A 115343-nucleotide genomic window follows, 5' to 3' on the forward strand; every position below is an offset into this window, starting at 1 on the left:
AGACTATTGAGAGCAAGCCAAACGAAGATGCCTTGGTGTTTAAACAGCAGCGTTGGACATTTGATGCCTTCAATCACCTCATTGAAACTCGAGCGGATCAACTGATTACCGCGGGCTTGCGCCAAGGTGATATTGCAGGTGTCGCGTTACGACGTGGGCCTGAAAGCGTCGTGACTATGCTAGCTATTTTGCGAGCGGGTGCGATTTATCTGCCTATCGATCTTGATTATCCCGTTGAACGTATTGAATCGATTGTTGAACAAGCACGTCCTTGGTGCTTAGTTGTGGAGGAGGATGAGCAAAACATGGCTTATTCGTCGATAAGCTACGTCCCTAGGTTTATTGCTCTTCCTGAATTGGCTCGCATTCACACAGCGCCACAACTCAAACCGACGATCAGTCACAGCGACGTGGCTTATATCATCTTTACTTCAGGTTCGACTGGTCACCCGAAAGGGGTCATGAACACACATGGAGCGCTGTTGAATTTACTGCGCTCTCATCAAGGTTCGATTTTTTCTGCGGCCATCAGAAAACTGGCGACACGTCGTCAGTTACCAGAACAAGCTATTACTGCTCGTGCAGCGCATACGACGTCATTCTCCTTCGATGCTTCTTGGGAGCAAGTACTCTGGATGTTGTCTGGCCATACTATGTATTTGTATGACGATGAACAACGGAAAGACGCCTACGAACTGGTCCAGTGTGTTGCTGAAGATAATATCGATGCTCTTGATTTACCGCCTTTACTGTTTGATCAAATGCTCGATAGTGGATTAATGACGAGCGCTCACGTGCCGACGTTAGTTTTGATTGGTAGTGAAGCCATACCACAAAAGCTTTGGTCCCGTGTGAGTGAGTTTCCCGAACTGCTGGTGGAAAACTTTTATGGACCAACAGAATTTACGGTTGATGCGATCAGCGCTTCGCTTGATGCAGATGCATCGCCTGTCATTGGTCGACCGATTGCCGGTGCTTGTGTTTACGTGCTTGATGAAAATTTAGAGTCTGTCGCTATTGGTGAGGTGGGTGAGCTTTATTTATCGGGTGCGGGGTTAGCAAAGGGCTACCTCAACCAGCCAAGTATGACAGCAGAACGTTTTGTGGCGAACCCCTTTGCGTATGGCAAGATAATGTACCGCACTGGTGATTTGGTGAAGTGGCGAGACAATGGGTTACTGGATTTTGTTGGCCGGAGTGATCACCAAATCAAAATTCGCGGTTTTCGTATTGAATTGGGCGATGTAGAAAGTGCTATTAATGCGATTGATGGTGTTAATACGACGGTAGTCGTAGCAGAGCCTGTTGGCGATACTCATCGTTTATTGGCTTACTGTACTTTAGAGAAAGGGGCTCAGGGTGAGTCAGTTCAACCCGTGTTCACAGAGCAAAGACTGCAAAGTCTTATCGCACAGGCGCTGCCTGACTATATGCAGCCAGCCAATGTGATGATCTTGGATGCTTTCTCTTTGAATGTGAATGGGAAAATCGATAGAAAAGCGCTCCCTAAGTACTCGGCAGGCATGCGTAGCGAACGCGTGGCCCCAATAACCCAACCAGAGCAGTTGTTATGTTATGCGATCACCGAGCTACTCGGTGTCAGTGACGTAGGAATGTCAGATGACTTCTTTAACCTAGGCGGGGACAGTATTTCGGCAATGAGCCTTGGGACGCGATTGCGAACGGCGGGCTATGATCTACGACCCAAAGCTATTTTTGCAGCCCGTCAACTGGGTATGATGGCGAGCCAAATGGTGCCACTACAGCAGCAACAGCGCGAGAAACAAGAAGGCATTATTCGGCCTCTGCCTATGTGGCAATGGTTTGAGGAGACATTTTCTAATACAACCAGTTATGTGCAAAGTGTGCTTGTTGAGGTGGAAAGCGAAACCCAATTAGCGCACTTGCAAGCCAGTTTAGTGCAACTGGTCGCCAACCATTCCGTGTGTCGCTTGGTCCAAAAAGAGCAGCAATACCATATTGAGGCGCTGCAAAATCTTGATGTAAAAAACTGGGTTGAATCGGTTTCGCTTGAGAGGCTAGATGGCCCCGTGTTGGACAGTCTGTTTAGCCAGCGTAGTCAGTCGATGTCAATATCATCGGGTCAGCTATTACGCTTGATGATGATAACGGAGCGCAGTGGGCGTAAAAGTCTCATGATCCTTGCTCACCATTTCCTTATCGATGGTGTCTCTTGGCGAATATTGCTTCCGCAGTTGCAGGCATTAACTCAAGCACAAGTCACAGGTGAAGTGGCGGTGATTTCTGATGAGGTTACCGGTATCCATTGTTGGTCAAAAGCGCTGTATCAACATTTAGCGGTCGCTGCTGCGCAAATGCCATTTTGGCGAGCGCAGGCACAGCGTGCTGTTGCTCCCATCAAGGATCCTGTCGATAAAATACGCATGACGCATTGGCGTACGCCACTCTCTCATGCCGTTACGCAGCCGTTATTGGAATTACCCACACACCAGACGAATCTCGATATTGAAGAGATGCTATTAGCCGCGGTCACGGGGGCGATCGCAAGACTTTATGGGTGTGAAGAGATTAAAGTGAACGTCGAATCTCATGGCCGTGAAGAGTGTAAAGAGGAGATCGACCTCAATCAAACCCTAGGGTGGTTTACCACCGAATATCCGTTGATCATTAGCGTGCCAAAGCAGGGTGATTACCGCGAGCGGTTACGTGAAGTGAAGCAAAGTAAGCGCAGTGTGAAAGATAAAGGGCTAGGTTATATGGTGCTGCGCTATCTTGATAATCCGTATCGAGATGAGTTACGCACGTTGGCGAATACACGCCAACCGTCATTGCTGTTTAATTACCTTGGCCGTTTCCAAAGCAGCGATGGTCAGTGGTCACCACAGCAATATAGTGGGCAGTTTGCCGATACATTTGCCGTCACCTTAAACAGTGAACGGGCTTTGCAGCATCCCTTAGAACTAAATATTTTCGTCGAAGAATCGGCAACGCCGCGATTGGTGCTCAACTGGTCTTGGAATGCTCATCTGTTCAGCCAACAGGAAATGGTGTCGCTGAGCCAACAGATTGAAAGTGAGCTGCTCAAAATACAGCAAGCGCTACAAGTTAGCGATGGTGCTGAGTTGGACCTCTCTGTACCTGCTGACTATACCGAGCCGGGAATCACACTGCGACAAGCGAGCCTATTGCAACACCACTATGGCAAGTTAGCGGATGTACTGCCAGCATTGCCTTTGCAAGAAGGATTACTGTTCCAATCTCAATTAGGGGATAAAAATAGCAGTTATAACTCCACCACGCGTCTTACTTTCCAAGGTCAACTGTCTGAACATCGCGTGAGCGAAGCGCTTAATGCGGTGATTAGGCGTCATCCGCAGTTGCTCGCTCGATTTGATAGTTCGATATTGGGGCGCACCATACAGGTGATGACGCAGGTTAACCCAAGCTGGCCACTGACACGTTATGACATAACAAATATGAGTGGTGATGAGCAAAGCGCGTTGATTGATCAGTTAGAGAAGCAAGAGCTAAGCCGCCAGTTTGACCTTAACGATCCTACCCACAGCTTATTGCAGGCCCAGTTGATTTTTCATGGTGATCAGCAAAGCACACTGCTCCTTTCGGCACATCATCTGGTGGTAGATGGCTGGTCAACGCCGATTTTATTGAATGACTTTCTCAGTGCATACGCCCAAGGGGTCTCGAATTTACCTCCGGTAACCGTCGGCTATGCTCATGTTGTGAGCCAGCTAACGCAGCGTGATAAAACCGTTGCGACCGAGCTTTGGCGCAAAGTATTAGCTGATGTCCAGCCGAGTATGGCTTTTGATGATATTCCGCTTAGCGAGGAAGTTAACGAGCATCAGTTATGGCTATCAAAGCATAAAACGGATCAGTTAAATCAGTGTTTACGACATCATGGCTTAACCATGAGCACCTTAATGCAAGGCCTTTGGGCGAGTATTCTCGCCAGCATGACGGGCCGCGAAGAGGTGGTTTTTGGTACGCCAATCTCTGGTCGGTTCAGCCGTATTGCCGGTATTGATGAACAGATAGGGTTATTCAGTAATACCGTGCCTGTCCGTGTGACACTGCAACCTCACCTTAGTTTGAGTGAACAATTAAAAGCGCACCAAGCGATCCAAATCCAATTACTGGAGCACGATGAACTTGGCTTGGGTGAGATCCAGCAACTGGTGGGGGGAAAAACACTCTTTGATACTTTGCTGGTGGTCGAAAACTATCCAGATCATAGCCGTTGGTACCAGCAAGACTTTAGCGGCGCGAAATTAATGGCTATCCACAATCGTGGCTATACCCATTATCCATTAACCATTCTCGTCTTACCGGGAGAGCAACTGCATATCCTGTTTGAATATCGAGACCGAGTCGGCGTAGCAAAACAGATCGTACAACGATTTGAGCAAATGCTGGATGAGTTTATGGTGTCGAGTGATAAGCCTTTCGCTGAATGGGATCTGCGGTTAAGTGGCGAAATTGAATTGCAGCAACGCGTCAACCAGACCAAAACCGCCGTTGAACGCACGACACTGCATGATTTGATGATCACGCAGCAACAACGTTCTCCACATCAGTTGGCTTTAATTGATAGTGAGCACCGTTTTACCTATCAAGCACTGGCTGAGCAGGTGGCCGCCATTGCCGATTTGCTGCTTCAGCAAGGTGTTAAGGCTGGGGATATTGTCGCTGTTGCCTTGCCACGCAGCGCAACCTTGAGCTTGGCGATCTACAGTATTATCGAATGTGGTGCGGCTTATTTACCGTTGGATGTTGGTTATCCAGATGAGCGCTTGGCCTACATGATCAATGATGCTAAGCCTGCGCTGATCATCACTTGCTCTTCATTCACCTCACGTTTTGAAGGTTTAGCGACACTATTGTTGTTGGATAAGTTACCAGCCCCCGTGCGCGCAGAGCGGCAGAACCGCGCAGATGGGCTTACCCCCTCAAATGCGGCCTACTTGCTTTACACTTCAGGTTCAACGGGTAACCCAAAAGGGGTGTTGGTTTCTCATCAAGCGATTGTCAACCGATTGAAGTGGATGCAGCACCAATATCCTTTGAGCTCTGATGATATGGTATTGCAAAAAACGCCGTGCAGTTTTGATGTCTCCGTGTGGGAGTTTTTCTGGCCCTTACTGGAAGGGGCGAGCTTAGTGATGGCTCCGGCTGAAGCGCATAAAGACCCTGAATGGTTATTGCAAATAATTGACGATTATCACGTGACCACGATGCACTTTGTACCCTCAATGCTGGCAGCTTTTATGGCCTCAATTGAAGCAACTCACCCAACGGGTTTCACCGTAGCACCAAGCCTCAAGCAAGTATTTTGCTCAGGTGAAGCGCTTGCGAAAGAGCTCTGCCATCAGTACGCACGTAGAATTAATGCACCGCTGCATAACTTGTACGGCCCGACGGAAGCGGCGGTTGACGTGACTTATTATCCAGCTTACGGCGAGGCATTAAACGCAAGCGTTGGCCGTAGTGCACCGATTGGTTTACCGGTATGGAACACCCAAGTCTATGTGCTCGATAGCTTTTTAAGAGCTGTACCAATCGGTGTGCCGGGCGAGCTCTATCTTGCCGGCGAGCAATTAGCCATCGGTTACTTTAATCGCAGTGCGTTAACGGCGGATCGGTTTATAGCCAATCCGTTTACTTGTGGCGAGCGAATGTACCGCACTGGTGATGTCGTACGTTGGTTAGCGTGTGGCTCGATTGAGTATTTAGGACGCAGTGATGATCAGATAAAAATTCGCGGGCAGCGTGTGGAACTGGGTGAAATTGAAAGCGCATTACAGGCACTTCCTGCGGTAAAACAAGCGGTGGTCTGTGCTCAGACGCTCTCTACTCATTCAGGTATGTTAGGCGCTGATGAACGGCAAATTATCGGTTACGTCATCGCGCATGATATGAGCGTAACGAATGGCGAGAAGCTACGCGCTGAACTTTCCGAACATTTACCAGCCCATATGGTTCCGGCGGCTATCGTGTTACTGGATCACTACCCGCTTAGCGCCAACGGCAAGCTAGATAAAAAAGCATTACCGCGGGCAAATGACGTCGCAGTACGGGTAGGGCGCAAGGCTCATCCGGGCCTTGAAACACAATTGGTGACGCTATTTTCTCAAGTATTAGCTGTCGAAACACTGTTTGCTGATGATGATTTCTTTACGCTCGGCGGGCATTCACTGCTGGCGATGAAATTAGCGGCAGATATTCGAAGAGCGCTAAACCTACCTGTCACAGTTGGTCAAATCATGGTCAATCCTACGGTGGAGAAACTGGCGAGTTTGTTACTGGATGAAGATGCTTTTAACGACCCAACCTTAGCTGGTTTTGGCGAAGTGCTGCCTATCCGTGCCGGAAGTGGTCCAGCACTTTTTTGCGTCAACTCTGCTTCTGGCTTTGCTTGGCAATACACAGGGCTACCTAAATATCTGACAGGACATTATCCCATTTATGGTTTGCAATCACCTCGGCCCGGCGGAGCGATGGCGACCAGTGAAACGATGGAAGAAGTGTGTGATCGTTTATTACCCGTCTTAAGAGAGGTACAGCCATTTGGACCTTACCATCTATTAGGCTATTCATTTGGCGGGATTGTGGCACAAAAATTGGCCGCGAAGCTTCAACAGCAGGGTGAAGAGGTGCACTTTTTAGGGTTATTGGATACCTATCCACCGGAAGGTCAGAACTGGGATGGCCCGATGGATGAAGAAGAGCAGTACGAAATTGAGCGTGAAAAAGAGCAGTTTCTGGCCATCAATGAGCTAACCGATATTGAATTAGATGAGCAACGTTTGGCGATGTTCAATGAGATTACCGCTAACTATGAAGATGCGGTACGTCTACTTGCACAGGCACAAACGTCTGATTATCAAGGTCCGGCCCACCTTTTCGTGGCGCAGCGTACCGTGCCAGATGGTTATGATATTGATGCTCATTGGCAATCTTTTGTCGGCCAGTTGATTAAGCATCAGTTTGATTGTTCACATGAAGATATCTTGGCCCCAGAAAATGTACGCCAGATTGGCGAATGTTTAAATACGCTGCTGGAGTCGAAGGCTGCACTGAAAAAATAACAAAAACCACCATCGACGAAACCAGTGCGTATCAAGGCTGGTTTCGTCTTAATCTTCGCGATGTTTTGAAAGCATTACATTCTGGTTTGAATAGATAATAGTATGAATATAAAGAATATATTTTTAGATTTTAGCCTACTAAAAGACAACCCACATTTCCGAATGGTCTTTATGGCCCGCATGATGTCAGTGCTTGCTCTTGGCATGATGACGGTCGCAGTGCCGATACAGATACATCAAATGACCGGTTCGACCTTGCAGGTAGGCCTTATCATGGCATTGGATGGTATCGGGATGTTTGTTGGCCTGCTGCTAGGAGGCGTACTGGCCGATAAGTACGATCGCCGTCGATTGATTTTGTTCGCACGCGCGACCTGTGGTATTGGGTTTGCTGCATTAGCATTCAATAGCATAGTCGCGCAATCCTCCTTAGCGGCTCTCTATATACTCTCGGTGTGGGATGGTTTTTTTGGCGCTATGGGTATGACGGCCTTGATGGCTGCTTTACCGACCATTGTTGGGCGACAAAAATTACCTGAAGCTGCCGCATTGAGCATGTTAACGGTTCGATTAGGTATGGTTCTCTCACCAGCGATTGGCGGCTTACTGATCACTGTCGGTGATGTCAGTTGGAACTATATTGCGGCTTCTGTTGGAACGCTTTGTACGCTGATCCCACTGTTTAGATTACCTTCGATGAAACCGCAACATCATTCGCCAGAGAATCCATTTCAATCACTGTATGAAGGTGTTCAATTTCTATTTTCAAACAAAGTGGTTGGCTGTGTGGTGCTGTTTGGCACACTCGAAACATTAGCAACTGCGATTAGAGTGATGTTCCCTGCGTTAGCTTTAGTCTCATTTCATGGCACTGCCGCTAACGCAGGTGTGATGTATTCGGCCATTCCGTTGGGGGCGATGTGTGGCGCACTGACTTCAGGTTGGGTAAAACAGTCGCAAAAGCCAGGAATGGTCTTAATCTACGCGACGTTAGGTTCATTTTTAGCGATTGTGGCTATGGGGCTTGTGAATAATTTTTGGTGGTTTGCTCTCATCTTAGTTGGCTATGGTTATTTGGGTTCGGTCGCTTCTTTGATTCAATATTCGATCGTACAAGGACACACTCCAGATCATCTGTTAGGCCGCGTAAGTAGCTTATGGACGGCGCAAGATGTATCGGGAGACTCGATTGGAGCACTCGGTTTAGGGGCGTTGGGTAAAGTGCTAGCACCAACGATGTCGATCCTCACTTTTGGTTTGGGTGCAACGGGAATTGGTGCGTTGATGGTGATGGCATTTCGCTCATTACGCCAAGCGACTCTGTTTGATCCAGCGCTTATCGTTAGCACAAGCTCAGAACCTAACGTCTCCTCAGATGAGGTCACTTCCCAACCTGCGGCGCAAACGATGAATTAGCTATTCGTTTTGTGGTGGGCTCTTGTTGTGTTGCCGTGAGTCGAGAGCGACATGTTGCACATATAATTGAGAATTAATCTCATTAACAATTGATTTTTATGCGTAGACTGCTTTAGTATTAATGAAATGATAATTGTTACCATTTAGGTGGCGGTTGTCGACGAATACGAGCCTCTTATTTCTGAAGTCGTTATTGGCTTTAAGGCATCACGAACGAGAAAAGCTTCTTTTAACAAGGATTATATTTATGGCGATTCCCAAAATAGCCAGCTACTCCATTCCGTTGGCTGAAACATTTCCGAAAAACAAAGTTCACTGGCATGTCCAAGCCGATAGAGCAGTACTGCTCATTCACGATATGCAAAAGTACTTTATAAACTTTTTTGATCATTCTCAGGCACCCGTTCCTGAGTTATTAGCGAATATTTCAGAGCTGAAATCACTGGCTCGTCAGGCCAATATCCCCGTGGTGTACACAGCTCAACCCCCTAACCAAGACCCAGTAGAGAGAGCGCTACTGACTGATTTTTGGGGAACAGGGCTGACAAAAGATACTGAGATTGTGTCTGAGCTTTCACCTGAAGACGGGGATATCCAATACACCAAATGGCGTTATAGCGCGTTTAAGAAAACGCCGTTGCTGGAGTGGATGAAAGAGACACAGCGTGACCAGTTGATCATTGTGGGTGTCTATGCACATATAGGTATCTTATCTACGGCGTTAGATGCCTTTATGTTGGATATACAGCCTTTTGTGGTCGGTGATGCTGTGGCTGATTTCTCTTTGGAAGATCATCATCATACGTTGAAATACATCACGGAGCGTGTTGGTTGCGTGACTTCGCTTGAGGCATTAAAACCACAAATGATCCACAGTCAAGAAACCAGATTATTGAGCCTTGAACAGATGCGTCAGCAAGTGGCTGAGCTATTGGATCTCGATTTAGATGAAGTGGATGTAGATGAGAAGCTCACTTTTCTTGGCTTAGATTCTATCCGCGCGGTTACCTTATTTGAATCATGGCGCAAGATGGGCATAGAGTGCGCCTTTTCAGAGATGATTAAATATTCAACTTTAAGAGAGTGGTGGCATGTGATGGAGCCTAGTGTTGTTGCTCAGTCGTCACATCAAGTAACGGACACGCGTTCTACTGAAGAGCAACCAGTTTGAGTATACTGGACCACTAGAATAGGGAAAGAGAACGCATCGCCCAGCAAAAGCCGATATCGACGATATCGGCTTTTTCATCTTCACGTTATTTTGAGCGCCTGTGTTGCCATGATTAGTGAGAGTATTGCGTTCTTAACCATTTTTTGTTGACTTTGCCCACAGGGGTTTTGGGTAATTCATCGACGAAATGGATGTGATCAGGGATCTTAAATTCTGCTAATCCTTGAGCGTGTAAAAATCGTTTGAGAGTAATGGGTTTGAGCGTTTTACCGTTATCTGGAACGACAATGGCGCAACTGCGTTCACCAAGAAACTCATCAGCAATAGCAACCAAAGCCACATCATGAACATCCTGATGTTGAAGTAGCAGATTTTCAACCTCTTCGGCTGCGATTTTTTCACCACCACGATTGATCTGATCTTTCTCTCGTCCCGTGACGATAATATTGCCCTCAGCCGTCCTACGCACTCTGTCACCTGTGATATAGAAGCCTTGGTCGGTGAATGAGCGTTGGTTATGTTCTGGAGCTTGGTAATAACCTCGAATCGTATAAGGGCCTCTGGTCATGAGCAAGCCTTCCTCACCCACCGCAGCGGGCTCACCCTCATCGTTGATTATCATCACTTCATCATCAGTTGAAATTGGGCGTCCTTGAGTAGTAACAATCACGCTGAGTGGGTCATCAAGTCGTGTGTAATTAACCAACCCTTCAGCCATTCCAAACACTTGCTGTAATTGACAGTGGAGAGTCGTCGGTAAGCGCATTGCTGCGGCCTCACTAAACTTCGCTCCGCCGACTTGTACCAGAGTGAGGCTCGCGATGTTTTCTGTAGCGGACTCGGCGTATTTCATCCACAGTAGCGCTAACGGTGGCACTAGCGCTGCGACAGTAATGTGGTGCTTCTCAATTAAACGGAAAGCGGTGTGCGGTGTGGTATCGGAAGCGAGCACGACACAACCGCCAGCGTAAAAGACGCCCAATGCGCCGGGTGAGCTGAGTGGAAAGTTATGCGCAACGGGAAGAACACACAAATACCTCGTTTGTGAACCAAACTGACAAATTTGAATGCTACCAAGTACGCTATAAGCGTAGTCATTGTGCGTACGAGGGATCAATTTGGGAGTGCCAGTTGTTCCGCCGGAAAGCTGGAAAAAAGCCACTTGATCAGCAAAGACCGAATCAGTAACAGGATCTTCTCCCGCGCAGTGGTAAAGCGTATCTAACTCCTGAATTTGCTCGTGTGAGGATTGACCGCAAACAATGGTATGCAAGAGAGAAGGGCAACTACTTCGTAGTTTCTGCGCGGTTTGCTGCGCGTCAAAGCCCACGATATCGTCTGAAAAAATATAGGCTTTGGCGTGAGTATGTTGGCAAAAATAGCTCAGCTCTAGATAGCGGTGCGCTGGCAGAGCTAGAACCGGTTTAATGCCCCGTATGGTCAAGGCAAAAAAGCAGAGATAGAATTCAGCACGATTGGCCATTTGTAGTACGACATTATCACCCCGCTGCAAACCTAGGGAGCTCAAGCCAGCCGCAAGGCTGATCATTTTCTGATATAAATTTTGATAGCTGTACTGGCCGAAATCATCAATCAGTGCGATGGCGTCAGGGCTTTTTTTGACGGAATCACTGAAGTAATCAAATAAGGTTCTTTGTTGCCAGTAGCCTTGTTCACGATAGCGCTGGCTGAATTGCTCTGGCCAAGGGGTAAAATCGGTCGGGTTAAGATTATTCATGACCACTCCTTAGGCGGTAAGTAATTCATCAATTTCAATACCAGCGGCTTTCAAAATGGTGCTCATTTTTGCCCCGGTTTCATCGAGTTCACTCTGCGGTGAGGATTCATTCACAATGCCAGCTCCAGCGAACACACTCATCTCGTTTTGGCTCACTTCGGCGCAGCGTATCGTGACAACCCACTCGCCATTCCCCCGAGCGTCGCACCAACCGATCATGCCAGTGAAGTAGCCGCGGTCGAAGGTTTCGATCTGCTTAATCGCTTGGTAAGCCGGTAATCTTGGATAACCACACACTGCGGGTGTTGGGTGTAACTCTGCTGCAATGCGCAGCGAGTTAATCATCGGATCATCGGCTTGTCCTTCAAGCACTGTTGATAAATGCAGCATCGTTTCGGTTTCAATCACTGATGGAACCATAGGGGTAAATAAGTTATGGCAGTAGCGGCTGAGTACTTTCTCGACTTCCTCGACGACGAAGGCATGTTCATTCAGATCTTTTTGCGTATCAAGTAATGAAGCGGAGCGCTGTTGGTTTTGCACCGCGTTGTTTGATTTAGGCCGCGAGCCCGCTAGGGGGTTAGAAACGATAAACCCGCCTTTCTTCGCCAACAACAACTCGGGACTGGCTCCCATTAACTTGGCGTTAGGGCCAATTTCAGTAGAAAAAGTGTAGCCATTGCGATTGATGGACAACAGATTACGCAATAAACGAGTTTGATCGATGTGTTGTGGAGTCGAGAGTTTCACTAAACGTGATAGCACCACTTTTGATAGTTCGGTGGTATTAAACAGCTCAAGTAAGGTTGTGACTCCTTGTTTGTAGTCGTTGCCTGTTGGCGGTGAAACAATGGTCGCTTTATGGCTCTGCTGCCCTTCTTTTTCACTGGCCCGTGGGCTACCAGAAACATAGAGCTTTTCTGGAATGAAGAAACGCGTCGCCGTCTCTTCATTAAAAGGAATTGTCGCAAATAAAATAGGATTGTCGTACTCATCTGTTTTTGCTGCTTCTAGCATCTTGGTTGCTTGATCCGCCAGCTCACAGAATGGGAGTGCTTGATTGAACTGATGAGCAATTCCCACGCCAAGCATGGTGTTGTGAGGCGAAGCAAAAAAGAAGGGAGATTCTTTTAAGTGCTCATCCAATAGCTGATTAGCCATTTTTGAAAACCCAATAACTTCACGTTTCATCACCAAAACTCCATTAATAACGTGTTACGCCTAATTGCTTATTATTTTACAAACCACTAAAGTACGCAGATTATATATGATAATAATTATCAATAACAAATGATAATTAATGTTATTAACTAAGGCTGAGATTCGGTTATGGCTATGGTTTAGTGTGGATTTAACGGAGTAAAGTTAGGAAAATGATGAAATTAGACGAAACGGTTTTATTGACTGGAGCCGGACAGGGGATTGGTTATGCCGTATTGGAATCTTTATTGGCGAGCGGTTATCGAGTTGTAGCGACGGATAGAAATCACCACCAATTAACTCAGCAATTAGCGAGTTTGAACGCGTGCTATACCGAGCAGCTTCATTGCTATGAGCTTGATTTACAGCATCATGACGACGTCAAAAAAAGGGTACAAGAACTGAATGAGCGCTATCAGTTTGCTCATTTCATCAGTTGCGCGGGCATATTGCACCTTGGTTCAATAACCGAATTATCGATGTCAGAGATCAAAGCGATGTTTGATGTCAATACGTTTGGCACCTTAGCCGCTTTGCAAGGGGTAGCGATAGGAATGAAAGCGCGCCAGCGTGGCAATGTTATTGTGATTGGCTCTAATTCAGCGAATACGCCTCGGCTCAATATTGGAGCATATGCGGCATCTAAATCGGCTTTGCATATGTTGGTCAAGTGCGCAGCTCTTGAGCTTGCAAACGATGGAATTCGATGCAATATCGTTAGCCCAGGCTCAACACGCACCGAAATGCAAACGCAGTTATGGAACAGCGAATATGGTGAAAGAGAAGTGATAAAAGGTAATCTTGAACAGTACCGTTTGGGGATACCCCTTGGCAAAATGGCGGAGCCCGAAGACATTGCTGGGGTTGTTATGTTTTTGATGTCGAATGCAGCAAGTCAAATCACCATGCATGATTTGAGAGTGGATGGCGGCGCTACGCTCGATAATTAGGTGAAGGCCACTGACGATAGGCAAGGTGAAGCAAACGGGAGCTTCACCTTAGTGGTCGTTTACACTGGAGCGTGACAATATTGTTGCTGTTGAAGTGTTGCAACCGCATCATCGAGCGTATTTAAAAAGCACATTGTATCCTCCCAACTTAAGCACTCATCAGTGATGGATTGGCCGTAGCAGAGCGGATCTTTATTCAAAGCTTGGCTACCGCCTTGCAAAAAGCTTTCGCACATTACCCCCGCAATGCGGCGCTCTCCAGACAGCAGTTGCTGGGCAATGTTATTTATTACATCCAATTGATTCTTAGCGATTTTTCCGCTATTGCCGTGGCTGCAGTCAATTACTAGCCTACTGTTGAGCTGGCTATGGTGTAATTGATAAGCCGCACTTTTAACACTGTGACTTGCATAGTTTGGCGTGACACCACCACGTAAAATGATATGGCAATATGGATTACCTTGAGTTTGCACCGCAACCGGTTGCCCATTCTCACCCGCCATAATCAACAGATGTGAATCGTTAGCGGCATGAATCGCATCGATTGCAATTGTCGTATTGCCGTCAGTACCATTTTTAAAACCAATAGGGCAGTGCAATGCCGACGCGAGTTGGCGATGTGGTTGTGATTCAGTGGTTCTTGCGCCAACCGCACCCCAACAAATAAGGTCCGCGATATACGGTGCGATATGCGTATCTAAAAACTCAGTTGCTGTTGGTACACCCAGCGCTAAGACTGACTTGAGTAATTCACGGCTAGAGCTTAGCCCTTTGAGTAAGTTAAATTGACCGTTGAGATCAGGGTCAACCATGTATCCTTTCCAGCCAGTCCGCGTTCTCGGTTTTTCAAAATAAGTTCTCATCACCAACTTGAGAGTGCTGCTGAACTGTTTTTGTGCCTTTGCGAGTCGTTGTGCATAGTCAATTGCAGCCTCAGGGTCGTGGATTGAACATGGCCCAATAATCACCAACATCCTTGAGTCACGACCCGACAAGATATTTTGAATGTCTTGGCGGTGTTGGTGAACGGCCATTGCTCGTTGATTATCGGTTTCTGATGATTGGTCTAGAAGGTATAGATTGGGTAAAGGAGTGATTGATGAAGCGTTCATCACATTATGTAGAGATTTCATGGGCACTATCCGCATAAATATTACGACGTAATGATAATTATTATCATTAATTATTTTCGATAGTGTGAAACATTTGTACAATTGTCAATATGTAAACAGATTTAAATCAAAATGGAGGAACGCGTTTAAAATGAAGTAGTAGCAATGATCAATGACTATTATGTTTATGATGATTGTGCTTTTTTATGCCCATTTGGCTGGTATTCTTGTATATACATATTTTTATCAAAGAGCTTTCACTATGGACATATCTCAGGCTACTTATTTTTGTCTAGGTCGTTGTGTTTTTAAGGGAGTGTTGGGTAGTCGATGTATCCATGCTCATTACCACCAAATAATGTCGAACCATCCAGCTCAGCCAGAGGTTGTTGGTGCTTTAAGCGCGCTACCAAATCTGGGTTAGAAACAAACGGGCGTCCAAACGCCACTAAATCCGCATAACCTTTTTCGAGTACATCATCGGCACGATCTTGGGTGTAACTGCCTGCGACGATAATCGTGTTTGTGAAGTATTTGCGTAGTTCGATTCGGAAACTTTCTGGAATCACTGGCGCGTCGTCCCAATCCGCTTCAGACAGGTGCAAGTACGCAATATCACGAGCTTGAAGTTGTTTCGATGCTTCGAGGATGGTTGGCACAATGTCTGGGCAGTTCATGTCCTTAAAAGTGATGAAAGGCGCGAGTCTAACTCCCACTTTGTTGGCACCAATGGCTTCGCTCACCGCATCGACCACTTCTAATAAAAAGCGAAGTCGGTTTTCGCGAGTACCGCCGTAGTTATCGGTTCTGTGGTTTGAATTTGTACGTAGGAACTGATCAATCAGGTAACCATTACCTCCGTGTATTTCGACGCCATCGAAGCCAGCTTCGATGGCACGTTTAGCTGCATGGGCAAAATCACTCACAACACGGTCAATATCGGCTTGTGTCATGGCTCGTGGCTCTACACAATCGACCATGTTGCCATTGCCTTGTTCGTCGGCAATCCACACTTGGGTTTCTACCGGTTTGAGTGCCGATGGAGCAATAGGCTGTTCACCTTTTTGGAAGGTCGGGTGCGAGACTCGACCAACATGCCATAACTGGCAAAACATGGCTGCGCCTTGTTCTTTTGCTTCTTGAGTGACTGCTTTCCAGCCTGCCACTTGCTCGTCGGTGTAGACGCCTGGCGTGAAAGAGTAACCTTGTGAGTCATCAGAAATCTGGATGGCTTCTGAAATAATTAAGCCCACAGTCGCACGTTGCTTGTAGTAGGTCGCCATCATCTGGTTTGGAATATTACCCGGCTGGCTGGTGCGTGCTCGAGTCATTGGTGCCATGACTACACGGTTTTGTAAATCCAGTTGTTTTAGCTGTGTTGGTTCAAAAAGTTTGCTCATGATCGGTTCCTTACTTAAGTAGTGGTACTTGGGTTTTGTTACTCACAGATTCCATCCAATTTTTCACAGTGTTGTCCCATTGGATTTCTGCGGCACTGAAAAAGCCACGTAAAATAGAAAATAAGATGGCTTCGTCTACCAAAGTCACATGTTGGTAGGAGTCGAGATTCAACACGGTTTTCGCACGTTCGATGAGCACTTCTACCTCTTTGGCAATGTTTGGTGTGTCTTGCAGAAGTGCATCGAAATTGAGTGCGTCAGTTTCCTTCTTAGCGCGCCAAGCTTGTTGTGCAGACTGAGTGGCAAACTCTGGCAAATCCATATTAGACCAACGTGGGTAACCCACTTTTTGCAGTGGAAGAAACGCGATTTTTTGCCAGTCCAACACTGGTTGCGACGGTTGACTTGTCTCGCTAGATGTTGCTAGCTCAAGGAAGTAAGCGATGATATCTAGGCTCTCTGCCATCACATCTCCGTTGTCTTTGATAAGAAGCGGTACTTGCTTGGTTCCAATCAGGTCTGTCGTGATTTTGTCGTCATCATACGCAATGTTGATGACGTCGAGTTGGATATTTAGCATGCCAGCAACATAGCGGACGCGAGCACTAAATGGGCAATGTTCGTAAATGTAGAGTTTCATAGTGTTTTCCTCGTGGTTAGTACTGAGTAGCCCTGGCGTTACTCGGAAAGCGTTAGATAAGGGCTACCGATAAGGATGAAATTAGTTGTTGAAGCTTTGAGCTAACTCAGCTTGTTTGCTTTCTTTGCGGTTCGCTTTGGCGATGAAGAGTAAACCAATCAGTGGAACAAGGATGGCTGCGTAAGGGATCATACCTGCGCCCATTTGGCTATCGAGCACCATGCCACCTAAGAAACCGCCAAAGGCATTGGCTAAATTGAATGCTGAGATGTTTGCCGTCGCCGCTAACTCTTGACCTTCACCGCCGTGCTTCATTACACGAAGCTGCATCGCTGGTACGTTAGCGAACGAAGCAATACCAAATACAAAGGCGGTAGCGATGAACAGTACTTTGCTGTCTACGGTTAGGCCGACCAGTACGAGTGAAACAATCATCGCGATAGCCCAAAACATGGACGCTTTTTGTAGGTTTTTATCTGATGAACGACCACCTATGGTGTTGCCAACAATTAGACCGATGCCAACGATAACCAAAATCCAAGTCACTGCACTTTCACCAAAGCCAGTGATGTGCATGGCAATAGGAGCAATGTAGCCATACAAAGTCATGAACCCCGACCAAGCAAATACGGTGATCGCTAGGCCGATAAGTAGCATTGGGTTTTTGAACGCGGCCAATTGCGCTTTGACGTCTTTTGCTTCGCCGTGTCCGGTCGATTTGATTACTGACGTGATGAAAAACAGAGCCACTAAGCCAAAAGCGGCAACGGTCAAGAAAGTGGTGTGCCAGCCGAATTGCAAACCAATCCAAGTACCGCTAGGCACACCTAAAACGTTAGCCAGTGTTAAGCCCGCGAACATCTGTCCGACGGCGCGACCTGCCATTTTTTCTGAAACCAAACTGGTCGCTACCACGGCACCGATGCCGTAGAACGGACCTTGAACCAAACCAGTGATCACTCGGCTCACCATCAGCACAAAGTAGTTTGGTGCGAAAGCAGACAATATGTTGCCGAGGATAAACAACACCATTAGCCCAGCCAGTACGGCTTTCTTATTAAAGCGTGCTAAGTAAATTGTGAGTAGAGGACCGCCAAATACAATGGCAAGCGCGTAGGCACTGATTAAGTAACCCGCTTGTCCTTCAGTGATGGACAATGAGTTGGCGACTTGAGGAAGAATTCCTGCAATAACAAATTCCGCGGTACCGATAGCAAAAGCTGCAAGCGTTAAGATCCATACCTGCAGCGGCATTTTTTCTTTATTCATGGGGGAGTCTCTTTTTTTATTTAGTTTGAACCCATTGGTGCCATGCTTTTTATTGCGTTGGCACCTTGTTTCTATTTGGTGTTAGCCAAGCAGTGCGCCACCATCGACATCAATCACGGCGCCAGTCATGTAACTGTTTTCAATCAGAAGTCGATAAGCTTTCGCAACGTCACTGGCTTCGCCAACTTTGTCTACTGGCAAGCTATTTTGTGTGCGTTTGTACATGGCATTTCTGTCGTCTTCGCTCATACTTTGATACGCCTCGGTTTTGGTTAAACCGGGGCTGACCGCATTCACTCGGATAGGAGCCAATTCTTTCGCCAGTACTTTCGTGGTTGCTTCAATGGCTGCGTTAATGGCCGTTTTTACGTAGGTGTTAGCAACAACTTTGCGCGATAACATACCGGAAGTTAGCGTGATTGAGCCGCCTTTCTTGATGTAGCGTGCGCCATGTTTAGCAGCGTTGATGGCGCCCCAAAATTTGGTATCAAAAGCGTCTTTTGCTTGGGAGACTTCCACATCCACCACTTTGCCTGCTGGAGCATAAGAACCTGCCGTGACGATAAGATGGTCAAAAGCACCAATGGTTTCGAAGTAGTGGTAAACCGATTGTTCATCACTAATGTCTAAACCTGTCTTACGGCTTGCTACGTGAACAACTGCATTTTCGCTTGCAAGTTGTTGGCTCAGTGCAGCACCAATACCTGATGTGCCACCGAGTAAGACATAAACGGTTTTTTCTGTTTTCATGATTTTTCTCCAATCTTGTTTTGATGGGGTCAGTATATTGATTGGCAGAAAATTGATAATTGTGTAATAGTTGAATTGATTATTCAATTAAGTCGAATAATGAAATTTAAGGAGAGAGCGTGGACAAGTTTTCAGATATGACGCTGTTTGTCAGCATTATAAAGAACCAAGGGCTGGCGGCGGCTGGTAGAGAGCTCGGTTTATCGCCAGCAACAGTGACAGCAAGATTGCAGTCGTTGGAAGACCGTTATGGGGTGAAATTGCTTAATCGTAGTACAAGGCATATTTCACTGACGGACTCTGGCGCGATGTATCATCAGGCATGTCTGGAAATCATCGACAGCGTTAAAGAGACGGAAAACTTGCTCCAAACTGGCACCAAAGAAGTGCGCGGAACACTCAAAATCTCTGCTCCTCGTGATATTGGCAAGCAATACATTTCGCCAATACTGTCGGAATTTAGTCAGCTCTATCCCGATGTGATCCCTTATCTGTATTTAAACGATAACTTATCCAACTTGGCTGAGTCCGGCTTGGATATCGTTATCCGATACGGAGAGCTGGCCGACAGTAATCTTATCTCTCGTAAACTGGCGTCCAGTCGCCGAGTGCTTTGCGCTTCTCCTCAGTACTTGGCAAAGAAAGGCACGCCGATCACGCCACAAGATTTAGCACAGCACGATTGTTTAGCCATGGTTCGCAGCAATGAAGAACTGAAAACATGGCACTTTCAAGATGAAGAGCAGCACAACGTTGTCACTGTGGTGCCAAAACGTTTTTCTGATGATGGTGAAGTGATTCGTCAATGGGCGTTGGATGGGGCCGGTATTGCGTTGAAATCGATTCTCGATGTGCAAGAAGACATCAAACAACAGCGTTTAGTGACAGTGCTTAATGGTTACATGAAGAACTTCAACGCATCGACCTCTTCTGCAGGCGCAGATTTGAATGTGATTTACCTAAGTAGAAAGTATCAACCGAGGCGAGTTCGTTTGTTTCTCGAGTTCTTGATTGATCGCTTTTGTACCGTATTTGAAGATAAAATTCTGTAAGGGCTATACTCTAAAATGTTCGATTCAATCTAGATTTAGATACAAAAAAAAGACGTCCTAGGACGTCTTTTTTCTTGAATTTGGCTCCCCCTGCAAGACTTGAACTTGCGACATACGGATTAACAGTCCGCCGTTCTACCGACTGAACTAAGGGGGAATTGCTTTGAGCGGTGCGAATGGTAGCGAGTGGGGTGTCCAGTGTCAACCTTTCCAGCCGAAGAAAAAGTAAAAATATTTCCCTGAAAATACTTTACTTTTCTGTACCCCTTATCGGCATTAGGCTAGGTTTAGTTATCCACCAAAATTGTGGATAAGTGTGTTGACGAATCCTGAGCAATTCGTTTCATCAATGAATGTTGAGTTATTACTCTACTCATTTGTTGAGTTTATTTTTTATATAACACTATGTTTTTTATTTTATTTTTTGATTTATCAACTGAAATTATCAATAAGAAATGAAAATGAATGGCGATGAGAAAAAGGGAGTCATTTTGAAATTTTGGGGAAAACAAGTGGATTATTTTTGAAAGTTAGGAGTGGTTTTTTACGAATCAGGCCGAAGATGGTAGCAAACGTATGGAGAAGAAACTAGCATTTTTTCAAAACAGGGGTGATTTACGACGCAACTATTTTGAACAATTACTTGCAACAAAACATGGCTAACAGCGAGAATGCCTATTCAGTTATAGAGGACAACGGCATTATGAGCAAAACGTTTGAATTGGTATCGGGTTATCAACCGTCAGGCGATCAACCTACGGCGATCAAGCAATTGTTTGATGGGCTAGATGCAGGTCTTGCTCATCAAACCTTATTGGGTGTGACGGGTTCAGGGAAAACATTCACCTTGGCTAATGTGATCGCCAAGGCGCAGCGTCCGGTTATCTTGTTGGCACCGAATAAAACGCTCGCAGCCCAGCTGTATGGTGAGATGAAGTCATTTTTCCCCAATAATGCGGTTGAGTATTTCGTCTCTTATTACGACTACTATCAGCCAGAGGCGTATGTGCCGACCACGGACACATTTATAGAAAAAGATTCCTCGATTAACTCACACATAGAACAAATGCGACTCTCCGCGACTAAAGCGCTGCTTGAGCGTAAAGATGCGATTATTGTGGCTTCTGTATCGGCGATTTACGGTTTGGGTGATCCTGATTCTTATCTGAAAATGATGCTTCATGTTCGCCGTGGTGATGTGATGGATCAGCGCGACATTATCCGCCGTTTAGCCGAGCTCCAATACACACGTAACGATATGGCGTTTGAACGTGGTCAATTTAGAGTTCGTGGAGAGGTGATCGATATCTTTCCCGCGGAATCGGATTATGCGGCCGTGCGTGTTGAAATGTTCGATGATGAGGTGGATTGCATCAGTTTGTTTGACCCATTGACGGGCGCAATGATTCAGCGAGATCTTCCTCGCTATACCATTTATCCTAAAACGCACTACGTTACGCCAAGAGAGCGCATTGTCGATGCGATAGAGTACATCAAAGAGGAGCTGCGAACTCGCCAAGCCTACCTGTTGGAAAACAATAAACTACTCGAAGAGCAGCGCATATCGCAGCGTACTCAATTTGATATTGAAATGATGAATGAGCTCGGTTTTTGTTCAGGTATTGAAAACTATTCACGTTATCTTAGTGGGCGAAAAGAGGGAGAGCCGCCTCCGACCCTGTTTGACTATCTACCGCATGACGGTTTATTGATTATCGACGAATCACACGTAACCGTGCCGCAAATTGGCGCGATGTTCAAAGGCGATCGTTCACGCAAAGAAACGTTAGTGGAGTTTGGTTTCCGGTTGCCTTCCGCTTTAGATAACCGTCCATTAAAGTTTGAAGAGTTCGAATCACTTGCGCCGCAGACGATTTTTGTTTCTGCTACCCCGGGCAACTATGAGCTAGAAAAATCAGCCGGACAAATTGTGGATCAAGTGGTGCGCCCAACCGGATTACTGGACCCCGTGCTGGAAGTTCGACCAGTTGCAACACAAGTGGATGATGTGTTGTCAGAGATCCGCATTCGCTCAGCGAAAGATGAACGTGTGCTGATCACGACATTGACTAAACGCATGGCTGAAGACTTAACTGAGTATCTTCATGAACATGGGGTTAAGGTCAGATATCTGCACTCAGATATTGATACTGTTGAGCGGGTTGAGATTATTCGCGACCTTCGCCTAGGCGAATTTGATGTGTTAGTGGGTATTAACTTACTGCGTGAAGGTTTGGATATGCCTGAAGTCTCTCTCGTCGCAATTCTTGATGCGGATAAAGAAGGCTTTCTACGTTCAGAACGTTCATTAATTCAGACCATTGGCCGTGCGGCACGTAACATTGAAGGTAAAGCGATTCTCTATGCTGATCGCATTACTAACTCAATGAAGAAAGCGATGGATGAGACCGATCGTCGCCGTGAAAAGCAGCAAGCACATAATGAAGAACAAGGGATAACACCTCAGGCGCTGAAACGTAATGTCAAAGATATTATGGAGTTAGGTGATATTACTAAGTCCAAGCAGCAGAGGATGAGCAAACAAGTACCTTTGTCGAAGGTGGCAGAAAGCTCGCAAACTTATGAAATATTCACGCCGCTACAACTGGAAAAAGAGATCGCCAAACTAGAAGGGTTAATGTACAAACACGCACAAAACCTAGAATTTGAATTGGCTGCCGAAAAGCGTGACCAAATTGAAAAACTGCGTCAGCAGTTCATTACCAACAGTTAAAAAAATAGCCAATAGAAAAAGGTCTATTGGCTGTTATTTGTGAACACTTTATTCACTAACAACGTCAGTTGGCTAGGTGACCCCTAAGGGTCATATTGAATAGAGCACATATCGTGCCAATTAATTTTATGCAAAAAGGGCTATTAACTAACGAATTAGTGCCTTTTTGTTATTTTATTTTGCAAAATGCGAACCTTAATGCAATAGTTAAGGCAAAGTGCAAAATAATAATGGCTAGAATATGCAACCTGACTTTTCTCTACAAAAGGCTAAATACCTTTTGATGGTGGAAGATACGGCTTCCGTTGCGGCGCTGTATCGTTCATACCTCACCCCCCTTGAAATCGATATCAATATTGTTGGTACAGGTCGTGATGCGATAGAGAGTTTAGCTCACCGAGAGCCGGACCTCATATTGCTGGATCTTCGATTACCCGATATGACGGGCATGGACGTTTTACATGCTGTGAAAAGTCACTACCCCAATGTGCCAGTGATATTCATGACCGCTCATGGTTCGATCGATACCGCAGTGGAAGCGATGCGTCACGGTGCCCAAGATTTCTTGATCAAACCTTGTGAAGCAGACCGCTTGCGCGTCACGGTTAACAACGCCATACGTAAAGCTAGCAAACTAAAAAATGAGGCTGGTAACCCGGGTAATCAGAACTACCAAGGTTTTATTGGCAGCAGTCAAACCATGCAATCAGTCTATCGAACCATTGACTCTGCGGCCTCCAGTAAAGCCAGTATTTTTATTACTGGCGAAAGTGGCACGGGTAAAGAGGTGTGCGCAGAAGCTATTCATGCGGCCAGTAAACGTGGCGATAAACCCTTCATTGCGATTAACTGCGCCGCCATTCCTAAAGACTTGATAGAGAGTGAACTCTTTGGTCACGTGAAAGGCGCATTTACTGGCGCAGCGACCGATCGCCAAGGCGCAGCCGAGTTGGCTGATGGCGGCACACTGTTTTTGGATGAACTGTGTGAAATGGATTTGGATTTGCAGACCAAGCTGTTGCGCTTTATCCAAACGGGCACATTCCAGAAAGTGGGCTCATCGAAGATGAAAAGTGTCGATGTTCGTTTTGTCTGCGCTACCAACCGCGATCCATGGAAAGAGGTACAAGAGGGTCGTTTTCGTGAAGATTTGTACTATCGTCTTTATGTGATCCCATTGCATTTACCACCGCTACGCGAGCGAGGCGATGATGTTATTGAAATTGCTTACTCTCTACTCGGCTTTATGTCTAAAGAAGAAGGCAAAGGTTTTGTCCGCTTAGCGCCAGAGGTTGTGGAGCGTTTTACGCGCTATGAATGGCCGGGTAATGTGCGTCAACTGCAAAACGTGTTGCGGAATGTGGTGGTATTGAACCACGGCAACGAGATCGAACTGAGCATGTTACCGCCACCGCTAAATCAAGTCGTGGATAACAAGATCCGATTAGCAAACCTAACGACGGAAACGCGCAAGGAAAATATAACCGTGCACGATATTTTTCCTTTATGGATGACGGAAAAGCAAGCCATCGAACAAGCGATAGAAGCGTGTGATGGTAATATTCCTAAAGCAGCCAGTTATTTAGACGTTAGCCCTTCAACGATCTACCGCAAGCTTCAAGCGTGGAACAGTAGAGAGAACTCATAGAGATATGGAACTGATCAATAAAAACAAAATTGCGCATTTGGCCCAAGAAATTGGAGAAGAGAATGTGCCAATATTGCTCGATATTTTTCTCAGCGAGCTGAGCGCCTATACACAGAAGCTAGCTGATCAAAATCTGCCGGATAAAATCGAATATTTAAAAGACATCAGCCATGCTCTAAAAAGCAGTGCCGCCAGCTTTGGTGCGGATAAACTGTGCGCTAAAGCGGTGGATATCGATAGCAAAGGAAAGGCAAACTGCATTTTTGATGAGGCTGAAGAAGTGGCGGCGATGCGCGCTCTTATCGAAGAGACGCATCGTTGCTATTGCCACTTGGTGGATTAAGTGCCACTTGATGGATTAGCTTGTGAGTTGATTCTCAATGGCTTTTTGAAGTTTAACTCGGTCGTGCCGCCAGTCACGATTGGATGATGCTAGCTCTGTAGTGACACAATGCCAGTGTTCAGCCAGCTCCGGATGTGGTGTATCGCCGATCACCACATCGATTTTTCGCGCGTGGCAGGCGCGCTCACACCATTCCAATTTCTGCCGTAGCGACATGCGACCAGCAGGTCCTTGCTCGGGAGACAAGTTCTCAACAAAAATCAGCTTTGCTTTTACGTTTTGCTCAATGGCATTGCCAATTTCGGGCAGCAGTAGTGGTGGCATCACACTGGTGAGAAAGCTTCCCGGGCCAAGGATGATGCAGTCTGCTGCACTGATGGCGAGTATGGCTTCTTTGGTTGCTGGCACTTCAGGTGATAAATCTAAGCGCCTTAAATCTTCCGTCATCTCGTCCACGTTCGTTTCACCCGTGACCCAGTGACCATCCATAGAAAGTGCACTAAGATCAGAAGGATGCTCTGACATAGGTAAAATATTAACATCGACTTTGAGCATGTTGCGGATCAAGTTGATCGCGTCTAAAGGGCGCACAGATAGGTTATCTAATGCAGTCAGCATCAAATTACCGAGATTATGGCCATTGAGTTCTCCCGCACCTTTAAAGCGATATTCAAACATCATCGAACTGATGGAAGGCTCAGTGATCAACTGGTTGATACAGTTACGTGTATCGCCCCATGCAATGCCACCTTGGCAGTGGCGAATGCGCCCAGTGGAACCGCCGTTATCTGTGGTGGTTACAATCCCTGTCGCATTGGAGCCAAAATCTTTTAACGCCGCTAGCATGCGTCCAAGCCCATGTCCTCCGCCAATGGCGACGACTTTCTTTGAAGTGTATAGAGTCATCTGTTCTTCTTATTTTTTAATAATTAACTACAATTTAAATCAGCTTGTTCACAACCCATACTCATTAGGAGGTAAATTGGGTAATGGACTCTTTTTTTTTACGATAAGGGTAGAATCACTTACTAATATTAAGTATTTTACTTATCAGCTGCTGTAGAGATAGTTAATTATACTACCTCAACGGCTGCCATAGCTCCGAGCTTAACTGGCTAAGTCTCATTTTTGTGAGATAGGGTGGTTAAGCCAGTGGTCTAATACCACAAGGGCATAATTGGAAATGATTATGCCTCCCGTATTTGGAAAGGTGTTCCGTGGCGCAACAGTTCGAAGATAGATTCCAACGTAAATTTTATTATTTACGTTTATCTGTTACAGATGTCTGTAACTTTAAATGCACATATTGCCTGCCTGATGGTTATCAACCTTCGGGGCAGAAAAACTCGTCTTTTTTAACCCTTCCTGAAATACAACGCGTCGTGCGAGCCTTTGCCGACTGTGGTACGTCGAAAGTACGCATCACAGGGGGGGAGCCAACTTTGCGTAAAGACTTTAACGACATTATTGCTTGTGTGGCGAATACCGCTGGTATAGAGAAAGTGGCGACCACCACCAACGGTTACCGTATGGCCAAACAAGTAGAAGGTTGGCAATCGGCCGGGTTAACGCATATCAATGTCAGTGTCGATAGTCTTGATCCAAGAATGTTCCACCAAATCACGGGTGAAAACAAATTTACGCAAGTGATGGCGGGGATTGATCGCGCTTTTGAAGTCGGTTACCAGCAAGTTAAAGTCAACGTTGTGCTGCTAAAAGACCTTAATCATCAGCAGTTACCTGCTTTTTTAGATTGGATTAAACATCGCCCTATTCAACTTCGTTTTATTGAACTAATGCAAACTGGTGAAATGGACTCGCTGTTTGAGCGTCACCATATTTCAGGTGTTGCCATTCGTAATCAACTGATTGCCAATGGTTGGGTGCTGAAAACCCGAGCTCACAATGATGGGCCAGCGCAAGTATTTGTTCATGCCGATTACCAAGGTGAAATCGGTCTTATCATGCCGTATGAGAAAAACTTTTGCCATAGCTGCAATCGCTTACGTGTTTCGGCAAAGGGGAAGTTACACCTGTGCCTTTTCGGTGAGCAAGGCGTTGAATTACGCGATCTGCTCGCCCAAGATAATCAACAGCAAGCCTTAATTGAGCGAATTCAAGCGCAATTACAGACCAAGTCGGTCAGCCATTTTTTACAAGATGGCAATACGGGTATGACGCCTAATCTCGCCTCCATTGGCGGCTAAATTCTTTTTGTCACTGGCTATTGTTTAGCGGGTGATGTTGGTACACATTTGAACAGTAGGTGAACACATGGGTCACGCAGAAAGCGCATTTCAACCAGCACATATTGCCGTACTGACGGTTTCCGATACTCGTACTGAAGAAAACGATACTTCAGGCGGTTACTTAGCTGAGCAACTTCAACAAGCGGGACACATTCTGGCCGATAAGCAGATTGTTATTGATGATCAGTATAAAATTCGCGCGATTGTGTCTCAGTGGATCGCGGATGAAAACGTGCAAGCCGTGCTGATCACGGGCGGAACGGGTTTTACTTCACGCGACAGCACACCAGAGGCATTAAAGCCCTTGTTTGATAAAGAAGTTGAAGGTTTTGGCGAGCTGTTCCGATTGGTCTCTTACGATGAAATTGGCACTTCAACCATTCAGTCTCGCGCCATTGCAGGTTTTGCCAACCATACGGTTATTTTTGCCATGCCAGGTTCAACAGGAGCGTGCAAAACCGGTTGGACGAAAATCATCAAACAGCAGTTAGATGCTAGCCATCGCCCATGCAACTTTATGCCACATCTTTCGGTTTAACGGGGTTTCAATGAGCGAATTTACTCATATTAATGCCTCAGGCGAAGCCAATATGGTCGATGTCTCTGCCAAGGCTGAAACCGTACGTGAAGCACGTGCGGAAGCCTTTGTGAAGATGTCACCACAAACGCTGCAACTGATCCTTTCTGGGCAACACCACAAAGGTGATGTGTTTGCCACCGCAAGAATTGCGGGCATTCAAGCGGCGAAGAAAACGTGGGATTTAATCCCACTGTGCCACCCATTGCTGCTTACTAAAGTAGAAGTGCAGCTTGAAGCCATCGAAGCACAAAGCAAAGTTCGAATTGAATCATTGTGTAAATTAACCGGTAAAACAGGGGTTGAAATGGAAGCCTTAACCGCGGCATCGGTGGCGGCGTTAACCATTTACGACATGTGTAAAGCAGTACAAAAAGATATCGTGATTGAACAAGTGCGCTTACTTGAAAAAAGCGGCGGAAAATCTGGTTACTTTAGCGCTCAGCCACAACAAAAGGTCACGCATGATTAATGTCCTCTTTTTTGCTCAAACTCGTGAGTTGATCGGCCAAGACAACATTCAACTCAAGGCACAGTTTGCTACGGTTGAAGCGCTGCGTAGCCACTTAGCCTCGCAGCCTGGGAAATGGGATTTAGCCTTGCAACCGGGAAAACTGCTGGTGGCAGTCAATCAAACTATCGTTGCCTTTGATTACCCGTTAAGTGATGGTGATGAAGTGGCTTTTTTTCCTCCAGTAACTGGAGGCTAGTGATGGATAGCCGTATTTCCGTTCAAATATCAGATTTCTCGGTAGACGCAGAATACCGTGATTTGTCGCAAGGTACTTCCGCTGGCGCTGTGGTTACCTTTATTGGCAAAGTTCGTGATATGAATTTAGGTGATAATGTTATTGGCTTAACGCTTGAGCATTATCCGGGAATGACAGAAAAAGCCTTGAGTGATATTTGTGATCAGGCGCAGGCACGATGGCCAGTGCAAAAAATCCGTGTGATCCACCGAATCGGTGATTTAGATATTGGCGATCAAATCGTGTTTGTAGGTGTTTCGAGCTCACATCGTGGTGCGGCTTTTGAGGCGTGCGAATTCGTTATGGATTACCTTAAAGCCAAAGCACCGTTTTGGAAGAAAGAGCGCACCACCGAACAAACACGCTGGGTGGAGTCTCGAGATTCAGATGCCCAAGCCGCGCAGCGTTGGGCTAATCATTACACCATCGACTAAGCCTTGTGTAGTATATGAATAGTTCCGCGCTGTTGATTCTTCGCGTGAAACAGCGCTTTATCGGCCGTTGATACAAACTGTTCTGGCGTCATGCCTGTCGGTATGTGTTCGCAATATTGGATGCCGATAGTAATCGATACATACAATGAGACACGAGAATAGCGGTGAGGGATTTGCAGCTCTCTCACTTCACTAAGTAGTTGTAATGCTTTTTGCTCGCACTGTTTAATATCAATATCCGCAATAAATAGTAGAAATTCATCTCCTCCATAGCGAAAGCAGAGGTCATCTTTACGTTTCCAATGCTGCAGAGTGCTCGCTATCTTGCGCAGCACAGTATCGCCATTCACATGGCCATAGTGGTCGTTATATTCTTTGAAGCAATCTAAGTCGATCATGAAAATTGCAGCACTACTTTGCTCACGTTTGATCTTATCTAACGCTTTGGGCAGCAATGAGTCCATCGCATAACGGTTATAGACCTGAGTTAAATGATCCACATTGGTCAGTTTTTCTAACTCAAGTTGGTGTATAGAAAGCCGCTCTAACGTGCGCTTATAAGCGGTAATATTTCTCACAATCCATAGCACGTACTCAGTATTTTTCAGCGGGATGACCAATGCGTTAAAAAACTGAATATCGATAGGGCCAGAGCTGCCTTTAAATTGAGCTATCACCCTTAGGTCGAGATCGTATTCAAACTCTCGCATTTGTCCGTTATCAATGACTTCTTGGATAATTTGATGAAACCAAGCGGCTTTTTTTTCGGGTAATACCTGGTATAGATTGAGACCAATGAGAACCCTTGGGTCGTGGTGTCGGCTGCGATCCGTTCCTCCTAAGGCCTCCACATATACGCCATCGCGGTTAATCAGAAAAGTGGGTTCGGGTAATGACTCCAACAAGCTGCGCATCAGTGCTGGGTTTTCTATAATCTCGGAAAACAGCGGCGAATTCACCATGCCCAGTCCTTATTAATACAACGGTCAATGTTTAAGATATAAATGATATTAACTGTAAAATCTTGCGAGACATCGTGTTCTTAACGTGTTGTTTGATTCAAAAATGAGACGTTTTGATAAAAGATTTTGCCATTTACCCTTGATAAAAATTAACTATTTGTAATATCGATAGTTTGTGCCGATGAGCAAAATCGATTTTTTCCATTTAGCAAAACGGTGAAATTAGTCAACACTTAACTTAAGGCAGCATACCGTTGCAACCAAGGAGACAGATATGCAATCGCTAATAGTTAAAGACTATATGACATTACAAGCCATCACCTTCAAACCGGACATGCCAATGACTGCGGCTTTAGAAAAAGTGATGCGTTCGGAGCATCTTGGTGGTCCTGTTATTAACGACCAAGAACAAGTGATTGGCTTTCTATCAGAGCAGGATTTGCTCGATAAATTGGTGAAGGTGAGTTATTTCTGTGAAGACACCCATTTAGTCCGTGACTGCATGCACCCTGAAGTGCTGTCCGTTTCATCAGACACCTCTATTATTGAGCTTGCTGACATGATGAAAGTAGGAAAACCGAAAGTTTATCCCGTGATCGATCAAGGTAAATTGGTTGGCATTATTACGCGCAGAGATGTACTGAGAGCATTAGGGAAAAACTTAACGCATTGTTTTAAAAAACCAACATAGCAAACTATACCCTTCCTACTTGAAGCTGCAGCGGTGTTGGCTACGTTCGTTCACCCCAATCACATAGTTTGCCTATGCTCATGGGGACTCACTCACTTGCCGCCTACCTGCAACTCCAAGTTGTTTGGGTATATCAGCAGTAATAAATAAAATTCTAGAGGTGCAGTGCACCTCTTTTCCATCTAATCAAGGTGAATGTGCGTTAAGTTCAGGTTTGATAAAAATGCGCTTGACCTTGGAGTTGACTCTAAGGTTTAAGCTTTGTGCATCAGAGAAGGAGAATCCTATGTGCACAAAACATGAAGCTTGCAGTACTACAAAAAATAGCATGGCAAACCCGCAGGCGGTGTCATGCTCTAGTCTTAAAATTACCGCGATTAGGGTTGCGGGCGTTGATTCAAATGAAGAGGGGTGTTGCGGGTCACGAGAGTGCGCAAGCAATGATCCTGATGATGAACCCGCGCAGCCCACATCCGTTAAAACACAGTTTAACCAAAGCTGGAAAATTGAAGGGATGGATTGCCCATCTTGCGCACGTAAGGTTGAAACGGCGCTTAAAAAAGTGGGTAATGTGATCGACGCCAAAGTGCTGTTTGCCACTGAAAAATTGGTGGTCAAGTTTAATACCGAAGAGGCAGCGCTTGAAATAGAGCAAGCGGTTCGTAACGCAGGTTTTACGGCTCACCGCATTGATGCGGCTAATCCAGTTTCTGCCCCCATTCATAGTGACTGGAAGTCAGTCATAAAACAGAACGCGCAGATCCTCTCCATTGCTGGCGCGATGGTACTCGCCGCTATTGTGCAGCCTTATTTCCCTCAAATCAGCGATGGGATGTTCATTTTGACCTGCCTTGCCGGTTTGTATCCTATCGGTAAAAAAGCGATTCAACTGGCACGCTCAGGCACACCCTTTGCGATTGAAACCTTAATGAGCGTTGCGGCGCTCGGAGCGCTCTATCTTGGTGAAACGGTTGAAGCGGCGATGGTGCTATTACTCTTCCTCATCGGAGAACGGCTAGAAGCTTTTGCCGCTTCCAAAGCGCGCAGCGGCGTGCAAGCTCTAATGGCACTGGTGCCTGAAACGGCAACAAAAATTGTGGCAGGAGAACGCATCACGGTGGCAGCACATGAGCTAAAACCGGGGGATGTAGTGGAAGTTTCTCCCGGCTCTCGGCTACCTGCGGATGGCCAATTGCACGAAGCGTCGGCTAGTTTTGATGAGAGCGCGTTAACGGGCGAATCACTGCCTGTCGAACGTTATCAAGGTGACAGTATCATGGCGGGTGCAGTGGTCGCGGATCAGGTGGTGCGTTTCACCATCACGTCCAAACAGGGTGAAAACGCGATTGACCGCATTTTGCATCTGATTGAAGAAGCGGAATCTCGCAAAGCGCCGTTAGAACGTTTTCTTGATAAATTTAGTCGTTGGTATACCCCATTAATGATGTTGGTTTCATTGGCCGTGGTTGTGATACCGCCGACACTGTTTGCGCAGCCATGGGAAACATGGGTTTACCGTGGCTTAGCCTTACTGCTGATTGCTTGTCCATGTGCGTTGGTTATCTCAACTCCGGCGGCCATTACTTCTGGTCTTGCCGCAGCGGCGCGTCGTGGTGCACTGATCAAAGGGGGCGCGGCGCTCGAACAACTTGGGAAAATAGAGAGTATTGCTTTTGATAAAACGGGCACTTTGACCAAAGGTAAACCGGAAGTTACGGATGTGGTTGCGCTCAATGGCTGGGATGAAGAGCAATTGTTGCGCTATGTCGCAGCGGTTGAAATGGGCTCGAGCCATCCTCTGGCAACCTCTTTAGTGAAAAAAGTGCAAGCGATGGCTTTGCCCATTCCAGAAGCGATAGAGAAGCGAGCGTTAGTTGGCAGTGGGGTTTCGGGGGTTGTGGAGGGGAAATCACTGCGCGTATTAGCGCCAAGCAAAGCGAATGTTCCGTTTTCTGATGCATTTAGCGCGCAAGTGGAAGCGCTAGAGATGCAAGGCAAAACAGTGGTGGTGGTTTTTGAGCAAGAGAACATTGTCGGTTTAATCGCATGGCAAGATACCTTGCGTGAAGATGCCAAAGCCGCCATTGAAGCACTGCGCCGTTTGGGGATCGACACTATTATGCTCACTGGCGATAACCCTAGAAGCGCTGCGACGATGAGTGCTCAATTAGGGATAGATTTCAAAGCCAGTTTATTACCGCAAGATAAAGTGGAATACATTCAACAGTTGGCGCAACAAAAACAAGTGGCGATGGTCGGGGATGGCATTAATGATGCACCAGCAATGAAAGCGGCCAGCATTGGTATTGCGATGGGAGGTGGTACCGATGTTGCGTTGGAAACGGCCGATGCGGCAATTACTCATAATCGATTGGTCGAGCTCGCCACCATGATCGAGCTATCACAAGCTACACTCGCCAATATTCGCCAGAATGTCGCGCTAGCGCTAGGCTTAAAAAGTATCTTTTTAGTCACGAGTTTACTCGGTATTACGGGCTTATGGGTGGCGGTGCTGGCCGATAGTGGAGCTACCGCGTTAGTGACGCTCAATGCGTTGCGTCTATTGAAATTTAAAAAATAGTCCGAGACTAAAAACCAAAAAGCTCAGCAAGGCATGGCGGGTCGTTATCTCTCATGCCTGTTGGGTTTGCACCCTATTGTGGTAATAGTGTGAAATGCCTCGATATTGCGCTTGTATTTTGTTATGCAGTGTTGGAAATCATCTTTTAGGGTTGGGTGTTATTTCATCAATCTTGCTGTTTTTTGTGATGCAAACCGTTTTTATGAGAATGTGTTCGTTACATTGCGTCATTCATTGTGAATTTGATCACTCTTTGTTGGTGCGTGGTCCGCTAGAGTAGCTGCATACCCGATGTATATCTATGAGCTGAACAAGCCGCAATAAGGAGTCACTTATGTCTCAAGCCGTTTTCCATCTAGGTGTTACCGAAGCCGATCTGAATGGTGCTACTTTGGCCATTATCCCTGGGGATCCAGCCCGCGTACAAAAAATCGCTGAAGAGATGGAAAATCCAGTCTTTCTTGCTAGCCACCGTGAATACACTGTGTACCGCGCAGAGTTAGACGGTAAGCCAGTCGTTGTTTGTTCTACTGGTATCGGTGGTCCTTCTACGTCTATTGCGGTTGAAGAGCTTGCTCAACTTGGCGTGCGTACTTTCCTACGCGTAGGTACTACTGGTGCAATCCAACCTCATGTCAATGTGGGTGATATGATTGTCAGCACAGGTTCGGTTCGCCTTGACGGTGCAAGTTTGCACTTTGCGCCAATGGAATTCCCTGCTGTGGCTGATTTCGATGTCGCCACAGCAATGAAAGCGGCTGTAGTTGAAAGTGGTGCAACCGTGCACATGGGCGTTACCGCATCAAGTGATACTTTCTACCCAGGCCAAGAGCGTTATGACACTTTCACTGGTCGTGTTGTGCGTCGTTTCCAAGGCTCGATGAAAGAGTGGCAAGACATGGGCGTATTGAACTTTGAGATGGAATCCGCCACTTTGCTAACCATGTGTGCGAGCTCAGGTTTGAAAGCAGGTTGTGTGGCTGGTGTGATCATCAACCGTACTCAAAAAGAGATCCCAGATCACGCGACACTCAAAGAGACCGAGGCTCGTTCAATCAAAGTGGTTGTCGAAGCGGCGCGTAAAATGCTGTAATTGAGTTCTGAATTTACACTGATGTATCTATGTACACGGTGAGTGATTAGGCCACTTTTGAATAAAGTGGCCTTTTTACTTTCTAAATAATCACCAGTCAAACAGTCACCAGCTAAATAATTACTCACTAAGCAATCGCCAATTTAGGCAATGGAATGTACAAGCTCTCGGTTAAGTCGCTGAGCATCTGGTCGTAAACGTGAGAGATGCTGAGTGAAATATCCGAAGTGATTTGGTACATCGCGCCAGCTTCTATTTGAAAGGCAGGATGATCATGCAGTTCGCTCAGGCTATGTAGCGCGGCTGAGCAGCTTGGCGAAGCTACCGTTAAAGGGCTGATTAAGGCGAGTTGATTCATCCTACGCCTGACCACCTCACTATAATGCTGCAAGCGTATGCGGCCATCTTGAGTATCCATTTCATCAATGCTGATGCGCAACTGAGTTAGCGCGTCCATCGCATCAATGACCTGTTGCCAATTAATATGATATTCATCGCTGAGATCTTCGCGGTTGGATTCCACCAACCAAGCCAGTATCACCTCATCCATTAAGAACATACAGTGACGAATTATTTTACCATGCATCATTTGGTTACGAGCCACAGAGCGCTCTGGCCACTCCTTCATGAGTGCTTTAAGCTTAATTTGCAGCACACGGTACATTGGTTTGTTGTCAAAATGTGCGATAGCAATTAAGTGATTACTTTTTTCGTATAGCGTATCTTGCAATTCATTCAACTCAGTGTCGCGTCTTTGACCTGAGGCTAGTGTTTGATGGGTAATGTTACGGTGCTGACGGCATAAAAACAGTAGCTGGCGAAGGTCGATCAGCAGTTGATATTTACGTTGTAATGTGGATTCACGCTGTTTTGCCAGATAAAACATCAGCCACAATATACCGATAGAGATAAGCATTGAGATAAAAACAAACATAACCAACTCCTTGTTAATGTTATACCAATCTAGAGTTAGCAGGGTTAATGCCAGTTTTTTATTTGTTTAAATTCAATGTGTTATGTATTTTCGCGTTGAAGTGATGCATCTTATTGGTGCATTTTGAACTGAAAGTGTGAGCAGGATCGATTTTGAGCAGTATGGTGATAAAAAATCCCCAACACAGAGCGTGTTGGGGATGCTATCGTGAAGATTGATGTATTACAGGATGCGCATGCCAGCTTGAGCACCTTCATGTGGCTCAAGAATCCATAGCTCGCTGCCACCAGGGCCTGCGGCTAAGATCATGCCTTCTGACATACCAAACTTCATTTTACGCGGTTTGAGGTTCGCTACCATGACGGTGTACTTGCCTACTAACTCTTCGGGTGAATAAGCGGCTTTAATACCTGAAAACACTTGGCGAGTTTCGCCACCAATATCTAATTGGAATTTAAGCAATTTATCTGCTTTTGGCACAGCTTCACAAGCGATGATCTTAGCGACGCGTAAGTCCACTTTAGCAAAATCATCAAATTCGATTTCAGCTGCAATAGGGTCTTTACTTAGCTCAGTTTCAACTGTGGTTGGTTGCACGCTCTCAATCGCGGCTTTTTCTGCTGCCGCTTCTTCTTTAGATGCTTCAATCATCGCTTCAACGTGTTTCGGATCAATGCGATTAAACAGCGCTTTGAATGGCGTGAGCGTATGGCTTGTTAATGGTGTTTGTACGCCTTCCCAAGTGAGTTCTTGGTTTAAGAATGCTTCGGTGCGCGCCGCTAGTGCTGGCATTACAGGTTTTAAGTAAGTCATTAACACGCGGAATAGGTTGATGCCCACTGAGCAAATGTCTTGTAGCTCTTGCTCTTGACCCTCTTGTTTAGCCACAACCCAAGGCGCTTTTTCATCCACGTATTGGTTCGCTTTGTCCGCCAATGCGGTGATTTCACGAATGGCACGGTTAAATTCACGGTTTTCGTAAAGCTCAGCAATGCGATCCGCTGCAGCTGCAAATTCTGCGTACAGCTCTGGTTCGGCAAAGGTTGCAGACAACTGATTTTCAAAACGTTTGGTGATGAAGCCTGCATTACGCGATGCAAGGTTGACGATTTTATTGACCACATCGGCGTTCACACGTTGGGTGAAATCCTCAAGGTTTAAATCAAGATCGTCGATACGGCTATTGAGTTTTGCGGCGTAGTAGTAGCGTAAGCATTCTGGGTCTAGGTGGTTTAAGTAAGTGCTTGCTTTGACAAACGTTCCTTTAGACTTCGACATCTTCGCGCCATTGACTGTGACATAACCGTGCACGAATACGTTATTAGGCTTACGGAAACCACTGCCATCAAGCATCGCTGGCCAGAATAGGCTGTGGAAGTAAACAATATCTTTACCGATGAAATGGTACAGTTCGGTTTTACTGTCTTTATTCCAGTATTCGTCAAAGTCTAAGTCATCGCGTTTGTTACATAGGTTTTTAAATGAACCCATGTAGCCGATAGGCGCGTCTAACCACACGTAGAAGAATTTGTTCTTTTCGCCGGGGATTTCAAAGCCAAAGTATGGCGCATCACGTGAAATATCCCACTGTTGCAGGCCGCCTTCGAACCACTCTTGCATTTTATTGGCGGTTTCTGTTTGTAGCGAGCCAGAGCGAGTCCACTCTTTGAGCATGCTTTCAAATTGAGGAAGGTCAAAGAAGAAATGCTCGGAATCCTTCATTACTGGCGTCGCGCCAGAAACGGCCGATTTCGGGTTGATAAGCTCTGTTGGGCTATAGGTTTCGCCACACGCATCGCAGTTATCACCGTATTGATCTTCTGACTTACATTTTGGGCAAGTGCCTTTCACGAAGCGATCAGGCAAGAACATCTCTTTTTCTGGGTCAAACAGCTGAGAAATGGTGCGGCTTGAAATGAAGCCATTTTTTTTCAGCTCAAGATAAATGTGAGAAGCCAGTTCGCGGTTCTCTTCGCTGTGAGTGCTGTGATAATTGTCAAAGCTGATATCAAAACCTGCAAAATCTTTTTGGTGCTCTTCACTTACTGCGGCGATCATCTCTTCAGGTGTAATACCCATCTGTTGTGCTTTAAGCATAATTGGCGTGCCGTGAGCATCGTCTGCACAGATGAAGTTTACAGTGTTGCCGCGTAGGCGTTGGTAACGAACCCAAATGTCAGCTTGGATATGCTCAAGCATATGACCAAGGTGGATCGAACCGTTAGCGTACGGAAGGGCACAAGTTACCAGCAGTTTCCTTGAAGAAACGTTTCTTGGGTCAGTCGCCATACTTAATATTCGCTTTTTTGATAGGTATGAAAAATAGAGACCAATACTACCTTATGCAGCGAGCGACTCCAAGGCGTGAGCCTAAGGAATCCCGCAACTTTTTTGGGGTTCAGTCTGACAATAGAGAGTGATAGCATGAGCAAAAAGGAGAAGCTATGCAGCCGTTCACATCTAAACAAGATTTTTGCGATTGGTTAAACCAATTTGAACACCCTCATCTTATTGCGGGGTGGGCAAACCAGCCTCATTGGGTTTCGGTTACAACAGCGGGACGTTTGACGGTTCATATTCCATTTGCCGCTAAAAATCTGCTGGATGAGCTTTCCGAATGGGTCATCTCCAAGCAGCAAACCGATGCGCTTGCTCCATTCAGTGTTGAGATAATCATTGCGCCGAAAGCGCTAGCGACGACGGTCGCTCATAGTGTTAATGGTGTTAAAAATATTATTGCGGTGACTTCAGCCAAAGGGGGCGTCGGCAAATCAACCACCGCCGTCAATCTTGCTCTAGCCATTGCTCAATCTGGGGCGAAAGTTGGCTTGTTGGATGCGGATATTTATGGCCCTTCAGTGCCAATGATGCTTGGCAAGCAAGAAGCAAAGCCAGATGTGCGTGATAATAAGTGGATGCAGCCCGTTGAGGCATTTGGCATTTTCAGCCATTCGATTGGCTATCTGGTTGATAAATCTGAAGCGGCGATTTGGCGCGGGCCCATGGCATCGAAAGCACTGGCGCAATTGCTCAATGAAACCGAGTGGCCAGATGTGGATTATCTGGTCATCGACATGCCACCGGGGACAGGTGATATTCAACTCACCTTGTCACAACAAATTCCGGTAACGGGCGCGGTGATCGTCACCACTCCGCAAGATCTGGCACTAGCGGATGCGCGCAAAGGGGCGGCCATGTTCGAAAAAGTCGACGTTCCGGTTATCGGGCTTATTGAAAATATGAGCTATCACATCTGCAGTCATTGTGGAGAGAAAGAGCATATCTTTGGTGTCGGTGGCGCGCAGAAACTGGCCAGTGAATATGGGTTGGCGCTGCTTGCACAAATTCCTCTGCACATTGCCCTGCGTGAAGACATCGACCAAGGTCGTCCTACCGTGGTTGCTCAACCAGAAAGTGAGCATACACAGCGTTATCTTCAACTGGCGGAACGAGTCTGTTCAAGCCTATATTGGCAAGGAAAGCCTAAGCCAGATGCAATCAGTTTTACATTGGTAGACTAGTGCTGGTCCACAGTGCTGTGAAAGTAGCACTGTGGTGATCTCTTCTGAAATACGACGAAAACGTTTGCTTGGTAGTTTGTTATTCAAACCTCTTCCAAAGTCTAAATCGAGACTGGTATCAGGTGGTTGAAGTCCCTATAATCGGGCAGTTTATCTATTTTCATCACCAAACCATCACCGGGTGCAAAAATAATGTCTGAGAATAATCAATGCGTCATCGTAGGTATTGCTGGCGCTTCAGCTTCTGGAAAAAGCCTGATTGCAAGCACGATTTATAACGAACTTCGTGCCAAAGTAGGCGACCACCAAATTGGTGTGATTACGGAAGATTGCTATTACAACGACCAAAGCCATCTCAGTATGGAAGAGCGCGTTAAGACAAACTACGACCACCCGAATGCACTTGACCATGATCTACTTTGCCAACATTTAGAACAATTAACCCGTGGCGAAGCGGTTGAAGTGCCAGAGTACAGCTACACTGAGCATACTCGCACCGCGAATACAACGCTATTAACACCCAAGAAAGTGATTATTTTAGAAGGTATTTTACTGCTGACAGACCCACGTTTACGTGACTTAATGCATGCGACCGTATTTATGGACACTCCGCTTGATATCTGTTTATTACGCCGAGTGAAGCGTGATGTAGAAGAGCGTGGCCGCACCATGGATTCGGTATTGAAGCAATACCAAAAAACGGTTCGCCCTATGTTTATGCAGTTTATCGAACCGTCAAAACAGTACGCGGACATTATCGTTCCTCGTGGCGGTAAAAACCGTATCGCCATTGATGTATTAAAAGCCCACATCGCGAAATTGTTGAAATCTTAACTTTTGTGGTCTTTATTTTTAAGCAGACAAGTGGCACTTTAGGTGCCACTTTCTTTTTCTAATTAAGCAAGGAAAAAGCTGATGAAAAAACTGTTTCTTTTCATTGCCATTATCATCGGCGCGTTAATCGCTGCCGCGCTCGCACTTGTCCTGTTGGTCAATCCTAACCAATTTAAGCCCTTGATTGTAGAACAAGCCAAACAGAAAACGGGGCTGGACTTAGTCATTGAAGGAGATATCAGTTGGAGTTTCTTCCCTTCGCTTGGCTTTGAGCTGGGCAAAACTGAACTCAGAAATCCACAAGGTTTCAGCGCTCCAAACCTGTTTAAAGTCGATCAAGTTGGTATTGAAATTTCGGTGATGCCATTGCTGGATAAGCAACTGGAAATTGGCAACATCCGCCTAAATGGTGCTGAGTTCCATCTTGAAACCCTTAAAGATGGCCGTTCAAACTTAGATAGCTTAACTCAAGCCGCGCCTCAACCAGCCGCCTCTTCCGCCGTAAACGAAACAAAACCAGCACAAGAAGAGACAAGCAGCGTCAATGCGAGCAATTCTGTTCAAGAGTGGACGATTAACTTAGCGGGCGTTAGCGTCGAAAACGCATTACTGGAAATACAAGACCGCAAAGCCGGTACACATACCAAGCTGTATGACGTGGCGGTCAATCTTTCAGAGTTTGCGGTGGACAAATGGACGTCAGCGACTTTTGCCGCCAAAGGTAAAAATAACCAACAAAGCTTTGCCGCAGAAGGGCGAGCTGAATTCAAATTAGCCGCTGGTTTCAAGGATTATGCGCTGAAGAACGTTGTGCTTGATGCGAGCTTTAATGACCCATCAAACCAGATTGATTCTGCGAAGATTGAATTAGCCACGTTCGAGTTTGATAAGAAGAATGCGCTGTCATTCAGCGTGAAAGGAAAGGTAGCGGATTTAAAACTTGATGCGAAGGGGAGTGCGCAACTAACTCTCGATAAAGCCATGAGCTTGGTGAAGATTGATACGCTGGTGCTGGATACCAATCTAGAAGGAACCAGTTTGCCACAAAGCCCAATGCAGATCGGTTTAACTTCGAACATTCGTTTTGATCTCTCTAAAAACCAACTGGATGTCTTACTCAGTAAATTAACCGCAAATGCATTAGAATTTGATGGTGATGTCAAAGTGACGTTGGCTGAGATCCCTAAAATCCGCTTCAATATGCATAGCCCAAATATCGATTTGGATGAATTTTTAGGGCTTACGAATCCAGCAACGGCAAGCAGTGCCGTGAGTGAAAGTAAGGCATCGTCAGGCTCAACGTCAGCAGCGCCTGCTACGGTGATCGCTGAAGTGGAACCGGATCTCAGTGCATTAAAAACGTTGGATGTGCAAGGCAAGGTCACCATAGACAAGTTCAAAGCTAATAATGCTCGATTACAGAATGTGCAAACCAGTTTTAGCGTCGATCGTGGAATTATGAATTTAACCTCATTCAGTGCCAACCTTTACCAAGGTACGATTCAAGCGACCGCTCAACTGGATGCAACCAAAGTACCTGCCACTTATAGCGCTAAAAAAAGCGTTAAGGGAGTACAGGTGCTGCCGCTATTAAAAGATGTACTCAATAATGAGATGTTACAAGGTACGGGTAACATTGATGTGGATGTAAAGGGCCGCAGTTTGACGCCAACGGGCATTCAACAAAACCTTGTCGGAACCGTGAACATCAACTTTGCCGATGGTGCAGTCAACGGTATTAACATTGCTCACCTTATCCGTAGCAATTACGCCAAAATTAAAGGTAAGAAAGTTGATGACGACCCAGTGAAGAAAACCGATTTTAGCGCCATGACCGCTACGCTGAAATTGAACAAAGGGGAAGTCACCACCAATAACCTCGCCATGCAATCACCACTGTTGCGTATTCGTGGTGAGGGTAAAGCGAATTATCTGCAACAAACGGTTGATTTCTTGGTGAGCACTTCTGTGGTGGGAACGCTAGAGGGGCAAGGTGGCAAAGACATTGATGAGCTGCGAGACGTCACGATTCCTATCAACATCTCAGGGCAATGGAGCGATCCTAAATTCAAATTGGTTTTTGATGATGTGTTAAGACAAAAAGCGGAAAAAGAGATTGACCGTGGCTTGGAAAAGCTCGGCGTTGAGATAAAAGACGAGAAAACCAAGAAAGCGGTTGATGGCTTATTAAAAAGTCTTTTTAAGTAATTTACTGGGTTGATTTCATTATGATTGATCAAGCCTCCTCGATTTAGAGGAGGCTTTTTTATCACCAGTCGATGCCTTTTCGTGCTTTGATGCCCGACTCAAAGGCGTGTTTCACATTTTTGACTTCCGACACCGTATCGGCGATTTCAATCAAGCTGCGGTGTGCTCCTCGGCCCGTGATCACCACCGACTGCATTGTTGGCCGTGTTGTTAAGGCTTCAATCACTTCGTCTAATTCGATATAGCCATAGCTCACCATGTAGGTCAGCTCATCAAACAACACCACATCAATCGACTCATCTTTAAGCATGCGTTTGCACTCTTGCCAAACCCCTTGCGCCGCTGCGGTATCGGCTTCTTTATTTTGTGTTTCCCAAGTAAAGCCCGTCGCCATGACTTGAAATTCGACGCCCAGTTTTTCAAGCAGATTACGTTCACCGTTTTCCCAGGTTCCTTTAATGAACTGAGCTACCGAACATTTCAAACCGTGGCCTACAGCGCGCGCAATGCTGCCAAAACCTGAGGTAGATTTCCCTTTGCCATTGCCGGTAATGATCAATAACAACCCTTTCTCTTGCTGGGCCGCGGCAATTCGTGCATCGACTTGCTCTTTTACTTTCTGTTGTCTCGCTTTATGGCGTTCATTTTTAATTTCTTCAGTCGACATGCTCAATCCTGTTCATTAATAGCGTTGCCGCTATCATAGCTCAACTACTTGGCAGCAAAAACCATCGAAATTACAAGGAATAAAAAAGCCAGAGCAGTGCTCTGGCCTCTGGGAGTATCTCTAATGAGTTTAGAAGCGATAATTGGCTTGTGCGCCGATAAGCCAAACATTACCCGTCGTTGTACCAGAAAATTGGCCTCCAACGGCTTGCGCTGCATCATCTGAAGCATAACCACGAGATTCCACAATCTTGGCATCTTTGGCAAAAATGTAAGTAAAGCCAGTGTCTACGGTGAATTGCTCCGTGAATGCATACTCCGCACCAACGCTTAACCAAGTTCGATCAGTTTCAGGGATGGTAATGGTACGGTTTTTATCGTTAACTGCCGCCATATCGTAAGCAATGCCTGTACGCAGTGCTAATTTTGCATCGACTTGGTAAGTAGCACCCAGAGCAAAACGGTAATTGTCTTCCCAGTTTTCTTCTTTAACCATCACCGAGCCAAGAGTGTTTAAATCCGCTTCAAGCTTTTCGAAACTGCTCCAATCGGTCCAGTTAATACTGGCATGTAGTGCCAGCTGTTCACTTAGTTGGTGGTAGCTAGCCAGTTCAGCGGTGGCAGGCATAGTGAGCATCATTGAACCTGTATCATTCACTACCTTGCCCGATTCTTTCGAAAATATATTCGCTGTGCCAGTAAGCTTTAGGTCAACTTCGGATTTATAAGTAAAGCCAATGCGATTGCTATCATTGATCTGCCATGCCGTACCCACTTGCCAACCCCAAGCTTTATCTTCACCTTCCATGTACTTTAGTGTTGTACCTTGTGGAAGAGGCTTAGTTTGAGCCGGAGAGGTCGCACCGAAATGGCCTTCTCCAATCACATAACGAATGCCACCGCCAACGGTAACCGCATCAGTGAGTTGGTAGCCGATGTTGGCATTGACTTCCATTGTTTTAACCATCGCTTGATTACCAAAGTGGCTCGCGCTGAAATTACGGTCAAGCTCGGTCTCCATGCCATAGTTAGTACCGAGTGCTAAACCTAGTACCATTTTATCGTTCACTTGATGTGAGAGGTAAAAATTGGGGATGACGGCATCATTTGCGAAGTCATTTGAGCTTGCTTCTAATGCGCCGTTGATTTTTCCATTCACATCAACATTCGGATTAACGTAAATTGCACCAACAGAAATTTGCGTACCTTTCAAATAAGTCAGCATGGCAGGGTTACGCCATTGTGCACTGGCGTTATCAGCCATAGCCGCTTCACCGGCGTAAGCACGCCCAAGGCCCGTTGCAGAGTATTCTGCCAATTGGAAACCGGCGGCTTGAGATGCGTTTGATACGCTGAATAGCCCACATGCCACTGCAAGTGAAAGAAGAGTTTTATTTGATTTCATTATAATGTTCGCTGAAATATTTGAATTCGGTGTGGGGATTTTAAGGTTAGAGCTAATGCTTTAAAAATATAAAGCAGTGAATTTGTTGTTTTTGAAATTAAAATCTATTAAAGGTTTAATTATAAGCGTAATACTCTGCTTGTTATGAAAGTGTTTCTGATTTTTGGCGAACACTTGTAGTGTGGTTTAAGGCCCCAAAGGTACAGTTGTTAGCTGAATTAGGCGAGAAGATGATATTACAAGCATTAAAAAGGGCTGGAAAACCAGCCCTTTATTGACGCTATGCTAATAAACGTTGCGCTTAGAAGCTGCGGCTATATTGTAAGCCAACTAGGATTGCATCTGCGTGAGTCGTTGCCGTCAAAACAGTACCAGCCGAATTCTCAGTCACTTGTACATCCTTACCAAGTAGGTAAGTGAAACCAAAGTCTACATTAGATCGCTCATCAACTTCGTAAGTAAAACCAGCAGAGAGCCATTGGCGATCTGAGTCTGGCACTGAGACTGAAGTTAAAGAATCTTGTGCGCTGGTGTCATACATATAACCAGCACGTAAAGTCCAATCGCTGTTTAGGTAGTAAGTTCCACCTATCGCATAGTGCCAACCATCTTGCCACTTATACTCTTTATCATAGCTACCATTAGTTAGAGCACCTACTGTTGAACGAGAAGAATCTAAATTTCTAAAATCAATTTTGTCGAATGAACTCCAACCAATCCATTGGACACTATAATGCACTGCAAACTGTGTCTCTTTGATTTTATGAAAACCAGAGAATTCAGCAATATCAGGCAATGGTAGGGTAATTTCTTGTCCATAATCGTCCTTAGCTGTGAATTCAGGACTGTAGTGGTATCCGAAGCCAAATCGATTATTTTCATCTAATTCATACACCGTACCCAAATTAAATCCGACCGCCCAGCCATCAGCTTTGTCGACATTTATTAATGAGGTTCCCTTAGCTGGAATAACCTTACTTCCAATTATCATTGTATTGGCAGGAAATCCCTCGCCTGTTGTACGCTTCATGGTGCCTTGACCATAAATTAAATCTAACCCGGCCCCTATACTCCATGATGAGTTTATACGGTATGAACCAGCCAAACCGAAATTAAAACTTTTAACATCGGTTAAGCCTCCATACTCTGCCGCAGGGTAGTTATCAGAAAATTCTGTTTTGGTACCAAAGTTAGTATAAGCGTTTACACCCCAAGCAAATTTATCGTCCACAGGAACAACTAGATGGATGTTTGGTGCAATGGATGTTCCGCCAACGTCATCAGTGTCTTCGATATCGATAGCGTTTTTGAAAACGCCTGTATATTGAGTGTTTTTTACATCAATCATCGTTGTGATGGATTCAAAGCCCAAAGAGAGTGAGGTTTCATCAAACAACGCCATTGCGGCAGGGTTACGAGCCATCACCGATGCGTTATCGGCAATAACAGCATCACCAGCAAATGCACGACCTAGGCCAGTCGCAGATTGTGCATTGAGCTGAAAGCCCGCTGCCAGTGCTTGTTGTGAAGCGAGAGCTACCGTTACGGCAAGTAACGATTTTTTAAACAGACGCGTCTTGTTCATGGTGCTTTTCCTTTTTGATTTCATCGCCTCTAATGGACGTTGTTTTTGAGCAAATGCTCAATTGGTGGCTGATACTAGAGGCAAGTATAGAAGATAGAAATCCGACCATTGTCTAATTGAATGATAAAATTGCAGAAATGATGTCTATTTGGCAGGAAAAAGGCGGAAAATGCTTGTTTATAGAGTTTAAGCTCTATTTTTGTCTAGGGAACCTGGCCCGCATTATATACAGGCCAGGAATGGTTTTAATGGGAAGGTTTTAGCATAGGCATTAGTTTTTTAGCGATGTTCGTGACATCTTCGCCATTTTCACCGACAAGGATCAGGCTAGCATCACCGACGGGTTCGATGATTCCTGCCATGCCTTGCTCATTAAAGTTCACGGCTTGTTCACTGGCAATGCCTGTGAAAAAGAGCGTCACTTTCCCGCTTTCACCTTGAAAAACCATGTGCAGAGCGTTTGCCTTGCCAAAACCACAGTGGTTTAGGTAATAAACGTGGTAAGGGAAGTTACTGCTTAACTGATAAGCGAATGGCAGCATTTTGGCGTTGATCTGCGTTGAATTCACTTGTTCATCCAGTTGGTTGACAAAGCCTTCTTCATCAATGACGTGTTTGATGGCGGTGTCCATTAGGCTTGCCTGCGCCGGTGGAATGAGCACATTTCGCCAATTGATTTGGCCAACCAATAAACCAAACACAAAAGCAATCGATGCAGCCAATGTCATCGCTTGCTTGGCAAAAGTAGGTCGGATGACATTGCTTGCCATTGTGGTTTGACTAAATAGAATACGGTCTGCGAGATCGTCAGGCACGTCTACATTCATTGCAGTAGCAATCGTTGCATCTAAGCTCAATATGTCCTCTAGGAACTGACGATTAGTATCACTAGTGGATGCCGCTTGGATAATCTCTTGGTCATGCTGTTTTGGATCGGACATAACTCGGCGGCGAAATTCTAATTCATCCATTTTGCTGCCCCTTATACGCTTCTGATGAATCCAATTGTTCTTTTAATTGATTACGAGCTCGAAACAGACGAGTCATGACCGTGTTCTTATTGAGTTCGAGGATCTCGCCAATTTCATCACCACTAAAACCACCAATGACTTGTAGGAAAAGAGGTTCGCGGTATTCAATATCCAGCTTCATTATCTGTGCCTGCAACCACTCTTGTTGATGATGAGGATCATCGTTGACTTTTACGTCACCGCTGTAGTCATCAATATCGACCAACTCAAACTGCTTGCGCTCAAAGCGGCGCGCGTTCTCGCGACGAAGAATAGTTATAAGCCACGATTTGGCCGCTTTCTCGTCGAGCAAACTATCGAGAGATTTCCAAGCCCTCAAGCAGGTTTCTTGGACTAAATCTTCAGCAATGCTTTTATCTTTACATAGCCAATAGGCATAACGAAAAAGATCTCGGTGATAAGCACGCACAAGCGTTTCATATTTTCTCTGTCTGTCAATATTACTATTGACCGGGCTGCTGGACTTTTTCTTTCCAAACATGGTTATTATCGACACATGAGTCTCCGTTTGCTCTGTGATTTCTTCTTTGTTTAGGCCATTTTATGGTCGTCTTGCGATGAACGCTTCGCGTATTCGTTCGCTTTCGATCCGTTCAAGTTGTTCGGTAACATCAATTCAAGCGTCGACGGCTTTTTAATTTCATAGTATGGAATAAATCAATATAAAATTGATCTACTTCAAAATCTCATAGCACGAAGTGGCTATAGTACACCTTGTCATCTCGTTAGTCATTGCGACTAACATGTTGAGCAAGATGACACTTCCTTTTGAAGGCTGACTTTACTTTCTCCTAATCAGGAAACTGATTATTTCAATTGGCGTAAGTTAATTGCTTTATATATTCCGACCACACATTATTGTGTGGTTTTTTTTTGCTTATATACCCTTCCTACTTGAAGCCGCAGCGGTGTTGGCTACGTTCGTTCACCCCAATCACATAGTTTGCCTATGCTCATGGGGACTCACTCACTTGCCGTCTACCTGCAACTCCAAGTTGCTTGGGTATAACTCCATTATTCATTTAAAGATTAAGTGATTATCCATCTCCTTTCCCTACATTACTTTCTTCGATTCGATGCGAATATCACGTTTATTTAAACACTTGTTTGATTGTTTTAACAACCTCGTTACAATGTGCCAGGTCAGACCTCTATTCTAAGGAGAAACAATGGGCAAACAGGAAGTCAAAACGCGCTCTGGTGAGCGTGTGGCTATCGTCGCGGGGTTGCGTACCCCTTTTGCGCGTCAAAGTACCGAATTTAGTCAAGTTCCTGCAGTCGATTTAGGCAAGATGGTGGTGAGTGAACTGCTTGCGCGAACGGAACTCGATCCTAAATTGATCGAACAACTCGTCTTTGGACAAGTCGTGCAAATGCCTGAGGCACCAAACATCGCGCGTGAGATCGTTTTAGGCACAGGAATGAGCATCCATACCGATGCGTACAGCATTACACGAGCGTGCGCTACCAGTTTTCAGGCGGCGGTGAATGTGGCTGAAAGCATAATGGCTGGCACGATTGATATTGGTATGGCTGGTGGTGCCGATTCGTCTTCCGTTTTGCCGATTGGAGTGTCTAAAAAATTAGCCGCTAGCTTACTCGCTTTAAGTAAAACCAAAACCGTTGCTCAGAAACTCAGCATCTTAAAATCATTATCTTTTAAAGATTTAATGCCAGTCCCCCCCGCGGTCGCTGAATATTCAACGGGCCTTTCGATGGGGCAAACGGCTGAGCAGATGGCAAAATCTCATCACATAAGCCGACTGGATCAAGATGCTTTGGCACATCGTTCTCACTCTCTAGCTTCACAAGCTTGGAAAGAGGGCAAAATCCAAGGCGAAGTCATGACGGCATTCCCAGAGCCCTATAAAAAGTGGATCGCTGAAGATAACAATATTCGTCATGACTCGACTCTGGAAGGTTATGCCAAGTTACGTCCAGCGTTTGATAGGCAATATGGTAGCGTGACGGCCGCCAACAGCACACCACTCACCGATGGAGCAGCCGCTATTCTTTTAATGCGCGAAGGCCGTGCTAAAGAGCTTGGTTTGGAGATTATGGGTTATATCCGTTCTTACGCTTTTTCAGCGATTGGTGTTGAACACGATATGTTAATGGGGCCGTCTTATGCGACACCGTTAGCCTTACAACGTGCAGGTATTGAGCTTTCCGATCTCACATTGATTGACATGCATGAAGCGTTTGCCGCGCAAACCCTCTCTAATATGAAAATGTTCGCCAGTGATAAGTTTGCACAGGAACATCTTGGTCGAGCAAAAGCGATTGGCGAAATTGATATGGATAAATTTAATGTGCTAGGTGGTTCTATTGCGTATGGTCACCCCTTTGCGGCGACGGGTGCGCGCATGATCACACAAACACTGCGTGAACTAAAACGACGTGGTGGTGGTTTAGGGCTGAATACCGCTTGTGCAGCGGGTGGTTTGGGCGCGGCAATGATTTTGGAGGTTGAATAATGAGCACAGAGAGAGCTTTTCATTTAACAATTGATGAACAAAATATTGCGTGGCTGGCGATTGATGTTCCCGGCGAAAAAATGAATACGCTACAAGCGGCGTTTGCCCAAGAGATGCAAGAGGTTTTTGCGACCTTGGAGGCTCAAAAAACCAGCCTAAAGGGGATGGTGATTCACTCGCTTAAGCCAGATAATTTCATTGCTGGAGCGGATGTCCGTATGCTGAACGCTTGCCAATCGGCCAGCGAAGCACAAGCATTGGCCAAGCAAGGTCAGGAGATGTTTCAAACCTTATCGGATTTGCCATTCCCAGTGGTTGCCGCGATTCATGGCCCATGCTTAGGTGGTGGTTTAGAGCTGGCGCTGGCTTGTCACTACCGGGTGTGCAGCGACGCGGACATCACGCGTTTGGGTTTGCCCGAAGTGCAATTAGGCTTGCTGCCAGGCTCCGGTGGAACGCAGCGGTTGCCGCGTTTGATTGGTTTGTTACCTTCTCTTGACTTGATTTTGACGGGTAAACAGCTGCGCGCAAAAAAAGCAAAACAGCTGGGTGTTATTGATGCTTGCGTAGCAGAGACTATCTTGCTGGATGTGGCCAAGAAGTATGTACTCGATAATTCTGGGAAAAAACGTCATCAGGTCAATACGTCGACCAAAGAGAAATTAATTTCTCATACGCAGCTTGGTCGCAAATTAATTTTTGATCAGGCCGCTAAAAAGACTAAGCAAAAAACACGAGGTAATTACCCAGCTGCAGACGCGATTTTAGAGGTGATCCGCCACGGTTTAGATCGTGGTTTTAAAGCCGGGTTAGAGCTTGAAGCGAAGCGATTTGGTGATTTGGTGATGAGCTCGGAATCCAAAGCACTGCGCTCGATTTTCTTTGCCACCACAGAAATGAAAAAAGAGACGGGCAGCGACGCAAAACCTCAAACCGTGAAACGTATCGGCGTATTGGGCGGTGGTTTAATGGGGGCAGGGATCAGCCATGTTAGCGTTGCAAAAGCCAAGGTTCCCGTACGAATCAAAGATGTTTCGAATGATGGGGTATTAAACGCGCTCAATTACAACTACAAATTATTCGATAAACAGCGCAAGCGTCGCATTTTATCCAAAGCGCAGATGCAAACAAAAATGGCGCAATTGTCTGGCGGGATTGATTTTACCAGCTATCAGCATATCGATGTTGTCATTGAAGCGGTATTTGAAGATCTCACGCTTAAGCAGCAAATGGTGGCTGATGTTGAAGCGAATGCCAAAACCAGCACCATTTTTGCGACGAATACTTCTTCGCTTCCAATCCAGAAAATTGCAGCGAAGGCGGCGCGTCCAGAGAATGTGATTGGATTGCACTATTTCAGTCCTGTTGAAAAAATGCCTCTGGTGGAAGTGATCCCTCATCAAACCACATCGCAAGAGACGATAGCCACAGTGGTGGCCTTGGCGAAAAAACAGGGCAAAACGCCGATTGTGGTCAAAGATTGCGCTGGTTTTTATGTTAACCGTATCCTTGCACCTTACATGAATGAAGCGGCGCAGATCCTGATGGCGGGTGAGTCGATTGAAAAGATAGATACGGCTTTACTCGATTTCGGTTTCCCAGTCGGCCCTATCACGTTATTGGACGAAGTGGGCATTGATGTTGGCTCGAAAATCATGCCAATTCTAGTGCAAGAACTCGGCCCACGTTTTCAAGGACCAGACGTATTTGATTTGCTGCTCAATGACAATCGCAAAGGGCGTAAAAGTGGTAAGGGATTCTATACCTATAAAGGTAAGAAAAAAGAAATCGACAAATCTATCTATAAATTGCTGAAAATAACGCCAGATGCCAAGCAGAGTGATAAGGAGATCGCGCTGCGTTGCGTGCTACTTATGCTGAATGAAGCCGTACGTTGTTTGGATGAGGGCGTAATTCGTTGTGCGCGAGATGGCGATATTGGTGCGATTTTCGGTATCGGTTTCCCGCCGTTTTTGGGCGGCCCATTCCGTTACATAGACCAAATTGGTATCAAGAAATTAGTGGAAATGATGAATCAACATGCTGAGAAGTATGGCGATAAATTCGCTCCTTGTGATGGGCTACTGACTCGAGCTGGGGTTGAAGCACGTTTTTATCCGTAGTCATCTCGGCTGTTTTCATTCATATGTTTGCTTAAATTAGGCGAGGGAATATCCTCGCTTTTTTCATTTATAGCCAATGAGGTCATCTCTTTATGCGAGTTATTCTCAGTTTGGTATAAGATTATGGAAAATCATCAATAAGGAATCGAAATGGATGCACTAGAGTTGCTGCTTAACCGTCGTTCAATCGCCAATCTCACATCGCCTGCACCTGAAGGCCTGGTCTTGGAAAATATTATTAGAGCAGGCTTGCGAGCGCCCGATCATGGCGGTTTAACCCCTTGGCGTTTCGTGATTGCTCAGGGAGCGGGTTTGCAAAAGTTGTCGGGCATTTTGGCGTTTGCTGTGCGAGCGGATAACGGCAGTGATGCAGAGATAGAAAAAGCGAAAAATGCACCGTTTCGAGCACCCATGGTAATCACAGTGATCGCGAAAGTTACGGAGCATGAAAAGGTGCCAGCGATTGAACAGCATCTCTCTGCGGGATGCGCAGTACAAGCGATGCAAATGGCTGCGGTAGCCCAAGGTTTTCAAGGTTTCTGGCGTTCGGGAAGCTGGATGTTCCACTCTCACGTTCGGCAAGCACTAGGTGCTAAGGGCGATGATCAAATCGTTGGTTTCTTATACCTAGGAACTGCAGGATGCACGCCAATGAAAGTGCCTGAACGTGATTTGAGTAAATTTATTGAGTTTCTATAGCGAGTTTATTGACTATCTGCCGCTGCGATAACTCATGGCCCAGCAATGCTGGGCCTAAAATCTAGTGGATGTGATAGGCAATCACAAAATCAATAAATAGCCTGACTTTTTCAGGTAGATGATCCTTGTGGTTATACAGCATATAAATATCACGAGGGTTGGAAACCCAGTCTTCCAGTACTCTGACTAAGCTGCCTTCTTCGATAAATTCTTTAATCATCACGTCTGGCATTAAGGTGATACCCAGCCCCTCAGAGCAAGCGCTGCGCACTACGTTTAAAGCGTTGGCCTGAAAACGACCAGTATCACAATTGACCACGCATTCCCCTTTATTGTTGGTCAACTGCCATTTTACTAGAGGATATCCCTTCAATAATGAATGATTACTGAGCTCTTCGGCATGAGTTGGTGCAGGGTGTTTCGCTAAATACCCTGGGCTTGCGACTAACACATCTTTCACTTCATTAATTTTTCGCGCAATTAAACTGGAGTCTCGTTGAGGGCCAACTCTAAAAATGACATCCCATTCGGTTGGGTCGAGTTGATCGGCCTGATTGCTGGTGGTCAGTTCTATGTTGATATCTGGGTACTGCATCATGAAGGCATTGAAGATAGGCATCATCATGCGTTTCGTGACATTAGATGGTGACGATATTCTTAGTTTGCCTGAAGCGCCACGACATTCATCGGTGAGCTCTTCTGCTGTTGCAGCTAAGCGATGCAGCAACGGTGAGCACTCTTGAAAAAAACGTTCACCCGCTTCAGTCAGCGAAAGTTTTCGAGCATGGCGATTCAACAACCTAAGATTCAGAGAATCTTCCAATGCTTGAATGCGTCGGGTAATGGTCGCAACGGGGATCATTGTTTTACGAGAAGTTGCGGTATAGCTTCCATTTTCGACAACCAGTCGAAAGAGGTTTAGGTCATCTAATTTCATTGTTCCTGACACATTATTTTTCGAATTTGAGTAATTTATACGTATATCATTTGTCAAATCTTGAGTCATATCAACTTGTTTGACGAAAGTAACATTCCGTACAATCCATACATAGCCCATATATATAGTATGCAACCGGGTTACAAAGTGGAACATTTGTATAAATCTTATTTTGCGACTACTTTATAAAGTAACCTATCAATTTATCCTATAACAATAAAATGACTGCTTTTTAAAAGCATTGTGAGGCAGGATTATGTATAAATCTCACATTCAGGCTAGTGAGTTCTTGGCGAAAAAACCTTCAGATAATCAGCATGTCGAGCAAAAACTGATCATGCTCGTTGATGATGACCCAATTTTTAGGCGAATAACCAGTGGTTATTTGTCGGCTCAAGGCTATAAAGTGCTTGAAGCTGAAAATGGCTTAGAAGGGTTGCGCAAGTTAAAAGATGCGGAGCCTGACCTTGTTGTGTGTGACTTAGCAATGCCAGTACTGAACGGTATTGAGTTTGTTGAGGAGGTGAGCCTTGAGTATCCCTCGCTGCCACTGATTGTGGTCTCTGCAACTGATGAAATGGCTGATGTTGCAAAAGTGCTGCGATTTGGTGTTAAGGATTTTCTTCCTAAACCGATTGGTAACCACCAGTATTTAAGCAGTGCAATAGAAAGTACGCTCGAAGATACGTTCAGTCGTTTATCTGATCAGCGCGATTTTTCGACGCAGTGGTTCCGGGTTGACGATGGTGGTGATATTCCAGAAGAGCAAGAGTTGCATTGGCATCTGGAGTATTTACGAGAAAACCCCAGTACCGCGAAAGATTTGCTGCACGCGTTATTGCCAGAAAAGGATACTTCACAAGGCAGTTGGAAGTGTAGTTACCGTCTTTTACAATCGGCGGATGTGATGCCGCTGGTATTTGACTATGCGTGGTTGATGAACGGGCAGTTTGCCTTTTACTTGGTCGATTCAGATGCCCATTATGAAAATAGTGTGGCTTCAACATTGCTCGTTCGTGCTCTGTTTCACGATTATCTTCGCAACTTAAAAAGCTTCAGTGCCGATCTGAAAGACCTTGCCGACATACTGGAAAAAGGTATTGAATGCTCAGAGTGTGCTAATCCAATCAACGCGGTATTCGGTATTGCGGATTTAAGCGAAGGTACACTCTCTATCCTGCCAGCTGGGCTCGACAGTCAATGGTCAAATGGCTACTTAACTCAACATATTGCTGCGGGTTTTAGCCTTGGGCAGAACTGTTTAAAAAACTTTATCACTAAAGATTTACCGATCAACTCAACTTGTCAGCTATCAACTAATCGCTTAGGTTCGAGTAGTTTCAAACTCAATATTTACCAAGGTGGCAGCAGTTAATAACCTTATCTTTAGTCGGTGTTTGCGGTGATTTGTTTGAGGTATAGTTCGCGTCTAGAACAACAATCACCCAATTCGTTTACGTTACATTAACTTTGTTTATGGTGCCAAAACGAACGGAGTCATCCAACACTAGAGAAGTTATGATGGAAGAGCAGAATTTTAAAGAACCTTACAACATTTTTTATTTTTTAGGCTTTATTGCCGTACTTTCGATCCCTACATTGCCAGCAATACTGACTTGGATCCGTGTGTTTAATGGTTATTCAACTTTCTAAGTTGGATAGTACGTTGGGAGTTCACCATCAATATTCGTCATTTTCTTCTTACGGTGGCTGGTGGGCTCTGCCTTCTGTTAGGCGTGATAGGCATATTCTTACCGCTACTCCCTACAACACCTTTCATACTCCTTGCTAGCGCTTGCTTCTTACGAAGTAGCCCTCGTTTTCATGCTTGGTTGCATCAACATCAGACGCTAGGCCCAATACTGGATAATTGGCAGCAACATGGCGCTGTTTCGCGGCAAGTGAAACAACGGGGATGTTTGTGGATTATTCTAAGCTTTATTTTTTCCATCTGGGTTGTCCCACACTTTTGGCTCAAAATTATGTTGTTTACTATGCTTGTGGTCCTGATCACTTGGTTTATTCGACTTCCCACTCATGAGCAGGTTGCTAACCAACAAGAAAATCACTAGCATTATGGGGAAGTGTGCCCATTCTTCGAATGGGCGTTTGTTTTTTCAGCGGCTAAGATATTGTGGCTTATCTATGTTGCTGAGAGCTCACGCTCTATCATTCTGATACGTAAATGTATCGTGAGAAATGAAGAGCCAATCTAAGTAAATGTAAGTTATGACAACCGAAACTATCTCTTTGATCAAATCGAGCATTCAAAGCATCCCTAACTACCCAAAACCTGGCATTTTGTTTCGTGATGTAACTAGCCTGCTAGAGGATGCAAAAGCCTATCAAGCAACCATTGCTTTATTAGTCGAAAAATATAAAGACATGGGCTTTACCAAAGTTGTGGGTACAGAAGCGCGTGGTTTCCTATTTGGCGCGCCATTGGCTTTAGAGCTTGGTTTGGGGTTTGTACCTGTACGTAAGCCGGGTAAGTTACCACGCGAAACGTTAGCCCAATCTTACGAATTGGAATACGGTACTGACACATTAGAAATTCACGTTGATGCGATCAAACAAGGTGATAAAGTGCTGGTGGTGGATGATCTACTGGCAACGGGTGGTACGATTGAAGCGACGACTAAATTGATCCGCCAGCTTGGTGGTGAAGTCGAGCACGCGGCTTTTGTCATCAACCTGCCTGAAATTGGCGGAGACAAACGTTTACAAGGTTTGGGCCTGAACGTTTATAGTATTTGTGAATTTGAAGGTCACTAAGCTAATCAACTGGACGTACTCATGAGTTATCTTGCCTTAGCGCGAAAATGGCGACCAACAAAATTTAATGAGGTGGTGGGACAAGCACATGTCTTAACTGCACTAGAAAATGCGTTGGCCCAAAATAGATTGCACCATGCGTATTTATTCAGCGGTACACGTGGTGTCGGCAAGACGACGATTGGTCGCTTGTTTGCCAAGGGGTTAAACTGTGAAACAGGTATTACGGCCACACCTTGTGGCCAATGTGATACTTGCCGAGAGATTGACCAAGGCCGTTTTGTTGATCTTTTAGAAATAGATGCGGCATCACGAACCAAAGTCGAAGATACGCGCGAATTACTTGATAACGTGCAATACAAGCCTGCTCGCGGTCGCTTCAAGGTGTACTTAATCGATGAAGTACACATGCTGTCGCGCCACAGTTTTAACGCTTTGCTTAAAACGTTGGAAGAGCCGCCTGAGTACGTGAAATTCTTGCTCGCTACGACAGATCCGCAAAAGCTGCCGGTTACGATTTTATCGCGCTGCTTACAGTTTCATCTTAAGCCGATCAGTGTTGAAAATATCCACGATCAGCTTGAGCATGTTTTAGCGGCAGAGCAGATCTCTTGTGAAGCGAGAGCATTAAGAATGATCGCTCATGCTGCCGATGGTAGTATGCGTGATGCACTTAGCTTAACTGATCAAGCGATAGCACTAGGTAATAACCAGGTGATGGCCGATGTAGTCGCCCCAATGCTTGGCACGCTAGACACAGATCAAGCACTCCATTTACTGCAAGCCATTAGCAGTAAACAGCCTCAAACGGCGATGGATAGCGTTGCACATTTAGCACAAAATGGTGTGGATTGGGATGGATTACTACAACAACTCGCGGCGCAGTTACACCGTATTGCGATGTATCAAGCGTTGCCAGCAACACTGGACAAAACCCAACCTGACTCAGAGAAAGTGCAACTGCTCAGCAAAGCACTGAGCCCACAAGATGTGCAGCTCTATTATCAAATTGCTTTAAAAGGACGTGAAGATTTAGCACTTTCGCCAACCGCTCGAACTGGGCTGGAAATGATTGTGCTACGTATGATGGCGTTTCGTCCTGCTTCTGTATCGTTGGTGAATACGTTCAGTACTGAAGTGAGTTCAGATGTCGCAGTGCCAAGCCACGGCACTCCTTCACTACAACCCGCATCAGCGGCAACGCCTCTAACTGAACCTAAGCAAACGTCGGTGGCTCCCGTATCGGACAGTCAGGTTAATGAGCCGCAAAGGCATGAGGATACTCAGCCTGATTATGGCATCGTTCAAGATTACGATAACCGCTATGCGGATATGAATGATGACATGTCCAGTGCAATGGAATATGCCCCAGAATCGTATGAGCCTGCACCAGTTCCTCAACCACCAGCACCTTCTTCAGCTCCACGTCCCTCACCGATTGCAGGGCTGCGACACCAGTTGCGTTCACAGCGCCAAGGGGTTGCTCTGCCAGCAAAAGGAGTGAATGAAACAAAGAGCAACGGGACAAAAAAGCCTAATGCGGCATCGACTAAATCTGAATCTGTGCTTGAGCGTGTTGCCTCGCATGGAAAATCAGCTCGAGTGTCGCCTTTGTCCACATCCATTCCTGAGGCTGTCCCAACTTTGGACAACGAGCCTTATCAGTGGCGTCCAACGCTGCAACCTGTGGTGGTTGAACAACAAAAAACAGAGCTGACACCGACACAAATTAAGCAAGCGCTAGAACATATTAAAACGCCAGAGATGGCAGAAAAGTTACTTGCAGAATCGATAGAACAAGATGAGTGGGCAGCTCTGATCCACCAGCTCGATATTGCCAAGTTAGTGGAACAATTAGCACTTAATTCTGTCTACCACAAATCGGGCTCATCAATCGAGCTAGTGCTGCGGCCAAGTCAGGCCCATCTTAATACCGATAAAGCACAAAGCGAGTTGTTAGAAGCGCTCAATGAGACATTAGCTGAAGAGTGCCACCTTAGCGTGACAATTGGTGAGCAAGGTGAGACTCCATTGGAGCTTAGAGAGCGTCTTTACCAACTCAAATTAGAGCAAGCATTGAACAGCTTGGAGGCCGACCCTCACGTAATGTTCTTCAAGCGACGTTTTGATGCGGAACTTGATCGCGACAGTGTGCGGCCGATTTAATCAATTAAGCGAGTGTGGGGTTGAATCTATATGTTATGACCCCACCTTATGTGAAACACCCAATTCAACCAGAGAGATAAACATGTTTGGTAAAGGCGGTATGGGCAACCTAATGAAGCAAGCCCAACAAATGCAAGAGCGCATGCAAAAGCTACAAGAAGAAATTGCGAATATGGAAGTGGTTGGTGAGTCTGGTGCTGGTCTGGTAAAAGTGACCATTACTGGTAGCCACAGCGTACGCCGTGTAGAGATTGATGAAAGCTTAATGGAAGACGACAAAGAGATGCTAGAAGATCTGATTGCCGCCGCTTTCAATGATGCTGCGCGCCGCGTGGAAGAGACTCAAAAAGAAAAAATGGCTTCTGTCACTGGCGGTATGCAATTACCACCAGGTATGAAGATGCCGTTTTAACGAACGACTTTTTAACAAACAACCTTTTTAACAAACAAAATAGGTTACTAATGCGTACCAGTCATATGCTGGAGCATTTGATGGAGGCCTTACGTTGTCTGCCTGGGGTGGGTCCCAAGTCAGCACAGCGTATGGCCTTTCATTTGTTACAGCGCGATAGAAAAGGCGGCTTACAGCTCGCCGATGCTTTAAGCCAAGCCATGACAGAAATTGGACATTGCAGTGAATGTCGAACTTTCACTGAAGAAGAAACTTGTCATATTTGTAGCAACCCTAAGCGGCAGGATAACGGCCAACTCTGTGTAGTCGAAAGCCCTGCTGATATTGCGGCCATTGAAGCTACAGGCCAATATTCTGGACGTTATTTTGTTCTGATGGGGCACTTATCACCTTTAGATGGTATCGGCCCGAGTGATATTGGTTTAGATACGCTGGATTACCGTTTGCAACGTGGTGGCATTGCCGAAGTCATTCTTGCCACTAACCCAACCGTTGAAGGTGAAGCCACCGCGCACTACATTGCGGAATTATGTCGCGCCCATCAAGTTTCTGCGAGCCGTATTGCTCATGGTGTGCCTGTTGGCGGTGAGCTTGAGCTTGTTGATGGCACGACGCTATCACACTCTTTGCTTGGCAGACAAAAGCTGTAGCACCTTTCGAATCATTGCCCTAGCTGCTGGGGCAATTTTGAGTGACATCATCAATTAAGGCAAACAAAGCAGTGCCATCAAGTGATTTTTTCGAGTTCGGTAATGTTGCTCAAAGCTTCTTGATTCGTGTTGCCACAGACCATCGGGCAAGGTTTAAATTCGTGGCATACTTTTGGACGTTCAGGCTTACCAAATAACTTGCACAAATTAGCGTCATTAAGTTGAATGCAACGTACACCTGCTGGCTTTCCTTGCTCCATACCCGGGATGGAGGAAGAAATACTAGGAGCGATACAACACGCACCACAACCAAGTCTGCATTCCATAATTGAGTACCAGTAAAAAGAAAAGGGTGACGATCCTAGCAGATGTGACCGAAGTGTACAGCAATAGCTTCCTAAATTAACAAGCCGTTTTTATCCTTGAACTTTGGTTGGTGTGGAGGTATAACACGCACCCCATTCGTTAAGTAAGATAGAGACTCATGAACACACCATTCTGGCAAAATAAGAAATTAGAACAAATGACGGAATCGGAGTGGGAATCGCTTTGTGATGGATGCGGTAAGTGCTGCTTACACAAGTTAATGGATGAAGATAGTGATGAGGTCTATTACACCAATGTCGCTTGCAGTTGGTTAAACAGCGATACCTGCTCATGCAAGGATTATCCAAACCGTTTCAATTCTGGTGAGGAGTGCTTAAAACTGACGCGTGATAAAATTGATGAATTTAACTGGTTGCCGGATACGTGCGCCTATCGTGTACTGTCAGAAGGCAAAACATTGCCGCAATGGCATCCTTTGATTACCGGCTCCAAAGAGGCGATGCACGCCGCGCAAGAAAGTGTTCGCAACAAAGTCGTTTATGAGATTGATGTTATCGACTGGGAGGACCACATCATCAATCATCCAAACCGCAATTAATATCCAATAGAAATCTAAAAAATTAGAGAAGCAGTAACAAACCTCCTACTGTTGCCGCGGCGGAAAAATATTTCCCTGCGGAATAGGAGCTATCATCTTCTTCTGGTTTTTTATCTGGATGATCTAATCCCAAAGCACCATGAGCAAATGATTCCACTTTGCCAGTCACAGTTTTCTCTTTGTTTTCTAACTTACTCTCTTTGTCGAGTTGTTGCAGCGCTGCGAGCAAGGCTTTGCCTTCATCAGACAAAGTGACGGTATTCTGCTCCACTTTGAGCGGGGCAGAGGGGGGGGATGCCGCTGTAGAATTTGCTTGAGCTTTAACTTGCTGGAGTGAATGCAGTTGCGCTGAGCTTGTCCCTACCGGTGTCATACTTCTCTCCTATAAATGCCATCAGTTAATGTATCGACAGATTTATGAAAAACTTGTGCAAAAAATTCGCAATTTGTATGAGGTATGTACAAGCAAAAAACGCGCCTACTTTATATGAAAAGAATAAGCAGGCCCGTTATTCACCGCTAATTAGTCGCAAGTGAGATCTGTATTGCGATTCTTTATCTGTTGATAGGCTTGCATGCGATGCTCTGCTTGAACATAGGCGGTGGGAATTGGCAGTACAGTGAGTTGGAAATCAGGATACGACGTCTGGGTATCCTCTACGGGCGTGATGATGGCAATCTTTAAATCAGGATTTCGACGAAGGATAGAATGCGCCGTGCCTAAACCCTGCTCGGTGTGGAACTTGCCTGCGATGTGCATCACCTGAGCTGTCGGGTGGTTTTGTAAATAATCCACCATGCTTTCTGCCATCGTTTCATCCCAAGTGAGCTGAGCTGCGTACTGTTTTTCAGTTTGCTCTTTTGAACCGTGGTGCATTGATTCCATGAACTTCGCTTTGTAGGGAGAGGCTGAGGTGTCAATTTGGTGTGCAACCTGAGCCCGCTCTACTGGCGTTAATTTATCAAGGTATTTGATTCCCACTTTGCCGATACAACGTACGAAAGGTTTAGGCGCATTAGCGGCAATGACATTCAACTGCTGTGATTTTGCAAATTCAACCAGTGGGCGGTAGTCACTTTGGTAGTTTGGCCACGCTCTGGTCTGAGAAATAAGGTATTGTTCGCCGATTTCTCCTGCTAGATAGCGGTTCAGTATCTCTTGTTCATCGCGTGAAAATTGTTCCATAGACAAGGCTACATGGGTGTTTTCGCGGCTGAGTTGTGCCAATAGCTCGGTTTGGAAGCGATGAATGGCTGGGTGTGTATGCCACTCACCGACTAAAATGATATCGGCATTTTTTATCTCATTCGGCAGCGAATTGAGATTCAATGGTTTGCCGCTAGGGGTAGATAATTGGTAGTCATAAAAGTGAGCAATGGGCTTCGGCTGGTGCGAAGCACAGCCAAAAAGTGGTAATAGTAGAGCCAGAGAAGTAACTAAGCGCATGAGTGTCTCCATTTTGAATTTGGCATAATAATGGAGACACTGTGGATTTGCAATATAATGAGAATTATTATCAACTAACTTTGCGGTAAACGCTGATCATAAAATCGGCCTCACAATTAAATTGCTCAGCTTGCTTTAATTGCGCTCTTAGCTCATCACTGGCCCGCCATGCAAACGGCGTCATCTGTAATAAATCAAAAGCATCGTTACCGCTTAATGCCATGGTGTAGTGCAGTTTTTGTTGCTCTACTAATGTAAACCCAGCTATCTCTTCTGCGGTTTCATCATGCAGTTGAACATTAGGATAGATCCCTTCTTTTAACTGATAGAGGTGCCTTGCCGCGGGTGTAACGGTAATCACCACTCCTTGGTTTTGAATACAGCGGTAAAGCTCTTGCGCTTTACAGGGCGCATAAATTCGTAATATACCGGCTAGGGAAGCATCGTCAAAGGGCAAGCGGTGGCTGGAGGCAACGACAAAGTTGACTATAGGGTAGCGCTTTGCTGCATAACGTACGGCGATTTTAGAGATATCTAACCCATAGGTGACCGATTGTGTCGAGTGTTGTGCAAGCGTTTGAGCGACAAATTGGGTGTAGTAACCTTCGCCGCAGCCGATGTCTAAAAACTGATAAGAAGAATCTTGCAGATACTTACTGCACAACTGAGCGACCGTCTGACGCATCAGATCGTAATGTCCACCTTCAAGAAAACGGCGACGAGCTTGCATCATCTCTTTATTATCACCCGGATCTTTTGAGCGTTTATGATGTGCAGGCATCAAATTGACGTAGCCCTCTTTGGCTATATCAAATTGATGATTATTTTCACATTTCAATATTTGCTGCTGTTGCAACAGAGGTTGCTGGCAAAGGGGGCACAGATACGCCATGAAGATCTCGCTTGAAAAACAAAGGTGCCAGTTTAGCGTCTGCGGCTAGAAATAAAAAGGACAGCGTGATTTCACTGCCCTCAGCATGAGTATGATGACGGAAAATTCGCCAAAAAAGCTTAGTTGGAAAAAACCGTCGTGACGAGCTGATGGCTTTCACCTGGTTGCAAGGTTTTTCCAGCGGACAAGCAAGGGGCATGCAGTGTAGATTCAACACACAGCATCGTTTGATAACCATCGTCAGGCATATCGGCCATTGATTGAGCGCCTTGAGCCCATGGGTTCCACAAGACGGCAGAGTTGTGTCCAGAGTTTTCAACCACTAACGTGCGATTCAAAACAGGATCTTGGACCTGAATTTGTGCTTCAGGCGCGGTATAGACGCGATCAATCGTATCGGTGAGGATGAGTGTTGAACCACCTTGACACATTTTTGCATCTTGTAAGCTGTCTATATATTCAACGCCCATACCTGTAGTAGTGGTCTGGGTAATATTACCAACCTTGAGGTAGCTGTGCAGCGCTGCAGAAAACGTCCATGCTTTCTCATCCGTATTGGTCGTTTCTAAAGTGACTTTTAACTTGTCACCGATTTCAACATAAAGACGGGTTTTGAATTGAAATGGCCAAATAGCCAGTGTTTGGGGCGAATGGTCGAGCCCTAACACGATAATGACGCCCTGCTCGTTTTCTCTATGTTCAATCAATGCCCATTCATTGGTGCGTGCGAAACCATGGGCTGGTGCAGCAATACGGCCAAACCATGGCCAACAAACAGGGATCCCGCCTCTTAGAGCGGCTTTACCGTCAAAAATGGCCGTGTCACTCATCCAAATGAGCTCATCTTGTCCTTTAGGAGTGAATGAGATGACATGGCCGCCATGCAGTGTAATTCCGGCGGTCGCTTTGTCATGAATGACGCGAACAATTTTAACGCCCTCTTTCTCAACGATGGTGACGTTGTCAGAAAGATAAGTCAGGGTAGGGAGAGATTGCAGATCCATAAATTCGATACCTCATACCATTCCTACCGGATAAATAAGTGAGGAACGGCTCGGATTGTCTAACGCAGTCCCATTAATGAAAGGGACAGATACTAAAAAGGCGACACAATGGCCGCCTTTTTGTTCTCAACGAATTTCTTCGCTAAACACTACGATTATTTAGAAACGTGAGCGATTAGGTCTAGAACTTTGTTTGAGTAACCGATTTCGTTGTCGTACCAAGATACAACTTTAACGAATTTGTCAGTCAGTGCGATACCAGCTTTAGCATCGAATACAGATGTGTTGATTTCGCCGATGAAGTCTTGAGAAACAACTGCATCTTCAGTGTAGCCTAGAACGCCAGCGAATTCGTTTTCAGAAGCGCGCTTCATTTCAGCACAGATTTCTGCGTAAGATGCTGGGTTTTGTAAGTTAACAGTTAGGTCAACTACAGAAACGTTCGCTGTAGGTACGCGGAAAGCCATACCAGTCAGTTTGCCGTTTAGTTCTGGGATTACAACGCCAACCGCTTTAGCTGCGCCAGTTGAAGATGGGATGATGTTTTGAGAAGCACCACGACCACCACGCCAGTCTTTCGCAGAAGGACCATCTACAGTTTTTTGAGTCGCTGTAGTTGCGTGAACAGTAGTCATAAGACCAGACTCGATGCCCCACTTGTCGTTAAGAACTTTAGCGATAGGTGCTAGGCAGTTTGTAGTACAAGAAGCGTTAGAAACGATGTCTTGGCCAGCGTAAGAAGCGTGGTTAACACCCATTACGAACATTGGAGTCGCGTCTTTTGAAGGACCAGTTAGAACAACTTTTTTCGCGCCAGCAGTGATGTGCTTACGAGCGGTTGCATCGTCTAGGAATAGACCTGTTGCTTCAGCAACCACGTCAACACCGATTGCATCCCATTTTAGATCTTCTGGGTTACGCTCAGCTGTTACACGTACAGTTTTGCCGTTTACAACTAGGTTGCCAGCTTCAACTTCAACAGTACCGTTGAAACGGCCATGAGTTGAGTCATACTTTAACATGTATGCCATATAATCTACGTCGATAAGGTCGTTAATACCTACAACTTCGATGTCGTTGCGCTCTTGCGCTGCACGGAATACGAAACGACCGATACGGCCAAAACCGTTAATACCTACTTTGATAGTCATTATAGTTGCTCCACAACTTAATTTCTGATTAAAGATAACTGGTAGTAAAATTACAGAATCCAGTAAATGTCTGCAACAGATAATCGGACTTAACTTGTTTAAAGTCAAAAAAAAGCGACGCTTTTTTTCACAATTAATCGTAAGTGATTAAATTTTAAACTTTATACCGCTTCTGTTTACTTTCAGTTGGCGTAAAATACTTTAGCCTTCTAAGGCAGTTAGAAATCACATACCTACCATTTCATGGTGAGAAAGTATGTGCTACAAAGAGTGGAGTATGCAAGTTTTTGGCATAAAAAGTACCAGTGCAATATTGAGAAGAAGGGAAGTTTTGTAAGTGAAATCGAAGATTGAGAATAATGTTAAGCCTGATGAATACTGGCGTGAAAGACTAACGGATGATGAGTTTTATGTTTGCCGTCAACGCGGTACAGAAGCCCCGTTTAGTGGCAAGTTATTACATAATCGTGACACAGGTGTGTACGCGTGTGCCTGTTGCAGCAGCCCGTTATTTGTCTCCAACAATAAGTATGATTCGGGGTGTGGTTGGCCAAGTTTTGATGCACCGATCAATGATACTGCAATCCGCTATCTTGAAGATTTAACGCATGGAATGATTCGAACTGAGATCCGTTGTGCGGTGTGTGATAGCCATCTAGGGCATGTTTTTCCTGATGGACCTCAAACAACAGGTGAACGATTTTGTGTCAATTCAGTGTCGTTAATTTTCAACAAAAAGTGAAAAAGCGGTGAATTCATCACCGCTCTTTGTTTTATGATTACATTTTGTTAGTTGGCAAAGTCGAGAGGAATGAGCTCTGGTTTAAACTGTCCATTTTTGATCGCGTCAACGATTTTTTCGGCGATATCGTCGAGCGCATCAAATTTTTCTTGATCAAACCCGTACAGCAATTTGAGTTCTGTCTCTGAAGCAACCGGCACATTGAATGTTTTTCCTACCATCGCCCAAATGTAAGCTTTTTCTTTCTGTTTGAGAATTTGGTTGGTACTGGCAAGAGATTTGATAGCATCAAGGTTGATACTGCCTTTTGGGCTGAGTTCTAAGGTTCGATGGAGCAAATAGATTGCTTTTTCTCGATCCCGTTGAACATAAAAAGTAGCGAGAGCGTATTGCATTTCTGCTGTATCTAGCTCGGGTTTACCTTCACGTTGTAAGAATTTTCTTTGTGCACTTTTATCACCAATCTGACTCCAGAGAAAGTATAAGGTTTCCGCGGAGCTGGATGACTGAAGCTCTTTTTCTATCTGCTCTAAATCTTTCCCTGTATTGACGAGTGCTGAAAATCGACGTTGTTTCAGTTCCGTTTGATCAATAGCTTGAATTTGTGAAGCGAGCTCGAGACATTTTCGATAAGCTTGAACTAATCCGTATTCTTTAATCTTGTTGCTATCGCTTGGATTTTTAAGTACTTCAAATCGATGCCAGATGAGGTCCGTACGTGGAACTCTACATTGCCCATCATTTATATTGAGCCTTTCACAGCGCAAATTAGGATTATCTGCACATAGCTTGTCGGTATCTCTGTTATTCTCAAAGCAGCCACTTATAAGAAGTGATAGGCTGAGAATCATGGGCACTTTTATCAAATTCATAATATTAGCTTGTGATCAAATACACTTATTTATTGGGCTTGTCTTGACTCAATATCATGGCAAGTTATGTTTGTGACGAATTCGTTAATTAAGGATAGACCATGGATGCCGATCAACTCATTAACGCCATCACCCCCGAAGCTTACAAGCGATTAATGCACGCTGTTGAAACGGGTAAGTGGCCCGAAGGTACACCACTTTCACAAACACAGCGAGATTCATGCATGCAAGCTGTGATGTTGTATCAATCTAAGCATAATGTAGAAGCGGACCATATGACAGTTGCCGCCGGTGGAGAAATCAGTTTTAAGTCAAAAAATGAGCTTAAAAAGCGCTTTCAAAACGGACAAGACGATATTGTTCGAGTCAATCCAAACCACGAATGAGTCTATTTGACTTGTACAGAATACAAAAATCCCCAATTCATTGAGTTGGGGATTTTGTTAATGAAGGGAAAATATATTGTGGGTGCTTAAAGCTATAAGCTCATTTCACCACGTAATACTTCCTGCATTTTCTGCTTCACTTCTTCATAAGAAAGATTCTGGCTCAGTAAATAGTGAAGCTTGGCTAAAGCGGCTTCGGGTGTCATGTCGTAGCCGCTGATCACGCCTGCTTCTGCAAGTGCACAGCCAGTTGCGTAACCGCCCATGTTGACTTTACCTGCTAAGCATTGAGTTAAGTTCATGACGATGACGCCACGTTCTGAGGCTTCTTTTAAATGCGCTAATAGTTGCGCATTTTGAGGTGCATTTCCCACACCAAAAGTCAGCAAAATCATCGCGTTGACTGGCTGTAATAAGGTATTGCGGATCACTTCGTGAGAGATGCCAGGGTACATGGTAATCACACCGATCGGTTGTGGTGTAATGTTATGGACTCGGAAGGCTCCTTGCGGCTGTTCGCCAACTTTAACGTTACTGCTGATTTGAATATTGATCCCAGCTTCTAACAGCGGAGGAAGGTTCGGCGAGGTAAACGCATTAAAACCATCGGCGTGTGATTTGACACTGCGGTTACCCCGCATCAACTGATTATTGAAGAATAACGTCACTTCATTGATGGGGTAATTAGCGGCGATGTGCAATGCATTAAGTAAATTCGCTTGTCCGTCAGAGCGCAATTCGGCCAACGGAATTTGTGAGCCTGTCACAATGACGGGTTTACCCAAGTTTTCCAACATGAAAGAGAGTGCCGATGCCGTGTAAGCCATGGTATCCGTACCATGTAAAATCACAAAGCCATCGTATTTATCATAATTATCTCGAATATCGTTGGCGATTTGTTGCCAATCTTCAGGCGTCATGTCTGAGGAGTCAATCAGAGGGTCATATTCATGAATGGTGAACTCAGGCATTTCAGGGCGCTGAAATTCAGGCATACTTGCGAGTTGTTTTTCCATGAAGCCCGCAATAGGGACATAACCATGGTCGGATTTTAGCATGCCGATAGTACCGCCAGTGTAGGCGATGTAGATATGTTTTCTTGCCATAGCTAGAAATCACTCGTGTAGGGGAACAGAGCGGGGGATTATAGCGTATTCACTTAATATAAAAAGGGGCGCTCAACACAAAGCGCCCCAATGGTTTTTAGTCATTACAGATTGATATTGCTACTGAACTTGGCAGTTTAGGCAGAACGCATATTGCCCTTTCGGATCATTAAAATGGTTGAGTAAGCTGGCATCTTGCACCCATTGTTTTGCTACAGGTTGCAGCGACGCTGGCACTAGTGTTGATACATCAAAACCGAAGCGAACTTGCACTTGATTCATGATGTCTTGCAAGAACTGCTCAGCGGGTGAAAGGGGTTCTTCTACCCAATAAATATTGTAGGTCTCTAATTTTGCCAGTTGTGCTGCGAGCTTAATGGCATCATCAAAGTCACCCATTTGATCGACTAAACCATGATCCATCGCATCTTGTCCTGTCCATACGCGGCCTTGCGCGACCTGATCGACTTGTGCCAGTGAAAGGCCACGGTTCTCTCCCACCAAACTGATGAAACGCTGGTAACCATGGTTAATGCCCAGTTGCAGTGCGTCGGCCACGCCTTTTGTTAGCCCTGTGGTGACACCGACACCAGAAAAAGGTGAGGTTCCTACGCCATCGGTATAAACCCCCAATTTATTGAGTCCTTTTTCGAATGTGGTGATGACACTAAAAATACCAATCGAACCGGTTAACGTGGTTGGCTGCGCGATAATTTTATCAGCACTCATTGAAATCCAATAACCGCCAGACGCTGCAAGGCTCGACATTGAGACGACAATCGGTTTGCCTGCGTCTTTTAACGTTTGAATTTCATTACGAATAACTTCGGAGGCAAAGGCGCTGCCTCCTGGGCTGTCCACACGCAATACGACGGCTTTGACTTTATCATCGTTACGCGCTTGGCGAAGTAATGCGGCGGTGGTATCACCACCGACTGTGCCTCGTGGGTGATCTCCATCCATGATGGTACCACTAGCCACGATCACGGCTACATCGTCCATATCAGCGTTAAACTGTGGCCTAATGGTGGCTTGATATTCGTAGTAACCTACGGCGTTGTAGCTATCTTCTCCATTGCTGCCAAATGTTTCGGCGAGCGATAGGCGCATTTGTTGGCGAGTGGCTAATTCATCCACTAACCCTAATTTTAATGATAAAGCAGCGAGATCACCCTCACTCGCTTTTAATTGCGTCAGAAATTCATCCATTGATGGGTTTAACGTTTTCCCGTCAATCTTACGGTTGGTCGCTACGTCATCAACGTACGCTCCCCACAACTGCGTTAACCAGCGAGAGGCGGACTCTTTTGCCGCGTCGGACATATCGTCACGAATAAATGGCTCAATGGCTGATTTATAAGTACCGACACGGAAAACGTGCGTATTGACATCCAGCTTTTCCAGCAAAGTTTTGTAGTACATTGAATAGGCACTGTAGCCTTTTAGCATCACTGCGCCATCCGGTGCCAAATAGACTTTATCGGCGTAGCTTGCCAAGTAATATTGGCTTTGATTATAGAAATCTCCCACCGCGTAGATGGGTTTGCCCGTGGCTTTAAATTCGTTCAGCGCTTTAGCAATGTAACGTAGCTTAGTGAGGTTGGTTTCAGGCATTTCTCCAAGAGCGAGCACAATGCCTGTGATTTTCGCATCGTCTTTCGCATGGCGAATGGTCTCTACTACATCAAATAATACATTTTCTTTGGGTAAGTCTTTGCCAAAAAATGAACCAGTCATTGAATCCATCGGATTGATGTAAGAACTCTGTTCAACAATCGGTCCCGATAAGTTCATTACTAATGCGGACTCTTTTTCTATGGTAGGCAGGGGAGAATCGGCATGCACATACAAGAAATAAATCAGTGCAATACTGAACAAAAAGAACAGGTTGGTTAAGGCTAAACGAATAAAGGTAATGATTTTCCAAAAACCTTTAAATATCAAACCGATAAATCGAAATAGTGATTTCATTGTTTCTCCACTGCGGCTATTCGCAAGCGTGTTTAAATGAATCAAGGGATTAACCTTGAGATATTAATGGCTTACATCCTACGTGATCTAGTATACCCAAACAACCGCAAGATTGATCGGTGTTACAAAAATGTAAACACTTGTTTGATTTTTTTTGTGGGCAATAATATTCTGGTCAGACCATAACGCATAATTATAAAAGTGAAGTCGCCATGTACCCACATCTGTTAGAGCCTTTGGATTTAGGATTTACTCAGTTACGCAACCGTGTATTGATGGGATCAATGCACACGGGATTAGAAGAGCACAAGGAAGGGCTCCATAAGCTGGCCGTTTTTTATGAAGAGCGTGCAAAAGGTGGGGTTGGGCTGATTGTGACGGGCGGGTTTTCGCCTAATTTGCGCGGTCGACTTCACCCTTTCAGTGCTGAATTTAGCAAGGCAAAACATGCGCGTGCACACCAAGTTGTGACTGAGGCAGTGCATCGCCAAGGTGGAAAAATCGCCTTGCAATTGCTGCACGCAGGCCGATACGCAATGCACCCTTTTGCCCAAAGTGCTTCGGCGATTAAAGCACCTATTGCGCGTTTTGCACCGAGTGAAATGAGTGCTCGTCAGATAAAAAAAACCATTGATGCCTTTGCCAGTAGTGCTGAATTAGCTCACCTTGCAGGATACGATGGTGTGGAAGTGATGGGCTCGGAAGGGTATTTGATCAACCAATTTATCTGTAAACGTACCAACATGCGTTACGACGATTGGGGCGGTAGTTACGAAAATCGTATCCGTTTACCCATTGAGATAGTGAAAGCGATTCGCGCAGTGGTTGGTAAAGAGTTCATCATCATTTTCCGTCTTTCAATGCTGGATTTAGTCGAAGAGGGCAGCACTTTCGAAGAGGTTTTAATGCTCGCGAAGGCACTTGAACAAGCTGGCGTGACCATTATCAATACGGGCATCGGTTGGCATGAAGCGCGCGTTCCAACGATAGCGACTCAAGTACCCCGTGCTGCTTTTACTTGGGTAACGGAAAAAATCCGCCCACATCTCTCTGTGCCCGTCGTGACCTGTAATCGCATCAACACTCCAGAAGAAGCAGAAAAAATATTAGCAATGGGTCAAGCGGATATGGTGTCTATGGCGCGTCCGTTTCTTGCCGATCCAGAATTTGTTGCCAAAGCCGAGCAAGGAAAAGCCGCGCTGATCAATACGTGTATCGGCTGTAACCAAGCCTGTTTAGATAACGTATTTAAAGGCAAACGGGCCAGTTGCCTCGTCAACCCGCGGGCCTGCTATGAAACGGAAATGGTTATTCACCCTGCGGCTCAGCCGAAAAAAATGGCGGTGATTGGCGCAGGTCCGGCGGGGCTTGCTTGTGCGACTACATTGGCTGAGCGTGGGCATCATGTTGATCTGTTTGAAAAAAATGATCGCATTGGTGGCCAGTTCCGTTTGGCGATGCAAATTCCCGGCAAAGAAGAGTTTCGAGAAACCATTCGCTACTTTGCAAATCGTATTGATCAAACCGGTGTGCATCTGCATTTAGATACTGACGTCAATTTTGAGATGCTCGAACCGTACGATGAAGTAGTGATGGCGTCGGGTGTCGAGCCGAGAAAAGTAAAAATTGATGGTATTGATAACCTAGAAAAGGTGGTGGATTACCAAACGCTGATCCGTGAAAAAACACCCGTTGGTGAAAAAGTCGCGATTGTTGGTGCTGGTGGAATTGGTGTCGACGTCGCCACTATGTTGACTGAGCCGACAGAGCATACGCTTGATGATTGGCTGCATGATTGGGGCATCGATAAAGAGATTGCTTATCCCGGAGGTTTGTACCCATTTCCCGATTGTATGAGTGAAAAAACGGTGTGGCTATTGCAGCGCCGCAAAGGACGAGTAGGTAAAGGCCCCGGTAAGACCACAGGTTGGATCCATAAACGCACCTTAGAAAAGCGTGGAGTGAATCTACTGGGTGGTGTCGGTTATGAAAAAATTGCCGCTGACGGTTTACATATCACGCTTGACGGTAATCCTTTGCTGTTAGACGCCGATAAAATTGTGATTTGTGCCGGGCAAGAATCGGTACGTCCTTTTGAAGATAAATGGGCATCATTGGGTGAGAAGATGCATGTGATTGGTGGTGCCGATTATGCTGGTGAGCTTGATGCTGTGCGTGCGATTCGTCAGGGGGTCGAACTGGCGATTAAGTTATAATTTGTGGTCCAAGCTAGCCGGTGGTGTTATTACTTGGAGTGATCAGCCAGCAATCGTAAAACAACAAAAGGCGCAAATCGCGCCTTTTGTCTTTCCTATGTTCGTGAAGAACAGTCTTCGCTTTGCTATAAAATGACCGTTTTGTTGCCATAAACAAAAACGTGATCGTTGATAACTTTGTTCAAGGCTTTACTCAGCACATTTTTCTCAACATCCCGTCCAGCTTGCGCCATGTTTTGCGCGCTGAATGTGTGATCAACCGGGATTACATCTTGCTTAATAATCGGGCCTTCATCTAAATCATTAGTGACAAAGTGCGCCGTCGCACCAATGATTTTTACACCGCGCTCGTATGCTTGCTGGTAAGGTTTTGCACCAATGAATGCCGGTAAAAAGCTGTGGTGAATATTAATAATTTTGTGATGGTACTTATCGACAAAACCAGGAGTGAGTACCCGCATGTATTTGGCGAGGACCAAATAGTCGGCGTGATATTGGTCCAGCACTTCTAACAATTTCTGCTCATGTTCCTCGCGGTTTAGCCCTTCATGAGAAACATGGTGATACGGGATATCAAACTTTTCGGTCAGATTTTGCAGCGTATCGTAATTGCCAATCACTGCAGCAATATCGACATCCAAGCTGCCATCATAATTCTTAATCAAAATATCGCCCAAGCAATGTGCTTCTTTAGTCACCAAAATAACGATGCGTTTGCGCGAAGAATCAATCAGTTTACGCTTTGCGTGTGCAGGCAAGGCTTGGTCAAGGTCGGCTAGAAGGGTGGTGTCGTTAAAGTAGCCTTCCAATTCAGTACGCATAAAAAAGTGACCACTAATGTTATCAACATACTCATTGTTATGAATAATATTGAGTTGATGTTTATAACAAATGTTCGTGATTTTAGAGATAAGTCCGGGCGCATCACTACAATGAGTGAGCAGTGTTTTTCTTTCCATTATTAATTACTTCCGTGCATGATTTTTTTCGTTCTAAAAACTAATTCGTGAGCGTGTGAACGGTGAGGCGCCCCGCAATATAAGGGCTATAATTAATCTATTATTAAGTTGGTTTCAATATATAAACGGGTTCACCGTTAGGCTTTTACTAATTTTCTTCCTCACAGAGTGTCTTAAGGCGGTATTTATGGATAGAGAACTCCTCGCACGAAAGCTGTATATGGAAAGAGTGAGTGCATTGATGGGAGACCATCAAATTGACGAAATCATTTTGGAAGACATGTGGGAGAACCGAGCGTCACCCGCCGAGGCGGCAAAAGCAATGACCCAAACGGAGAATGGGTACGAAGGACCAGCTTGGTTATCTCGTTACCTCAATCGCAAATAGAACACACCTAACTGGCGCGGGTTGCACTTGGATTCGCGCCAGCTCATCAAACCTGACATAATGCCCCGCAACGAACACTTACCCCCACTTTTTGATGATTGCAAAAACCTTCTCTTCACAAGGCGCATTAGGTAAAGCCATTGCCGGTTTTCAAGCTCGACAAGCGCAAATTGACATGGCTGAAGCGGTCGCTAAGGCGATTGCCCAACAATCGCAATTAGTGGTTGAAGCAGGGACTGGTACAGGCAAAACCTTTGCGTATCTGGTGCCTGCGCTGCTCAGTGGTAAAAAAGTCATTATCAGTACGGGTTCTAAAAACCTACAAGAGCAGCTTTTTCATCGTGATTTACCCTTGATGATTGATGCGCTCGGTTTCTATGGCAATGTTGCGCTATTAAAAGGCCGAGCAAACTATCTGTGCCTTGATAGGCTGAGCCGCCAAATGGTGGAAAGCCACACCAACCAATCTGATCCACAGCTATTGACTCAATTAGTGAAAGTGCGTCGTTGGTCATCGGAAACCAAAAGTGGTGATTTAGGCGAATGTGAAGAGTTGCCTGAAGACAGTGCGGTCATTCCAACCATCACCTCAACCAACGACAATTGCCTTGGCAAAGAGTGTCCAAGTTACGTCGACTGTTTTGTCTCTAAAGCGCGCAAAAAGGCGATGGATGCCGACGTTGTCGTGGTCAACCATCACCTTTTTCTGGCCGATCTGGCGATCAAAGAAACCGGGTTTGGTGAGTTGATCCCCGAAGCCGAGGTCTTTATCTTCGACGAAGCGCATCAGTTACCGGATATCGCCAGCCAATATTTTGGTCAATCAGTCTCCAGTCGCCAAGTTCAAGAGCTGGCGAAAGATATTGAAATCGGCTATCGCACTGAAGCAAAAGATATGCGCCAATTGCAGAAAGTGGGCGATAAACTGGTGCAGTCAGCGATGGATTTACGCATTGTGTTGGGTGAACCCAGTTTTCGAGGCAACTGGCGTGAGGCGTTAGCTTCACCATCGATTTCGCGAGAATTAGCGCGTTTGCGAGACAGCTTAGATTTTGCTATCGATGTGTTAAAACTCGCGTTAGGTCGCAGCCAGTTATTGGATACCGCATTTGAGCGCGCTAACTTAATTAAAGGACGAATTGATCGAGTGTGTGATGTCTCTATTACCGGTTATTCCTATTGGTATGACACCACGCCGCGTCATTTTAGTTTACACATCACCCCACTTTCGGTGGCCGATAAATTTCACGAACAGGTGCAACAAAAGCAGGGCGCATGGATTTTCACCTCCGCAACTTTGGCCGTAAACGACGATTTTAGCCATTTCACTCAGCGTTTAGGACTAAAGCCCCAAGCTCAGTTTTCATTACCAAGCCCGTTTGACTATCAGCAGCAGGCGCGGCTGTGTGTGCCACGCTATTTACCTGAACCCAATAGCCCAGGCCTTGCCGATAAATTGGTGCGTATTTTGTCGCCAGTGATTGAGCAAAACCAAGGCCGCTGCTTCTTTTTATGTACTTCCCACAGCATGATGCGCGAGTTAGGTGAACGTTTTCGAGAAGTGTTAACCGTGCCAGTGCTGATGCAAGGGGAGACGAGTAAACAAAAAACGTTGGCCGAATTTATGGAATTAGGTAATGCCTTATTGGTCGCGACAGGGGCGTTTTGGGAAGGGATAGATGTTAGAGGTGACGCATTAAGCTGTGTTATTATCGACAAACTTCCATTTACCGCACCGGATGATCCGCTGCTGAAAGCGCGAATTGAAGATTGCCGAATGCGCGGTGGAGATCCATTTGCGCAAGTACAACTACCCGATGCTGTCATCACCTTGAAACAAGGGGTCGGGCGTTTGATCCGCGATAAACATGACAAAGGTGTACTGATCATTTGTGATAACCGTTTAGTCACCCGTGACTACGGTGGGCTATTTCTTGCCAGTTTACCGCCCATTCCACGTACGCGGGATTTGGACAAAGTAAAAGATTTCTTAAGTCAAATTTTAGTCACGACACCCGTAACTATTAACAACAATTAGAGATAGTAATGAGCGCAAAGATCCTTGCCTTAGACACAGCAACAGAGAACTGTTCTGTTGCTTTAATGATGAACGGCAAACTGTACGTTCGCAGTGAAGTTGCCCCTCGCGATCACACCAAGAAAATTCTACCCATGGTGGATTCCGTCCTCAAAGAAGCGGGCATCACCTTACAGGAACTAGACGCGCTAGCCTTTGGCCGTGGTCCGGGCAGTTTTACCGGAGTACGGATTGGCATTGGAATTGCACAAGGTTTAGCATTCGGCGCTGATTTACCTATGATAGGTATTTCGACCCTGGCAGCGATGGCGCAAGGCAGTTATCGTTTACAGGGTTACCAGCAGGTGGCGTGTGCAATTGACGCCAGAATGAGTGAGATTTACTGGGGTCGTTATACACGTCAAGAAGATGGCTCTTGGCAAGAGATAGATGCAGAGTGCGTCATTGCTCCTAATACTCTTGCTGAGCAAATCAAAGCTGACAGCATCACTTGGGGCTGCGCTGGAACGGGTTGGGCGGCTTATAAAGAAGAGTTAGATACGTTGCCTATCTCGTGTCAAATGGGGGAAGTATTGTACCCAGATGCACAGGATATGGTGTTTCTTGCTCAGTATGAGTTTGCTAAAGGAAACACGCTAACAGTGGAAGAGTCGAGCCCTGTTTACCTGCGTGATAACGTGGCTTGGAAGAAGTTACCGGGCCGAGAATAATCAGTTAAAGGCAAGGCGTTGCATTCGTCTTGCTCTAATTGAATAGGAACAGTATGGTTTCAATTAACGGTTTACCTCCTGCGATAGTGCCCGGTAGCAATAGGGCTAATCGCGCAAATAAGAACAATGGGGTAAAGAAAGGCGATGTCAAAACCGGAGTAGGCCAACCTACTAAGGTGGCGAATGCTGTTTCTCATTCAATTCGTCATGTCGATCCATCAGAGATTCATCAGGCTAATCTGGAATACGATCTTCCTGAAGGTCGATCAAGAAAGGCGATGGAAGAGTACATGGACGTGATGAACCAAGCAAAAAAAGAGGAACTTGCTCAACTGCTTGGAGTCGATATCTACATCTAATCCAACAAGGTCATTATGATGCGATCTTTTTCCACTTCTAAAACGCTACTGCTGTTATCGTCCACATTGTTGCTTGGTGCATGCTCAAGCTTACCGGATGATCTTCGTGCCAGTAGTGATGCCGTGATCACCGATTACGCCACTTGGGTCAATACGCCAACCAATGAGCAAGATGAAGTCCGGCTGGGCGGCGTCATCGCCAGTGTGACTAATTTGGCGGATAAAACACGGATTGAAATAGTCAATTTGCCAATTAGCTCATCAGGCCGACCTGATATCGACCGCGAACCGCAAGGGCGTTTTGTTGGCTATGTTGACGGGTTTGTTGACCCAGTGGCTTATGCTAAAGATCGTTTGGTGACGCTAGTGGGAACCAGCCTTGCTCCAGAAAAAGCCAAAGTAGGTGAGTTTGAATACACTTTCCCAACCATGGCCGTAAAAGGGCTACATTTGTGGCGAGTTGAAGAAAGAGTGGTCGTGAATGATCTCGGTACTTATATGTACCCTTGCCACAGCTTATATTGTCGTCAAATGTACATTGGTGCTCGTGAAGGGCGCGTGGTACAAGAAGTGAAATAGCGATGCAACAAAAACAGTACTCTCTTGCGCAAGGAATGATTGCGACTCAAGAGTTGGGAAACGCACAAACGGCCGACTTATCGGTCGTTTTTTTGCATGGTTGGTTAGATAATTCATCCAGTTTTCTTACCGTTATCAAAGCGTTAAGTCACCTTAATCCACAGTTACACCTTTGCGCAATCGATTTACCGGGACATGGCCTTTCAAGCCATAAAGCCGACGGTCATTTTTACCCATTTCATGACTATATTGATGATATTTACTCATTTTTGCTCAACTTATCGCCAAACAGGTTAGTGATCGTAGGGCATTCCCTTGGTGCTTTAATCGCAAGTTGCTATAGTGCCGCCTTTCCTGAGCAAGTCGCAGGATTAGTTCAAATCGAAGGAATGGCTCCATTGGCTGAATCGCCACTAGAGAGTGTGGCCAGGCTGCGCAATGGCGTACTCAGCCGCCAGCGGATCCGGCGTAAGCCTCGTCGTAGGTTACCGAATTTAGAATACGCTGTTGCTCGCCGAGCCGAAGTCAACCAGTTAGAAGCAGCCTTGATCCAACCCATCGTTATTCGAGGGGTTGAGCTGTGCAATGACGAGTGGTATTGGCGTCATGACCCACAGTTAAACAGCGATTCCTTGTATCGCATGTCGTATGAGCATGCTCAGCACATAATGGCGCACATCCAATGCCCACAACGTGTGATTCTCGGTACACACGGTTTTTCTGAGTTACGAGCCGCTCGAGGCTATTTCGCCGATGATCGGCAAGAGATGTTCACTATTTCTGGTGGTCATCATTGCCATCTTGAGCAACCTTCGCAAGTCGCCGAACTAATTTTTGGCTTAGTTAACAAAATTTAAACAAGTGTTTGAGTGTTTCGTGCTCAAGCGCTTTGGCTGTGCTGTAATAGCGCACATAAAAATATCGCCGTAGAGCAGCCGCCAATAACGAGGAGTATTACCGTGGAGAAACCTTGGCTTTCACGCTATCCAACTGACGTACCTGAATTCATCAACCCTGATCAGTACCTCTCTTTGGTCGAAATGTTTGAGCAATCGGTTCATAAATATGCCGATCAACCAGCCTTTATGAATATGGGTTCGGTCATGACTTTTCGTAAACTGGAAGAGCGCAGCCGAGCATTTGCCGCCTATTTGCAAAATGAGCTAAAGCTGAAAAAAGGTGATCGTGTCGCCTTAATGATGCCTAACCTATTGCAGTATCCGGTCGCGTTATTTGGCGTATTACGAGCCGGGTTGATTGCGGTGAATGTTAACCCGTTGTACACCCCGCGAGAGCTTGAACATCAACTGAATGACGCCGATGCAAAGGCGATCGTCATCGTCTCGAATTTTGCCAATACCTTAGAGCAAATTGTTGAAAATACCTCGGTAAAACATGTGGTATTGACCAGCCTTGGACAGATGTTACCTAGAGCAAAAGGGACGTTGGTTGATTTCGTTGTGAAATATGTGAAAGGGATGGTGCCAAAATATGACTTACCAGGTGCCATTTCCATGCGTAAGGCGTTGCACAAAGGTCGCCGTTTACAGTATGTGAAGCCTTTTATGTCTGGCGACGACATTGCATTTTTGCAATATACCGGTGGTACAACCGGTGTGGCAAAAGGGGCAATTCTGACCCACCGCAACATGATTGCGAATGTGCTCCAAGCAAAAGGGGCATATGGCCCAGTATTGGCCGAAGGCCGCGAACTGGTTGTGACGGCATTACCGCTTTATCACGTATTTGCACTGACCGTAAACTGTTTACTGTTCGTCGAAATGGGTGGGCGTAACCTATTGATTACTAATCCACGCGATATTCCAGGCTTTGTCAAAGAGCTGCAAAAGTACCCATTTACTGCCATTACGGGGGTGAATACGCTGTTTAATGCGTTGGTCAACAACGAAGATTTCCATGAACTTGATTTCAAAAATCTTAAGCTTTCTGTTGGTGGTGGCATGGCGGTACAGCGCGCGGTGGCCGATCAGTGGAAAAAAGTGACGGGTATCCACCTGCTTGAAGGTTACGGTTTGACTGAATGTGCACCACTGGTGACAGGTAATCCTTATGATTTAAGTGATTATTCGGGAGCAATTGGTTTACCCGTACCTTCAACCGAAGTGCGTATCGTTGATGATGAAGGCAAAGTGTTGGCTTATGATCAAGTCGGTGAGTTGCAAGTGCGTGGCCCACAAGTGATGCAAGGTTATTGGCAAAGACCGGAAGCGACGAAAGAAGTGATTGATGCCGATGGTTGGCTCTCTACAGGCGATATCGTCAAGTTTGATGAGCAAGGAATGGTCTATATTGTCGATCGCAAGAAAGACATGATTTTAGTCTCTGGATTCAACGTCTATCCTAATGAGATTGAAGATGTGGTTGCACTGCATGGCAAAGTATTAGAAGTGGCCGCTATCGGCCAGCCTCATGAAGTGTCTGGTGAAATCGTCAAGATTTATGTGGTTAAGCGTGATCCGAGCTTAACCAAAGATGAAATCATTGCCCATTGCCGTAAACATTTGACTGGCTATAAAGTGCCTAAGTTGATTGAGTTTAGGGAAGATTTACCAAAGAGTAATGTGGGTAAAATTTTACGCCGCGTACTTCGTGAAGAAAATGATGCGGCAATTGAACAAACAAAACGTGCCTAAGCATCAAGTCAGTATGAAAAAATAGTGCTAGAATGCCGACTCAAACCGTCGGCATTTTTATGTCCCCTCTAGTAGGGTTGCCCAAAGTGAGCCATTAGTGAACTACCAAATAATTACCCAGCCTAACGACCTACAACGTGTATGCCTTGCCGCGCGAGATGCCGATGTGGTGATGCTCGATACCGAGTTTGTCCGAGTGCGTACCTTTTACCCACAGCTCGGATTGATCCAGCTTTATGATGGTGAAAACCTCTCTTTAATCGACCCACTTGCCTTTGATGACATGGCCCCTTTTGTCGAGTTACTGCAAGACACCTCCGTGCTCAAAGTGCTGCATGCGTGTGGTGAAGATCTCGAAGTTTTTCATAATGCATTTGGCTGCACACCGTTTCCAATGGTCGATACTCAAGTAATGGCGGCCTTTCTCGGTCATGGACTGTCTACCGGATTTGCCGCATTGGTCAATGAATTCTTAGGGATTGAAATTGATAAAAGTGAATCGCGTACTGATTGGTTAGCAAGGCCTTTATCGCAAAAGCAGTTGGATTACGCTGCCGCCGATGTGTTTTATTTGCTGCCGATTTACGAGAAATTACTCGATAAAGTGACGCAGGCGGGCTGGTGGCAAGCGGCGCAGCAAGAATCTGAACTATTGAGCATCAAACGCATTAAACAGACTAATCCGGATTTGGCCTATTTGGATATCAAAGGGGCATGGCAACTAACACCGCAAGAATTAGCGATTCTCAAACCCTTAGCTACTTGGCGCTACGAAGAGGCGGTACGCCGTGATTTGGCGCTCAATTTTGTGGTCAAAGAGACAGATTTGCTGACTATCGCTCGTTTGGGATTGACGAGTGCAAGCCGTATGATTGATGAAGGGGCCGATCCGAGATCGATTCAACGCCACAGTGCCAAAATCATTGCATTGGTGAAAGCGGGCCAGCAGACTCCGGCTGATCAATACCCACCTAAAATCGACCCTTTGATGGACTATCCCGGCTATAAACAGTTGTTTAAACGGTTGAAAGATGAAGTCAAATCAGTGTCTCAAACTACGGGTTTAGCGACTGAATTTTTAGCCTCTAAAAAACAGCTCAACCAGCTATTGAGTTGGGTGTGGAAGAAAGAGAGAGATCCCGCGCAATTGCCGGATGTGATGCAGAGCTGGCGCTTACCTATTCTCGGTGAACGGCTCAACAAATTGGTTGAGTAAAATTGGTTAGTAAAGAGAAAGAGCCTGCAATTTTGCAGGCTCTTTTATCATAAGGATTACTTTTCTTCGTCTGGCAGTTTCACGTTCAATTCCAGCACAGAGATATCATCATCTTTGTGCTCAAAAGAGACTTCAACCATCGAAGGGTCAACCGCGACGTATTTGGCGATCACCTTGAGAATGTCTTCTTTCAATTGAGGCAAATAGGTCGGTGCAGGGTCATTTTCACTACGACGTTCGGCGACGATAATTTGCAAACGCTCTTTGGCAAGGCTTGCTGAGGTCGTTTTCTTTTGTGGTCGGAAAAACTCAAGTAGAGACATAATATTAACCCCCGAAAAGTCGTTTAAAGATGCCCTTTTTCTGCTCCGTTAGAAAACGAAACTCGACTTCTTGCCCTAATAAGCGCTCGACAGCGTCAGCATAAGCTTGGCCTGCGTCTGATTGATCGTCAAAAATAACCGGAACACCTTTGTTGGAGGCATTAAGCACCGCTTGGCTTTCTGGGATCACGCCAAGTAAAGAGATATGTAAAATCTCTTCAACATCTTCCACGCTCAACATTTCACCTTGTGTCACGCGAGTAGGGTTATAACGAGTCAATAAAAGGTGCTGTTTAACAGGCTCTAACCCTTGCTCTGAGCGCATTGATTTGGAATCCAAAATCCCTAAAATGCGGTCCGAGTCGCGCACGGAAGAGACTTCAGGGTTCGTCGTTACAATCGCTTCATCAGCAAAGTACAAAGCCATCAACGCGCCTTGCTCAATACCTGCTGGTGAGTCGCAAATGACGAAATCAAAGCCCATCGTATCGAGTTCATCCAAAACGCGCTTTACGCCCTCTTTGGTGAGCGCATCTTTATCACGGGTTTGTGAGGCAGGCAGAATAAACAAGTTTTCGGTGCGTTTATCTTTGATCATCGCTTGGTTAAGTGTCGCCTCACCGTTGATGACGTTGACAAAGTCGTACACCACGCGGCGCTCACAACCCATGATTAAGTCAAGGTTACGCAGACCGATATCAAAATCGATGACCGCTGTCTTTTTACCTTTTAAAGCCAAGCCAGAAGCAATTGCTGCGCTTGAGGTTGTTTTACCAACGCCGCCTTTTCCTGACGTTACAACAATAATGCGTGCCATTATGTTTTCCTTGTTAATTTTAAATCGTGAGCGTTTCAAAATGCAGTGAATCATCAACCATGCTGAGCATCACTTTCTTCTGCCAAAACTCACTTTCAATTTGATCGCTAAGCCAATAATTTCCAGCAATGGAGACCAGCTCTGCTTGTAAATCGTGACAAATAATTTTTGCTTCCGTTTGGCCGCTGGCACCGGCAATGGCCCTTCCGCGCAGTGAACCATGAATGTGAATTGAACCATCGGCGATCACTTCGGCCCCCGCGCTGACGTGATTGAGGATCACTAAATCGCTATCTTTGGCATACACTTGCTGGCCAGAGCGAATGGGCGTGCGAATCACCTTGGTTGGCGCGATTTGAGCAGGTGCTTGAGAAGGCGACTTGCTTGCCGCCATCACGGCAAAGCCGGCTTCTGAGGCTAAGTTTTGGCTGCGTTTATCACGGCAACCTGTCACACCGACCGGGATCATTCCCGCTTCAGTGATGCCTTGTTTAAGTATCGCAAAATCAATATCGCCAATCACTTTAGCAATATTGATCACCACAGGTGCAGAGGCAAAAAAAGCAGGAGCTTGGGCGACTTTTTCCTTGAGAAACTCAACGGTATTGGCAACTTCACTGTCGCAAAGGTGTAACACTGACAAAGTAAAACTGCTACCTTTTAGGTCAGGAGTATTCGACATCTTATATTGACCTCAATAACTAATGGCTTCACTAGAAAGGGCGTTGCCTGAAACTAGGGTTGTCATGTTATATTCCCTGACTTAGCTCAGCAAGTTATCTTGCGGTCAAATGTTTGTTTTAATCTCAAATTTGGTAAAAGTTTAACGTTTCTAACTTAATTGGCTCGAAAAGCCAGTTTATTACAATAAAAGGTTTGTCATGCTTTGCTCTATCTACAAAAGCTCTAAAAAAGAAGGTACCTATCTCTATATCCCCAAAAAGGATGACTTTTCACAGGTTCCTGACACATTAATGGCGATGTTCGGTAAACCTACTTTAGTCATGGTAGTGAAACTGGAAGGGCGTACACTTGCCCAAGTGAACATTGAAAAAGTAAAAGAGTCTCTAGAAAATGAGGGCTTTTTCCTACAGTTACCGCCACCGCCACAAAATTTATTAGAACAATATAAGCAGCAAAAGGCTCAGCAAAAAGATAGCTAAGTTTTCAGCTCAAGGAGGACGATTTGAGAAAGTTATTGTCAGTCGTATTGGGATTAAGCCTCTCCACGCCATTGATGGCGAATGAGGTTAGTTTTGAACACTATGTGGAAGGCTTGAAGCAGCAAGCACGAAATGAAGGCATTTCAGAGCAAATTTTAATCGATGCGTTTAAAAATGTGGAGTACAAGCCACGTGCTGTGACGGCCGATCGCAATCAACCAGAAAAGAAACTGACGCTGGATGAATATATCCCACGCGCGGTTCCAGAATGGAAAGTGAACCAAGCAAAGGCGCTGTATGAAAAGCACTATGCAGAGCTTAGCCGTATTGGCGAGCAATATGGCGTACAGCCGCGCTTTATCGTGGCTTTGTGGGGCGTAGAAAGTAATTTTGGTGCGTTGACCGGTGGTTTTAGTGTTATTGATGCGCTGACGACTATGGCTTATGACGGTCGTCGAGAAGAATTTTTCCGCAAGGAGACGATGGCCGCGTTGCAAATTCTACAGCAAGGTCATATCCAAGCTGATGAGATGAAAGGTTCATGGGCTGGCGCGATGGGACAATGCCAGTTTATGCCGAGTTCGTTTTTGGCGTTCGCTTCCGATGGTAATGGCGATGGCAAAAAAGACATTTGGCGCTCAAAGGAAGATGTATTCGCGTCGACGGCCAATTATCTCAGCCAATCGGGATGGGATGATAAATACACTTGGGGCCGTCAAGTTAAAGTTCCGCATGGCTTTGACCGCACTTTAGAAGGGCGACAGCCCGAAAAAGGGAAATCATTGAGAGAGTGGAACAAGCTCGGTATTACCCGTTACGAAGGTAAACCACTGCCTAATTTAGACAACGTTCAAGCTTGGCTTATCATGCCAGATGATGAAAATGGCCGCGTTTACTTGGTATACAACAACTATAATGTGTTGATGAAGTGGAACCGTTCATATTATTTCGCCCTCGCGGTGAGCCATTTGGCGGATAGAATTACCTATTGATTTGAACCTTAATTGAACGCAAAGGGCTCATCATGAGCCCTTTGCTATTTCTGGAGAGCGTGTGCTAGTTGAACGTGCAGGGCAAATGGTGATATTTGCTGCGTTAATCAAACATCAAGGCTTTACCGCTGCGGCCAAAAGCTTAGGCGTATCAGTATCGCATGTTAGTAAGCAGTTGGCCTTACTGGAAGCCTCGCTCGGGGTGAAGCTCGTTCAGCGAACCACCCGCAGCTTCACCACAACCGAGGCTGGAGAGGCTTTTTATCGCCATTGTATTGCGGTCGTTGGGTTGATGGATGCTGCGCAGTCTGAAATGGAAAGCCAGCGTGATGAGGTGTCTGGGCTGATTAAGCTTGGTCTTTCACAGTCGTTTGGTTCTTTGCACATTTTGCCAGCACTGGAGGCGCTTCGTCAGCGTTATCCAAAACTGCAAGTGGAAGTGCATTTGTTCGATTATCGAGTCGATATGCTCGAAGAAGGGCTTGATTTGTGGGTGACCAACAACGAACATTTGCCGGAAGGGTACGTGGCGCAACGTCTCGCCGATTGCCAATTTGTGCTGGCGGCGTCACCGGAATACTTATTAAACCATTCACCCCCTCAGACACCCAGTGATCTGTTAGGTCACAACTGTCTTATCTACCGCAGTTGGGAGCGAGATTACACCAGCTGGTCGTTTGCCAATCCAGAGCAAAAGGTCAACATCAATGTGTCGGGTAACTATTCGGTGGATTTAGCCGAAGCCGTCCGTGACGCCGCCGTGGCAGGGTGGGGTGTTGCTTACTTGGCGACTTATTTAATTCGAGATGAATTTCGAACCGGTAAACTGATCCAGTTGTTGCCAGATTGGCACGCAAATCAAAACATGCCTTTTTATGCGGTTTACCCGAGCCGACAACATATGCCGAAGAAAACCTCAGCCGTGATTGAATTTATCAAGGCTTTAATCGGTACACCTTGCTACTGGGATACTCAGTTAGAGCCTTACATCCGTTTGACAAAAGTGTAATGAGTACGAATTATTATTTCCAAACTCAGAAACATCTTTTCTATATGGAAAATATAAGCCTAGGCAATCGTTTAGCTTGTTACAAATCAACAGCTTGAAACAAGAGGGTTAAGGCTGCTATTTTTAAGCACACCTCTGTAACATTTGCGACTTGCGCATTCGTTTTCGCACGATAGAATGCGCGCCTTTCCTATCCCCGTTATCTGGATTGACAGCAAATGAACTCATTACTTGGCGTCGTCGCCATCTTATTTACGGCTTGGCTACTTTCTACCAATAGAAAAAACATCCAACTTAGAACCGTGTCGCTCGCTTTTTTATTGCAAGTAGGCTTTGCACTATTGGTTCTGTATGTCCCTATGGGGAAAGAAGTGCTCAACAGTGTCACGGGTGCGGTATCGAATTTGATCAATTATGGGCAAGAGGGAATTGGCTTTCTCTTTGGCGGTTTAGCCAATGGTAGCGTTGGTTTTGTGTTTGCGATTAATGTGCTTGGCATCATCATTTTCTTCTCCGCTTTGATCTCCGGTTTGTACCACATTGGTTTGATGCCTAAAGTGATTAATTTGATTGGCGGTGGTTTACAAAAATTATTGGGTACGGGGCGTGCAGAGTCACTGTCAGCCACGGCGAACATTTTTGTCGGCATGATTGAAGCGCCGTTAGTCGTTAAGCCCTATTTAAAGCACATGAGTGATTCGCAATTTTTTGCGGTGATGACGTGTGGCTTAGCCTCGGTTGCGGGTGGTACGTTAGTGGGCTATGCCTCACTGGGCGTTAACCTTAACTATCTTATTGCGGCGGCATTTATGTCAGCTCCAGCCGGTTTGTTGATGGCGAAAATTTTGGTGCCGGAAACCGAAGCGCAAAGTCAGCAGGTGGCCAACGAAGAGGTTGAGATACCAAAAGCAACCAATGTGGTTGAAGCCGTGGCTGATGGGGCAATGTCTGGGCTTCGTATCGCGGTTGCGGTTGGGGCAACGTTACTGGCCTTTATCAGTGTGATTGCGCTACTCAACGGCCTATTGGGCTGGGTGGGCGGTCTGTTTGGCTTAACCCTTAGTTTTGAATTGATTTTAGGCTACCTATTTGCTCCAGTTGCGTGGCTGGTGGGCATTCCATGGAGCGAAGCGATGACGGCAGGCTCACTGATTGGTAATAAAATTGTCGTGAACGAGTTTGTCGCTTTTATCCAATTGATGGACGTAAAAGATTCGCTCAGTGAACATTCTCAAGCGATTGTAACTTTTGCTCTGTGCGGCTTTGCCAATATTTCGACCATGGCAGTATTGATCGGTGGTTTGGGCAGTTTGGTGCCAGAGCGTCGCAGCTTCATCTCTCAATATGGTTTTCGAGCGATCAGTGCTGGCGTGCTGGCTAACTTGATGAGTGCTGCACTTGCTGGGGTTATTTTGTCGCTATAAACGTAGCGTTTCTATTGGTTACGAAAACCCACCATACATTTTGTATCTTCGATGCCGGCTAACAGAGCCGGCATTTTTATCCATCCATCTCACCAAAATAATATTGACCATATCAATTTCTCAACGACGTGTGATTAGGTGAGTTCGTGAAGTCCGCCGAAAAAGATTTGCAAGCGGTGTTGATGTTGAAATCATGCCGTGATTTTGAGCTGAGATAATTAAAATTATCAGTTATTTAGAGTGCAATTCTCGTCCTCTAGCTTATTAGTTATATACCCTGCCTACTTGATGTTGCCTTGTTTTTATCTCGCGTATTGCAGGCCACCACGTCAAGTTACTTGGGAACGGGTTAATTATTCATAAGCAAAGGAGAGAACAATGAGTTCTTATCTACTCAGAGCCGCCATTATTACAACGTTAGGGATAAGCTACCAAGCTCAAGCCTATAACTGTGATGGCTTGGGCTCTTGGGATACGGCCGCCATTTATACGTCCGGCGATAAAGTGACGCAATCTAACGCAGCCTATCAAGCTAACTATTGGACGCAGGGAAATGATCCTGCAAGCAATAACGGCCCCTGGGCATTTTGGCTATCACTCGGGCAGTGTGACAGCGGTGGCAATGTTCCACCCACGCTAAATCTCGTTTCTCCTGCCAATAATGCACAAATCCCACAAGGCAGCTTAATCACGCTGCAAGCCACGGCGTCTGATAGCGATGGTAGCGTGGCACAGGTTGAATTTTTGATTAATGGCGTGTCGATCGCCGTCATCACACAAGCGCCTTTCCAAACCGATTGGACTGCCGCTTTAGGCGCAACCCAAGTGACTGCAATTGCCACTGATAATCAGGGTGCGACTACGTCAACAGAGTCAACCATCTCGGTTACGCCTGTTGGTGGTTTAGTGCCTCCTTCCATCTCCTTAACCAGCCCAACAGGTGCTGAGCAGCTAGCGGCTGGTGACTCATTGACGCTAAGCGCTAATGCTACCGATTCGGATGGAACCGTCACGCAAGTTGATTTTTATGTGGATGGACAACTCGTCGCTTCAGATACTTCAGAACCTTATGCCCACGATTGGACTGCTGTCTCAGGCTCTCACACCTTTAAAGCCAAAGCGACGGATAATGATAACCAAACGACTCATAGCCAAGAGGTCGCCTTGGTTGTATCTGGAGGCTCAAGTGGTGGTTGTGCAGGTTTAGCAACCTATGTGGCGGGTAGCAGTTACGCTGCGGGCGAACTGGTGCAAAACAATAATCAAAAGTTCCGTTGTGATATCGCAGGTTGGTGCTCTTCCAGCTCAGCGTGGGCCTATGAGCCGGGCAAAGGAAGTTATTGGCAAGAAGCGTGGACAGGAATGGGCGCGTGCGCCACGCCACCTACCGTTTCATTGACAAGCCCTGCTGACAATGAAGTGATTCTGGCTGGTTCTACCATCCTGCTCAGCGCACAAGCTAATGATGCCGATGGCAGTGTAGTACAAGTGGAATTTCTTGTTGATGGCACGAGCCTTGGCGTAGTAAACCAAGCGCCTTATTTGGTTGAGTGGGTTGCGAGCAAGGTCGGAAGTACCACACTCAAAGCCATCGCAACCGATAATGACAATAATAGCGCTGAAAGTCAGATTAACGTTTCAGTAAGCGATCAAGCGTTAGTGGTGTCGTTAACATCGCCAACGTCAGGGCAAACCGTCGGTTTAGGTAAACCAGTCAATATTGCTGCCAATGCGACGTCACTCACTGGTGCTGTTTCTAAAGTCGATTTCTTAGTGAATGGAGCGGTGGTCGCAACTGATACCAGTGCGCCTTATGCCTACACTTGGACACCTACGGCTATCGGCGAATACACAGTGGCTGCGCAAGCTTATGATGCAGGCAGTAGTGTATTGTCAGACGCAGCTGCCGTGAAGGTGGTTGAACAGACACAGAAAAAGCACAAATTGATCGGTTACTGGCATAATTTTGTCAATGCTGCTGGCTGCCCAATGCGTCTCGCTGATATGTCTGATGCGTGGGATGTGATCGATATTGCATTTGCCGATAATGACCGCAACAGTAATGGAACCGTGCATTTCAATCTTTTCGCAGGCGATGCGCATAGTAGCTGTCCCGCCTTAGATGCTACCCAGTTCAAGCAAGATATGGCGGCTTTGCAAGCCAAAGGCAAAGTTTTTGTTTTGTCACTTGGTGGCGCGGAAGGCAACATTACGCTCAATACTGACAGTGATGAAGCGCACTTTGTTGATAGTTTGACGGCGTTGATCAAAGAGTGGGGTTTTGATGGTTTGGATGTTGATTTAGAAAGTGGTTCTAACTTAATGCATGGCTCGCAAATTCAAGCGCGCTTGGGCCGGGCATTAAAGCAAATTGAAGCCAACATCGGCGGTGATATGTACCTGACCATGGCACCAGAACACCCTTATGTTCAAGGCGGAATGGTGGCTTATAGCGGCATTTGGGGTGCGTATATTCCTATCATCAATGAGGTTCGTGACACACTCGATCTACTTCATGTCCAGCTCTATAACAACGGTGGGTTACCAAACCCTTATCTACCGGGTGCAGCACCTGAAGGTTCGGTGGATATGATGGTCGCTCAATCAAAAATGCTGTTAGAAGGGTTTGATTTGGCCGATGGTTCACGCTTTGAACCACTGCGTGACGATCAAGTTGCAATCGGTTTGCCTTCTGGCCCGAGCTCTGCCAACTCTGGGCAAGCGCCCACGCAAAACATTCTTGATGCGTTGGACTGCTTAACCAAGGGAACCTCTTGCGCGACGGTGAAACCGAGTTTCAACTACCCTAACTACGGTGGTGTGATGACATGGTCTATTAACTGGGACGAACACGACGGCTACAATTTCTCTACGCCAATAGGCAACAAACTAACGCAAATGAATAATGCCCAATAAAGGCTAAGTTGGTTTATAACGCAAGAACCCCAGCGCAGTGCTGGGGTTCTTTTTGGCTCGCTGATCATAGCTATCAATAACCACTAGCAATAATCAATAACAAGATCAGTTATTGGGGTGAAATTGTTCGCACGCCAACAGGGTGTTTTCAATCAAACTGGCAACCGTCATTGGCCCGACACCACCCGGAACAGGGGTGATCAAGCTTGCTTTGGTGCGAGCTACATCGTACTCGACATCGCCAATCAGTTTGCCTGACTCCAAGCGGTTGATGCCCACATCAATCACCACGGCACCTTCTTTAATCCATGCACCGGGAATAAAATTGGGTTTACCAACAGCCACCACCAACAAATCAGCTTGGCGAACATGGTGCTCTAAATCTTTAGTGAAGCGGTGGCATGTGGTTGTGGTGCAACCAGCCAGTAGCAGCTCTAACGTCATTGGTCGGCCGACAATATTGGATGCGCCCACAATCACTGCATGCTTACCACGCAGTTGAACGTTATAGCGCTCAAGCAAAGTGATGATCCCTTTGGGCGTGCAAGAGCGCAGTTTAGGAATGCGTTGGGCTAAACGGCCCACATTGTAAGGGTGAAAACCATCGACATCTTTTTCAGGAACAATGCGTTCAAGCACATGGGTTGTGTCAATCCCAGCAGGTAAGGGCAGTTGCACTAAAATGCCGTCAATTTCAGGGTCGGCATTGAGCTTATCGATTAACGCCAGTAGCTCCTCTTCACCTGCAGTGGCCGGAAGATCATAGGATTTAGAAACAAAACCCACCTCTTCACAAGCACGACGTTTGCTGCCGACATACACTTGTGACGCAGGATCTTCTCCCACCAGCACCACCGCTAGCCCCGGAGCTCGAAGACCCACTTGAGTGCGAGCTTTTACCCGCGCCGCTACTTCAGAGCGAACCGTCTGGGAGATGAGTGTCCCATCAATATTTTGAGCAGTCATGGCTTTCCTTACACATTGGTCGCAAATATTTTTGGGCGCATTGTCGCAGATATTTAAAGTAACATCTATAAGCAAACGTTTGCTTTGTTCTGTTTTTCGTCACATGGTTAGCGAATGGCAGTTTTTTAGGCATTTGAAACAGAATGCTAGAGAAAGCGATTGATTTACGGAGTTCAACTCGTATAATCCTGTCCCTGTAGCGCGCCCTTAGCTCAGCTGGATAGAGCACGTCCCTTCTAAGGATGTGGTCGTAGGTTCGAATCCTACAGGGCGCGCCATTTATTCAAGAAAGCCCCGATAACTCAAAAAGTTGTCGGGGCTTTTGTTTTTCATGTTCATCCGTTCGGTTTTTTACTCCGATGGTACTTTTGTGCAGAGTGTTGATAATTTCATCGCTTTCATCTTATTACATCTTGCTCCTACTGGCCTCGCAAAGCGCACCTTCTTAGCTATCCCACGAATATTTTGTGCCACACTCTATGTGAAATTTAATTCATATGGAGGGTGCGTAATGAATCTAACCAAATCTTCTTTAGTGACATGGTTTATCTGTTTTAGCCCAATGGTGGTAAGCCATCAGTTGTATCCTGATGTCGATACTCCACGGCTTAACGAAGCGCAGCTTGCAGAGAGTCAACTGCCATTTTCTCTGATTAGCGATGATGAGTTTGTTTTTCGACCTCATCAACGTCCTTTCAATATTGAAGATTTTATTGGTACCCATCAGCTACATTGGCTTGAGCTTGTCGAGTCAGTTAGCCATTGGGCTGGGGCAACGGGGGTTGATCCTCGAGTGTTATTGACCACTTTAGCGTTATTAGAACAAGAGAGTGCTTTGGATCAAAGCTTGGACGATAGACAGCGGCAGATCAAAGATATTGCGAATCAACTGTCTCAGCGTTTCTATCACTATCAAGAAAGTTCATCGGCTCTTCAATACAATGCTGCGACGTTAGCGGTCATGCAGCAATTGAATCGGGTGGATGATTGGGCATTATGGAAATCGCAATATGAGCTTTGGTTTGGTGCTTTCAGCGAACCACAAAACACACCAGCTCCTATGCGTATGGGAAACCTCATTGCTTCGCCTAGTGAGGGGTTTATGCAGTGGCCATGGCGCAAAGGGTATCAGTGGATACCTAACGGTACGCATGCGCACAGTGGTTCAGGCTTTCCGCTTTCTTCAATCGACGTTTCTTACGATTGGCCAGCTTGGGGCGCGCCAACTTACAGTGTAACGGCCGCGCATGATGGCTACGTGTCGGTGATGTCTCGGTGCCAACTGCGCGTGACGCATCCAAACGGTTGGGCGACGAACTATTACCATATGGACGGAATCCAAGTCGCGAATAATCAGTGGGTGACGAAAGACAGTAAGTTGGGTGTTTATGCTAACCAGCGTTCCATTGCTTTGTGTGAAGGTGGATCGTCCACCGGTCCTCACTTGCACTTCTCATTGCTTTATCAAGGGCGTTTTCAATCTTTACAAGGTGTGAGTTTTGGGCCATATAAGGTTCAGACTGGGCGATATAGTTACGATAATCATTGCCAATATACATGGCTGTATGACCAACGTAAGCAGCAGAAAGTCTGCTTATGGCAACCTATTTATAATTAAGGTTCACGCTGAAATGTTGTGATGGAAAATGTTGGTGCAAGGTTCTCTTACACCAACATTCATTTTGTGCTCAACCGATTTGTTGTGTCGTGAGCCGATCACTGACTTATCGTTCTTTAACGACGAAACGAACGGTTACGTGCGGAACGCTCTTTATGGGCAGAAGCCGCTTTAGCCTGTGAGTTTAAAATGGAATCAACCGTCAGCTCCATTGGCTCTTTAGGTTTGAGGCCATGTGGGAAAGTGCGCGCGCGCGGTGGCAGATCATATTCTTCAGCTGAAGCGCGTGGCATACGTTTAAAGCGATATAGGTAGAAGTTTTCTACTTTCTCTCTCGCCCAATCGGTTTTATTGAGATATTTCACGCTGCTGGCAACCGATGGGTTGGTATGGAAGCAGTTAAAACGCATTGCCGTATCGAGAATATCCCAACCGTAAAAATCCACTAGTTCTTGCAGTAATGTTTCTAACTTAAGACCGTGTAATGGGTTATTTCTTTGTAATTCAATTCTTTCTTCTTCAGTCATCATAACGAGTTCCTAAGTAGTTCACTAACCGAGGCCAGCAGGGGTGTATGGTTTTCGTTGGTTTTTTATTCAAACAACGTGGCATCACGAATGATCATCTCTTAACACGCTAGTTGAAGGGGCCGCATTCTAACAGAATTCAGTGACCCTCCCTAAGATTATCGTGCGGAAGATCAGCGTTGTTTGATTGGTCAGATTTTTCTGCGTTCAATAAAAAGGATATAGCGCTTAAAGAGCTTGGATTGCCGTCTTTACACAGATTTACTTGTTACTTCATCTACTTTACGTTGTGCTTGTTACTCTTAGATAACCTTTCTATTTAAGTGGTTATTGTGATGAGCAGAGTAAGCAAAACGGTATTGATTGTGATGGTGGTTGCCTCGGTATTATGGATGCAAGCCGAGCCAACGCTTTTTGTGTCTCAAAACCTCTTCAAGTGGCGATCGGCTTTTATACAGTGGTCAGGCATTTTGGCCATTGTGGCGATGTCATTGGCTATGGTGCTGGCGCTTCGTTTGCCCCTTGTTGAACAGTGGACACAAGGAATCGATAAAGGTTATCGGATACATAAATGGCTGGGCATTTCGGCCACGTTGCTTGGTTTATTTCACTGGCTTTGTTACCAGATACCGAAATGGATGATCGCACTTGAGCTCCTGACTAAACCTAATCGGCTCAATGGCTCTGGCCCACAGGGGAACTTGTCGGGTTTTGCGCTTTGGGTAAAAGAGATGCGCCCGATTGGGTTAGCCATTGGCGAATGGGGGTTCTACTCATTATTGCTGCTGGTGGGTGTATCACTGTGGCTAACCATTAAATACAAACCGTTTCGCTTATCGCACCGTTTGATGGCGGTGGTGTACCTTTTGCTAGCTGGGCATTCGGTATTATTGTTGAAAAAGGCGTATTGGGGCTGGCCGATTTATTGGTTAGTGTTGATGTTTATAGCGCTTGGCTCCGCGGCAGCAATCTACAGTTTGCTTGGATTTGTGGGCCGAAATGCACGTTATTCAGCGAAGATTAGCGCATGCCACTACTGCGCAGCGAGCCAAACGTTAGATTTAAGAATTAAGATGGAGAAACCTTGGCCCGGACACAAAGCAGGGCAGTTTGCCTATTTGAGTTTTGTTGGCGAAGAGCCGCATCCGTTTACTATTGCTTCGTACAATGAGGCTAATGAGATGCGATTTTTGATCAAAGAGCTCGGCGATTTTACCACTGGCCTTTATAAGAGAATTACCGTGGGTGAGCCGATTGAGGTCGAAGGTCCATATGGACGATTTGAGTTTTATAGTGATAGGCCACAAGTCTGGATTGGTGGCGGTGTCGGCATCGCTCCATTTATGGCTGGGTTAGATTATTTACACACGGTAAAAGCGCATCCGGCTACTTATCTGTTCTTCTGCTGCCATCATGCAGAGCAAGCCCTGTGTGATGAGCTTAAGCAGAAAGCATTGCGTGCAGGTGTCTCCCTCACAGTGATTGATTCAAGCATTGCGCCGCATTTGTCTGCCGAGACTATTGCTCGCCAGTGTGGTGATTTAAGTGGTTTTGAGTTTTTCTTTTGTGGCCCTGTTGCGTTTTCACGGACTTTAAAACAGGCGTTGAAGCCTTACCATGTAGACGTTGAAACTCAGTTCCATGAAGAGTTGTTTATGATGCGTTGAGTATTTGTTGTGAAATGGCCAAGCCCCATGTTTTCTAAGAATTACAGCACGAATGACAGCATGAACAACAGATAGTGACCTTGCGAAAAAGAATAGATAAATCAAGTCACTTACTTGAATAAAATTCATATTGCACTTCAATGTTATTCACTATGATCTTGCTCACAGTATGCTTCAATGGCACTGACCAATAAAGCATTATGGATACGATATTATGAGCAAATTAACCCTTCTTGATGGTGGCATGGGGCGTGAATTAAAAAGAATTGGCGCTCCTTTTTCTCAGCCACTTTGGAGCGCGCAAGCGCTGATTGAATCTCCACAACATGTTCGTTTAGCTCACCAAGGATTTATTGATAGCGGTGCCGACATTATCACGGTGAATAGCTATGCGTGTGTCCCTTTTCACTTGGGCGAGTCACTATATCAAACCGATGGTGCAAGGTTAGCGAACTTAGCCGCGCAGATTGCTGCGGAAGTAGCACAACAGTCAGAACGTCCGATTTTAGTGGCGGGTTCTATGCCACCGGCTATGGGAAGCTATCGGCCTGATCTCTTTCAAGCCGAAGTCGCACGAGCGATTTCACTCACTTTGTATCAAGCACAAGATCCTTATGTGGACGTCTGGTTAGCGGAGACGATTGCCAGTTTAGAAGAGTTGAGCATGATTCAATCGGTGTTTGCCTCATCAACCAAGCCTTGCTATTACGCACTGACTCTGAAAGATGACTCTAATATCGCACAATTGCGTTCTGGGCAGTCAGTGTCTGAAGCCGCAGAACAAATCTATTCTGCGGGTGGGGCGGGTATTTTCTTTAACTGCTCAATACCCGAGGTGATGGCTGATGCCATTCAACAGGCGAAAATGGTGTTGGAAGGCCGAGCGCAAAAGATTGAAATCGGCGTTTATGCAAACAGTTTTACGCCGATTAAATCGGATCACGCCGCTAACGAAACCGTACAAGCCATGCGTGAGTTTAGTGCAGAAGATTATCTCGCATTTGCCAAGCAGTGGTATGCCCTCGGTGCAACCGTGATCGGCGGATGTTGCGGCATCACCCCTCGCCATATTCAAGCACTTTATGAATGGAGGCGCAGTTTTGAAAAATCTTAATTATGGATTGGCTTTTCCTGCGATTGCGTTAGTGCTTGTTTTGTTAACGGTATCTGCGCTTTATCCAGCCACCTCTCAAGCGATGGCGGCGCAAGCTATGGGCTGGGTGAGCCACTGGTTTGGCTGGTTAGTACAGATGGCAAGTTTGGCGTTAGTGGTTTTTTTACTGTGGCTGGCGTGTTCGAAATACGGCCGCATTCGTTTAGGTGAAGAAAAAACCGAATACAGTAATTTTTCTTACGGCGGGATGATTTTTACCGCTGGCGTCGGGGCGTCACTCATTTACTGGGCGATAGGTGAACCGATGTATTACTTACAATCACCGCCGTTATTTGCTGAGCCTAATAGTTATCCTGCTGCGGCATGGGCCGTTACCTACTCTATTTTTCATTGGGGTATTACAGGCTGGGCGATTTACTGCTTTCCAGCGATTCCGTTTGCTTATGCATTTTATGTACAAAAAAAACGCACGTTAAAAGTTTCCAGTTTGTGTTCTTCGGTAGTGGGTGACCATCCTTTGGTGGCAAAAAGTATCGATCTATTGTCGATTTTTGGTACGTTGGCCGCGTTTGCTAGCTCGCTGGCCTTAACTGTGACCTTGGTCAGCGCTGGTGTGGCAGAGCTGTTACAGATTGAGAATAGCCTTGGCTTACAAGGCACAATTATTGTGCTTTTTGTGGCTGCGTTAGTGGTTGTGATGGGGGTTGGTTTTAATCAAGGCATCAACATGATTTCTAACTGGACAGTCAGCATGGCGGTGTTGTTTGCCCTGTTTGTATTATTGGCGACTCAACCTTCTTTCATTCTTAATAGTTTCACTGACTCACTGGGCGTGATGTTGGATAATTTCTTTAGAATGTCATTGTGGACAGACCCTGTTCAGCAAAGTGGTTTTGCACAAGGCTGGACTCAGTACTATTGGTTTTGGTATTACGCGTACTTGATTATGATGGGCCTATTCATCACGCGAATTTCTCGTGGACGAACGATTCGTGAAGTGGTTTTGTACACCATCTCGATGGGCGCTTTGGGCTGCGCATTTTTTATCTCCATTTTTGGTGGCTATGCGGTGTGGGCTCAAATGCTGGGCGGTTTACCCGTTCAGGGCTGGATGGCAGAAGGTGGCTTAACCTACGCAGTGGTTTCATTGATAAAAACCTTACCTGGGGGAAATGGGGTGCTTGGGCTATTTCTACTCATTCAGTTTTTATTGATGCTGACCACTATGTCCAGTGCGAGTGTTGCGACGGCGATGCTCACCACCAATGAATTGGCTTTGAATGGTGATCCTGATAATCGAGTAAAATTGCTTTGGGCCTGTGCGATTGGGCTGATCAGTTTAAGTGTATTTTTGGCTGGGGGAGGGATTGAAACCATTAAGTCGCTTTGTGTGGTCGCAGGCCTTCCTATGATGTTCATTTACGCCATCATGCTCAAAACCTTTTTACATACTTTAGGCATTTTGCCCAATCAGCATGAGCGGGAATCTGATCAAGAACCCGTGTTAATGAAAGTCACTTAAAGCAAGCCTTAACCTTATAGCCTTTAGCAAAACAAGCCAGCACGATGAAGATGCTGGCTTGTTGTATTGAAAGAAGACCAATGACTCTCTTTGAGGTTTAAATATTATTGAGAACCATGAAATGGGTCGAAAGTGGGGTGAAGTCGATCATCACATAGCTCTCTTGTTCGTTGACGAAGAGCGTCAGCGTTTGTTGATTTAGCGGGTCGAATAGAGTGTGCTCACCACAGGTTAACTGCCAATAAGTGGTCAATGCTTTAGGTAAATGCAGTTTTACGGTTTTGCCACTTGTGGCACTGAAGTTCGCTGCGATGATCAGCTTTTGTGACGGGTTAGAGCGAGCAAAGGCAAATAAGTAATCTTGTTGGTCGGAGAAGTGTTCAACATTGGCGGCGTACAGATCATGATATTCACCGGTCAGTGCGGGGCTCTGTTTGACTAAATTCAGTAATGTTGAGTAGAAATGGCGCAGCTGCTTCTCGCTCTCGTTTAATTGGCCACCATCAAATGCGCCGTTATTCATCCATTTTTGGTGTTGTGGAACACCGATATAGTCAAAAATAGAGGTGCGAGAAGGCTGGCCAAAGCCGGCATGTTCCGCTCCCGGTTCGCCCACTTCTTGCCCAAAATAAAGCAAGGTTGGTGAGCTGGATAAACAGGCTGAAATCAACATGGCTGGGCGTGCTTTATGTGCTTCCCCTGCAAATTCAGGCGAGGCAATTCTCTGCTCGTCATGGTTTTCCAAGAAATGCAGCATGTGATGCTCAATGTCGCGCAGTTGATATTCAATACGACCAATCTCTTTGGTAGAGCCGTGTCCTTGCATGATGGCTTTGAGACTATCGTAAAGGTCGACTTTGTCGTACAGATAGTCCATTTTCCCGATCTGGATGTAATCGCGGTATAAATTTGGCTGATACACCTCTGCCATTAAAAAAGCATCGGGGTTGTGTAGTTTAATTGCCGAGTTGAGATAGCTCCAAAATTCAATCGGTACCATTTCGGCCATATCATAACGAAAGCCATCCACGCCTTTATCGATCCAATAAAGAGCGATATCCCGAAATTTACGCCATGAATCCGGGACTCTTTTGTCTTGCCAGAAAACGGCGTGTTCAAGGTGAGATAGAAAACGGTATTGCTGCGGAAGTTCGGTAAAATCTTTGCTTCCATCCGGTTTGATGCCGTAGTTTATTTTGACGGTTTCATACCAATCATCGATGTTCGGCTTGGCCAAACGAGATCCATTGCCTGTCCATTTTGCGGGGTGTTCGTAAAACGGGGTGGCTAAATCTGGGTGGCATTCACCGCCCAACGGTAGCAATGAGGTGGGAATATCTGGCAGTTTAAAGGAGGTGTCGGGTAGGTAATAGAAGTTATTGTCCCTGGTGTATTGCACACTGGTATCATCATTTTCACCAAAATCATTGACTCCGACAGGGTTATTGAGCCCTTGATATTGGCGCGCCACGTGGTTAGGGACAATGTCGATGATGACTTTCATGCCCGCTTGGTGTGTACGCTTAATCAAGGCTTCAAATTCGTGATTACGCTGAGCTGGGTCGTCGGCTAAATCAGGGTTTATCGAATAGTAGTCTTTAATGGCGTAAGGCGAGCCCGCTCTACCTTTGACAACACTTGGGTGATCATTCTCTATTCCCCATGCACGGTAATCACCCACCAGTGCGTGATGTAAAACACCGGTATACCAAATATGAGTGATCCCAAGTTGATGAATTGCATTGAGTGCATCGTCAGTGAAGTCACTTAATTTACCGACGCCATTTTGTTCTTTCGTTGCCCAAGGTGTGTAGCAACAGTTTGTATTACCGAATAAGCGCGTGAAAACTTGATAGATAGTGTATTTGTTGTAAGCCATAACGTGTCAACCTAAGCGATGATGGGATGCGAGAAATAGGAGATGAGTTGCAGGCTAATAGAAGTTGATGAAGACAGAATCATCCTTGAGTAGTGATTTTGGGGCGTAGAGAGAAAGAAGGCGTAAAAGTGTGATGCGGGAATGGTTTAGTCAACAAAATCCCACCGGGCGGTGGGATTTGTAAAGAAGCATTATGCTTATGAGCGTTTTTCTTGTTTAGGGCGAGGGCTACGACGCGGTGCACTTGAGTGCTCGTTATCACGCTTTTTCAAGTGGTAATTTAAAATGGAAATAGGCACGTCTTTTTTCGGTGTGAAACCTTCAATTTCTTTACGCACAAGCAAATGTCCTAAGCGGCTTTCAATCATGCACAAGTTTTTAAAATCATCGCGTGATACGAGAGAAATTGCTTCGCCGGTTGCACCAGCACGACCTGTTCGTCCAATACGGTGAATGTAGTTCTCCGCAGGATAAGGCAAGTCGTAATTCACCACTCTTTCTAAGTTGTCAATATCAATACCGCGCGCGGCAACGCCCGTTGCAATCAAAAATTGCAGTTTACCTGCTTTGAAATCGGCTAATAATTTTTCACGAACTTCTTGGCTACGGCCACTGTGAAACGCCTCTGCCGCAATGCCCCGCTTTTCCAGTTGGCTCGCCAGCTTTGCCGCACCGTGTTTGGTTTCGATGAAAATCATCGCCTGTTGCCATTGGTTTTCAGTAATCAAATGGCTCAGTAGTGCAGATTTTTGATCTTTATCGACAGTGATAATCCACTGCTCAATTTGATTTGGCGTGCGGTTGTAACCAGCGACATCAATTTCAATCGGATCATTAATGGCTGATTTAGCCAACTCGCGCACTGGGCGAGAAAGGGTCGCCGAAAACAGCAAGTTCTGACGGTTTAGTGGTAGGCGATCAACAATTTTATTGATGTCTTCAATGAAACCCATGTCGAGCATGCGGTCAGCTTCATCCATCACCAACACTTCAAGCTCATCAAAATGAACGGCGCGTTGGCCATACATATCAAGCAAGCGCCCCGGCGTGGCGATCAAAATGTCCACCCCTTCAATCAAGCGTTGTTTTTGTTTTTGCGAATCGACACCGCCGTACATCGCAAGGCAGGTTAAGGGCAGATACTTTGCGTATTGAGTGACGTTCTCTTCCACTTGCAGAGCCAATTCGCGAGTGGGCGCTAAAATTAATGCGCGAACACGTTTGGCGCGCTGAGTTGTTCCTTGACTAAGCATCTGCAAAATGGGCAGTACAAAGCTAGCGGTTTTACCCGTACCGGTTTGCGCTGCCGCAATGACATTTTTACCCGTCAAAATGGCTGGGATTGCCTGTTCTTGAATCGGTGTTGGGGCAGAATAGCCGACTTCGTGAACGGCTTTTAAGATTGGATCGCTCAATCCTAGGTTGGAAAATGGCATGCGGGCTCTCAGAGTTAAAAAGTCAAAACAGTTAGCAAGCGATGGCTTTGCTCAGCGTAAGGCGCTACGTCCTAATACTTTGAGTGCAACTCATCGCAAATTCGGCGCATTCTAGCATGAACTCTTCAAATGCGGTGAGATACCTCAGTGTCAGCGATCGTCTCTTTATTCAGAATAGCGCCTCGTTGCCGAGTCACTAATATGAGATACCAATAAGATTGTTATCAATGAGTGCAGGGAGTTGGATTGGCATCACAGAGCTTTTAGAACAAGTGGGATCTATTTTCGATATATTAACCTTACTTATTTGTCAGGGAATAGATTCATGGAATATCAGCAGCTACCGATTCAGTATACTGTGGTGAGTGCGTTAAAATTAGTCCAAAAAAATTGGCTGACTCTCATGCTGCAATCTTCACCTTTTTTGGTGGTGAATCTCTATTTCACGATTGGTGTTGTTGACTTTGATGATCCACAACAGTTGTTTACATTAACGAATGTGATTGTTTATGTGCTTTATACGGTAACGGCGGCGATGGCGACAGTGCGCTTGCATCGTTTGGTTCTGCTGGGTGAAAAATCTTGCCGTTTGAGCACGATTTTTTACTTAAGTTCGCGTGAATTGCGCTTTATTGGATGGTGGGCCGCGTTAGGCGCTATGCTGTTTGCCATTCTAATCATACCCATGTTTATCATTGGCTCGCTGGCAAATATAGTGACTATGCCAATGTGGTTAATCCAGCTTTGTACCTATGCCGCAATGCTGCCTATTGGCTGGTTTATCTCCCGCTGGTCATTAGTTTTGCCAGCAACAGCACTAGATCATCAACCTAGAGGTTTGAGTGTCGCGTGGCAAATGTCAAAGCCCCACGCCAAAGCACTATTTGTGCTGATAGGTGTGATCCCCATGCTTATCAACGCACTACTACAGCCCTTGTTTAATCTACATTTTCTGCCATTGACATTACTATTGTCACTCGTCTGGTTAGTGGTTTGTGCGGTTGAGATTTGTGTGTTGTCGCTCAGCTTTCAGTGGATTGTGCAGCGAGAAGCGATTACCCAGAACCAAGAGTTACGCATTCCTGAATTTACCGCTTAAACAAGCCCTGTATTCACACAGGGCTTGATGAGGATTGAACGGTATTACTATTCACAAGGTGGTGATAGGTGGATTAACGCTAAGCCGCCTAATGAGGTTTCACGATATTTCCGATTCATATCTTTCCCCGTCTGGTACATGGTCTCAATCACTTTATCTAGAGAAATTAAGCATTTGCTGGTCCGTTTTAGGGCCATGCGTGAAGCGTTAATCGCTTTCACAGCTCCCATTGCATTGCGTTCGATGCAAGGGACTTGAACTAAGCCACCCATTGGGTCGCATGTCATACCCAATGAATGCTCCATGGCAATTTCAGCCGCCATGCAAATTTGTTCGTTGCTGCCACCTCTTAGCGCGGTCAACCCTGCCGCTGCCATTGAGGAAGAGACTCCAATCTCTCCTTGACAGCCTACTTCGGCCCCTGAAATAGAAGCATTGGTTTTGTACAAAATACCAATAGCGCCAGCCACGGCGAGAAAATCTTTCAACTGCTTAGTGTCAAGCTCTCGGATAAAGCGGTGGTAATACATTAATACGGCGGGTATCACTCCTGCCGCGCCATTGGTTGGCGAGGTAACCACTTGCCCTCCCGCTGCATTTTCTTCACTGACCGCGAAAGCAAACAGGTTAATCCAGTCCATGATCTCCATTGGGTCACTTTCAATCGCCGCGTTAGCTTCCAGCTTTTTGAGCAGTGCTGGTGCGCGGCGCGTGACATGCAACCCACCTTCGAGAATGCCTTCCGTTTCAAAGCCGCGCTGCATGCAGAGCGACATCACTTTCCAGATTTGATCGGCTTTGTGGTTAATCGTTTCAAGGTCATGAAATGCTATTTCATTGCGCAAAACGAGACTGCCTAAACTTAAGCCATGTTTTTCGGCTTTAAAGAGTAATTCATCAGCAGAAGTAAAAGGAAATTCGACCTCCACGGGTGCATTTGCACTACCGTGTTCCAACTCTTTGGCGGTAGCAACAAAACCGCCTCCCACCGAGTAGTAAGTTTCAAAGGCTAACGTTTCTCCTTGCGCTCCCAAAGCGGTAATCGTCATACCATTTTCATGTAAGGGAAGATTAGTATTTTGGAAGAGGAGGTCTGTTTTTAGCTGGAATGGAATGAGCTTTTTTCCCGCTAAATTAAGCTCACCGTGTTCAATAGCATGCGCTAGCGCTTGATTGGCGCTGGTGATTTTGATGGTGTCAGGCTTATTGCCCAGCAGACCTAATATCACGGCGCGATCAGTGTGGTGGCCACGTCCTGTAAGTGATAATGAACCGTAAAGGTCAATCTGCACTCTTGCCACTTGCGTTAAATCAGCAATGATTTGGCTAAATTGATAGCCTGCAATCATTGGCCCATTGGTGTGTGAGCTAGAAGGGCCCACACCAATTTTAAAAATATCAAAAATGGATAACATCGACTTCACCTTGAATGTGACCTGTAATAGGTGACAACTTTGCCTAATAATACCCTAGTCTAGAGCTCAAGTATTTGCTAACGTGCAAAAGTCTAACCAAAAACCATATTATGAGGACTTCGCATGTCGATTTGGAATGAAGTAACACTGCACACTCGCTATGGTGAATTACCCTCGGCTTTTTATTCTCCAGTGAACCCAGCGCCTTTAGACAATGTGCGTTGGGTTGCTTGGAATGCCTCACTGGCTGGCGATTTGTCTTTACCAACACAACCTAATGATGAGCTACTGCACAGCCTGTCTGGCCAAGTTATTCCCGCGCAATTTAAGCCATTAGCGATGAAATACGCGGGCCATCAATTTGGTATTTATAACCCTGATTTGGGTGATGGCCGTGGTTTACTACTGGCCGAAATCGAGAGTAAAACGGGCGAAGTGTATGATCTGCATTTGAAGGGTGCTGGACTTACGCCTTATTCGCGTATGGGGGATGGCCGCGCCGTACTGCGCTCCACTATTCGCGAATACTTGTGTAGTGAGGCGATGGCGGGTCTTGGGATTGCGACCACAAGAGCATTAGCGATGATGAGCAGTGACACGCCTGTTTATCGAGAAAAACAAGAGCGAGGTGCGCTGCTGGTACGTGTAGCGCAGAGCCATATTCGCTTTGGCCATTTTGAACATTTTTTCTATACCAACCAATTAGCAGAGCAAAAGCAACTGGCTGATAAAGTGATTGAGTGGCATTACCCTGATTGCCTTACACAAGAAAAACCTTATGCGGCCATGTTTAGTCACATTGTTGAGCGTACTGCTAAGATGATTGCTGATTGGCAAGCGGTTGGATTTGCCCATGGTGTGATGAATACCGACAATATGTCAATTCTCGGTCAAACCTTTGACTACGGTCCTTTTGCTTTTCTCGATGATTATGAACCGACTTATATTGGCAATCACTCCGATTATCAAGGCCGCTACGCGTTTGATCAGCAGCCGCGTGTGGCGTTGTGGAACCTGTCCGCTTTAGCTCATGCATTGTCACCGTTAGTGGAAAGAAGCGATCTGGAAGCGGCACTCGCTCAGTTTGAAGCGCAGCTCGGCCGTTATTTTAGCCAGCAAATGCGTCGTAAATTGGGGTTGTTGACCTCTCTGCCCGGTGATTCGGTGTTGTTTGAGCAAATGTTTGAGTTATTAACCAAAAATCACACCGATTACACTCGCTTTTTCCGGCAACTATCCAACTTGGATCGAGAAGGGGAGCAACCTGTATTGGATCTCTTCATTGACCGCGCTGCCGCTCAGTCTTGGCTTGAACAGTATCTGGCTCGTTGTGAGCGAGAAATCGACAGTTCGGGGAACGCGATTTCGATTGAGCAGCGCTGCGCAGAGATGAGAAAAGTGAATCCGAAATATATTTTGCGTAATTATTTGGCTCAACAAGCGATTGATAAAGCAGAACAGGGTGATTACCAACAAGTGCACCAATTAGCACAATTGTTAGCCAACCCTTATGCCGAGCAGCCGGAAAAGAGTCATTTTGCCCAGCTTCCTCCTGAATGGGGGAAAAAAATGGAAATCAGTTGTTCCTCATAAGTAACGCATTTTGTGATCTCTATCTAGACAGAATTCAAACTTTACATAAATATCAATAATCAAAAAAATGACCTATAGCTACACTAGGCCGATCAGTTGAAAATATGGATAGTGGACATGCAGGCAAGAACGCGCATTCTAGTCGTGGATGATGACGAAGAGATTCGGCAATTATTAGATGAGTACTTGACGAAGTCTGGTTTTGATATCGTCACCACCGCGGATGGCATCGAGCTATTAGCCTATTTGGAACGTAACAGTTATCCCGATCTTATTTTGTTGGATGTGATGATGCCCGGAGACGATGGTTTTACTTTATGCCAAAAAATCCGTCGTCATTCGAACGTTCCTATCATTATGTTGACCGCGGTTTCTGATGAAACTGACCAAATCATTGGTTTAGAAATTGGCGCGGATGATTATGTGGCGAAACCTTTCAACCCGCGTCAGTTAATGGCGCGCATCAAGGCTTTGCTGCGCCGGGTACAAGTCAATGATGAAAAAACAACCGATGCGCTGCCCAAACAGATTACGTTTGGTGATTGGCAACTCGATACCTTGTCACACCGAATTACACATCTAGAGCGTGCTGATGAGCATGACTTGTCGGGCAGTGATTTTGCACTACTGATGCTGTTTTTAACCCGGCCTAAGGAAGTGCTTGATCGCGATACCATCTCATTTGCTACTCGTGGACGTGAAGCGCTCCCTTTTGAGCGAGGTATCGACGTGCAACTTAGCCGTTTACGTCAGCGATTGGGTGATAGTGCAAAATACCCTCACTACATTAAAACCATGCGTGGCAACGGCTATATTCTGGCCGTTCCGGTCAGTTACGGCCATTAAAAATGACGCTAAGACGTCTCTTTTCACGCTTAAAACCCAACTCTCTTGTCTCACGAACACTGCTGCTGACTTTGTTGGCGGTGGTGATAGCGCAGGGCATCGCAACGGCGATTTGGTACAGCCAATCTAAACAAAAAGAGTTGGAAGGGATAAGTTCCGTTTCTTCTAGCATGGCAGGTATGTTTGCTTCCACCGTGACCTTTTTTCAATCACTACCCGTCAAATATCGGCATATCGTGCTGGATCAAATTCGCAATATGGGGGGAACCCGTTTTTTTGTCTCATTCAATAAAGAGCCATTGACTGTGGAGCCGATTATCGATACGCCGCTCAAGCGAGCTTCAGTCGATGCGGTGAGGGAAGTGTTGCAACAAAAGCTCAATAACGTTGAGAGTATTCAAGTTGAATTTACCAAACCAGAACATTTGCGATTACTAAAAAACGATATTTTTCTCAGCGACTTACCCAAGTCGTGGGCCTACCATACACTCACACTTGAACCGCTAAACCCGCCAGTGCTGGTGGTGCAAATCGAACTCTCAAGCCATGAATGGGTTTACGTGGCGGCGCTACTTCCCGCTCCATACGTGAAATTGGATGACACTCTACTAAGAAAAGAGCAGATCTTATTTCTCTTTTTTTCCACCACCATTTTGTTAGCGTTGACCTACTTGCTTATGCGCCGCCAAGTTCGGCCACTGAGAAATTTAGCCAAAGCGGCGAATGAGATGAGTATGGATATTGCCCAGCGTCCCTTGCGTGAAGAGGGGGCGACAGAATTGATCACAGCGACCCGCGCATTCAATCGTATGCAGCAACGAATTCGACGTTACGTGGCCGATAGAGAGCATCTGTTTTCGGCCATCTCTCATGATTTAAAAACACCCATCACCCGCTTACGCCTAAGGGCTGAATTGCTCGAAAGCGATGTTAAGCGGGAAAAATTTAACCGCGATCTCGATGAGCTAGAGATGATGGTTAAAGGGGCATTGCAGTGCGTGCGAGATACCGATTTACACGAAAATAACAGCAGTATTGATCTCAATGAGATGATTCAGACGATTGCAGAAGGGTACAACTTAACTCGCCAAGTGGTCCATTTTACGCCTACACAGCTTGAACCGATAATCGCTAAGCCTTTAGCTATTCAACGAGTATTGACAAACTTGATTGGCAATGGCGTGAAGTATGGTCAGCAAGTGTGGGTGAAGTTGGAAGAAAATCCAGAGTGGGTGATTATCACCATCCAAGACCAAGGCCCGGGGATCCCGATAGATAAATTAGAAGCGGTCTTTGAGCCCTATTTTCGCCTTGCCGATGATGATCAAGGCCACGGTCTTGGCCTTGGAATATGCCGAAGTATTTTACATGGACACGGCGGAGATCTCATTTTACGCAATCCAGCTCATGGTGGTCTGGAAGCACAAGTCTTTATCCCACCTACCTTAGCGGTGTAGTGTAACGCTTTCGTTACGTTAAAATTACGGTTTGTTTCAACGAAAAAAATTTTCTTTGATTAGACTAGTAGGTAAACGATCAGCACTTTAATGGTTAATAAAAGTTTGCGAATCAGGTTGCCGAATCAAAACCAAGGAAGATGATGATGAAATTTCATAACACTCTGCTTGCTTTATCTTTCCTCTCTGTCTCTTTCATCCCTTCGACTCACGCTGGTGAAGTGGAAGTACTCCATTGGTGGACTTCCGGTGGTGAAGCCAAGTCGATAGCTGTGCTCACCGAAATGTTGGAGCAGCAAGGCCATAGTTGGAAAGATTTCGCTGTCGCAGGTGGTGGTGGTGAAAGTGCCATGACGGTATTGAAAACGCGCGCGGTGTCGGGTAACCCACCGTCGGCGGCTCAAATTAAAGGACACGATATTCAAGAATGGGCGGGGCTTGGTTTTCTCACGAATCTTAATGATGTAGCCAAACAGGGTGGTTGGGATGAAGTCGTACCACCGATGATCACCAATGTCATGAAGTGGAATGGCCAGTATGTGGCCGTGCCAGTTAACGTGCATCGCGTCAACTGGTTGTGGGTTAACCCTGCGGTACTGGCTAAAGTGGGTGCTAAAGTGCCAACTACGTTAGACGAGTTTTTTGTTGCGGGCGATAAGATCAAAGCCGCGGGTTATGTGCCACTGGCGCACGGTGGCCAACCTTGGCAAGACGCGACGGTTTTTGAAACGGTGGCGTTGAGCGTTCTTGGCTCACAAGATTACGTGAAAGCGTTTGTTGAGCTCGATATGGCTGTGCTCGCGGGCGAAAAAATGGTTGACGTGTTCAGCCAGTTTAAAAAAGTTCATGACTACATTGATGTTAACTCTCCAGGCCGTGATTGGAACGTTGCGACTTCAATGGTGATAAATGGTGAAGCGGCGATGCAGATCATGGGCGACTGGGCAAAAGGGGAGTTTACCGCAGCGGGCAAAGTTGCGGGTAAAGATTACCTGTGCGTTGCCGCGCCAGGTACGGCCGATCAATTTATCCATAATGTCGATAGTTTTGTCTTTTTTGAGCTAACTGATGCAGACAATAAGCAGGCGCAAAAAGCGCTAGCCGCCACGATCCTAGATCCTAAATTCCAAGAGGTATTTAACCTCAACAAAGGCTCGATTCCGGTACGCACAGATATGAATATGTCAAAATTTGATCAGTGCGCGTTGGACTCAATGGCGGCCTTTAAAGCGACGGCTAAGTCCAACAACCTTGTGCCCAGTATTGCCCATGGTATGTCGACAACCAGCTATGCCCAAGGCGCGATTTTTGATGTCGTAACGAACTTCTTTAATGATCCGAAAGCGGATCCAAAACAAGCAGCACAAAAACTAGCGAAAGCGGTGAAAGCTGCAATGTAGCCCTAACCCCCAGAGTGGGTAGGTTTTTTAGCCTGCCTGCTCACCCTCTTCTTGTAGCACACCACTTTCTGTGTGCTACTAACATAATCTGTCGGTTCTAACCAATTAGCGCGCTCTCCGATAAAGAGCTCGGGGGGAGTGCCCAAACTAGGCTTGCTGTTTGGGCGGAGGGTGCGCTTCCTTCCTGTTTCACATTTTTTTGTCATTCTCATCGCCGCCCTTTGATGGATTTAGCTGGGTGTCATTTCTCACCCAAAATTCATATTCCTTGGGTCATTTTCTACCCATTTTTGCTTTCTATCATAAGATTCTATGGGTTGTTGTTAACTGAATAGTTGGCGACACCTTATGGTTACTGGCTTGTTAATGGAATGTGTCATGTTGGCTTGTTAATTGCCTTATAGAAAACAACCAGCACCCATTGATGGGGCTGATATGTTCAATCAAGGAGAATAATAATGTTAAAGCCACTGACTTTGCTGACCGCTTCCATTCTTGCTGTAACCAGTTTTAATGCGGCCGCAAATTGCGACCCCGGCGAAATCGTCATTAAGTTTAGCCACGTCACGAATACAGATAAGCACCCTAAAGGTATTGCGGCTTCGCTGCTTGAAGAGCGTGTTAATAAGGAGATGAATGGTAAGGCTTGCCTACAAGTTTTCCCTAATTCAACCTTATACGATGACGATAAAGTATTGGAAGCCATGCTAAACGGCGATGTGCAGCTAGCGGCGCCTTCATTATCAAAATTTGAAAAATTCACCAAAAAATTCCGTATTTTTGACCTGCCATTCCTATTTGAGGATGTGGACGCAGTTGACCGTTTCCAAAACTCGGCTGACGGTGAAAAACTGAAAAATTCAATGACACGTCGTGGTGTAAAAGGGTTGGAGTTTTGGCATAACGGTATGAAACAGATGTCAGCCAATAAACCTCTACTCGTTCCGGCGGATGCAAAAGGATTAAAGTTCCGTGTACAAGCATCTGATGTACTGGTGGCTCAGTTTGAGCAGCTTGGTGCAAACCCGCAAAAAATGTCTTTTGCTGAAGTGTATGGCGGTTTGCAAACCAAAGTTATTGATGGTCAAGAAAATACCTGGTCCAACATTTACGGTAAGAAATTCTTTGAAGTGCAAGATGGTATTACCGAAACCGATCACGGCATTTTGGACTACCTAGTGGTGACGTCAACCAAGTGGTGGGACAGCCAGCCAGCCGACGTGCGTGACCAGTTCGCGACCATTTTAAAAGAAGTCACTGAAGCGCGTAATGCGGAATCAAACAAAGTCGAGCTCCAAAATAGACAATACGTGTTGGAAGCCGGAGGCGTGATCCGCACTCTCACACCTGAACAGCGCCAGCAATGGGTTACAACGCTGAAGCCTGTGTGGCAGAAATTTGAAAAAGACATCGGTTCAGATTTGATTGAGGCAGCGCTGGCTTCAAACAAATAATCAGCCTCCAACCCCACCTTGCGTGGTGGGGTTGGACTCAACGCGTTTATTGCTCGTCTCATTGATAACTAACCTGAAGCCGTGCGGTGACCTTGAGTCAATTCCGATAATTACTATGAGAGCGATGTATCACATGGAACACTCTTTTTTCTCTAAAGTCGGCCGATTTACCGATGCGATTGAAGAAATGCTGATTGCATTCTTCTTGGGCTCGATGACCTTATTAACGTTCGTTAACGTTGTTTATCGCTATGTTTTTAACGGCAACATTTTATGGGCATTGGAATTAACCGTGTTCATGTTTGCATGGATGGTACTGGTTGGTGCGTCCTATGGGGTAAAGAAACACTTTCACATCGGAGTTGATGTGGTCATTAACATGGTGCCTGCAACCATGCGAAAAGTGTCTGCACTGGTCGCGGTGGCTTGTTGTTTAACCTTTTCTATTTTACTGCTCATCGGTTCGTGGAATTACTGGTATCCGTTTGCGACTGAGCGTGCTTGGTATGAAACCGACGATATTCCTATGCCGGAAATGCTGCAATTTCTTTCCGATTGGCTCAATGAAGGGGAGCGCTATGAAAAAATGCCGCGCTTTATTCCATACATGGCATTGCCTATCGGGATGGGATTACTCACTTTTCGCTTTTTACAAATCGCCTATCAAATTCTCAGCGGTAAGTTAGACAGAATGATTTCTGGCCATGAAGCCGAGGAAGATCTTGAAGCGCTGAAAGCGGAAATGGCACAAGTGAGCGAGACCATGTTAGAGCCGAACCGCGAAGCGACCCCGCCTATTGATTCTCGCAAGGAGCGTTAATTCATGGATATTTTACTGCTGTTTGTTATGGTCATCGGCTTTATGTTAGTCGGTGTACCCATTGCTATCTCGCTCGGATTATCCAGCGTTCTGTTCCTACTTTGGCACTCCGATACTTCTTTAGCGTCAGTGGCTCAAACCTTGTTTAACGCTTTTGAAGGCCATTACACTTTGCTTGCGATTCCATTTTTTATTTTGGCTTCCAGCTTTATGTCAACCGGAGGTGTGGCAAAACGCATTATCCGTTTCGCTATCGCTATGGTGGGTTGGTTTCGGGGAGGGCTTGCGATTGCTTCGGTAGTGGCCTGTATGATGTTTGCGGCGCTGTCTGGTTCTTCGCCTGCTACAGTGGTGGCGATCGGCAGTATTGTTATTGCCGGAATGGTTAAAAATGGCTACAGCAAAGAGTTTGCTGCGGGGGTTATTTGTAATGCTGGTACATTGGGCATCTTGATCCCACCTTCGATTGTAATGGTCGTGTACGCAGCCGCGACCGATGTATCGGTAGGGCGCATGTTTTTAGGCGGTGTGATCCCAGGTTTATTAGCGGGTTTGATGCTGATTGTTGCTATCTACATTTTTGCACGAATTAAAAACCTGCCGAAACAACCTTTTGTGGGTTGGAAAGAAGCGATCTTCGCCGCCAAAGATGCCAGCTGGGGTTTGTTGCTGGTGGTGATCATCCTCGGCGGGATTTACGGTGGTATCTTTACGCCAACCGAAGCGGCTGCGGTGGCAGCGGTATACGCTTTCTTGATTGCCAATTTTGTTTACAAAGATATGGGGCCGTTCGCCGACAAAGAAAATACCAAACCTGCCTTGGTCAAAATCGTGCAAGCCTTTTTCCATAAAGATACGCAAGCGACTTTGTTTGATGCAGGCAAACTGACCATCATGCTGCTGTTTATTATCGCCAATGCATTGATATTGAAACATGTTCTGACCGAAGAGCGCATTCCGCAAATTATTGCTGAATCGATGCTTTCTGCCGGTCTCGGGCCTATAACATTTTTGATTGTAGTCAACATATTACTGCTACTTGGTGGTCAGTTTATGGAGCCATCAGGGCTGCTGATCATTGTTGCTCCATTGGTCTTCCCCATCGCCATCGCACTCGGTATTGACCCCATTCACCTTGGGATCATGATGGTGGTGAACATGGAAATAGGGATGATCACACCGCCCGTCGGGTTAAACTTGTTTGTCACTGCAGGGGTTGCCAAAATGTCGATGATGAATGTGGTGAAAGCGGCGCTACCGTGGGTGGCGATTATGTTCCTATTTTTGATGATTGTGACCTACGTGCCTTGGATTTCCACTTGGTTACCAACCACCTTAATGGGGCCGGAAATCATCACTAAGTAACCAAAATGCTGACCTGAAATTTCTATGGCTGCGGCATGTTATTAGAGCTCTATATTTTATAGAGCTCTTTGTCTAATCCGTAACGCTGCATTTTGTCGTACAACGTTTTACGCGGTACGTTGAGCCTTTCCATTGTTTCATTGATACGCCCACCACACTCAATCAATGCTTGTTCGATCACGGATTTTTCAAATTCGGCCACTTGTTCGACTAAATGGGTGGGTAATTTTTGTGATGGCTCGTTGTCGCCTAACTGAACCAGTTTCCCCAATAGCACATAGCGCTCTGCGGCGTTGCGTAGTTCGCGCACGTTTCCCGGCCAGTCATGGCTGATTAAGCGCTGCATTTCAGGTTGAGAGAGTGCGGTTGCCGCTTTACCGTAACGAGCCGCGGCCACTAACAAAAAATGATGGAAAAGCGCAGGAATATCCTCTTTACGTTGGCGAAGTGGTGGAATATCTAATGTGACAATGTTTAAGCGATAGTAGAGATCTTGACGAAAGGTGCCTGCTTGAGCTGCTTGCTTTAAATCGACTTTTGTTGCGGCGATGACTCGAATATCCAGAGGGATCAAGGTATTGGATCCAACTCGTTCAATGACTCTTTCTTGCAATACGCGTAATAAACGAATTTGCGCCTGCATCGGCATTGATTCAATCTCATCCAGAAATAAGGTGCCGCCTTGTGCATGTTCAAATTTGCCAATGCGTTTGGTTTCAGCGCCAGTAAAGGCGCCTTTTTCATGGCCGTAAAGTTCACTTTCTATCAAATTTTCAGGCACTGCGCCGCAGTTCAGTGCGACGAAATTGAGCTCGCGGCGAGAACTCTGCTCATGTAACGAGCGAGCAACCAGCTCCTTTCCTGTGCCAGTTTCGCCAAACAGTAGAATGTCAGCCTGAGTGTCGGCGACATGAGTGATGGTGTCCCTTAACGCTTGGATGTTGCCAGTATTACCGATAATGCGTGGTCCAAGAGTTTGGCTCGCTTTTAAGCTGCGTTTTAGCTGCTGATTTTCTAACGTTAAGTGGCGTTTTTCTATCGCACGGTGGATGGTTTCTATCAAGCGTTCAGTAGCAAAAGGTTTTTCGATAAAATCGTATGCGCCATCGTGCATCGCTTGTACGGCCATCGAAATATCGCCATGTCCTGTGATCAAAATAACAGGGACCTCAGCATCTTGATGATGAATCGAGTTGAGTAAGCTCTGGCCACTGAGGCCAGGTAAGCAAATATCACTCACCACCACAAGAGGCAGCCCGTCGGCTTTGGCCGCCAGTAAGGCTTCTTCCGCACTGGAAAATAACCGCGCTGTGAGGTCGGCGAGCTCGAAACTTTGCGCAATGGCGATACGGATATCCGCCTCATCATCGATAAAAAATACATCACACATTGGTTGTCCTTAACTGCTTTTTATCTTTAAACCATACTTTGTCTGTAAATCACGCGCTTGGCGTAACGATCGGTAGAGAGACTGAAAATCGCGCCCCACACTGCGGTGAACTGGTCATCGTTAACTCACCGTTCATGCTTTGTATTATCTGCTGTGAAATCGACAAGCCTAAGCCTAAGCCATTTTTTTTCGTGGTGAAAAACGGTTCGAAAAGATGGGCTATTTTTTCTTGTGTAATTCCCGGGCCGTTATCATCAATATGGATCAACACTTGAGAGGCCTTGCACTCAGTGCTCAAACGAACGCATTTTTGATGCTGTTCCTCAAGGGCCTGTATCGCGTTGGTTAGCAAGTTAATCAAGACTTGTTCTAGTTGGATTGGATTGACACGCACCCAAAGATCCATTGTGGGTAATTCCATCTCAAACTGAATCAAATTCGATTTAAATTGCGGTTGCATCAACTCTTTTGTCGACAAAATAATCGGTAATAATTGCGCGTTCACTTTCTCATCGGTGTTACTTTTTCGCGCAAACGATTTGAGCTGTTCACTGATTTTAGCCATGCGTTCGGTGAGCGCTGAAATGCGAGTCAAGTTGTCATCGGTCCGTTCCGGCTTACCATTGGCTAAAAAACGCCGCCCATTGTCGGCAAAACTGCGGATAGCGGCCAGTGGATTATTCAGCTCGTGACTAATACTGGCGGACATTTGCCCAAGCACAGCCAGTTTCGCTGCTTGGATCAATTCATCTTGAGTTTGGCGTAACATGCTCTCTGTTTTACTTCGCTCCGCAATTTCCGCGTGCAGTGCAGAGGTTCGCTCCATCACCAGAAACTCTAATTTTTGTTTTGCTTCAGACTGTAACTGTTCGATTTGGCGCTGTTTGAGTTGGCGGTGATGAACCAGTAATAGCCCTAAGTAGACGATGGCAAACAGCATGCTGTTGATCAGAGTAAATCCAAAGCTATCCCAGAAAATGTTTATTTTGGGCGATAAAACCCGAATGTTTAGCCCGATACTGGGCAGCGGTTTGGTTGAAACGATGAAATCGCCTTTAATCCAAGTTTGATAAGGATTTTCCCATTCGGCAACGGATGCGCTGAAATCGCCGATCAATCCGAGTGAGCGAATGGAGGTATCAAGATATTGGCGGCTATTTTGAACCGCAATTCGATCGCTTTCGCTCAGCATGGCAACACTTTTAAACAGCCACTCCGGTTGGCTGGACATGAAAATAATGTTGTTGCTGTCGGTGGCGACAAAATAGCTTTGTTTGCTCTGCCAGTTTTCCTCAATCGCGGAAAGATCCATTTTCACTACCACTACGCCAATGACATCCGCGGCATAAACGATAGGGTAGGAGTAGTAATATCCTCGTTGCCCCGATGTTGATCCTAACGCAAAATATTGGCTCTCTTGCCCAGTTATGGCCGTTTTAAAGTAAGGCCGCCAAGCGAAGTTTCGGCCAATAAATGAATGAGTGAGGTGCCAGTTACTTGCTGCGATCGTGTTGCCATATTGGTCGATGAGGTAGGTGTCAGCGGCTTGAATCACTTCATTGACCTGTTCTAAATAGCGATTAGTGATTTCAATTTGGGCGCTATTGCTGGGGCTGTGTAAAGCGTCAATGAGTTCTTTATCTTTGGCTAGCAATCTTGGGATATGTGCATATTTATCAAGTTTTGTGGCGATGTGGCTAGAGAATCGCTCTAGCTGAGCTTGATGTTCAATCAATAAACTTTGATAGTTGTGCCGCCAAACAAAATGCGCCCCAGCCGCGGTAGACAAAAGGAATAACGTTACAAAAATAAGGTTTACTCGGTGAATATGTAGCATCCTTTCTCCATGTTCAGCGGCGCGACAATGGCAGTTCTTTTGCGAGAGATATCCATTTTTGCAAGTGATAATGCTCCCAGCATTGACTCATAATTCTACTGGTTTTCCTTTGGGTGATGTTTAAAAAGAGCGCAATTGTGGGGTGCAAAACAGGAGCAAGATCTCTTTTTACGCTTTCGGGGTAAAAAAAGCCTCGATTCCCTTGAAAAAGCCTTTATTGTCCCCATTTCAAAACTGTGCTTTTTCACGTTGGTGGAATTTTTAGCACTTAGAAAGCAATTTAGGGTACGGAATCATCTCTCTGCGGTGATTGGCTCGACAGCACTGATTCTGGTCGGTAGAATGTCGCGTCTAAATTTTCTGTCCTGAGACTAATCAGAGATACCTTTTGTGATGCATTAGAGTCTCTAAAGATATCGCTTATTAGTCCAATATTGGGTCTTTTGGCCAATGTTGATGCTGGTTTTAATATAAGTGTTCGGATAGAGCACAACACAAGGATGCAGCCAAGCACAAGGCATCGCCTAAGTTGCGGCTCATATTGCTCAGAAATACTGGGCCAGTTTTGAGGTTTATAAATAATGCAAGTTACTGTTGAAACGCTAGAAGGCCTAGAGCGCCGTCTGAATATTACTGTTCCTGCTGCTAACATCGAAGATGCAGTTACAAAAGAGCTACGCAATATCGCTAAGAATCGTCGTTTCGATGGTTTCCGCAAAGGCAAAGTGCCTTTGAAAATGGTTGCGCAAATGTACGGTAAAGCGGTACGTCAAGACGTCATGGGCGAAGTGATGCAACGCCACTTCATTGAAGCTATCGTAAAAGAGAAAATCAACCCAGCAGGCGCACCAACATTTGCACCAGTTTCTATCGAAGAAGGCCAAGACCTTGTTTTCAATGCAACTTTTGAAGTATATCCAGAAGTTGAGTTAAAAGGTCTAGAAAACATCACTGTTGAAAAACCAGCGGTTGAAGTGAAGGAAGAAGACGTTGCTGAGATGCTAGAAACGTTACGCAAGCAACAAGCAACGTGGAAAGAAGTAGACGCAGCTGCGGAAGCGGGTTCGCGCGCGACGATCGATTTCGTTGGTTCTATTGATGGCGTTGAGTTTGAAGGCGGTAAAGCTGAAAACTTCCCTCTAGAAATGGGTGCAGGTCGCATGATCCCTGGTTTTGAAGACGGTATCGTTGGCAAAACCAAAGGTATGGAATTTGAAATCGACGTTAACTTCCCTGAAGATTACCACGCGGAAAATCTAAAAGGTAAAGCGGCGAAATTCGCAATTAAAATCAACAAAGTTGAAGTGCGTGAATTACCAGAGTTAAACGACGAGTTCGTTGCCAAATTCGGTGTCGCTGAAGGTGGCGTTGAAGCGCTGAAAGCTGAAGTTCGCAAGAATATGGAACGT

The 115343-nt window shown here is 45.8% G+C and carries 95 protein-coding genes, 2 tRNA genes and 1 riboswitch (2 of these 98 only partly in view); of the genes, 59 read left to right on the plus strand and 38 right to left on the minus strand.

The window, feature by feature from the left end:
* The 3 genes from vabF to AACQ75_RS10735 all read left to right on the plus strand — a co-directional run.
* Positions 1-7088, plus strand: the 3' portion of a protein-coding gene (vabF, locus tag AACQ75_RS10725) for a vanchrobactin non-ribosomal peptide synthetase VabF (protein WP_170888690.1). Its footprint begins 1399 nt before the window's first position; 7088 of the gene's 8487 nt are visible here — the last part of the coding sequence; its start codon lies beyond the left edge, outside the window; the stop codon is at positions 7086-7088.
* A 102-nt stretch (positions 7089-7190) separates the two neighbouring features.
* Positions 7191-8504, plus strand: a complete 1314-nt coding sequence (vabS, locus tag AACQ75_RS10730) for a vanchrobactin export MFS transporter VabS (protein ID WP_170888624.1) — start codon at positions 7191-7193, stop codon at positions 8502-8504.
* 247 nt (positions 8505-8751) lie between these two features.
* Positions 8752-9675, plus strand: a complete 924-nt coding sequence (locus AACQ75_RS10735; RefSeq protein ID WP_094124597.1) for an isochorismatase family protein — start codon at positions 8752-8754, stop codon at positions 9673-9675.
* A gap of 112 nt (positions 9676-9787) precedes the next feature.
* Here the strand turns inward: AACQ75_RS10735 and vabE are convergent, their stop codons facing one another.
* Together vabE and AACQ75_RS10745 are read right to left on the minus strand one after the other, a co-directional pair.
* A complete protein-coding gene (gene vabE, locus AACQ75_RS10740) occupies positions 9788-11419 on the minus strand; it encodes a 2,3-dihydroxybenzoate-AMP ligase VabE (RefSeq protein ID WP_170888625.1) in 1632 nt (543 codons plus the stop codon).
* Positions 11420-11422: 3 nt separating this feature from the next.
* The gene (locus tag AACQ75_RS10745; RefSeq protein ID WP_017048409.1) at positions 11423-12610 is read right to left on the minus strand and encodes an isochorismate synthase; all 1188 of its coding nucleotides are present in this window, start codon (positions 12608-12610) and stop codon (positions 11423-11425) included.
* 176 nt (positions 12611-12786) lie between these two features.
* On the opposite strand from AACQ75_RS10745, the gene AACQ75_RS10750 reads away from it, so the two are divergent.
* Positions 12787-13563 carry a 2,3-dihydro-2,3-dihydroxybenzoate dehydrogenase gene (locus AACQ75_RS10750; protein WP_017048410.1) on the plus strand — a complete coding sequence of 259 codons (777 nt, stop codon included), beginning with the start codon at positions 12787-12789 and terminating at the stop codon, positions 13561-13563.
* 59 nt (positions 13564-13622) lie between these two features.
* On the opposite strand, the gene AACQ75_RS10755 is transcribed toward AACQ75_RS10750, so the two are convergent.
* From AACQ75_RS10755 to AACQ75_RS10775, 5 genes are all read right to left on the minus strand, one after another.
* Positions 13623-14696 carry a 3-deoxy-7-phosphoheptulonate synthase gene (locus tag AACQ75_RS10755; RefSeq protein WP_170888626.1) on the minus strand — a complete coding sequence of 358 codons (1074 nt, stop codon included), beginning with the start codon at positions 14694-14696 and terminating at the stop codon, positions 13623-13625.
* Between the two features lie 287 nt (positions 14697-14983).
* Positions 14984-16075, minus strand: a complete 1092-nt coding sequence (locus AACQ75_RS10760) for an alkene reductase (protein ID WP_170888627.1) — start codon at positions 16073-16075, stop codon at positions 14984-14986.
* A 10-nt stretch (positions 16076-16085) separates the two neighbouring features.
* Positions 16086-16715: a GrxB family glutaredoxin gene (locus AACQ75_RS10765; RefSeq protein WP_170888628.1), complete on the minus strand. Its 630-nt coding sequence runs from the start codon at positions 16713-16715 to the stop codon at positions 16086-16088.
* Positions 16716-16796: 81 nt separating this feature from the next.
* Positions 16797-17984, minus strand: coding sequence for an MFS transporter (locus AACQ75_RS10770; RefSeq protein ID WP_170888629.1), 1188 nt, complete (start codon positions 17982-17984; stop codon positions 16797-16799).
* An 81-nt stretch (positions 17985-18065) separates the two neighbouring features.
* Complete coding sequence (locus AACQ75_RS10775) at positions 18066-18734, minus strand: SDR family oxidoreductase (protein WP_170888630.1); 669 nt, start codon at positions 18732-18734, stop codon at positions 18066-18068.
* 119 nt (positions 18735-18853) lie between these two features.
* Here AACQ75_RS10775 and AACQ75_RS10780 point away from each other — a divergent pair, with 119 nt between their 5' ends.
* The gene (locus tag AACQ75_RS10780) at positions 18854-19786 is read left to right on the plus strand and encodes a LysR substrate-binding domain-containing protein (protein WP_170888631.1); all 933 of its coding nucleotides are present in this window, start codon (positions 18854-18856) and stop codon (positions 19784-19786) included.
* Between the two features lie 81 nt (positions 19787-19867).
* On the opposite strand, the gene AACQ75_RS10785 is transcribed toward AACQ75_RS10780, so the two are convergent.
* Positions 19868-19943 (minus strand) — tRNA-Asn (locus tag AACQ75_RS10785).
* Between the two features lie 546 nt (positions 19944-20489).
* On the opposite strand from AACQ75_RS10785, the gene uvrB reads away from it, so the two are divergent.
* The 3 genes from uvrB (at position 20490) to luxU (ending at position 24511) form a co-directional block, all read left to right on the plus strand.
* Positions 20490-22520: an excinuclease ABC subunit UvrB gene (gene uvrB / locus AACQ75_RS10790; RefSeq protein WP_170888632.1), complete on the plus strand. Its 2031-nt coding sequence runs from the start codon at positions 20490-20492 to the stop codon at positions 22518-22520.
* Between the two features lie 241 nt (positions 22521-22761).
* A complete protein-coding gene (gene luxO / locus AACQ75_RS10795) occupies positions 22762-24168 on the plus strand; it encodes a quorum-sensing sigma-54 dependent transcriptional regulator LuxO (RefSeq protein ID WP_026028983.1) in 1407 nt (468 codons plus the stop codon).
* A 4-nt stretch (positions 24169-24172) separates the two neighbouring features.
* Positions 24173-24511 (plus strand): quorum-sensing phosphorelay protein LuxU, encoded by a 339-nt coding sequence (luxU, locus tag AACQ75_RS10800; RefSeq protein ID WP_088721080.1) that lies wholly within the window; start codon positions 24173-24175, stop codon positions 24509-24511.
* A 15-nt stretch (positions 24512-24526) separates the two neighbouring features.
* Here the strand turns inward: luxU and AACQ75_RS10805 are convergent, their stop codons facing one another.
* Positions 24527-25417 (minus strand): YvcK family protein, encoded by an 891-nt coding sequence (locus AACQ75_RS10805; protein ID WP_013857260.1) that lies wholly within the window; start codon positions 25415-25417, stop codon positions 24527-24529.
* 179 nt (positions 25418-25596) lie between these two features.
* Positions 25597-25740, plus strand: a riboswitch (molybdenum cofactor riboswitch).
* Here AACQ75_RS10805 and moaA point away from each other — a divergent pair.
* From moaA to moaE, 5 genes are all read left to right on the plus strand, one after another.
* Positions 25729-26718 carry a GTP 3',8-cyclase MoaA gene (gene moaA, locus AACQ75_RS10810; RefSeq protein ID WP_026028246.1) on the plus strand — a complete coding sequence of 330 codons (990 nt, stop codon included), beginning with the start codon at positions 25729-25731 and terminating at the stop codon, positions 26716-26718. (Overlaps the previous riboswitch by 12 nt.)
* 67 nt (positions 26719-26785) lie before the next feature.
* Positions 26786-27298 (plus strand): molybdenum cofactor biosynthesis protein B, encoded by a 513-nt coding sequence (gene moaB / locus AACQ75_RS10815; RefSeq protein ID WP_010320682.1) that lies wholly within the window; start codon positions 26786-26788, stop codon positions 27296-27298.
* Between the two features lie 10 nt (positions 27299-27308).
* On the plus strand, positions 27309-27809 hold the full coding sequence (gene moaC, locus AACQ75_RS10820) for a cyclic pyranopterin monophosphate synthase MoaC (protein ID WP_010320681.1): 501 nt from the start codon (positions 27309-27311) through the stop codon (positions 27807-27809).
* Positions 27802-28047: a molybdopterin synthase sulfur carrier subunit gene (moaD, locus tag AACQ75_RS10825; RefSeq protein WP_096036504.1), complete on the plus strand. Its 246-nt coding sequence runs from the start codon at positions 27802-27804 to the stop codon at positions 28045-28047. The genes moaC and moaD overlap by 8 nt, the downstream gene beginning before the upstream one ends.
* Positions 28048-28049: 2 nt before the next feature.
* On the plus strand, positions 28050-28520 hold the full coding sequence (gene moaE / locus AACQ75_RS10830; RefSeq protein WP_170888633.1) for a molybdopterin synthase catalytic subunit MoaE: 471 nt from the start codon (positions 28050-28052) through the stop codon (positions 28518-28520).
* Here moaE and AACQ75_RS10835 read toward each other — a convergent pair.
* A complete protein-coding gene (locus tag AACQ75_RS10835; protein WP_013857257.1) occupies positions 28517-29482 on the minus strand; it encodes a sensor domain-containing diguanylate cyclase in 966 nt (321 codons plus the stop codon). The genes moaE and AACQ75_RS10835 overlap by 4 nt on opposite strands.
* A gap of 274 nt (positions 29483-29756) precedes the next feature.
* On the opposite strand from AACQ75_RS10835, the gene AACQ75_RS10840 reads away from it, so the two are divergent.
* The 3 genes from AACQ75_RS10840 (at position 29757) to udp (ending at position 33847) form a co-directional block, all read left to right on the plus strand.
* A complete protein-coding gene (locus AACQ75_RS10840) occupies positions 29757-30173 on the plus strand; it encodes a CBS domain-containing protein (RefSeq protein WP_013857256.1) in 417 nt (138 codons plus the stop codon).
* 286 nt (positions 30174-30459) lie between these two features.
* The gene (locus tag AACQ75_RS10845) at positions 30460-32754 is read left to right on the plus strand and encodes a zinc/cadmium/mercury/lead-transporting ATPase (protein WP_170888634.1); all 2295 of its coding nucleotides are present in this window, start codon (positions 30460-30462) and stop codon (positions 32752-32754) included.
* A 334-nt stretch (positions 32755-33088) separates the two neighbouring features.
* Complete coding sequence (udp, locus tag AACQ75_RS10850; protein WP_010320675.1) at positions 33089-33847, plus strand: uridine phosphorylase; 759 nt, start codon at positions 33089-33091, stop codon at positions 33845-33847.
* Positions 33848-33974: 127 nt separating this feature from the next.
* On the opposite strand, the gene AACQ75_RS10855 is transcribed toward udp, so the two are convergent.
* On the minus strand, positions 33975-34787 hold the full coding sequence (locus AACQ75_RS10855) for a hypothetical protein (RefSeq protein ID WP_013857254.1): 813 nt from the start codon (positions 34785-34787) through the stop codon (positions 33975-33977).
* A gap of 216 nt (positions 34788-35003) precedes the next feature.
* The gene (gene metG, locus AACQ75_RS10860; RefSeq protein ID WP_170888635.1) at positions 35004-37070 is read right to left on the minus strand and encodes a methionine--tRNA ligase; all 2067 of its coding nucleotides are present in this window, start codon (positions 37068-37070) and stop codon (positions 35004-35006) included.
* A 155-nt stretch (positions 37071-37225) separates the two neighbouring features.
* Between metG and apbC the strand changes: the two genes are divergently transcribed.
* The 3 genes from apbC (at position 37226) to AACQ75_RS10875 (ending at position 41344) form a co-directional block, all read left to right on the plus strand.
* Positions 37226-38302 (plus strand): iron-sulfur cluster carrier protein ApbC, encoded by a 1077-nt coding sequence (gene apbC / locus AACQ75_RS10865; protein WP_017050589.1) that lies wholly within the window; start codon positions 37226-37228, stop codon positions 38300-38302.
* Positions 38303-38494: 192 nt separating this feature from the next.
* Complete coding sequence (udk, locus tag AACQ75_RS10870) at positions 38495-39136, plus strand: uridine kinase (RefSeq protein WP_010320672.1); 642 nt, start codon at positions 38495-38497, stop codon at positions 39134-39136.
* 81 nt (positions 39137-39217) lie between these two features.
* Positions 39218-41344 (plus strand): AsmA family protein, encoded by a 2127-nt coding sequence (locus AACQ75_RS10875; protein WP_170888636.1) that lies wholly within the window; start codon positions 39218-39220, stop codon positions 41342-41344.
* Positions 41345-41405: 61 nt separating this feature from the next.
* On the opposite strand, the gene cobO is transcribed toward AACQ75_RS10875, so the two are convergent.
* The 5 genes from cobO to AACQ75_RS10900 form a co-directional block, all read right to left on the minus strand.
* Entirely contained in the window at positions 41406-42011 is a 606-nt protein-coding gene (gene cobO / locus AACQ75_RS10880) for a cob(I)yrinic acid a,c-diamide adenosyltransferase (protein WP_170888637.1), read from the minus strand.
* Between the two features lie 129 nt (positions 42012-42140).
* Positions 42141-43415 carry an outer membrane protein transport protein gene (locus AACQ75_RS10885; protein WP_170888638.1) on the minus strand — a complete coding sequence of 425 codons (1275 nt, stop codon included), beginning with the start codon at positions 43413-43415 and terminating at the stop codon, positions 42141-42143.
* 301 nt (positions 43416-43716) lie between these two features.
* On the minus strand, positions 43717-45000 hold the full coding sequence (locus tag AACQ75_RS10890; protein WP_026027727.1) for an outer membrane protein transport protein: 1284 nt from the start codon (positions 44998-45000) through the stop codon (positions 43717-43719).
* Positions 45001-45245: 245 nt separating this feature from the next.
* On the minus strand, positions 45246-45971 hold the full coding sequence (locus tag AACQ75_RS10895) for a DUF3379 domain-containing protein (protein ID WP_017044335.1): 726 nt from the start codon (positions 45969-45971) through the stop codon (positions 45246-45248).
* Positions 45964-46512 (minus strand): sigma-70 family RNA polymerase sigma factor, encoded by a 549-nt coding sequence (locus tag AACQ75_RS10900; protein ID WP_088717986.1) that lies wholly within the window; start codon positions 46510-46512, stop codon positions 45964-45966. Before AACQ75_RS10900 ends, AACQ75_RS10895 begins: the two co-directional genes overlap by 8 nt.
* A gap of 688 nt (positions 46513-47200) precedes the next feature.
* Here AACQ75_RS10900 and fadI point away from each other — a divergent pair.
* The 3 genes from fadI (at position 47201) to AACQ75_RS10915 (ending at position 51330) form a co-directional block, all read left to right on the plus strand.
* Positions 47201-48508 (plus strand): acetyl-CoA C-acyltransferase FadI, encoded by a 1308-nt coding sequence (gene fadI / locus AACQ75_RS10905; protein WP_170888639.1) that lies wholly within the window; start codon positions 47201-47203, stop codon positions 48506-48508.
* Positions 48508-50631, plus strand: coding sequence for a fatty acid oxidation complex subunit alpha FadJ (fadJ, locus tag AACQ75_RS10910; protein ID WP_170888640.1), 2124 nt, complete (start codon positions 48508-48510; stop codon positions 50629-50631). Before fadI ends, fadJ begins: the two co-directional genes overlap by 1 nt.
* A gap of 150 nt (positions 50632-50781) precedes the next feature.
* The gene (locus AACQ75_RS10915; protein WP_170888641.1) at positions 50782-51330 is read left to right on the plus strand and encodes an NAD(P)H nitroreductase; all 549 of its coding nucleotides are present in this window, start codon (positions 50782-50784) and stop codon (positions 51328-51330) included.
* A gap of 61 nt (positions 51331-51391) precedes the next feature.
* On the opposite strand, the gene AACQ75_RS10920 is transcribed toward AACQ75_RS10915, so the two are convergent.
* Positions 51392-52267, minus strand: coding sequence for a LysR family transcriptional regulator (locus AACQ75_RS10920; protein WP_026027659.1), 876 nt, complete (start codon positions 52265-52267; stop codon positions 51392-51394).
* Between the two features lie 256 nt (positions 52268-52523).
* Between AACQ75_RS10920 and AACQ75_RS10925 the strand changes: the two genes are divergently transcribed.
* The 6 genes from AACQ75_RS10925 (at position 52524) to recR (ending at position 58270) form a co-directional block, all read left to right on the plus strand.
* On the plus strand, positions 52524-53642 hold the full coding sequence (locus AACQ75_RS10925; RefSeq protein ID WP_170888642.1) for a response regulator: 1119 nt from the start codon (positions 52524-52526) through the stop codon (positions 53640-53642).
* 331 nt (positions 53643-53973) lie between these two features.
* Positions 53974-54339, plus strand: a complete 366-nt coding sequence (locus AACQ75_RS10930; RefSeq protein WP_017044101.1) for a YbaN family protein — start codon at positions 53974-53976, stop codon at positions 54337-54339.
* A gap of 157 nt (positions 54340-54496) precedes the next feature.
* Entirely contained in the window at positions 54497-55042 is a 546-nt protein-coding gene (gene apt, locus AACQ75_RS10935; RefSeq protein WP_013857239.1) for an adenine phosphoribosyltransferase, read from the plus strand.
* Between the two features lie 21 nt (positions 55043-55063).
* Positions 55064-57208, plus strand: a complete 2145-nt coding sequence (gene dnaX, locus AACQ75_RS10940; RefSeq protein ID WP_170888643.1) for a DNA polymerase III subunit gamma/tau — start codon at positions 55064-55066, stop codon at positions 57206-57208.
* Positions 57209-57290: 82 nt separating this feature from the next.
* The gene (locus tag AACQ75_RS10945; protein WP_013857237.1) at positions 57291-57620 is read left to right on the plus strand and encodes a YbaB/EbfC family nucleoid-associated protein; all 330 of its coding nucleotides are present in this window, start codon (positions 57291-57293) and stop codon (positions 57618-57620) included.
* A 50-nt stretch (positions 57621-57670) separates the two neighbouring features.
* A complete protein-coding gene (gene recR / locus AACQ75_RS10950; RefSeq protein ID WP_013857236.1) occupies positions 57671-58270 on the plus strand; it encodes a recombination mediator RecR in 600 nt (199 codons plus the stop codon).
* 77 nt (positions 58271-58347) lie between these two features.
* On the opposite strand, the gene AACQ75_RS10955 is transcribed toward recR, so the two are convergent.
* The gene (locus AACQ75_RS10955) at positions 58348-58596 is read right to left on the minus strand and encodes a YkgJ family cysteine cluster protein (RefSeq protein ID WP_013857235.1); all 249 of its coding nucleotides are present in this window, start codon (positions 58594-58596) and stop codon (positions 58348-58350) included.
* A 158-nt stretch (positions 58597-58754) separates the two neighbouring features.
* On the opposite strand from AACQ75_RS10955, the gene AACQ75_RS10960 reads away from it, so the two are divergent.
* Positions 58755-59195 carry a YcgN family cysteine cluster protein gene (locus AACQ75_RS10960; RefSeq protein WP_017047805.1) on the plus strand — a complete coding sequence of 147 codons (441 nt, stop codon included), beginning with the start codon at positions 58755-58757 and terminating at the stop codon, positions 59193-59195.
* 22 nt (positions 59196-59217) lie between these two features.
* On the opposite strand, the gene AACQ75_RS10965 is transcribed toward AACQ75_RS10960, so the two are convergent.
* From AACQ75_RS10965 to gap, 5 genes are all read right to left on the minus strand, one after another.
* Positions 59218-59568 carry a hypothetical protein gene (locus tag AACQ75_RS10965; RefSeq protein WP_017044563.1) on the minus strand — a complete coding sequence of 117 codons (351 nt, stop codon included), beginning with the start codon at positions 59566-59568 and terminating at the stop codon, positions 59218-59220.
* A 150-nt stretch (positions 59569-59718) separates the two neighbouring features.
* Positions 59719-60654 (minus strand): ChaN family lipoprotein, encoded by a 936-nt coding sequence (locus AACQ75_RS10970; protein ID WP_170888644.1) that lies wholly within the window; start codon positions 60652-60654, stop codon positions 59719-59721.
* Between the two features lie 58 nt (positions 60655-60712).
* Positions 60713-61534, minus strand: a complete 822-nt coding sequence (rlmA, locus tag AACQ75_RS10975) for a 23S rRNA (guanine(745)-N(1))-methyltransferase (protein ID WP_170888645.1) — start codon at positions 61532-61534, stop codon at positions 60713-60715.
* Positions 61535-61653: 119 nt separating this feature from the next.
* On the minus strand, positions 61654-62538 hold the full coding sequence (locus AACQ75_RS10980) for a D-hexose-6-phosphate mutarotase (protein ID WP_170888646.1): 885 nt from the start codon (positions 62536-62538) through the stop codon (positions 61654-61656).
* Positions 62539-62693: 155 nt separating this feature from the next.
* The gene (gene gap, locus AACQ75_RS10985; protein ID WP_010317219.1) at positions 62694-63689 is read right to left on the minus strand and encodes a type I glyceraldehyde-3-phosphate dehydrogenase; all 996 of its coding nucleotides are present in this window, start codon (positions 63687-63689) and stop codon (positions 62694-62696) included.
* 337 nt (positions 63690-64026) lie between these two features.
* Here gap and msrB point away from each other — a divergent pair, with 337 nt between their 5' ends.
* Positions 64027-64431 carry a peptide-methionine (R)-S-oxide reductase MsrB gene (gene msrB, locus AACQ75_RS10990; protein ID WP_105977450.1) on the plus strand — a complete coding sequence of 135 codons (405 nt, stop codon included), beginning with the start codon at positions 64027-64029 and terminating at the stop codon, positions 64429-64431.
* A gap of 47 nt (positions 64432-64478) precedes the next feature.
* On the opposite strand, the gene AACQ75_RS10995 is transcribed toward msrB, so the two are convergent.
* Entirely contained in the window at positions 64479-65303 is an 825-nt protein-coding gene (locus AACQ75_RS10995; protein ID WP_013857227.1) for a DUF2989 domain-containing protein, read from the minus strand.
* Between the two features lie 101 nt (positions 65304-65404).
* Here AACQ75_RS10995 and AACQ75_RS11000 point away from each other — a divergent pair, with 101 nt between their 5' ends.
* Positions 65405-65689: a YeaC family protein gene (locus tag AACQ75_RS11000; RefSeq protein WP_013857226.1), complete on the plus strand. Its 285-nt coding sequence runs from the start codon at positions 65405-65407 to the stop codon at positions 65687-65689.
* A 92-nt stretch (positions 65690-65781) separates the two neighbouring features.
* Here AACQ75_RS11000 and ansA read toward each other — a convergent pair whose 3' ends face one another.
* Positions 65782-66795, minus strand: a complete 1014-nt coding sequence (gene ansA / locus AACQ75_RS11005; RefSeq protein ID WP_017044568.1) for an asparaginase — start codon at positions 66793-66795, stop codon at positions 65782-65784.
* Positions 66796-66915: 120 nt separating this feature from the next.
* Positions 66916-68766: a signal peptide peptidase SppA gene (gene sppA / locus AACQ75_RS11010; RefSeq protein WP_170888647.1), complete on the minus strand. Its 1851-nt coding sequence runs from the start codon at positions 68764-68766 to the stop codon at positions 66916-66918.
* A 212-nt stretch (positions 68767-68978) separates the two neighbouring features.
* Here sppA and AACQ75_RS11015 point away from each other — a divergent pair, with 212 nt between their 5' ends.
* Positions 68979-70982: an NADPH-dependent 2,4-dienoyl-CoA reductase gene (locus tag AACQ75_RS11015; RefSeq protein WP_170888648.1), complete on the plus strand. Its 2004-nt coding sequence runs from the start codon at positions 68979-68981 to the stop codon at positions 70980-70982.
* 125 nt (positions 70983-71107) lie between these two features.
* Here AACQ75_RS11015 and purU read toward each other — a convergent pair whose 3' ends face one another.
* A complete protein-coding gene (gene purU / locus AACQ75_RS11020) occupies positions 71108-71941 on the minus strand; it encodes a formyltetrahydrofolate deformylase (protein WP_010317194.1) in 834 nt (277 codons plus the stop codon).
* Between the two features lie 187 nt (positions 71942-72128).
* Between purU and AACQ75_RS11025 the strand changes: the two genes are divergently transcribed.
* The 8 genes from AACQ75_RS11025 (at position 72129) to rnd (ending at position 79885) form a co-directional block, all read left to right on the plus strand.
* Complete coding sequence (locus tag AACQ75_RS11025; protein WP_013857222.1) at positions 72129-72329, plus strand: hypothetical protein; 201 nt, start codon at positions 72129-72131, stop codon at positions 72327-72329.
* 94 nt (positions 72330-72423) lie between these two features.
* The gene (locus AACQ75_RS11030) at positions 72424-74367 is read left to right on the plus strand and encodes an ATP-dependent DNA helicase (RefSeq protein WP_170888649.1); all 1944 of its coding nucleotides are present in this window, start codon (positions 72424-72426) and stop codon (positions 74365-74367) included.
* A gap of 8 nt (positions 74368-74375) precedes the next feature.
* Complete coding sequence (gene tsaB, locus AACQ75_RS11035; protein WP_017047797.1) at positions 74376-75077, plus strand: tRNA (adenosine(37)-N6)-threonylcarbamoyltransferase complex dimerization subunit type 1 TsaB; 702 nt, start codon at positions 74376-74378, stop codon at positions 75075-75077.
* Between the two features lie 53 nt (positions 75078-75130).
* Positions 75131-75436 (plus strand): chromosome partitioning protein ParA, encoded by a 306-nt coding sequence (locus tag AACQ75_RS11040; RefSeq protein ID WP_170888650.1) that lies wholly within the window; start codon positions 75131-75133, stop codon positions 75434-75436.
* A 15-nt stretch (positions 75437-75451) separates the two neighbouring features.
* Positions 75452-76015 carry a Slp family lipoprotein gene (locus tag AACQ75_RS11045; RefSeq protein ID WP_017047796.1) on the plus strand — a complete coding sequence of 188 codons (564 nt, stop codon included), beginning with the start codon at positions 75452-75454 and terminating at the stop codon, positions 76013-76015.
* Between the two features lie 2 nt (positions 76016-76017).
* On the plus strand, positions 76018-76872 hold the full coding sequence (locus tag AACQ75_RS11050) for an alpha/beta fold hydrolase (protein WP_094147918.1): 855 nt from the start codon (positions 76018-76020) through the stop codon (positions 76870-76872).
* A gap of 102 nt (positions 76873-76974) precedes the next feature.
* A complete protein-coding gene (gene fadD, locus AACQ75_RS11055; protein ID WP_026028639.1) occupies positions 76975-78669 on the plus strand; it encodes a long-chain-fatty-acid--CoA ligase FadD in 1695 nt (564 codons plus the stop codon).
* A gap of 97 nt (positions 78670-78766) precedes the next feature.
* Positions 78767-79885, plus strand: a complete 1119-nt coding sequence (gene rnd / locus AACQ75_RS11060; protein ID WP_094129506.1) for a ribonuclease D — start codon at positions 78767-78769, stop codon at positions 79883-79885.
* A gap of 56 nt (positions 79886-79941) precedes the next feature.
* Here rnd and minE read toward each other — a convergent pair whose 3' ends face one another.
* From minE to minC, 3 genes are read right to left on the minus strand one after another with little or no spacing between them, the layout of a single operon-like run.
* Positions 79942-80208, minus strand: a complete 267-nt coding sequence (gene minE, locus AACQ75_RS11065; protein ID WP_010317176.1) for a cell division topological specificity factor MinE — start codon at positions 80206-80208, stop codon at positions 79942-79944.
* A gap of 4 nt (positions 80209-80212) precedes the next feature.
* Entirely contained in the window at positions 80213-81025 is an 813-nt protein-coding gene (gene minD / locus AACQ75_RS11070; RefSeq protein WP_013857214.1) for a septum site-determining protein MinD, read from the minus strand.
* A 19-nt stretch (positions 81026-81044) separates the two neighbouring features.
* The gene (minC, locus tag AACQ75_RS11075; protein ID WP_013857213.1) at positions 81045-81707 is read right to left on the minus strand and encodes a septum site-determining protein MinC; all 663 of its coding nucleotides are present in this window, start codon (positions 81705-81707) and stop codon (positions 81045-81047) included.
* Positions 81708-81906: 199 nt separating this feature from the next.
* On the opposite strand from minC, the gene AACQ75_RS11080 reads away from it, so the two are divergent.
* The 5 genes from AACQ75_RS11080 (at position 81907) to AACQ75_RS11100 (ending at position 88529) form a co-directional block, all read left to right on the plus strand.
* Positions 81907-82188, plus strand: a complete 282-nt coding sequence (locus tag AACQ75_RS11080) for a YcgL domain-containing protein (RefSeq protein ID WP_017044579.1) — start codon at positions 81907-81909, stop codon at positions 82186-82188.
* 23 nt (positions 82189-82211) lie between these two features.
* The gene (locus AACQ75_RS11085; protein ID WP_013857211.1) at positions 82212-83180 is read left to right on the plus strand and encodes a lytic murein transglycosylase; all 969 of its coding nucleotides are present in this window, start codon (positions 82212-82214) and stop codon (positions 83178-83180) included.
* A 61-nt stretch (positions 83181-83241) separates the two neighbouring features.
* Positions 83242-84189 (plus strand): LysR family transcriptional regulator, encoded by a 948-nt coding sequence (locus AACQ75_RS11090; protein WP_170888651.1) that lies wholly within the window; start codon positions 83242-83244, stop codon positions 84187-84189.
* 218 nt (positions 84190-84407) lie between these two features.
* Positions 84408-85613 (plus strand): NupC/NupG family nucleoside CNT transporter, encoded by a 1206-nt coding sequence (locus AACQ75_RS11095; RefSeq protein WP_013857209.1) that lies wholly within the window; start codon positions 84408-84410, stop codon positions 85611-85613.
* A gap of 378 nt (positions 85614-85991) precedes the next feature.
* Positions 85992-88529 carry an Ig-like domain-containing protein gene (locus AACQ75_RS11100; RefSeq protein WP_170888652.1) on the plus strand — a complete coding sequence of 846 codons (2538 nt, stop codon included), beginning with the start codon at positions 85992-85994 and terminating at the stop codon, positions 88527-88529.
* 105 nt (positions 88530-88634) lie between these two features.
* Here AACQ75_RS11100 and folD read toward each other — a convergent pair whose 3' ends face one another.
* Positions 88635-89495: a bifunctional methylenetetrahydrofolate dehydrogenase/methenyltetrahydrofolate cyclohydrolase FolD gene (gene folD / locus AACQ75_RS11105; RefSeq protein WP_010317168.1), complete on the minus strand. Its 861-nt coding sequence runs from the start codon at positions 89493-89495 to the stop codon at positions 88635-88637.
* A 201-nt stretch (positions 89496-89696) separates the two neighbouring features.
* On the opposite strand from folD, the gene AACQ75_RS11110 reads away from it, so the two are divergent.
* Positions 89697-89773, plus strand: a tRNA-Arg gene (locus AACQ75_RS11110).
* A 233-nt stretch (positions 89774-90006) separates the two neighbouring features.
* Positions 90007-91113: a M23 family metallopeptidase gene (locus AACQ75_RS11115; RefSeq protein WP_170888653.1), complete on the plus strand. Its 1107-nt coding sequence runs from the start codon at positions 90007-90009 to the stop codon at positions 91111-91113.
* Between the two features lie 116 nt (positions 91114-91229).
* Here the strand turns inward: AACQ75_RS11115 and AACQ75_RS11120 are convergent, their stop codons facing one another.
* A complete protein-coding gene (locus tag AACQ75_RS11120) occupies positions 91230-91643 on the minus strand; it encodes a VF530 family protein (RefSeq protein WP_013857204.1) in 414 nt (137 codons plus the stop codon).
* A 332-nt stretch (positions 91644-91975) separates the two neighbouring features.
* On the opposite strand from AACQ75_RS11120, the gene AACQ75_RS11125 reads away from it, so the two are divergent.
* From AACQ75_RS11125 to AACQ75_RS11135, 3 genes are all read left to right on the plus strand, one after another.
* On the plus strand, positions 91976-93307 hold the full coding sequence (locus AACQ75_RS11125; RefSeq protein ID WP_170888654.1) for a ferredoxin reductase family protein: 1332 nt from the start codon (positions 91976-91978) through the stop codon (positions 93305-93307).
* Between the two features lie 214 nt (positions 93308-93521).
* Entirely contained in the window at positions 93522-94421 is a 900-nt protein-coding gene (locus AACQ75_RS11130) for a homocysteine S-methyltransferase family protein (protein WP_017044584.1), read from the plus strand.
* Positions 94408-95943: a BCCT family transporter gene (locus AACQ75_RS11135; protein WP_094144900.1), complete on the plus strand. Its 1536-nt coding sequence runs from the start codon at positions 94408-94410 to the stop codon at positions 95941-95943. Before AACQ75_RS11130 ends, AACQ75_RS11135 begins: the two co-directional genes overlap by 14 nt.
* A 97-nt stretch (positions 95944-96040) precedes the next feature.
* Here AACQ75_RS11135 and AACQ75_RS11140 read toward each other — a convergent pair whose 3' ends face one another.
* The gene (locus AACQ75_RS11140; RefSeq protein WP_170888655.1) at positions 96041-97822 is read right to left on the minus strand and encodes an alpha-amylase family protein; all 1782 of its coding nucleotides are present in this window, start codon (positions 97820-97822) and stop codon (positions 96041-96043) included.
* 197 nt (positions 97823-98019) lie between these two features.
* Positions 98020-99258 carry a DEAD/DEAH box helicase gene (locus AACQ75_RS11145; protein ID WP_094164641.1) on the minus strand — a complete coding sequence of 413 codons (1239 nt, stop codon included), beginning with the start codon at positions 99256-99258 and terminating at the stop codon, positions 98020-98022.
* A 325-nt stretch (positions 99259-99583) separates the two neighbouring features.
* On the opposite strand from AACQ75_RS11145, the gene AACQ75_RS11150 reads away from it, so the two are divergent.
* Positions 99584-100357: a hypothetical protein gene (locus tag AACQ75_RS11150; RefSeq protein ID WP_019282010.1), complete on the plus strand. Its 774-nt coding sequence runs from the start codon at positions 99584-99586 to the stop codon at positions 100355-100357.
* A 47-nt stretch (positions 100358-100404) separates the two neighbouring features.
* Here AACQ75_RS11150 and AACQ75_RS11155 read toward each other — a convergent pair whose 3' ends face one another.
* Positions 100405-101772, minus strand: a complete 1368-nt coding sequence (locus tag AACQ75_RS11155; RefSeq protein WP_026028818.1) for an L-serine ammonia-lyase — start codon at positions 101770-101772, stop codon at positions 100405-100407.
* A gap of 123 nt (positions 101773-101895) precedes the next feature.
* On the opposite strand from AACQ75_RS11155, the gene AACQ75_RS11160 reads away from it, so the two are divergent.
* From AACQ75_RS11160 to AACQ75_RS11190, 7 genes are all read left to right on the plus strand, one after another.
* Positions 101896-103365, plus strand: a complete 1470-nt coding sequence (locus AACQ75_RS11160; RefSeq protein ID WP_170888656.1) for a protein adenylyltransferase SelO — start codon at positions 101896-101898, stop codon at positions 103363-103365.
* Between the two features lie 117 nt (positions 103366-103482).
* On the plus strand, positions 103483-104211 hold the full coding sequence (locus AACQ75_RS11165; RefSeq protein WP_026028047.1) for a response regulator: 729 nt from the start codon (positions 103483-103485) through the stop codon (positions 104209-104211).
* 2 nt (positions 104212-104213) lie between these two features.
* Positions 104214-105668, plus strand: a complete 1455-nt coding sequence (locus AACQ75_RS11170; protein WP_170888657.1) for an ATP-binding protein — start codon at positions 104214-104216, stop codon at positions 105666-105668.
* 146 nt (positions 105669-105814) lie between these two features.
* Positions 105815-107068 carry an ABC transporter substrate-binding protein gene (locus tag AACQ75_RS11175; RefSeq protein WP_170888658.1) on the plus strand — a complete coding sequence of 418 codons (1254 nt, stop codon included), beginning with the start codon at positions 105815-105817 and terminating at the stop codon, positions 107066-107068.
* Positions 107069-107526: 458 nt separating this feature from the next.
* Positions 107527-108522, plus strand: a complete 996-nt coding sequence (locus AACQ75_RS11180) for a TRAP transporter substrate-binding protein (RefSeq protein WP_017043538.1) — start codon at positions 107527-107529, stop codon at positions 108520-108522.
* Positions 108523-108655: 133 nt separating this feature from the next.
* Positions 108656-109342 (plus strand): TRAP transporter small permease, encoded by a 687-nt coding sequence (locus AACQ75_RS11185; protein ID WP_026028632.1) that lies wholly within the window; start codon positions 108656-108658, stop codon positions 109340-109342.
* 3 nt (positions 109343-109345) lie between these two features.
* Complete coding sequence (locus AACQ75_RS11190) at positions 109346-110707, plus strand: TRAP transporter large permease (protein WP_013857190.1); 1362 nt, start codon at positions 109346-109348, stop codon at positions 110705-110707.
* A gap of 49 nt (positions 110708-110756) precedes the next feature.
* Here the strand turns inward: AACQ75_RS11190 and AACQ75_RS11195 are convergent, their stop codons facing one another.
* Together AACQ75_RS11195 and AACQ75_RS11200 are read right to left on the minus strand one after the other, a co-directional pair.
* A complete protein-coding gene (locus tag AACQ75_RS11195; protein WP_170888659.1) occupies positions 110757-112097 on the minus strand; it encodes a sigma-54-dependent transcriptional regulator in 1341 nt (446 codons plus the stop codon).
* 49 nt (positions 112098-112146) lie between these two features.
* Complete coding sequence (locus AACQ75_RS11200) at positions 112147-113934, minus strand: sensor histidine kinase (protein WP_170888660.1); 1788 nt, start codon at positions 113932-113934, stop codon at positions 112147-112149.
* A gap of 581 nt (positions 113935-114515) precedes the next feature.
* Between AACQ75_RS11200 and tig the strand changes: the two genes are divergently transcribed.
* Positions 114516-115343, plus strand: the 5' portion of a protein-coding gene (gene tig / locus AACQ75_RS11205) for a trigger factor (RefSeq protein WP_013857186.1). 474 nt of this gene lie beyond the right edge of the window; the window shows 828 of its 1302 coding nt (coding positions 1-828); its start codon is at positions 114516-114518; its stop codon lies off the right edge, out of view.

The sequence above is a fragment of the Vibrio sp. B1-2 genome (assembly GCF_963888445.1).
Lineage (GTDB): Bacteria > Pseudomonadota > Gammaproteobacteria > Enterobacterales > Vibrionaceae > Vibrio > Vibrio anguillarum.

What these genes read in the sequence shown, in the direction of transcription:
- vabS (WP_170888624.1), top strand. Translation starts at nt 7,191, where the DNA reads ATGAATATAAAGAATATATTTTTAGATTTTAGCCTACTAAAAGACAAC.
- AACQ75_RS10735 (WP_094124597.1), top strand. Translation starts at nt 8,752, where the DNA reads ATGGCGATTCCCAAAATAGCCAGCTACTCCATTCCGTTGGCTGAAACA.
- AACQ75_RS10750 (WP_017048410.1), top strand. Translation starts at nt 12,787, where the DNA reads ATGATGAAATTAGACGAAACGGTTTTATTGACTGGAGCCGGACAGGGG.
- AACQ75_RS10755 (WP_170888626.1), bottom strand. Translation starts at nt 14,696, where the DNA reads ATGAAATCTCTACATAATGTGATGAACGCTTCATCAATCACTCCTTTA.
- AACQ75_RS10760 (WP_170888627.1), bottom strand. Translation starts at nt 16,075, where the DNA reads ATGAGCAAACTTTTTGAACCAACACAGCTAAAACAACTGGATTTACAA.
- AACQ75_RS10765 (WP_170888628.1), bottom strand. Translation starts at nt 16,715, where the DNA reads ATGAAACTCTACATTTACGAACATTGCCCATTTAGTGCTCGCGTCCGC.
- AACQ75_RS10770 (WP_170888629.1), bottom strand. Translation starts at nt 17,984, where the DNA reads ATGAATAAAGAAAAAATGCCGCTGCAGGTATGGATCTTAACGCTTGCA.
- AACQ75_RS10775 (WP_170888630.1), bottom strand. Translation starts at nt 18,734, where the DNA reads ATGAAAACAGAAAAAACCGTTTATGTCTTACTCGGTGGCACATCAGGT.
- uvrB (WP_170888632.1), top strand. Translation starts at nt 20,490, where the DNA reads ATGAGCAAAACGTTTGAATTGGTATCGGGTTATCAACCGTCAGGCGAT.
- luxO (WP_026028983.1), top strand. Translation starts at nt 22,762, where the DNA reads ATGCAACCTGACTTTTCTCTACAAAAGGCTAAATACCTTTTGATGGTG.
- luxU (WP_088721080.1), top strand. Translation starts at nt 24,173, where the DNA reads ATGGAACTGATCAATAAAAACAAAATTGCGCATTTGGCCCAAGAAATT.
- AACQ75_RS10805 (WP_013857260.1), bottom strand. Translation starts at nt 25,417, where the DNA reads ATGACTCTATACACTTCAAAGAAAGTCGTCGCCATTGGCGGAGGACAT.
- moaB (WP_010320682.1), top strand. Translation starts at nt 26,786, where the DNA reads ATGGGTCACGCAGAAAGCGCATTTCAACCAGCACATATTGCCGTACTG.
- moaC (WP_010320681.1), top strand. Translation starts at nt 27,309, where the DNA reads ATGAGCGAATTTACTCATATTAATGCCTCAGGCGAAGCCAATATGGTC.
- moaD (WP_096036504.1), top strand. Translation starts at nt 27,802, where the DNA reads ATGATTAATGTCCTCTTTTTTGCTCAAACTCGTGAGTTGATCGGCCAA.
- moaE (WP_170888633.1), top strand. Translation starts at nt 28,050, where the DNA reads ATGGATAGCCGTATTTCCGTTCAAATATCAGATTTCTCGGTAGACGCA.
- AACQ75_RS10835 (WP_013857257.1), bottom strand. Translation starts at nt 29,482, where the DNA reads ATGGTGAATTCGCCGCTGTTTTCCGAGATTATAGAAAACCCAGCACTG.
- AACQ75_RS10840 (WP_013857256.1), top strand. Translation starts at nt 29,757, where the DNA reads ATGCAATCGCTAATAGTTAAAGACTATATGACATTACAAGCCATCACC.
- AACQ75_RS10845 (WP_170888634.1), top strand. Translation starts at nt 30,460, where the DNA reads ATGTGCACAAAACATGAAGCTTGCAGTACTACAAAAAATAGCATGGCA.
- udp (WP_010320675.1), top strand. Translation starts at nt 33,089, where the DNA reads ATGTCTCAAGCCGTTTTCCATCTAGGTGTTACCGAAGCCGATCTGAAT.
- metG (WP_170888635.1), bottom strand. Translation starts at nt 37,070, where the DNA reads ATGGCGACTGACCCAAGAAACGTTTCTTCAAGGAAACTGCTGGTAACT.
- apbC (WP_017050589.1), top strand. Translation starts at nt 37,226, where the DNA reads ATGCAGCCGTTCACATCTAAACAAGATTTTTGCGATTGGTTAAACCAA.
- udk (WP_010320672.1), top strand. Translation starts at nt 38,495, where the DNA reads ATGTCTGAGAATAATCAATGCGTCATCGTAGGTATTGCTGGCGCTTCA.
- AACQ75_RS10875 (WP_170888636.1), top strand. Translation starts at nt 39,218, where the DNA reads ATGAAAAAACTGTTTCTTTTCATTGCCATTATCATCGGCGCGTTAATC.
- cobO (WP_170888637.1), bottom strand. Translation starts at nt 42,011, where the DNA reads ATGTCGACTGAAGAAATTAAAAATGAACGCCATAAAGCGAGACAACAG.
- AACQ75_RS10885 (WP_170888638.1), bottom strand. Translation starts at nt 43,415, where the DNA reads ATGAAATCAAATAAAACTCTTCTTTCACTTGCAGTGGCATGTGGGCTA.
- AACQ75_RS10890 (WP_026027727.1), bottom strand. Translation starts at nt 45,000, where the DNA reads ATGAACAAGACGCGTCTGTTTAAAAAATCGTTACTTGCCGTAACGGTA.
- AACQ75_RS10895 (WP_017044335.1), bottom strand. Translation starts at nt 45,971, where the DNA reads ATGGATGAATTAGAATTTCGCCGCCGAGTTATGTCCGATCCAAAACAG.
- AACQ75_RS10900 (WP_088717986.1), bottom strand. Translation starts at nt 46,512, where the DNA reads ATGTTTGGAAAGAAAAAGTCCAGCAGCCCGGTCAATAGTAATATTGAC.
- fadI (WP_170888639.1), top strand. Translation starts at nt 47,201, where the DNA reads ATGGGCAAACAGGAAGTCAAAACGCGCTCTGGTGAGCGTGTGGCTATC.
- fadJ (WP_170888640.1), top strand. Translation starts at nt 48,508, where the DNA reads ATGAGCACAGAGAGAGCTTTTCATTTAACAATTGATGAACAAAATATT.
- AACQ75_RS10915 (WP_170888641.1), top strand. Translation starts at nt 50,782, where the DNA reads ATGGATGCACTAGAGTTGCTGCTTAACCGTCGTTCAATCGCCAATCTC.
- AACQ75_RS10920 (WP_026027659.1), bottom strand. Translation starts at nt 52,267, where the DNA reads ATGAAATTAGATGACCTAAACCTCTTTCGACTGGTTGTCGAAAATGGA.
- AACQ75_RS10925 (WP_170888642.1), top strand. Translation starts at nt 52,524, where the DNA reads ATGTATAAATCTCACATTCAGGCTAGTGAGTTCTTGGCGAAAAAACCT.
- apt (WP_013857239.1), top strand. Translation starts at nt 54,497, where the DNA reads ATGACAACCGAAACTATCTCTTTGATCAAATCGAGCATTCAAAGCATC.
- dnaX (WP_170888643.1), top strand. Translation starts at nt 55,064, where the DNA reads ATGAGTTATCTTGCCTTAGCGCGAAAATGGCGACCAACAAAATTTAAT.
- AACQ75_RS10945 (WP_013857237.1), top strand. Translation starts at nt 57,291, where the DNA reads ATGTTTGGTAAAGGCGGTATGGGCAACCTAATGAAGCAAGCCCAACAA.
- recR (WP_013857236.1), top strand. Translation starts at nt 57,671, where the DNA reads ATGCGTACCAGTCATATGCTGGAGCATTTGATGGAGGCCTTACGTTGT.
- AACQ75_RS10955 (WP_013857235.1), bottom strand. Translation starts at nt 58,596, where the DNA reads ATGGAATGCAGACTTGGTTGTGGTGCGTGTTGTATCGCTCCTAGTATT.
- AACQ75_RS10960 (WP_017047805.1), top strand. Translation starts at nt 58,755, where the DNA reads ATGAACACACCATTCTGGCAAAATAAGAAATTAGAACAAATGACGGAA.
- AACQ75_RS10965 (WP_017044563.1), bottom strand. Translation starts at nt 59,568, where the DNA reads ATGACACCGGTAGGGACAAGCTCAGCGCAACTGCATTCACTCCAGCAA.
- AACQ75_RS10970 (WP_170888644.1), bottom strand. Translation starts at nt 60,654, where the DNA reads ATGGAGACACTCATGCGCTTAGTTACTTCTCTGGCTCTACTATTACCA.
- rlmA (WP_170888645.1), bottom strand. Translation starts at nt 61,534, where the DNA reads ATGGCGTATCTGTGCCCCCTTTGCCAGCAACCTCTGTTGCAACAGCAG.
- AACQ75_RS10980 (WP_170888646.1), bottom strand. Translation starts at nt 62,538, where the DNA reads ATGGATCTGCAATCTCTCCCTACCCTGACTTATCTTTCTGACAACGTC.
- gap (WP_010317219.1), bottom strand. Translation starts at nt 63,689, where the DNA reads ATGACTATCAAAGTAGGTATTAACGGTTTTGGCCGTATCGGTCGTTTC.
- AACQ75_RS10995 (WP_013857227.1), bottom strand. Translation starts at nt 65,303, where the DNA reads ATGAATTTGATAAAAGTGCCCATGATTCTCAGCCTATCACTTCTTATA.
- AACQ75_RS11000 (WP_013857226.1), top strand. Translation starts at nt 65,405, where the DNA reads ATGGATGCCGATCAACTCATTAACGCCATCACCCCCGAAGCTTACAAG.
- ansA (WP_017044568.1), bottom strand. Translation starts at nt 66,795, where the DNA reads ATGGCAAGAAAACATATCTACATCGCCTACACTGGCGGTACTATCGGC.
- sppA (WP_170888647.1), bottom strand. Translation starts at nt 68,766, where the DNA reads ATGAAATCACTATTTCGATTTATCGGTTTGATATTTAAAGGTTTTTGG.
- AACQ75_RS11015 (WP_170888648.1), top strand. Translation starts at nt 68,979, where the DNA reads ATGTACCCACATCTGTTAGAGCCTTTGGATTTAGGATTTACTCAGTTA.
- purU (WP_010317194.1), bottom strand. Translation starts at nt 71,941, where the DNA reads ATGGAAAGAAAAACACTGCTCACTCATTGTAGTGATGCGCCCGGACTT.
- AACQ75_RS11025 (WP_013857222.1), top strand. Translation starts at nt 72,129, where the DNA reads ATGGATAGAGAACTCCTCGCACGAAAGCTGTATATGGAAAGAGTGAGT.
- AACQ75_RS11030 (WP_170888649.1), top strand. Translation starts at nt 72,424, where the DNA reads ATGATTGCAAAAACCTTCTCTTCACAAGGCGCATTAGGTAAAGCCATT.
- tsaB (WP_017047797.1), top strand. Translation starts at nt 74,376, where the DNA reads ATGAGCGCAAAGATCCTTGCCTTAGACACAGCAACAGAGAACTGTTCT.
- AACQ75_RS11040 (WP_170888650.1), top strand. Translation starts at nt 75,131, where the DNA reads ATGGTTTCAATTAACGGTTTACCTCCTGCGATAGTGCCCGGTAGCAAT.
- AACQ75_RS11045 (WP_017047796.1), top strand. Translation starts at nt 75,452, where the DNA reads ATGATGCGATCTTTTTCCACTTCTAAAACGCTACTGCTGTTATCGTCC.
- AACQ75_RS11050 (WP_094147918.1), top strand. Translation starts at nt 76,018, where the DNA reads ATGCAACAAAAACAGTACTCTCTTGCGCAAGGAATGATTGCGACTCAA.
- minE (WP_010317176.1), bottom strand. Translation starts at nt 80,208, where the DNA reads ATGTCTCTACTTGAGTTTTTCCGACCACAAAAGAAAACGACCTCAGCA.
- minD (WP_013857214.1), bottom strand. Translation starts at nt 81,025, where the DNA reads ATGGCACGCATTATTGTTGTAACGTCAGGAAAAGGCGGCGTTGGTAAA.
- minC (WP_013857213.1), bottom strand. Translation starts at nt 81,707, where the DNA reads ATGTCGAATACTCCTGACCTAAAAGGTAGCAGTTTTACTTTGTCAGTG.
- AACQ75_RS11080 (WP_017044579.1), top strand. Translation starts at nt 81,907, where the DNA reads ATGCTTTGCTCTATCTACAAAAGCTCTAAAAAAGAAGGTACCTATCTC.
- AACQ75_RS11095 (WP_013857209.1), top strand. Translation starts at nt 84,408, where the DNA reads ATGAACTCATTACTTGGCGTCGTCGCCATCTTATTTACGGCTTGGCTA.
- AACQ75_RS11100 (WP_170888652.1), top strand. Translation starts at nt 85,992, where the DNA reads ATGAGTTCTTATCTACTCAGAGCCGCCATTATTACAACGTTAGGGATA.
- folD (WP_010317168.1), bottom strand. Translation starts at nt 89,495, where the DNA reads ATGACTGCTCAAAATATTGATGGGACACTCATCTCCCAGACGGTTCGC.
- AACQ75_RS11115 (WP_170888653.1), top strand. Translation starts at nt 90,007, where the DNA reads ATGAATCTAACCAAATCTTCTTTAGTGACATGGTTTATCTGTTTTAGC.
- AACQ75_RS11120 (WP_013857204.1), bottom strand. Translation starts at nt 91,643, where the DNA reads ATGATGACTGAAGAAGAAAGAATTGAATTACAAAGAAATAACCCATTA.
- AACQ75_RS11125 (WP_170888654.1), top strand. Translation starts at nt 91,976, where the DNA reads ATGAGCAGAGTAAGCAAAACGGTATTGATTGTGATGGTGGTTGCCTCG.
- AACQ75_RS11130 (WP_017044584.1), top strand. Translation starts at nt 93,522, where the DNA reads ATGAGCAAATTAACCCTTCTTGATGGTGGCATGGGGCGTGAATTAAAA.
- AACQ75_RS11140 (WP_170888655.1), bottom strand. Translation starts at nt 97,822, where the DNA reads ATGGCTTACAACAAATACACTATCTATCAAGTTTTCACGCGCTTATTC.
- AACQ75_RS11145 (WP_094164641.1), bottom strand. Translation starts at nt 99,258, where the DNA reads ATGCCATTTTCCAACCTAGGATTGAGCGATCCAATCTTAAAAGCCGTT.
- AACQ75_RS11150 (WP_019282010.1), top strand. Translation starts at nt 99,584, where the DNA reads ATGGAATATCAGCAGCTACCGATTCAGTATACTGTGGTGAGTGCGTTA.
- AACQ75_RS11155 (WP_026028818.1), bottom strand. Translation starts at nt 101,772, where the DNA reads ATGTTATCCATTTTTGATATTTTTAAAATTGGTGTGGGCCCTTCTAGC.
- AACQ75_RS11160 (WP_170888656.1), top strand. Translation starts at nt 101,896, where the DNA reads ATGTCGATTTGGAATGAAGTAACACTGCACACTCGCTATGGTGAATTA.
- AACQ75_RS11165 (WP_026028047.1), top strand. Translation starts at nt 103,483, where the DNA reads ATGCAGGCAAGAACGCGCATTCTAGTCGTGGATGATGACGAAGAGATT.
- AACQ75_RS11170 (WP_170888657.1), top strand. Translation starts at nt 104,214, where the DNA reads ATGACGCTAAGACGTCTCTTTTCACGCTTAAAACCCAACTCTCTTGTC.
- AACQ75_RS11175 (WP_170888658.1), top strand. Translation starts at nt 105,815, where the DNA reads ATGAAATTTCATAACACTCTGCTTGCTTTATCTTTCCTCTCTGTCTCT.
- AACQ75_RS11180 (WP_017043538.1), top strand. Translation starts at nt 107,527, where the DNA reads ATGTTAAAGCCACTGACTTTGCTGACCGCTTCCATTCTTGCTGTAACC.
- AACQ75_RS11185 (WP_026028632.1), top strand. Translation starts at nt 108,656, where the DNA reads ATGGAACACTCTTTTTTCTCTAAAGTCGGCCGATTTACCGATGCGATT.
- AACQ75_RS11190 (WP_013857190.1), top strand. Translation starts at nt 109,346, where the DNA reads ATGGATATTTTACTGCTGTTTGTTATGGTCATCGGCTTTATGTTAGTC.
- AACQ75_RS11195 (WP_170888659.1), bottom strand. Translation starts at nt 112,097, where the DNA reads ATGTGTGATGTATTTTTTATCGATGATGAGGCGGATATCCGTATCGCC.
- AACQ75_RS11200 (WP_170888660.1), bottom strand. Translation starts at nt 113,934, where the DNA reads ATGCTACATATTCACCGAGTAAACCTTATTTTTGTAACGTTATTCCTT.